The sequence below is a fragment of the Desulfovibrio porci genome, assembly GCF_009696265.1.
GTDB classification, from domain to species: domain Bacteria; phylum Desulfobacterota; class Desulfovibrionia; order Desulfovibrionales; family Desulfovibrionaceae; genus Desulfovibrio; species Desulfovibrio porci.
Genome location: NZ_VUMH01000001.1, coordinates 1 through 114630, shown reverse-complemented (window position 1 = coordinate 114630; position 114630 = coordinate 1). Strand labels below are relative to the sequence as shown.

The 114630-nt window shown below is 60.2% G+C and carries 100 protein-coding genes and 3 tRNA genes (1 of these 103 only partly in view); 40 read left to right on the top strand and 63 right to left on the bottom strand.

All coding sequences use genetic code 11. From position 1 onward, the window contains the following. The 5 genes from FYJ44_RS00515 to FYJ44_RS00495 form a co-directional block, all read left to right on the top strand. A protein-coding gene (locus FYJ44_RS00515; RefSeq protein ID WP_288230948.1) for a cell division protein FtsQ/DivIB crosses the window boundary here: on the top strand, window positions 1-443 show its final stretch. It extends 448 nt beyond the left edge of the window; only the last 443 of its 891 coding nucleotides appear in the window; its start codon lies beyond the left edge, outside the window; the stop codon is at window positions 441-443. 36 nt (window positions 444-479) lie between these two features. Beyond that, entirely contained in the window at window positions 480-1715 is a 1236-nt protein-coding gene (gene ftsA, locus FYJ44_RS00510; protein ID WP_154508214.1) for a cell division protein FtsA, read from the top strand. Window positions 1716-1758: 43 nt separating this feature from the next. Beyond that, window positions 1759-3081 (top strand): cell division protein FtsZ, encoded by a 1323-nt coding sequence (ftsZ, locus tag FYJ44_RS00505; protein ID WP_154508213.1) that lies wholly within the window; start codon window positions 1759-1761, stop codon window positions 3079-3081. Between the two features lie 251 nt (window positions 3082-3332). Further along, complete coding sequence (locus tag FYJ44_RS00500) at window positions 3333-3536, top strand: dual CXXC motif small (seleno)protein (RefSeq protein WP_154508212.1); 204 nt, start codon at window positions 3333-3335, stop codon at window positions 3534-3536. Between the two features lie 158 nt (window positions 3537-3694). Beyond that, window positions 3695-4219 (top strand): hypothetical protein, encoded by a 525-nt coding sequence (locus FYJ44_RS00495; protein WP_154508211.1) that lies wholly within the window; start codon window positions 3695-3697, stop codon window positions 4217-4219. Window positions 4220-4292: 73 nt separating this feature from the next. Here the strand turns inward: FYJ44_RS00495 and FYJ44_RS00490 are convergent, their stop codons facing one another. Beyond that, complete coding sequence (locus FYJ44_RS00490) at window positions 4293-5579, bottom strand: BaiN/RdsA family NAD(P)/FAD-dependent oxidoreductase (protein ID WP_154508210.1); 1287 nt, start codon at window positions 5577-5579, stop codon at window positions 4293-4295. 28 nt (window positions 5580-5607) lie between these two features. Between FYJ44_RS00490 and FYJ44_RS00485 the strand changes: the two genes are divergently transcribed. Next, the gene (locus FYJ44_RS00485) at window positions 5608-6573 is read left to right on the top strand and encodes a YheT family hydrolase (RefSeq protein WP_154508209.1); all 966 of its coding nucleotides are present in this window, start codon (window positions 5608-5610) and stop codon (window positions 6571-6573) included. Between the two features lie 401 nt (window positions 6574-6974). Here FYJ44_RS00485 and FYJ44_RS00480 read toward each other — a convergent pair whose 3' ends face one another. The 14 genes from FYJ44_RS00480 to FYJ44_RS00420 all read right to left on the bottom strand — a co-directional run bounded on the left by FYJ44_RS00480 (window position 6975) and on the right by FYJ44_RS00420 (window position 20398). Continuing rightward, complete coding sequence (locus FYJ44_RS00480) at window positions 6975-10010, bottom strand: type I restriction endonuclease subunit R (RefSeq protein ID WP_154508208.1); 3036 nt, start codon at window positions 10008-10010, stop codon at window positions 6975-6977. Continuing rightward, window positions 10007-10537, bottom strand: a complete 531-nt coding sequence (locus FYJ44_RS00475; RefSeq protein ID WP_154508207.1) for a restriction endonuclease subunit S — start codon at window positions 10535-10537, stop codon at window positions 10007-10009. Before FYJ44_RS00475 ends, FYJ44_RS00480 begins: the two co-directional genes overlap by 4 nt. Window positions 10538-10551: 14 nt before the next feature. Then, window positions 10552-11247, bottom strand: coding sequence for a restriction endonuclease subunit S (locus tag FYJ44_RS00470; protein WP_154508206.1), 696 nt, complete (start codon window positions 11245-11247; stop codon window positions 10552-10554). Then, window positions 11244-11783, bottom strand: coding sequence for a protein adenylyltransferase Fic (fic, locus tag FYJ44_RS00465; protein ID WP_072337242.1), 540 nt, complete (start codon window positions 11781-11783; stop codon window positions 11244-11246). The genes FYJ44_RS00470 and fic overlap by 4 nt, the downstream gene beginning before the upstream one ends. Window positions 11784-11787: 4 nt before the next feature. Next, window positions 11788-13353 carry a type I restriction-modification system subunit M gene (locus FYJ44_RS00460; RefSeq protein ID WP_154508205.1) on the bottom strand — a complete coding sequence of 522 codons (1566 nt, stop codon included), beginning with the start codon at window positions 13351-13353 and terminating at the stop codon, window positions 11788-11790. 156 nt (window positions 13354-13509) lie between these two features. Beyond that, entirely contained in the window at window positions 13510-13893 is a 384-nt protein-coding gene (locus FYJ44_RS00455; protein ID WP_072337238.1) for a protein MobC, read from the bottom strand. Window positions 13894-14040: 147 nt separating this feature from the next. Continuing rightward, window positions 14041-15228, bottom strand: a complete 1188-nt coding sequence (mobV, locus tag FYJ44_RS00450) for a MobV family relaxase (RefSeq protein WP_154508204.1) — start codon at window positions 15226-15228, stop codon at window positions 14041-14043. A 201-nt stretch (window positions 15229-15429) separates the two neighbouring features. Further along, the gene (locus FYJ44_RS00445) at window positions 15430-17211 is read right to left on the bottom strand and encodes an AAA family ATPase (RefSeq protein ID WP_154508203.1); all 1782 of its coding nucleotides are present in this window, start codon (window positions 17209-17211) and stop codon (window positions 15430-15432) included. Beyond that, window positions 17204-17422, bottom strand: a complete 219-nt coding sequence (locus FYJ44_RS00440) for a helix-turn-helix transcriptional regulator (protein ID WP_072337233.1) — start codon at window positions 17420-17422, stop codon at window positions 17204-17206. Before FYJ44_RS00440 ends, FYJ44_RS00445 begins: the two co-directional genes overlap by 8 nt. A gap of 124 nt (window positions 17423-17546) precedes the next feature. Beyond that, on the bottom strand, window positions 17547-18452 hold the full coding sequence (locus FYJ44_RS00435) for a hypothetical protein (RefSeq protein ID WP_154508202.1): 906 nt from the start codon (window positions 18450-18452) through the stop codon (window positions 17547-17549). A gap of 171 nt (window positions 18453-18623) precedes the next feature. Continuing rightward, window positions 18624-18791, bottom strand: coding sequence for a hypothetical protein (locus FYJ44_RS14405; RefSeq protein ID WP_195840911.1), 168 nt, complete (start codon window positions 18789-18791; stop codon window positions 18624-18626). Next, a complete protein-coding gene (locus tag FYJ44_RS00430; protein ID WP_154508201.1) occupies window positions 18773-19999 on the bottom strand; it encodes a tyrosine-type recombinase/integrase in 1227 nt (408 codons plus the stop codon). The genes FYJ44_RS14405 and FYJ44_RS00430 overlap by 19 nt, the downstream gene beginning before the upstream one ends. Before the next feature lie 239 nt (window positions 20000-20238). Beyond that, window positions 20239-20315, bottom strand: a tRNA-Glu gene (locus FYJ44_RS00425). 8 nt (window positions 20316-20323) lie between these two features. Beyond that, window positions 20324-20398: transfer RNA gene (locus tag FYJ44_RS00420), tRNA-Gln, on the bottom strand. Between the two features lie 278 nt (window positions 20399-20676). Here FYJ44_RS00420 and FYJ44_RS00415 point away from each other — a divergent pair. The 3 genes from FYJ44_RS00415 to FYJ44_RS00405 all read left to right on the top strand — a co-directional run bounded on the left by FYJ44_RS00415 (window position 20677) and on the right by FYJ44_RS00405 (window position 23196). After that, complete coding sequence (locus FYJ44_RS00415) at window positions 20677-22404, top strand: YeiH family protein (protein ID WP_154508200.1); 1728 nt, start codon at window positions 20677-20679, stop codon at window positions 22402-22404. Window positions 22405-22465: 61 nt separating this feature from the next. Further along, entirely contained in the window at window positions 22466-22726 is a 261-nt protein-coding gene (locus FYJ44_RS00410) for a hypothetical protein (RefSeq protein WP_154508199.1), read from the top strand. Then, window positions 22726-23196 (top strand): 2-thiouracil desulfurase family protein, encoded by a 471-nt coding sequence (locus tag FYJ44_RS00405; RefSeq protein ID WP_154508198.1) that lies wholly within the window; start codon window positions 22726-22728, stop codon window positions 23194-23196. Before FYJ44_RS00410 ends, FYJ44_RS00405 begins: the two co-directional genes overlap by 1 nt. A gap of 87 nt (window positions 23197-23283) precedes the next feature. On the opposite strand, the gene FYJ44_RS00400 is transcribed toward FYJ44_RS00405, so the two are convergent. The 3 genes from FYJ44_RS00400 to FYJ44_RS00390 all read right to left on the bottom strand — a co-directional run bounded on the left by FYJ44_RS00400 (window position 23284) and on the right by FYJ44_RS00390 (window position 26846). Further along, window positions 23284-23781, bottom strand: a complete 498-nt coding sequence (locus tag FYJ44_RS00400; protein ID WP_288956870.1) for a HyaD/HybD family hydrogenase maturation endopeptidase — start codon at window positions 23779-23781, stop codon at window positions 23284-23286. A gap of 424 nt (window positions 23782-24205) precedes the next feature. After that, window positions 24206-25888: a nickel-dependent hydrogenase large subunit gene (locus tag FYJ44_RS00395; protein ID WP_154508197.1), complete on the bottom strand. Its 1683-nt coding sequence runs from the start codon at window positions 25886-25888 to the stop codon at window positions 24206-24208. A 10-nt stretch (window positions 25889-25898) separates the two neighbouring features. Next, window positions 25899-26846 carry a hydrogenase small subunit gene (locus tag FYJ44_RS00390; RefSeq protein WP_154508196.1) on the bottom strand — a complete coding sequence of 316 codons (948 nt, stop codon included), beginning with the start codon at window positions 26844-26846 and terminating at the stop codon, window positions 25899-25901. 507 nt (window positions 26847-27353) lie between these two features. Here FYJ44_RS00390 and FYJ44_RS00385 point away from each other — a divergent pair. Then, the gene (locus FYJ44_RS00385; protein WP_154508195.1) at window positions 27354-28619 is read left to right on the top strand and encodes an O-acetylhomoserine aminocarboxypropyltransferase/cysteine synthase family protein; all 1266 of its coding nucleotides are present in this window, start codon (window positions 27354-27356) and stop codon (window positions 28617-28619) included. Window positions 28620-28691: 72 nt separating this feature from the next. On the opposite strand, the gene FYJ44_RS00380 is transcribed toward FYJ44_RS00385, so the two are convergent. Further along, window positions 28692-30491 carry a sigma 54-interacting transcriptional regulator gene (locus FYJ44_RS00380; protein ID WP_195840910.1) on the bottom strand — a complete coding sequence of 600 codons (1800 nt, stop codon included), beginning with the start codon at window positions 30489-30491 and terminating at the stop codon, window positions 28692-28694. 317 nt (window positions 30492-30808) lie between these two features. On the opposite strand from FYJ44_RS00380, the gene grdA reads away from it, so the two are divergent. The 4 genes from grdA to FYJ44_RS00355 are packed head-to-tail and all read left to right on the top strand — an operon-like array spanning window position 30809 to window position 35431. Next, window positions 30809-31303: a glycine/sarcosine/betaine reductase complex selenoprotein A gene (grdA, locus tag FYJ44_RS00370; protein ID WP_308579182.1), complete on the top strand. Its 495-nt coding sequence runs from the start codon at window positions 30809-30811 to the stop codon at window positions 31301-31303. Further along, window positions 31300-32823 carry an SLC13 family permease gene (locus FYJ44_RS00365; RefSeq protein ID WP_154508191.1) on the top strand — a complete coding sequence of 508 codons (1524 nt, stop codon included), beginning with the start codon at window positions 31300-31302 and terminating at the stop codon, window positions 32821-32823. Before grdA ends, FYJ44_RS00365 begins: the two co-directional genes overlap by 4 nt. Window positions 32824-32863: 40 nt before the next feature. Further along, a complete protein-coding gene (locus tag FYJ44_RS00360) occupies window positions 32864-34111 on the top strand; it encodes a glycine/sarcosine/betaine reductase component B subunit (protein ID WP_154508190.1) in 1248 nt (415 codons plus the stop codon). 24 nt (window positions 34112-34135) lie between these two features. Further along, window positions 34136-35431 (top strand): glycine/betaine/sarcosine/D-proline family reductase selenoprotein B, encoded by a 1296-nt coding sequence (locus FYJ44_RS00355; protein WP_154508189.1) that lies wholly within the window; start codon window positions 34136-34138, stop codon window positions 35429-35431. 81 nt (window positions 35432-35512) lie between these two features. Here FYJ44_RS00355 and FYJ44_RS00350 read toward each other — a convergent pair whose 3' ends face one another. Both FYJ44_RS00350 and FYJ44_RS00345 read right to left on the bottom strand, forming a co-directional pair. Then, window positions 35513-37237: a potassium channel family protein gene (locus FYJ44_RS00350; protein ID WP_154508188.1), complete on the bottom strand. Its 1725-nt coding sequence runs from the start codon at window positions 37235-37237 to the stop codon at window positions 35513-35515. Between the two features lie 179 nt (window positions 37238-37416). Then, the gene (locus FYJ44_RS00345; protein ID WP_229772426.1) at window positions 37417-38139 is read right to left on the bottom strand and encodes a hypothetical protein; all 723 of its coding nucleotides are present in this window, start codon (window positions 38137-38139) and stop codon (window positions 37417-37419) included. A 176-nt stretch (window positions 38140-38315) separates the two neighbouring features. Here FYJ44_RS00345 and FYJ44_RS00340 point away from each other — a divergent pair, with 176 nt between their 5' ends. After that, complete coding sequence (locus FYJ44_RS00340; RefSeq protein ID WP_154508187.1) at window positions 38316-39521, top strand: HlyD family secretion protein; 1206 nt, start codon at window positions 38316-38318, stop codon at window positions 39519-39521. 150 nt (window positions 39522-39671) lie between these two features. On the opposite strand, the gene FYJ44_RS00335 is transcribed toward FYJ44_RS00340, so the two are convergent. Together FYJ44_RS00335 and FYJ44_RS00330 are read right to left on the bottom strand one after the other, a co-directional pair. Continuing rightward, window positions 39672-41408, bottom strand: a complete 1737-nt coding sequence (locus tag FYJ44_RS00335) for a YcaO-like family protein (protein ID WP_154508186.1) — start codon at window positions 41406-41408, stop codon at window positions 39672-39674. Next, window positions 41405-42124, bottom strand: a complete 720-nt coding sequence (locus FYJ44_RS00330) for a class I SAM-dependent methyltransferase (RefSeq protein WP_154508185.1) — start codon at window positions 42122-42124, stop codon at window positions 41405-41407. Before FYJ44_RS00330 ends, FYJ44_RS00335 begins: the two co-directional genes overlap by 4 nt. Before the next feature lie 160 nt (window positions 42125-42284). Here FYJ44_RS00330 and FYJ44_RS00325 point away from each other — a divergent pair, with 160 nt between their 5' ends. Together FYJ44_RS00325 and tpx are read left to right on the top strand one after the other, a co-directional pair. Next, on the top strand, window positions 42285-43133 hold the full coding sequence (locus tag FYJ44_RS00325; protein ID WP_154508184.1) for a 50S ribosomal protein L11 methyltransferase: 849 nt from the start codon (window positions 42285-42287) through the stop codon (window positions 43131-43133). 106 nt (window positions 43134-43239) lie between these two features. Next, window positions 43240-43743, top strand: a complete 504-nt coding sequence (tpx, locus tag FYJ44_RS00320) for a thiol peroxidase (protein WP_154508183.1) — start codon at window positions 43240-43242, stop codon at window positions 43741-43743. 136 nt (window positions 43744-43879) lie between these two features. Here tpx and FYJ44_RS00315 read toward each other — a convergent pair whose 3' ends face one another. The 16 genes from FYJ44_RS00315 to FYJ44_RS00240 all read right to left on the bottom strand — a co-directional run bounded on the left by FYJ44_RS00315 (window position 43880) and on the right by FYJ44_RS00240 (window position 59742). Continuing rightward, window positions 43880-44638 carry a hypothetical protein gene (locus tag FYJ44_RS00315; RefSeq protein WP_407643772.1) on the bottom strand — a complete coding sequence of 253 codons (759 nt, stop codon included), beginning with the start codon at window positions 44636-44638 and terminating at the stop codon, window positions 43880-43882. A 163-nt stretch (window positions 44639-44801) separates the two neighbouring features. After that, entirely contained in the window at window positions 44802-46097 is a 1296-nt protein-coding gene (gene rho, locus FYJ44_RS00310) for a transcription termination factor Rho (protein ID WP_154508182.1), read from the bottom strand. Between the two features lie 276 nt (window positions 46098-46373). Continuing rightward, a complete protein-coding gene (locus FYJ44_RS00305; RefSeq protein ID WP_154508181.1) occupies window positions 46374-46889 on the bottom strand; it encodes a CarD family transcriptional regulator in 516 nt (171 codons plus the stop codon). A gap of 274 nt (window positions 46890-47163) precedes the next feature. Beyond that, on the bottom strand, window positions 47164-47817 hold the full coding sequence (gene pth / locus FYJ44_RS00300; protein ID WP_154508180.1) for an aminoacyl-tRNA hydrolase: 654 nt from the start codon (window positions 47815-47817) through the stop codon (window positions 47164-47166). Window positions 47818-47894: 77 nt separating this feature from the next. Further along, window positions 47895-48788: an alpha/beta hydrolase gene (locus tag FYJ44_RS00295; protein ID WP_154508179.1), complete on the bottom strand. Its 894-nt coding sequence runs from the start codon at window positions 48786-48788 to the stop codon at window positions 47895-47897. Window positions 48789-48889: 101 nt separating this feature from the next. After that, entirely contained in the window at window positions 48890-49507 is a 618-nt protein-coding gene (locus FYJ44_RS00290; RefSeq protein WP_154508178.1) for a 50S ribosomal protein L25/general stress protein Ctc, read from the bottom strand. Window positions 49508-49615: 108 nt separating this feature from the next. After that, window positions 49616-50563 carry a ribose-phosphate diphosphokinase gene (locus FYJ44_RS00285; protein WP_154508177.1) on the bottom strand — a complete coding sequence of 316 codons (948 nt, stop codon included), beginning with the start codon at window positions 50561-50563 and terminating at the stop codon, window positions 49616-49618. 195 nt (window positions 50564-50758) lie between these two features. Next, window positions 50759-50833 (bottom strand) — tRNA-Gln (locus FYJ44_RS00280). Further along, window positions 50824-51726, bottom strand: a complete 903-nt coding sequence (ispE, locus tag FYJ44_RS00275; protein WP_154508176.1) for a 4-(cytidine 5'-diphospho)-2-C-methyl-D-erythritol kinase — start codon at window positions 51724-51726, stop codon at window positions 50824-50826. Before ispE ends, FYJ44_RS00280 begins: the two co-directional genes overlap by 10 nt. Beyond that, window positions 51723-52256, bottom strand: a complete 534-nt coding sequence (gene hslV / locus FYJ44_RS00270) for an ATP-dependent protease subunit HslV (RefSeq protein WP_154508175.1) — start codon at window positions 52254-52256, stop codon at window positions 51723-51725. Before hslV ends, ispE begins: the two co-directional genes overlap by 4 nt. Beyond that, window positions 52256-53668, bottom strand: coding sequence for a beta-barrel assembly-enhancing protease (locus FYJ44_RS00265; protein ID WP_154508174.1), 1413 nt, complete (start codon window positions 53666-53668; stop codon window positions 52256-52258). The genes hslV and FYJ44_RS00265 overlap by 1 nt, the downstream gene beginning before the upstream one ends. Window positions 53669-53865: 197 nt before the next feature. Further along, window positions 53866-55317, bottom strand: a complete 1452-nt coding sequence (cysS, locus tag FYJ44_RS00260) for a cysteine--tRNA ligase (protein WP_154508173.1) — start codon at window positions 55315-55317, stop codon at window positions 53866-53868. Window positions 55318-55545: 228 nt separating this feature from the next. Next, entirely contained in the window at window positions 55546-55980 is a 435-nt protein-coding gene (gene rpiB, locus FYJ44_RS00255; RefSeq protein ID WP_154508172.1) for a ribose 5-phosphate isomerase B, read from the bottom strand. A gap of 28 nt (window positions 55981-56008) precedes the next feature. Continuing rightward, window positions 56009-56797 carry a hypothetical protein gene (locus tag FYJ44_RS00250; protein WP_154508171.1) on the bottom strand — a complete coding sequence of 263 codons (789 nt, stop codon included), beginning with the start codon at window positions 56795-56797 and terminating at the stop codon, window positions 56009-56011. Continuing rightward, window positions 56794-58584: a tetratricopeptide repeat protein gene (locus FYJ44_RS00245; RefSeq protein WP_154508170.1), complete on the bottom strand. Its 1791-nt coding sequence runs from the start codon at window positions 58582-58584 to the stop codon at window positions 56794-56796. The genes FYJ44_RS00250 and FYJ44_RS00245 overlap by 4 nt, the downstream gene beginning before the upstream one ends. Next, window positions 58585-59742, bottom strand: a complete 1158-nt coding sequence (locus FYJ44_RS00240; protein ID WP_154508169.1) for a sigma-70 family RNA polymerase sigma factor — start codon at window positions 59740-59742, stop codon at window positions 58585-58587. It abuts the gene before it with no gap. Between the two features lie 275 nt (window positions 59743-60017). Here FYJ44_RS00240 and FYJ44_RS00235 point away from each other — a divergent pair, with 275 nt between their 5' ends. Genes FYJ44_RS00235 through FYJ44_RS00215 form a run of 5 tightly spaced genes read left to right on the top strand, consistent with a single transcriptional unit; the run spans window position 60018 to window position 64729 of the window. After that, window positions 60018-62414: a homocysteine S-methyltransferase family protein gene (locus FYJ44_RS00235; RefSeq protein WP_374042598.1), complete on the top strand. Its 2397-nt coding sequence runs from the start codon at window positions 60018-60020 to the stop codon at window positions 62412-62414. A 58-nt stretch (window positions 62415-62472) separates the two neighbouring features. Continuing rightward, window positions 62473-62934 carry a TlpA family protein disulfide reductase gene (locus FYJ44_RS00230; RefSeq protein WP_154508167.1) on the top strand — a complete coding sequence of 154 codons (462 nt, stop codon included), beginning with the start codon at window positions 62473-62475 and terminating at the stop codon, window positions 62932-62934. Then, entirely contained in the window at window positions 62934-63431 is a 498-nt protein-coding gene (locus tag FYJ44_RS00225; RefSeq protein ID WP_154508166.1) for an N-acetyltransferase, read from the top strand. Before FYJ44_RS00230 ends, FYJ44_RS00225 begins: the two co-directional genes overlap by 1 nt. A gap of 11 nt (window positions 63432-63442) precedes the next feature. Next, entirely contained in the window at window positions 63443-63985 is a 543-nt protein-coding gene (hpt, locus tag FYJ44_RS00220; protein WP_154508165.1) for a hypoxanthine phosphoribosyltransferase, read from the top strand. 45 nt (window positions 63986-64030) lie between these two features. Continuing rightward, window positions 64031-64729 (top strand): zinc-ribbon and DUF3426 domain-containing protein, encoded by a 699-nt coding sequence (locus FYJ44_RS00215; RefSeq protein WP_154508164.1) that lies wholly within the window; start codon window positions 64031-64033, stop codon window positions 64727-64729. A gap of 142 nt (window positions 64730-64871) precedes the next feature. Here the strand turns inward: FYJ44_RS00215 and FYJ44_RS00210 are convergent, their stop codons facing one another. Together FYJ44_RS00210 and FYJ44_RS00205 are read right to left on the bottom strand one after the other, a co-directional pair. After that, entirely contained in the window at window positions 64872-66224 is a 1353-nt protein-coding gene (locus FYJ44_RS00210; RefSeq protein ID WP_154508163.1) for an MFS transporter, read from the bottom strand. Between the two features lie 14 nt (window positions 66225-66238). Further along, entirely contained in the window at window positions 66239-67072 is an 834-nt protein-coding gene (locus FYJ44_RS00205; protein ID WP_154508162.1) for an amidohydrolase family protein, read from the bottom strand. Between the two features lie 730 nt (window positions 67073-67802). Here FYJ44_RS00205 and hpsG point away from each other — a divergent pair. The 8 genes from hpsG to aat all read left to right on the top strand — a co-directional run bounded on the left by hpsG (window position 67803) and on the right by aat (window position 78516). Further along, window positions 67803-70298 (top strand): (2S)-3-sulfopropanediol dehydratase, encoded by a 2496-nt coding sequence (gene hpsG, locus FYJ44_RS00200; RefSeq protein WP_154508161.1) that lies wholly within the window; start codon window positions 67803-67805, stop codon window positions 70296-70298. A 93-nt stretch (window positions 70299-70391) separates the two neighbouring features. Further along, window positions 70392-71348 carry a (2S)-3-sulfopropanediol dehydratase activating enzyme gene (gene hpsH / locus FYJ44_RS00195; RefSeq protein WP_154508160.1) on the top strand — a complete coding sequence of 319 codons (957 nt, stop codon included), beginning with the start codon at window positions 70392-70394 and terminating at the stop codon, window positions 71346-71348. 27 nt (window positions 71349-71375) lie between these two features. Further along, on the top strand, window positions 71376-72770 hold the full coding sequence (locus FYJ44_RS00190) for a sigma-54 interaction domain-containing protein (protein WP_154508159.1): 1395 nt from the start codon (window positions 71376-71378) through the stop codon (window positions 72768-72770). Window positions 72771-72899: 129 nt separating this feature from the next. Continuing rightward, on the top strand, window positions 72900-74270 hold the full coding sequence (gene radA / locus FYJ44_RS00185) for a DNA repair protein RadA (protein WP_154508158.1): 1371 nt from the start codon (window positions 72900-72902) through the stop codon (window positions 74268-74270). A 23-nt stretch (window positions 74271-74293) separates the two neighbouring features. Continuing rightward, window positions 74294-74941 (top strand): class IV adenylate cyclase, encoded by a 648-nt coding sequence (locus FYJ44_RS00180; RefSeq protein ID WP_154508157.1) that lies wholly within the window; start codon window positions 74294-74296, stop codon window positions 74939-74941. A gap of 22 nt (window positions 74942-74963) precedes the next feature. Then, window positions 74964-75284, top strand: coding sequence for an ATP-dependent Clp protease adapter ClpS (clpS, locus tag FYJ44_RS00175; RefSeq protein WP_154508156.1), 321 nt, complete (start codon window positions 74964-74966; stop codon window positions 75282-75284). A gap of 129 nt (window positions 75285-75413) precedes the next feature. Next, a complete protein-coding gene (clpA, locus tag FYJ44_RS00170; protein ID WP_154508155.1) occupies window positions 75414-77750 on the top strand; it encodes an ATP-dependent Clp protease ATP-binding subunit ClpA in 2337 nt (778 codons plus the stop codon). A gap of 7 nt (window positions 77751-77757) precedes the next feature. Continuing rightward, a complete protein-coding gene (aat, locus tag FYJ44_RS00165; protein ID WP_154508154.1) occupies window positions 77758-78516 on the top strand; it encodes a leucyl/phenylalanyl-tRNA--protein transferase in 759 nt (252 codons plus the stop codon). Here aat and FYJ44_RS00160 read toward each other — a convergent pair. Then, window positions 78477-78971 (bottom strand): hypothetical protein, encoded by a 495-nt coding sequence (locus FYJ44_RS00160; protein WP_154508153.1) that lies wholly within the window; start codon window positions 78969-78971, stop codon window positions 78477-78479. The genes aat and FYJ44_RS00160 overlap by 40 nt on opposite strands. 65 nt (window positions 78972-79036) lie before the next feature. Here FYJ44_RS00160 and uvrB point away from each other — a divergent pair, with 65 nt between their 5' ends. The 3 genes from uvrB to dapB are packed head-to-tail and all read left to right on the top strand — an operon-like array spanning window position 79037 to window position 84024. Further along, entirely contained in the window at window positions 79037-81070 is a 2034-nt protein-coding gene (gene uvrB, locus FYJ44_RS00155) for an excinuclease ABC subunit UvrB (RefSeq protein WP_154508152.1), read from the top strand. Between the two features lie 13 nt (window positions 81071-81083). After that, the gene (gene ligA / locus FYJ44_RS00150) at window positions 81084-83237 is read left to right on the top strand and encodes an NAD-dependent DNA ligase LigA (RefSeq protein WP_154508151.1); all 2154 of its coding nucleotides are present in this window, start codon (window positions 81084-81086) and stop codon (window positions 83235-83237) included. A 7-nt stretch (window positions 83238-83244) separates the two neighbouring features. Beyond that, window positions 83245-84024 (top strand): 4-hydroxy-tetrahydrodipicolinate reductase, encoded by a 780-nt coding sequence (gene dapB, locus FYJ44_RS00145; RefSeq protein ID WP_154508150.1) that lies wholly within the window; start codon window positions 83245-83247, stop codon window positions 84022-84024. A 157-nt stretch (window positions 84025-84181) separates the two neighbouring features. Here dapB and FYJ44_RS00140 read toward each other — a convergent pair whose 3' ends face one another. Beyond that, window positions 84182-85066: a DMT family transporter gene (locus tag FYJ44_RS00140; protein ID WP_154508149.1), complete on the bottom strand. Its 885-nt coding sequence runs from the start codon at window positions 85064-85066 to the stop codon at window positions 84182-84184. Between the two features lie 209 nt (window positions 85067-85275). Here FYJ44_RS00140 and FYJ44_RS00135 point away from each other — a divergent pair, with 209 nt between their 5' ends. Together FYJ44_RS00135 and FYJ44_RS00130 are read left to right on the top strand one after the other, a co-directional pair. Continuing rightward, window positions 85276-85698, top strand: a complete 423-nt coding sequence (locus tag FYJ44_RS00135) for a hypothetical protein (protein ID WP_154508148.1) — start codon at window positions 85276-85278, stop codon at window positions 85696-85698. 136 nt (window positions 85699-85834) lie between these two features. Beyond that, the gene (locus FYJ44_RS00130) at window positions 85835-86254 is read left to right on the top strand and encodes an aspartate 1-decarboxylase (RefSeq protein ID WP_154508147.1); all 420 of its coding nucleotides are present in this window, start codon (window positions 85835-85837) and stop codon (window positions 86252-86254) included. A 2-nt stretch (window positions 86255-86256) separates the two neighbouring features. Here FYJ44_RS00130 and FYJ44_RS00125 read toward each other — a convergent pair whose 3' ends face one another. From FYJ44_RS00125 to FYJ44_RS00115, 3 genes are read right to left on the bottom strand one after another with little or no spacing between them, the layout of a single operon-like run. Continuing rightward, window positions 86257-87300, bottom strand: a complete 1044-nt coding sequence (locus FYJ44_RS00125) for a J domain-containing protein (RefSeq protein WP_154508146.1) — start codon at window positions 87298-87300, stop codon at window positions 86257-86259. A gap of 6 nt (window positions 87301-87306) precedes the next feature. Then, on the bottom strand, window positions 87307-87759 hold the full coding sequence (locus tag FYJ44_RS00120) for a YkgJ family cysteine cluster protein (protein ID WP_154508145.1): 453 nt from the start codon (window positions 87757-87759) through the stop codon (window positions 87307-87309). Between the two features lie 3 nt (window positions 87760-87762). Further along, window positions 87763-88203, bottom strand: a complete 441-nt coding sequence (locus FYJ44_RS00115; protein ID WP_154508144.1) for a CoA-binding protein — start codon at window positions 88201-88203, stop codon at window positions 87763-87765. Between the two features lie 220 nt (window positions 88204-88423). Here FYJ44_RS00115 and FYJ44_RS00105 point away from each other — a divergent pair, with 220 nt between their 5' ends. Next, window positions 88424-90127, top strand: a complete 1704-nt coding sequence (locus FYJ44_RS00105; protein ID WP_154508142.1) for an ArnT family glycosyltransferase — start codon at window positions 88424-88426, stop codon at window positions 90125-90127. A 4-nt stretch (window positions 90128-90131) separates the two neighbouring features. Here FYJ44_RS00105 and FYJ44_RS00100 read toward each other — a convergent pair whose 3' ends face one another. Continuing rightward, complete coding sequence (locus FYJ44_RS00100) at window positions 90132-92150, bottom strand: monovalent cation:proton antiporter family protein (RefSeq protein ID WP_154508141.1); 2019 nt, start codon at window positions 92148-92150, stop codon at window positions 90132-90134. A 142-nt stretch (window positions 92151-92292) separates the two neighbouring features. Here FYJ44_RS00100 and FYJ44_RS00095 point away from each other — a divergent pair, with 142 nt between their 5' ends. After that, window positions 92293-92802 (top strand): nitroreductase family protein, encoded by a 510-nt coding sequence (locus FYJ44_RS00095; protein WP_154508140.1) that lies wholly within the window; start codon window positions 92293-92295, stop codon window positions 92800-92802. Window positions 92803-92909: 107 nt separating this feature from the next. Here FYJ44_RS00095 and gdhA read toward each other — a convergent pair whose 3' ends face one another. The 15 genes from gdhA to FYJ44_RS00020 form a co-directional block, all read right to left on the bottom strand. Further along, window positions 92910-94262, bottom strand: coding sequence for an NADP-specific glutamate dehydrogenase (gdhA, locus tag FYJ44_RS00090; RefSeq protein ID WP_154508139.1), 1353 nt, complete (start codon window positions 94260-94262; stop codon window positions 92910-92912). A gap of 416 nt (window positions 94263-94678) precedes the next feature. Then, window positions 94679-95890, bottom strand: a complete 1212-nt coding sequence (locus tag FYJ44_RS00085; RefSeq protein ID WP_154508138.1) for a M20 family metallopeptidase — start codon at window positions 95888-95890, stop codon at window positions 94679-94681. 71 nt (window positions 95891-95961) lie between these two features. Beyond that, window positions 95962-97032 (bottom strand): ABC transporter substrate-binding protein, encoded by a 1071-nt coding sequence (locus tag FYJ44_RS00080; RefSeq protein WP_154508137.1) that lies wholly within the window; start codon window positions 97030-97032, stop codon window positions 95962-95964. Window positions 97033-97176: 144 nt separating this feature from the next. Next, the gene (locus tag FYJ44_RS00075; protein WP_154508136.1) at window positions 97177-98148 is read right to left on the bottom strand and encodes a Bug family tripartite tricarboxylate transporter substrate binding protein; all 972 of its coding nucleotides are present in this window, start codon (window positions 98146-98148) and stop codon (window positions 97177-97179) included. Between the two features lie 29 nt (window positions 98149-98177). Continuing rightward, the gene (locus tag FYJ44_RS00070) at window positions 98178-99407 is read right to left on the bottom strand and encodes a M20 family metallopeptidase (RefSeq protein WP_154508135.1); all 1230 of its coding nucleotides are present in this window, start codon (window positions 99405-99407) and stop codon (window positions 98178-98180) included. Between the two features lie 23 nt (window positions 99408-99430). Continuing rightward, window positions 99431-100927: a tripartite tricarboxylate transporter permease gene (locus FYJ44_RS00065; RefSeq protein ID WP_154508134.1), complete on the bottom strand. Its 1497-nt coding sequence runs from the start codon at window positions 100925-100927 to the stop codon at window positions 99431-99433. 48 nt (window positions 100928-100975) lie between these two features. Beyond that, window positions 100976-101461, bottom strand: coding sequence for a tripartite tricarboxylate transporter TctB family protein (locus tag FYJ44_RS00060; RefSeq protein ID WP_154508133.1), 486 nt, complete (start codon window positions 101459-101461; stop codon window positions 100976-100978). A gap of 94 nt (window positions 101462-101555) precedes the next feature. After that, the gene (locus FYJ44_RS00055) at window positions 101556-102272 is read right to left on the bottom strand and encodes a FadR/GntR family transcriptional regulator (protein WP_154508132.1); all 717 of its coding nucleotides are present in this window, start codon (window positions 102270-102272) and stop codon (window positions 101556-101558) included. A 291-nt stretch (window positions 102273-102563) separates the two neighbouring features. Continuing rightward, window positions 102564-102947, bottom strand: coding sequence for a glycine cleavage system protein GcvH (gcvH, locus tag FYJ44_RS00050; protein ID WP_154508131.1), 384 nt, complete (start codon window positions 102945-102947; stop codon window positions 102564-102566). 55 nt (window positions 102948-103002) lie between these two features. Continuing rightward, window positions 103003-104373, bottom strand: coding sequence for a dihydrolipoyl dehydrogenase family protein (locus FYJ44_RS00045; RefSeq protein ID WP_154508130.1), 1371 nt, complete (start codon window positions 104371-104373; stop codon window positions 103003-103005). Between the two features lie 41 nt (window positions 104374-104414). After that, window positions 104415-105239: a thioredoxin domain-containing protein gene (locus FYJ44_RS00040; protein ID WP_154508129.1), complete on the bottom strand. Its 825-nt coding sequence runs from the start codon at window positions 105237-105239 to the stop codon at window positions 104415-104417. A 56-nt stretch (window positions 105240-105295) separates the two neighbouring features. Continuing rightward, complete coding sequence (locus FYJ44_RS00035) at window positions 105296-106741, bottom strand: aryl-sulfate sulfotransferase (protein WP_154508128.1); 1446 nt, start codon at window positions 106739-106741, stop codon at window positions 105296-105298. Between the two features lie 320 nt (window positions 106742-107061). After that, entirely contained in the window at window positions 107062-108648 is a 1587-nt protein-coding gene (locus tag FYJ44_RS00030; protein WP_154508127.1) for an outer membrane homotrimeric porin, read from the bottom strand. Between the two features lie 34 nt (window positions 108649-108682). Then, window positions 108683-110083 carry an SLC13 family permease gene (locus FYJ44_RS00025; RefSeq protein ID WP_154508126.1) on the bottom strand — a complete coding sequence of 467 codons (1401 nt, stop codon included), beginning with the start codon at window positions 110081-110083 and terminating at the stop codon, window positions 108683-108685. Window positions 110084-110191: 108 nt separating this feature from the next. After that, window positions 110192-111643: an aryl-sulfate sulfotransferase gene (locus FYJ44_RS00020; RefSeq protein WP_154508125.1), complete on the bottom strand. Its 1452-nt coding sequence runs from the start codon at window positions 111641-111643 to the stop codon at window positions 110192-110194. A 263-nt stretch (window positions 111644-111906) separates the two neighbouring features. Between FYJ44_RS00020 and FYJ44_RS00015 the strand changes: the two genes are divergently transcribed. From FYJ44_RS00015 to FYJ44_RS15095, 3 genes are all read left to right on the top strand, one after another. Next, window positions 111907-112566, top strand: a complete 660-nt coding sequence (locus tag FYJ44_RS00015; RefSeq protein ID WP_154508124.1) for a Crp/Fnr family transcriptional regulator — start codon at window positions 111907-111909, stop codon at window positions 112564-112566. 130 nt (window positions 112567-112696) lie between these two features. Further along, window positions 112697-112963 carry a DksA/TraR family C4-type zinc finger protein gene (locus FYJ44_RS00010; protein ID WP_154508123.1) on the top strand — a complete coding sequence of 89 codons (267 nt, stop codon included), beginning with the start codon at window positions 112697-112699 and terminating at the stop codon, window positions 112961-112963. 65 nt (window positions 112964-113028) lie between these two features. Further along, window positions 113029-113301 carry a sunset domain-containing protein gene (locus tag FYJ44_RS15095; RefSeq protein ID WP_456073097.1) on the top strand — a complete coding sequence of 91 codons (273 nt, stop codon included), beginning with the start codon at window positions 113029-113031 and terminating at the stop codon, window positions 113299-113301. A gap of 1223 nt (window positions 113302-114524) precedes the next feature. Here the strand turns inward: FYJ44_RS15095 and FYJ44_RS00005 are convergent. After that, window positions 114525-114630: integrase core domain-containing protein (locus FYJ44_RS00005; RefSeq protein WP_154508122.1), on the bottom strand; the 106-nt coding region annotated here is incomplete at its 5' end.

Genomic DNA, 114630 nt, shown 5'->3' with positions numbered 1-114630 from the left:
TGATCAAGCTGAAGGAGCGCATGCCCTCCTTCTGGGTGCACAAGGACGGCGTATTATATTACGCCAATGAGCGCGGCGGAATTATCGCGCCGGTGGAAAGCCGGAACTTTCTCTCCCTGCCCACCTTGCGCATTGAGCCCGGAGCCGAGGACGCCACGCGATACCTCGCGCGACTGATGAAGGATATGCAGAGCGGTGTGCTGCCTGTGGAGGCCGGGGCCATCGCCTCGGTGACCGTGAGTCCCGGCAGGGGCGTGGAAATTTATCTCGAAGACCGGGAAATGCGCCTTTCCATCGCCACCGACGACTGGAACGGCAATCTCGCCCGGATGAGTGTGACGCTGGGTGATCTGGCGCGGCGGCACGAACTGAAAAACGTGCGTGAAGTGCGCGCCGTCAAGGGTAATGTCTGGGTCATTCTTAATCAGTCCGCGCAAAACTGAGCCGGCGCGTGACGGGCGGGTTGTGAGGAGAACGTAATGAATAAGTCCGAGCTCATCGTAGGCCTTGACATCGGCACCACAAAGATCTGCGCCGTGGTCGGCGAACTTTCGGAGTCGGGTCTCGTGGATGTGGTGGGCATCGGCACAAGCGTTTCCACAGGCTTGCGCAAAGGCGTGGTGGTCAATATCGAGCAGACCGTGCAATCCATCCGCAAGGCCGTGGAAGACGCGGAGCTCATGGCCGGCTGCGAGATCCACTCCGTCTACGTGGGCATTGCCGGCAGCCATATCATGGGCATCAACAGCCACGGCGTCATCGCCGTCAAGGGCGGCGAAGTGGCCCAGCGCGACGTTGAGCGCGCCCTGGACGCGGCGCGGGCCGTGGCTATCCCGGCGGATCGCGAGGTGATCCACATCCTGCCCCAGGAATACATCGTGGACAACCAGCGCGGCATCGCCGACCCCTTGGGCATGGCCGGGGTACGCCTGGAGGTCAAGGTGCACATCGTCACCGGGGCCGTGTCCTCGGCGCAGAACATTGTGCGTTCCTGCCACCGCAGCCAGTTGGAAGTGTCGGACATCGCCCTGGAATCTCTGGCCTCGGCCAAGGCCGTGCTCACCGAGGAAGAGCGCGAGATCGGCGTTGCCCTGGTGGACTTGGGCGGCGGCACCACGGACATCGCGGTCTTCGCCAATGACGCCATCAAGCACACCGCCGTGCTGGCCCTGGGCGGGCAGAACCTCTCCAACGACATCGCCTTCGGCCTGCGCACGCCCATCGCCTCGGCGGAAAAGATCAAGATCAAGTACGGCTGCGCCCTTGCGGATCTGGTGCGCCACGACGAATTCATCGAAGTGCCCAGCGTGGGCGGGCGCGAACCGCGCCGCCTTTCGCGCCAGGTGCTGGCCGAAATCTGCGAGCCGCGCATGGAGGAGATTCTCTACCTGGTGGATCAGACTCTGGTGCGCTCCGGCTACAAGGACATGATCGGCGCGGGCGTGGTGCTGACCGGCGGTACGGCCCTGATGGAAGGCTGCCAAGAACTGGGCGAGCAAATTTTCAACCTGCCCACGCGCATCGGGTATCCACGCAATGTGGGCGGGCTTAAAGACGTGGTCAACAGCCCCAAGTTTTCAACGGCTGTGGGGTTGTTGCGCTACGGAGCGGAAAAGGAAATGTCCGGTCAGAAAAAGTTCACCACGCGCAGCGAGTCCGGCGTCTTTGACGGCGTGCTCTCGCGCATGAAGAAATGGTTCGCGGACATTTCATAAATCTCAAGCGGGCATCTGGGGACAGCAAAAACAGGAGAGGACCATGGCTCAGTCAATCGTTGACGATATTGACACTTCGTTGGCCGGCAGCGCCAAAATCAAGGTTATCGGCGTGGGCGGCGGCGGCGGCAATGCCGTGAAAAACATGATCGATTCCGGTTTGCAGGGTGTGCAGTTCGTCTGCGCCAACACGGATCTGCAGGCCTTGAACAAAAATACCGCGCCGCTCAAGGTGCAATTGGGCGAAAAGCTTACCAAGGGCCTCGGCGCCGGGGCCAATCCGTCCATCGGCCGTGAAGCCGCCGTGGAAAGCGTGAACGCCATCCGGGACGCCATCGGCGATGCGGACATGGTTTTCGTCACCGCGGGCATGGGCGGCGGCACGGGAACGGGCGCGGCCCCGGTGGTGGCCCAGGCCGCCAAGGAAATGGGCGCGCTGACCGTGGGAGTGGTCACCAAGCCCTTCAGCTTTGAAGGCGTCAAGCGCAAACGCGCGGCGGAAGCCGGTCTGGAGGAATTCAAGCAGCATGTGGACTGCCTGATCACCATTCCCAATGACCGTTTGCTGGCCTTCGCGCCCAAGAAAGCGCCGTTTTCCGAAATGCTGCAAAAGGCCAACGACGTGCTCTATTACGCCGTCAAAGGCATTTCCGACGTGATTGTGGGCGACGGCCTGATCAACCTTGACTTTGCCGATGTACGCACCACTATGTCTGAAGCGGGCCTTGCCCTTATGGGCACGGGCATGGCTTCGGGCGAGAATCGCGCCCGCGAGGCCGCCCAGCGCGCCATTATGAGTCCGCTGCTGGAAGACGTCTCTCTGGAGAGCGCCAAGGCGGTGCTCTACAACATCACTGCGCCCATGGACATCACGGCCGAGGAAATCGCAGAAATCGGCGACATAATCGGTGATGCCACGCCCGAGGACGCCAACATCATCTTCGGTGTGGTCTTTGACGAAAATATCGGGGACGAAATCCGCCTGACGGTCATCGCCACCGGCATTGAGTCTCCCCAGGCCGTGCAGCCCGTGCAGGCTCCCGTCGCCTCGGTGACGAACTTCCGCCAGCCCGGCCCGGATGCCGTCATGGCCGAGCCGCGCCGCCGCCAGTTGGGCCGCCCGCAGCAGCAGGGCAATCTGGTGCAGGAGCCGCAGGATGAACCGGAAATGCGCCTGCCCCGCGCCACCCGCCGCTCGGAAGTGGAGCGCTGGTATGACGAAAAGAGCAACCGCCCGCCGTACCTGCTCAAGCGCGAGGCCATGGGTCAGAGCCGTCGTCGGCCTCACAATCCCGGTCAGGACGATTTTACCTATGACGAGGACGATTTCGAAATTCCGACTTTTATCCGGACCCAGGCCGACTAGCGCATACATGCCGGGTTTTCAGGTTCACAATTTTCAGGGCTTGCCTCTTCGGCCCTGAAATGCCCGCCGGGAGCCCCATTGGGGGGCTCCCAGTGCGGGGCAATACTGTTCGTATTTGTCCGTGAAGCCTTTGGCAGCGCGGGCTTTTTTGTTTTTTATAGTTATGACTGTTCGTCATAGTCCGTTGACTTCCACGCCATTTTAGGCGCAACTAGTGGGACAACAATGGCGACATCAAAGAGGAGTTGTCCATGGCTTTTTTCGCCGCCCGTGATGCCGAAACCTCTCTTGTCTGCCCCCGCTGCGGGGCACGGCTGCATATTGGCCGCAGCTGTCACGAAGTCCACATGCATTGCCCGGCCTGCAAGGCGCAATTTCCGCTTAATGAATATATCAGCCAGGCGGACGAAGCCATGGAGCGTTTTCTCGAAAACGTTTACTGCGACAGAGTATAGCACGCGTCAGATTTTTTTAGTTCTTGAAGAGGCCGAAAGACCATCCATGCGCCGGTAGCGTAGGACTGCTGGTTTTGCTTTGAAATGGATCGCTTTTCAGAAGCGCTGTTGTTTTTACTTGTGGACGCTGGAGAATAGGGTCCAAAAGGAGAGCGGATATGTCGATTGGCTGGGCGGAACATTTTAATTTTGAAATTTTCTCACAGACAACGCCGCAAAAATTTTCCGGTTTTGTGACTGTTGCTAAATTAAGTAAGGAGAGCTGCCGGCAGGCGCCAGAGCAGCCTGGAGTGTATATGGTGTACTCGCCAAGCTGCAATTGTCCGCGGTTTTGCAACCCGGGATCAGGGGGACATTTTAGAGGAAAAGATCCAAATGTTACCCTGGAGAAACTAAAGGAAAAATGGGTGGAAAAAGCGCATATCATTTATATTGGCAAGGCCGGGAGCGCCAACAGCAAGGCCACATTGCGTTCCCGCCTTACCCAATATATGCGCTTTGGTGAGGAGAAACCCGTTCCGCATTGGGGCGGGCGTTATCTTTGGCAGGTTCCGTATGCGAAGGCGTGCCTCGTTGCCTGGCGGGCAATACCTGGCGAAGAATCCAGGAAGTACGAGAAAGAACTTCTGAAAGGTTTCAAAAAATGCTACGCTAAATTGCCTTTCGCCAACTTGTGCGGCTGAACGCCTTGAATGAGAATGACATATAACGACTTTGCCCGGTGTTGATAGCACCTTGGGCGAACGCCGGCTCTCTTTATTTCAGGATATTCCGCCCGGCGGCCATGCCGCTGGCCCAGGCCCAGTGCAGGTTATAGCCGCCCAGCAGGCCGGTCACGTCCAGCAGTTCTCCAATGATGTACAGGTTGGGCCGGAGCAGGCTGCGCATGGTTTGCGGGTCAATTTCGCGCGTGTCCACGCCCCCGGCGCAGACTTCGGCTTTTTTCAGGCCCGCCGTGCCGCTGGGCGTCAGGATACGGGCCTGCATGGCGTTTGTGATTTCCCGGCGTGCGGCGCGGGACAGCTCAGCAATTTTGCGCCGGGCAAGAGAGGGGGGCAGCAGGGCGTCCGCCAGGCGCTGGGGCAGATGGCGGGCCAGCAGAGTCCGCGCGGTCTGACGTCCCGCCTGGGGAGCGTCCAGCAGCGCTTCCACGTTCCGGCCGGGCAGAAAGTCCACACACAGCGGTGCGCCTTCGCGCCAGAACAACGAGGCTTTGAGCGCCGCCGGGCCGCTCAGCCCGTCATGGGTGAAAAGCAGATCGTCTTCCCAGACGCATTCCGTGTCGTTTTCGCACGCCGTTTCGGGCAGGCTGATCCGCACCGGCAGGCTGATGCCGGCAAGGTCCAGCAGGGCCGCGCCAGCGGGATCGTCTGCGGCCAGGCGCAGAGGAACAAGTGCCGGACGCGGCGGAATGACCGTATGCCCCAGACTCTGGGCCAGTCGGTAGCCCATGCCACTGCCGCCGGCCTGCGGCCAGGCCGGGCTGCCCAAAGCCAGCACCAGAGCCTTGCCGTGCCAGAGCGTGCCGCCGGCTTCCACCTGGAAACGCTCACCGCCAAAGCTGACGCCGCTTGCGGCGGTGTCGCAGAGCAGGCGGCAGCCGCGTTCCCGGCAGTCGCGCACCAGGGCCCGGACCAGACGTTGGGCCGGAACCGTCAGGAACAACTGGCCGTGCGCGCGTTCCTCCACAGGCAGATTCCAGGCGCGCGTCAGGGCCAGCATGTCTTCCGGTCTGAAAGAAGCCAGAGCCGGACTGCAGAAGTCCTGGCTGTGGTGGCAGTAATAATCCTGCGGCCTGATAGCGCGGTTGGTGAAATTGGCTTTGCCTCCGCCGCTGACGGCCAGCTTGCGGCCGGGCACGGCGGCGCGCTCCAGCAGCAGCACGCGCAGACCTCGTCCGGCGGCCTCGCGCGCGCAAAGCAGGCCGGCGGCCCCGGCGCCCAGAATGATCACATCCGCTTTCGCGGCAGTATCCGTCCGGCGTCCGGCCCCGGCATTTGACAGCTTTTCCCGGTGCGGGCTACTAGTATGAACTGCGCACATGCCGCAAGCCTACACGAGGCCTTTGTCCATGCCAATACTTCCATCCCGCTATACGGCCCCGCCGGGGCTCTCCAACGGCCATCTGAACACCATCTGGCCGGTGTTTTTCCGTCCCAAACCCGCTTTGCCCGACGGCCTGCGACGCATCCGCATTGACACGCCGGACGGCGATTTTCTGGATCTGGATCTGCATCCATGTGCCTTGGGAGCGCTGCGTGGTCTGGCCATTCTCTCACACGGGCTGGAGGGCAACAGTCGCCGCAAGTATATTCTGGGTCTGGCGCGAGCCCTGACGGCACGGGGCTTTCAGGTGTTGGCCTGGAATATGCGCTCCTGCTCCGGTGAACCCAACCACACCGACCGCCTCTATCACATGGGCGAGATCAGCGATCTGGGCGCAGTGGTCCGCTACGCGGAATCCTTTGATCTGCCCATACTGCTGGCGGGCTTCAGCATGGGCGGCAATCAGATCTGCCGCTATCTGGCCCGAGGGCCGGTTTCGCGGCTGGTGCGCGCGGCTGTGGCCGTATCCGTGCCCTGCGATCTGGCAAGCGCGGCCCCGGTTATGGACGGGTCCTCCTGCCGGCTGTATATGGCCTATTTTCTGCGTACTTTGCGGGGCAAGGTGCGGGAAAAAGCGGCCCGCTTTCCGCACTATCCTTCGTTGGAAGGTCTGGAGCGCATCCGCACCTTCGCGGAATTCGACGAGCGTTTCACTGCTCCGGTCTATGGTTTTTCCTCGGCGCGCGACTATTGGCAAAAAAACAGCGTCCTGCCAGATCTGCCCGCCATCCAGCTTCCCCTGTACCTGTTGATGGCCGCTGATGATCCCTTCTGTTCCCAGTCCTGCTATCCTTGGGATACGGCGCGAAAAAATGCCCGCCTGTATCTTGAGGTGGCTCCGCACGGCGGACATGTGGGTTTTGTACAGCGGGGCCCGCTGTACTACAGCGAGCGACGGGCGATGGAGTTCATCGGCAAAATCTGGGAATGATCCGGGGCGGCCTTTCAGAGTGGCGGGATTTCTCTGGAATCTGGGGAAGTCTTGTCATGAAAAATATCTCAAGAGACATACGTATCGGCAGTGACTGGTGAGCAAGGTCACACTAAGCTTGATAACACAAGAACGGCAAGGTTTTGACACCTTGCCGTTCTTGTATAAATACTAAAATTTGGCGTCCCCAAGGGGATAAAAATATTAATTTATCTATTTGATTTTACATATTATTATAAAAATATTTTTTAGGAGTACCTCCAAAAATACCCTCAAAACTAAAAATTTGTAAGATTCTTTCTTGGGCCTCTTTGGACACTACCCCTCTCACCGATAGAGACACACAGATAATCAAAAATTTCCATATGATAAAGTTAAATAATGGTTGTGCGAATGAAACATTAAACAATGCCAATGTATTTTTCAAAAAACTCCTTTAGTCTATCTATAATCCCTTTTTTCTTTTCGCTGCTTTTTATGTCAAACGGATTACTCGGCGGCATGATTTTCTGAATATCCTCGCCTATCGTTTTCAGTTCGCCACTACGGAAGGCGTTATCCAGAAATTTTCTGGTTTCTTCCGGTTGCAGTTTTTCCCGTGCGATGAGGGCCTTTATATCAGCCTCACGGCGTTCATCAACATAGCGCCTCCAGTCCTCGCTCACAGAAGCGGAGACATTGATATCGGCAATAAAACCCTCAATGAGTTCTTTTTTGCTGCGCAGTTCAATACTTGAATTGATAGCTGTGCCGATGGACGCGAGGATGGTCTTGTCTTTGCCGTGGGAAGCGCGGTATTTTTCGACCAGCATCAGGATATAGTCGATATTGATTTCCACCTGCCGTACCAGTTCCATTTCAAAGACCACATCAGATGTAATGTCTTCCTTTTCCACCTTGCCGGGCCGATGTTTCTGATAGAGATCAAGATACATACTCTGATAGTCCTGCAATTGTCGCTCGGACAGAATTTCATTGCCCTTGAAATCGTCAAACGCTGTCAGAATATTCCGCATCCTCAGAATTGAACCAAAGAGCGCGATAAAATCTTTCTCGTCCTGCTCGCCGATGATAGACTGCTCAAGAGGAAAGCGCGTCAGCAGGTTTTCTATCAGTTCTTTATAGCCACTTGTATGTTTTGTATCACCATCTGATTTTTCCTCATCAAAACCATTATAGTAGTCTTCATACGTCTTCAGCAGTACGACACCGCCCGCATCCTTGTTGCCGAACAGCGCAATGGCGTCATCCGTTTCCTTCTGCAAATCACGAAAACAGACGATATTGCCGAAGGTCTTGACCGAATTGAGAATGCGATTGGTGCGGGAATATGCCTGTATCAGGCTGTGGTATTTGAGATTTTTGTCCACCCACAGGGTATTAAGGGTTGTCGCGTCAAAACCAGTGAGAAACATGTTGACCACCACAAGGAGGTCAATCTCACGGTTTTTCATGCGCTGCGACAGGTCTTTATAGTAGTTCTGGAACTTGTCGGCCGATGTATCGTAGTTGGTGCTGAATATCGTGTTGTAGTCGGTAATGGCGGATTCCAGAAAATCGCGCGATGTGGCATCGAGACCGGCGGTATCAAAGCTTTCATCGGCAATAGCATCTTCGGGATCGGCTTCGTTGGGATTGAAACTGAAGATAGTAGCTATGGTCATTTCCCGACGCAGTTCCGCCAGTTGCTTTTTCAATTCCTTGTAATAGGCGATAGCCATGGGAATGGAGCTGACGGCCAGGATGGAATTAAATCCCGACACGCGCTGACCTTTCAGAGAGTAAAAGCTGTTGCGCTTGGTCTTCTGGTCAAAATGCTCGATAATGTATCTGACCACACCCGAGATACGCTCCGGTGCGGCAAGGGCCTTTTCAATATCAATGGCCTGGACTTTGTAATCCCTGACGTTTTCCGCCATCTTCACAGTATTGATGTAATCAATGCGGAACGGCAACACGTTGCCGTCATTAATGGCGTTGACGATGGTGTAGGTGTGCAGTTTATCACCGAAAGCCTGTTCTGTGGTCTTTAACAAGGGATTGCCGCCCGTTCCGGCATTGACCGCAAAAATGGGCGTACCGGTAAAACCGAACAGGTGGTATTGCCTGAACGCCTTGACAATGGCCGTGTGCAAATCGCCAAACTGGGAACGGTGGCATTCGTCAAAAATGAGTACGATACGCTGCTGGAAAACGGGATGTTTGGGGTTGCGCCTAATGAAAATGCCCAGCTTTTGAATAGTCGTGATGATGATATGGCAGCCGGAATCTTCCAGTTGCCGTGTCAGTACGGAAACGGAATTGTTGCCGTTGGCCGCGCCTTTTTCAAAGCGGTCGTACTCCTTGATGGTCTGGTAATCCAAATCTTTGCGGTCAACCACAAAAAGCACCTTGTCCACATAGGGAAGGCGTGTGGCAAGCTGGGCCGTCTTGAAGGAAGTCAGCGTTTTACCGGAACCCGTGGTGTGCCAGATATAGCCTCCGCCTTCCACGCTTCCCGCTTTTTTATAGTTGTGGGCTATTTCCAGTCGTTGCAAAATACGCTCGGTGGCCGTTATTTGATAAGGACGCATTACCAGCAGCATTTTTTCGGTAGTGAACACACAGAACCGGGTAAGGATATTCAGCAGGGTATGGCGGGCAAAGAATGTCTTGGTAAAGTCCACAAGATCAGCAATGACGGTATTGTTGCCGTCCGCCCAATAGGAAGTGAACTCGAAAGAGTTGCTGGTCTTTTTGCTCTTGCGCCTACCGCTGTTATTCTGTTCCCTGACGTGAGCCTCCCGGGTGGTATTGGAATAATATTTGGTATGCGTACCATTGGAAATGACGAATATCTGTACATATTCATACAGCCCGGACCCGGCCCAGAAGCTGTCACGCTGATAGCGCTTTATCTGGTTAAAAGCTTCCCGGATGGGCACCCCTCGGCGCTTCAACTCCACATGCGCCAAAGGCAGGCCATTGACCAGAATAGTCACGTCATACCGTGTCTGATAGGTTCCCGCACTCTCTTCATACTGATTGATGACCTGAAGACGGTTGTTGTGAATGTTTTTCTTGTCCAGCAGCGTGATATTTTTTGTTGTACCGTCATCTCTGGTCAGGTTGATGACACAATCTTCCTGAATGCGACGCGTCTTTTCCTCAATGCCTTCATTGGCATTGGCAAGGTGCTGCGTAAAGAAGCGTCGCCACTCCTGGTCAGAAAAAGTATAGTTGTTGAGCAATTCCAACTGGCGGCGCAGATTGTCCACAAGTGCGGCTTCATTGTGTACAGACAAATATTCATAGCCCTGCGAACTCAGTTGGCGGATGAATTCTTTCTCCAGATCCGCTTCGCTCTGATAGGCGTCGGAACGGATTCTGGAGGGAGTATATTCGGCTACAACCGTGCTTTCCGGGCATTGCGCCACCATGTTGAAACGGGTCGTCATACGGCTTCCTTGAAAGTCAGCAGCTTGTCGCGGCAATATTCATACTGCTTTTTACGCGCCTCAATTTCCGCGGGCAGGCCGCTGGTCAGGTCATTGCAAAGAGCATCAAAACGGTCGAGGATGGAAACGATGCGGGCTTGTTCGGCAAGAGGGGGGACGGGGATGAGATAATTATCCAGCATATGACGTCGAATGGAAGTAACAGAAGCATGTACCGCGTTTTTTGTTATATAGCTAAGAAAGTTTGCTTTCATATAATAAAAAAAGAATTTTGATAGGATTCTACTATCCGTTATCCGTATTCGATATGCCCTCTGATGTAGAGCATATTTCCCCTCAACAAAATGAAAAACTTTTCCAACCCCAACGCCATCTCCCGCAGTAACAATAGCTGTCTCATCAAACTCCCATGTATTTTTTCTTAGGACATCCTGAGAGCGTACATAAAATGGATATTTCCCATCCTCGATAAACTCATTTGTATTACTACTCCCTGTACTTATACTCGCGACACATCCTAAATTCATCCATTGAACGCTACTTACCGCTGTCTGTCTGTCTGTCTGTCTGTCTGTCTGTCTGTCTGGGAGGTCGCCCCTCTCTTATCAAATGTCAAGAGGGAATCTCTGTAATATTGATATTGCTGCTTTCTTTTGTTAAGTTCTGCGGTAAGTTCTGCGGTAAGTTCTGCGGTAAGTTCTGCGAAATTGTCTAATATCCTTACTATCTCTTCCTGAACAGGAAGTGGGGGGACGGGGATTAAGATTTTTTGTATGGACGGAACACTTGAATGAACTACTTTACTTTTTACCTTTCCCTTGCTTTTTTGAGATTGAGCAGACTTTGTTGATAACGCATAACTGAGATACTTAGGATTTTGACTATGTTTCATTACAACGATATCACCACCGGCAAGGCATCTTTCATTTCCTATATATACACATGATTTTGCAATATCTTCAACATTTTCACCTGTAATTGCAAAAAGAACATCTCCATATTCAAAATATTTTTTATTCAAAATAAGTGATTCATCGGTAAATGAAACACATTTGTCAAACCAAATATCATATGTCGTATAAATTTCACCGTATCTTACACAAGGAATCCCTTGATCTCGAATTTGGTCTCGTGTAATACCAGATCCTCTATAAATAGATAAAGCAATCTCCCCGAGAGATTTATATTCCATCCCATTGGGGCACAACTCCGTAATAAGTTCTTCAAGTCTGCTCATTTTCTGTACCCTTCATAATAATAGGACTGCTCGATTCCCTTGAAGATAACTTCACGGTCGTTGACTTTATCCGTCAGATGGGGCTGGATAAGCGCACGCAACTCCAAATCATTCACTGGGCTGCGCTCCATGGCCTGAAGATAGGCATCCCTGTCTATCCGCTGCCAGTCCACCACCCTGCCCAAGTTCTTCTTCAGCATCATATCCAGCCAAATGCGTGTAGCGCGGCCGTTTCCTTCCCGGAAGGGATGGGCAATGTTCATCTCCACATATTTGGCGATGATTTCTTCAAAGGCCGTTTCCGGCATTTTTTCGATAACAGCCAGAATTTCTTTCAGGTACAGACAGTTGGCAAAGCGAAAGTTGCCCTTGGCGATATTGACGGTGCGTATCTGCCCGGCAAAGTCGTACAGACCGTCAAAAAGCCAGGCATGTATTTGTTGCAGGCCTTTTGTCGTGCCCACTTCCATACGGTCAATGTCGCCGCTTTCGAACAGACGCTGCGCGTTGGCAAGGCTGCGTTCATCAATATTCATGGCGTCAGCTCTCTATTTCGGCGATGATTTTGTCAATTTCAGCGCGAAGCACGGCTTCACGCGCCACGATCTCTTCAATCTGCCTGTTGAGCTGGCGAATATCTATGACTTCCCGCTTGTCCTCCTGCTCCACATAGGTGCTGACGGAAAGATTATAGCCCTGAGCCCCGATTTCGGCGCTGGGGACGACTCTGGCAAAGTGTTTTTCGTCCTTTCTGCTGATAAAGGCATCAAGAATCTTCCCGGTATTGGCGTCCGTCAGCTTGTTGGAATTGGTCGCCTTCACGCACTCGGCGGAAGCGTCAATGAACAGTACCGTACTATCCTTCTTGCCCTTTTTCAACACCATGATACAGGTGGCAATGGTCGTCCCGAAAAAGAGGTTGTCCGGCAACTGAATGACGCAATCCACATAGTTATTGTCTACGAGGTACTTGCGGATCTTTCCTTCCTTGCCGCCCCGATACATGACGCCGGGAAAACAGACAATGGCCGCCGTACCGTCAGCGGACAACCACGACAGGGCATGGAGAATAAAGGCGAGGTCGGCCTTGGATTTCGGCGCAAGCACTCCGGCGGGAGCAAAACGAGGGTCATTGATGAGAACCGGATTATCTTCCCCAGCCCATTTGATGGAATACGGAGGATTGGAAACAATAGCCTGAAACGGTTCATCATCCCAGTGTTGCGGATCGGTCAGCGTGTCACCAAGGGCGATGTCGAACTTGTCATATCCCACATCATGCAGGAACATATTGATTCGGCAAAGGTTATACGTCGTAATATTGATCTCCTGACCAAAAAATCCGTCACGCACGTTTTCCGTGCCAAGTATCTTGGCGAATTTCAGCAACAGGGAACCGGAGCCGCAGGCCGGGTCATAAACCTTGTTGACCGTTGTTTTGCCGACGGTGGTTATTCTGGCAAGAAGCTCCGAAACCTCCTGCGGCGTATAATATTCCCCGCCGCTTTTACCCGCATTGGAAGCATACATGCCCATGAGGAATTCATAGGCATCGCCGAAAGCATCAATGGTATTGTCCTGATAATTGCTGCCGAGATTCATGCCCTGAACGCCTTGCAGCAGTTTGACCAGCTTTTCATTGCGTTTGGCTACGGTATCGCCCAGTTTTTTGTTGTTGACGTCCATATCGTCAAACAGACCTTTAAAATTGTCTTCGCTTTCCGAACCGGAGGCGGATTCCTCTATATGCTTGAATGTCTTTTCCAGCGTTTCATTCAGATTGTCGTCCTGTGCGGCATTCCGGCAGACATTGGCAAAAAGTTCACTCGGCAGAATGAAAAAGCCCTTGGTGGAGACCATTTCCCGACGGGCTGTTTCCGCTTTCTCATCGGGCATATTTGCGTAGTCAAAACCGTCGAACCCAGCATCCGCCATCCTCTTGTTGAGATAGACCGTCAGATTTTCGGAAATATACCGGTAGAACAGCATCCCCAGGACATACTGCTTGAAGTCCCAGCCATCGACGCTTCCACGAAGGTCATTGGCGATGTTCCATATGGCGCGGTGAAGTTCCGCGCGTTCCTGCTCTTTTCTGTTGTCGGCCATCTACAAATATCTCCTGATAGCGGGGAATGCGATTTCTCCGAAAATATCAAGAGATAGGTCAATTTTCAATCGCTTTACAGTCTGGTGAAAAACAGGGAGGCAATCCGCAAATCGCCTCCCATGTCGCTGTCTTGGGAATACTTCCTGTTGATAACATTATAACTCTTCGTCAGGGATGTCCGGCTGAACAAATCCACCTCCGCATCTGTCCGATTCGCGGATGCAGGCAGAGGGCGTGGAAGCCGCCGTTTTCTTCAAGGCGGGGCGGGGTGTGTCTCTCTTCTTTTCTTTCCGGCGTCTGAACTCGCTCAGGTATTTGGCGAGGGTCGGAGCCTTCACTTCAATGCCTTTTTCGTGCAGGCGCTCGACAATCTCCTGTGTGCCGAAACCGCGCTTCTTCATACGCTCCAGAGTCGGTGCCAGAGCAAAGACTGCTTCCTTTACGGACATGGTTCGATTCCCGTCCAGTGTGACGGAAGCGGGTTTAAGAGCAGCAAATTCCTGTCTGATTTCCTTCAATTGTGTTGTGGTGATGGTCATGATGGTTCTCCTCTGACTCGTTGGAGCTATGCCCCGGATGGGTATTTTGTCTTTTCCGGTCAAGCGGGACGCTTGCCCACTGGCTTCACGTCAGTGAAGCATAGTGGGCTATATCTTCGGCCTGTGCGAAGATTCCCTCCCGACGCCTTACCTCATTCTCATGCCACGGGCGAAGTGCGCCTGCCGACGCTCCCTGTCCCGCGCCTCCTGCGTCTGCCGCTGCCGTTCCTCTTCCTGCTGCCGTTGGAGCTGTTCGGCACGCTTGCGCTCCACGAACTCGATATGCAGCGGACGGATTTCCGGCAGAAGCAAAAATTCCCGATAGCCTGCCATGATTCTCTTCATTTTCTTCAACTGAGTTTCCAGCACCTCTTTTTCCTCATGGTTATGTTTCCTGTGAGCCGTGTATTCCGCTTCAAGCCGAATCTGTTTCTGACGTAACGTTTCCACTTCCTGTTGCAGACTTTCTTTCTGCTTCTGAACAAGATGTTTGACGGCAAGCGCCTTTTTCAGCTCTCCAATAATGGAAGAGGCTTTCTCAAGCACAGACGGATAATTGAAAAGAGAGGCTTTCGGTAGAGAGGAATTTTCCTGAAGAAACTTTTCCGCCTCCTCAGCCTGCCGCTCATACTCCTCAATGCTCTTTCTCAACTCTTCTTCACGCTGTTCCAATGAGCTGATAAACTGTCGTGAGTTTCGTGTGGCCTCTTCGGATTCCTGAATCAGTTTCTCCAATGCTTCCTGTTGCTGCTTGAATTCGCGGGTATCCAGATGCTTTTTCACGGAACCAGGCATCTGTTCCACACCGCGCTCAATGGCGAAGCCCCGGCTTTGCAGATAGGCGGGAAGCTCGGATTGCAGTTTCCGCAGACTCTGGCGGGTATAAATTTTGTTGGCGTTGAGCCTCCCTTCCGGCGTCACCGGTACATGAAGGAAGTGCATGTGCGGCGTCTTCTCATCCATGTGAACCATTGCGGAAATGACATTCTCAGCGCCCACAAACTCCGTGAGAAAGGCCTTGCTCTCCTCAAAGAAACGCCTTGTTTCCTCCGGCGTGAGCCTGTCAAAAAACGCCTTGTCCGAAGTGACGATAAGCCCGCACATGCGCACGGCGTCCTTTCTTACGGATTTGACCAGCAGGAGGTCGTCAATACGATTCTGAATGCCTTCGGCATAGTTCGATGCTGCGGCTTCGTGCAGCTCGTAGTTCGCCGCGCTTCTTTCGTAGTCAATATCGGGGTTGCTGCGGCTCTCCCGTTCCCGCCGGTTATGGCTCTGGATGCCGCGTATGGCTTCTTTCTTGAATTTGTCCATATGGAGTACGAGATAGGACATGGCAATACTTCCTTGTATCAATGGATGTCCCGTTCTTTCTGTGGCAGGAATGCGGGACACTTTTTCAGTTTACGCGGGACAAACGTTGAAAACATGTTCGGATTTGGCTGGACTTCATAGGATAACAGATACGATGAGTATTGCAGGTGTCCCGCTGTACCGGCGCTTAGGCAGCGGTACAGCGGGACACCTGAAAAATGGTCAAGCGAGACCTTCCAGTTTTCTTTTCAGTCGGTGGACAGATGATTTCGATTTTCCCATTTCCTCGGCGCAGTCGCGAATGCTGTATCCCTCGCCAAGCAGCCTTTTCAATTCCTCCAGTTCAACATCTTCAATATCCCGAACCCGCCAATGCAGGGCATTGCCTTCGGTAATCAGGTTGGCTTCAAAGGGTTTGGCATCATCGCCCAATATGCCCCGTGCCTTGGTCAGATGAACTTCAAAACGTGCGCCTTCGGCCATGCTGTATTCCCGGGGCCTGCGCAGACTGATCACCGTGTCCATGATATCTTCCCTGGCGCTGGTGCCGCGTTGATCGCCGGATTTTCCGGCATGATGGATAAGCAGGACGGTCATCCCTCTGCGGCGTAATTCCAGCAGCCACGCCTGCATGGTCTGCCATGACTGAGACTCGTTTTCCTTGCCGGTGCGGCACAAGGTTGCAATGTTGTCCAGCACAACCATGTTTACGTCTTTCAGAAACGGCTCAATCATGGTCTGTCCGCTGGCTGTGGACAAATCCGGCATGGGGCAGGGCTGTAGATCCGGTGTGATGAGCGCCATGTTTTTCAACGTATGCGGAGGAACAGACATGCCGTTGACAAGAGCGGAAAGACGGTTCTGCATAGACGTGGCGGGCATTTCCCCATCCACATACAGCGTTCGCTTGGGCATCGGCGCACGCCAGTTGAACACGGCTCCGCCGGAAGCCACCGCAACGGCGATGCTCAACGCGGCGAATGTCTTGCCTATACCGCGCGGAGCGTACAGGATGCCTATGCCCTGTACCGGAAGAACGGGCGATAAAAGATACCCCCGTTCAGGTATGGACATGGAAAGAAATTCGCCCATGTCCAGAGCGATAAGACCTTGCTGTTTGATCAGCGCCGTTTCCAGTTGCGAACGGACGGCCTCAATGCCTTCTATCTGGTGAAGGTCATTAAAATCTGTACCGTTGGCGTCGGTGAAGTGGGGAAACAGAAGTTGAGCGTTTGCAAGTCCGGCTGCCTCTTCCCCCTTCCTGAGTCCTGCTTCGTCATTGTCGCCGCAAATGATGATTGTCTTGTCCGGCAATCGTTCTTTCACCGTCTTGGCCACTCTCGCGAGATTGTTTGCGGAAAAGGCCACATAAACCGTCCAGCCTGTGGCAAGATGGATACTTGTGCCTGTGGCAAAACCCTCACAAACGGCAACGGGCTTTTCCGGCTGCCCCTGAATGATGAATTGTCCTCCAGATACCTTGCCGCCCACGAGAAAACGCTTTGTTCCATCAGGATAGACGCGTTGCAGACTTTGCAGATTGTTTGCGGCATCCATAACAGGAATAAGCAGAGAGCCGTCCCGTGACTGCCGTATGCCTTCCAAAGCCGGAATGCCCTTGCGGCGCAGATAGGGATGATTGGCGTCGCACATTCGTGCCGAGTTCCATTCCTGTCTGGCCAGTTGAGCTGCTTCAGCATGGCGTTCGGCATATTCCGCTTCGCGTTGCCGCTGTATGGAGTGTTGACGCTCCCGCCATGCGGATATTTCCGCACTTGAAAGTGTCTGTTTTGCTTCGGCGCAAAACGTGCCCTGTTCTCCGTTTTCCCAGTTGCACCACCAAAGCGTCGCAGGGGTATCGACATGCGCGATATATGCACCGTTTTGTTTGTGCGGTTTGGTCTGGGTAGGACAACGATGCAAGTTCCCGTCCGCCATGATTTCGGCCGGAATCAATCCCTTGTCGGTCAGGATGTCCCGAAAGGTTTGCAGGGGATTATTCATGATTCTCTCCCTGACGGCCAAGGCTTTCGATAAATACAGCAATGTCCTCCGCCCGCCAGACTGTTGTTCTGGGACCGAGCTTCACGGGTTTGGGATAACGTCCGGTGCGACACCCTTCCCACCATGCGCTCTTGCTTATGGGAATCATGTTGAGAACCTGAGGAAGACGCAAAAGGCCGTGAGCGGGTATGGACGGTTGATGCTGTTTCATAAAAAAATCTCCTGAATCTGGTTGGATTTCAGGAGACTCTGGCACACGTCCGAAGATTCCCGTGAGGGAATCGGACGGGAAAATGACGGGAAAATCTAAAAAATACGGGAAAATGGCAAGCTGGTCATTCCTTGACTATGGAGTATGCATCTGCTTCCTTGAGGAGCATATACATCAAATTGCGATAGGATTTGTCGTCCCTGTACTCTTTGCCCGCAAGCAAGCGCCCCACATGCGTCTTTCTGCCCTGCGGAGTTTTGTGACTGGTCTCGGATTTTTGAGGACCACACCAATACAGGAGAACATAAGCGATGACTGAAAGAGGATACTTTTCTTTCATGGCGTCACGGACGGCGGCGTCCGGTCTCCCTTCCCAAAAGGCTCTGGGAATACGAAAAACGAATTTGCCATCATGCGGTGCCCTTTCACACAGGGGAACTGCCACCGCTTTGTCGGCAACGGAAGATTCTGGCGAAGCTGTCCGTAAAACGGCCTCCACAAGGGCACGGGTGATGCCTTTCACTTCTCGGCGTAAGGGGTAATAACGGAGATATCTTATAGCAACGTTCCTATCCACCATTATGGTATCGGCAAAGATATGCGCAATGAAGTGATAACTTGAGGCGGGAATGGAGAATATCGGTTTCTCAAAGAGAGGCGAGTCCGGTGAATACTGCGCGAAGATGTCTTCTGTGCTCAGTATTTTCAAACTGCTGAACAGAAATTCTCGTTCCTCGGGAAAGACAGACGCCGTATCTTCAAAGGATTCTTCAAGAATGACATTCAACCCATATTGTAGGGAGGTAACAGGAACAAGCGTTGATATCTTTCTGAAAAATTCCATCACATCAAAGCCAAGCAGATATGTCTGAATGCCCGCCCCCAGTTCCGGCACTGAAGGAAATTCCGGCATCTGCGTTCCATATGCGACATGATTGCCCGCAACAAATGCCTGCCAGCAATTTTCATAGGTCGTGTGCCATAGCCCCAGAGGCTGAACGGCGTCAGGCCAGAGTGCCTGGGCAAGCATTTCACCTTCTCTGACTGTCAGGCCATACGCCTGCCGCACTCTGCCTATGGTTATGTTCTGTCGGTCTGTCATGGAGGAAAGGATACCCTGTCGCCCAAAAATGGACAATAAAAAACAGCGGCAGGGATAGTCATGTACCTTCCGTGCCGCTGTTTTCCTGTAAAACCTGTTTCAGCTATACCACGCCCGGATCATGTCCATGTCGTCATAGCCGTATTGTCTCATACGCTCCTTGTCTTCTTCACTCCAGCCGGTGTCATTGCTCGTCACCTGCGTCTCGTCTTCTATTTTCCCGATGGAGATACAAACATCACGGTCTGTCATGGTGTCCTTTTGCATACTCCCTCCTTATTTCTTTTCTGCTGTGTGTTGCGTAATCCGTCCAGATAGTCCGCCCAATCCTGCATCATCTTTCGGCGCTCAGGCAGATATTCCGCATAATTGTATGCCGCACGCACTTCGTCCTGCTCCCCGTGGGCAAGCTGCCTCTCAATCCAGTCCCGGTTATAGCCGAGTTCGTTGAGCAGTGTGGATGCGATGGAGCGAAAACCATGCACGCTCATTTCGTGCTTCTGGTAGCCCATGCGCCGAAGCGCATTAAGCATGGTCGCATCGGAAATGGGCCGTACCTCCGTGCGGATGGAGGGAAAAAGGAATTTTCCCTCCCCGGAGTATTTTTGAAGTTCCCGAAGAATGAACATTGCCTGCCGGGACAGGGGCACAAGATGCTGACGGCGCATTTTCATGCGTTCCGCAGGGATGCGCCATTCCCCGGACTCAAGGTCGAATTCCTTCCATTGGGCAGCCCGCAGTTCCGTGGGACGGGTGAAAACCAACGGAGCCAGCTTCAAGGCACAGACCAGAGGAAAATAGCCTTCGTAGGCGTCGATATCCCGCAAAAGCTGGCCGACTTTTTCCGGTTCCAGCACCGCCGCGCGATGGACCGTTTTTCTCGGCCTCAAGGCTCCCCGGAGATCGGCTGCGATATTGTGCTTTGCCCGGCCCGTGATGACCGCATAGCGGAATACCTGATTGATGATCTGCAGCACTCTCCGGGAAGTCTCATAGTTTCCCCGCTGCTCCAGAGGCTTGACCACCTCCATGATATCCCGTGTTTCCAGTTTGGCGATGTGCGTTTTGCCAATACGTGGAAAGATGTAGGTTTTCAGCCGGTACATGACGGTTCCCTGATGCTTTTCAGAAAACTCCGCCATGCGGGTTTCATGCCATTCTCTGGCGATATTCTGGAAGCTCTCGCGTTCGGCTGAGATTCTGGCCTTCTTTTCTTCCCGTTTCTGCTCGGAAGGATCAACGCCTTTGGCCAGCAGACGCCGGGCATCCTCGCGTCGTTCTCTGGCGTCCCTGAGCGAGACGCTGGGGTATTCCCCGAAACTGAGCAGTTTGCTCTTGCCGTCAAAGCGGTAAGCCATCCGCCAGAGCTTGCTGCCGCTGGTGGGCACATAGAGGAACAGGCCGCCGCCGTCGAAATATTTGCGGGGCTTTGAATCGGGTTTCAGACTGCGGATGTGGGTATCGGTAAGAGGCATGGGCACTCCTTGGTTGTCGTTGGACGGAGAGATACCCACATGGACAAAAATATGTTTGATTCCGTCAGGTTATCCGTGTAGGTATCGGAAATATCGTACCACATTCCTACCTACGGATATACCCACAAATTTCATGGATGCAAGCGGACGAGGCTGGACTTCGGGAAACCGTATTGGAATGAAAAAATAAAGAATGCCAAGGTCTTTTGGACTTTGGCATTCTTCTTTGTACCTAAATTTGGCGTCCCCAAGGGGATTTGAACCCCTGTCGACGGCGTGAAAGGCCGTTGTCCTGGGCCGGCTAGACGATGGGGACGCGCGTGTTGGCTGGGCTGCAAGGACTCGAACCTTGATTAGCGGAGCCAGAATCCGCCGTCCTGCCAATTGAACGACAGCCCAACACGAGGTGGAAAAATAGATGAGGAGGGGGGGATTGTCAATAATTTTTCATTCAAAATTCAAAAAGTTTTTCCAGCCGGGAACGGTTGCGGCATTATCACCATATAAGAAGTCACGGGTGAAAAATTTGCGACTTGAAAATACGCATATTATTGTGTATAATATCACAATATGGTTGTTATGCCGGATAAAAAAGGAACATTGTTAATGGCGCTACGGCACACTCCGGCTGGTCGGACGTGTCTAAAAAAACAGTAGATGCTGACAGGAGGAAAGGGATGTCTCAGGAAAGCTCGGCGATTGTTGTCGACAGAGCAAAGTCGCAATGGTCCGATCTGTGGAAAAAGGAAGATTACTGGGCTATCTGGATCGGCTTCTTTATTCTGGCCGTGGCCATCGGTACGGTCTTCAGCGGCCGTCAGGATCTGGAGAGCAAGTACGATCAGTATGCGGCGGTCATGAAAGCCGAGTCCGCCAAACCGTTCAAAACCGTTGAATGGTATGAGGCCTCCGCCGCTCAAAAAGGGCTTCAAGGCCAAAAACTGGCTTCAGTCAAGGCCATCATTGATCAGTTGAAAACACCGGCCCGCTGGCAGTCCAATCCGCTGGACGCTCTGATGATGTCGCAGGCTCAGGCTGACAAGGCCAATGAAGCCGTCCGGCCGAAAGTGGATGCGGCCAAGCAGGCTGAAGCCGCCGCACTGGCTTTGGCCAAAGATGCTGAGACAGCCGCCGCCGGCGCTTCTTTTGGCGACGCCACGCTGAACGCCGCGGCTGAAAAGGCCATCGGCGAATGGCAGGCCGCCAAGAAAAAGACTGCCGACGCCGCCAAAAAGCTGGTTACGCCCTTCAACCGCATTCCCACGCTGATTGTGCTGGGCCTCGTGTTGGCTGTGCTGACCTCCATCGGCGCCAAGTTCATGGGCTTTAACGTGGGCAAGTTTTTTGTCGCTTTTCTGGGCGTGTACGTGCTCTGCGTGCTGGCCAATATTCTCGGCAACCAAAAGACCATGCGGCTTTACGGCATCAACGCCGAAATCTGGTCCATCGCCATCGGCATGATTATCGCCAACACCATCGGTATGCCCAAATGGCTCAAAGAGGGCGCGCAGGTGGAATACTTCATTAAAACCGGTCTGGTGCTGCTGGGCGCGGAAGTGCTCTTCCACAAGATTATGGCCATCGGCATCCCCGGCATTTTCGTGGCCTGGGTAGTGACGCCCGTCGTGCTGATCAGCACCTACATCTTCGGCCAGAAGGTGCTGAAGATGCCTTCCCAGACCCTGAACATTGTTATTTCCGCCGACATGTCCGTGTGCGGCACCTCGGCGGCTATCGCTACGGCCGCCGCCGCACGCGCCAAAAAAGAAGAATTGACTCTTTCCATTGGCCTTTCGCTGACCTTTACGGCCATCATGATGGTGGTTATGCCGGCCTTCATCAAGGCTGTAGGCATGCCTGAAATCCTGGGTGGAGCCTGGATAGGCGGTACCGTGGACGCCACGGGCGCGGTGGCCGCCGCCGGCGCATTCATCGGCCCCAAAGCCCTGCAGGTGGCCGCTACCGTCAAGATGATCCAGAACGTGCTCATCGGCGTAACCGCTTTCTGCGTGGCCATATACTTTTCCACCAAGGTTGAGGCGCGGGCCGGCGAGAGCGTGGGCGCCATGGAAATCTGGCACCGCTTCCCCAAGTTCGTCATCGGCTTCCTGGCTGTTTCCGTCATTTTCTCGCTGGTCAGCAGCGGCCTCGGCGCCGACTTCGGCAAGATGTTGGTGGATAACGGCACCAACAAGATTTCCGTGCCGTTGCGCGGCTGGTTCTTCGGCCTGGCCTTCGTCGCCATCGGTCTGACCACCAACTTCCGCGAACTGGGCAAGTACTTCAAGGGCGGCAAGCCCATCATCCTGTATGTATGCGGCCAGTCTCTGAACTTGGTTCTGACCCTGCTCATGGCCTGGATCATGTTCTACAAGGTCTTCCCCGAAATCACGGCCAAGATCTAACGCTAAGTGCAAGAAGGGCCGCCGTGTTCTGTCGCGGCGGCCCATTTTTAATGGGGGGGACATGTCGCCTGTTGTGCGCAATTTTTTGAAAATGGGCGGATTGGCCGTGGCCCTGTGGTTTTTTTTTGCCGTGCTGACGCCGCGTCTGGTGGCTTTGTCGCCCGCCTGGCAACGTTATGACGCGGCACAGGAGGAATACGGTCTGGACAGCGGCGCATTGTATTACTCCAATGTGCCTGCCACCCAAGAGGCCGAAGAGGCCGTGCGGCGGGCTGTGCGCGAAGGTATGCGGCAGCGGCGTATGATGGCGAAGGAGCACTGATGGCAGATGCCCCGCGGATACGTTATGTGGTCAGCGGTTGTCTGGCTGGTCTGGCCTGCCGCTATGACGGCGGCAGCAACCCTTGCGCGGCGGTGATCCGTCTGGTGGAAGAGGGGAGAGCTATCCCGGCCTGTCCGGAAAGTCTTGCAGGATTGCCGGTTCCCCGGCTTCCCTGTGAGCTGGCGGAAGGGAGCGTGCTTTCCCGGGACGGGCGGGATCTGACAGAGGATTTTCTGCGTGGCGCGCAACTGGCCCTACGCACGGCACAAAGCCGGGGCTGCACGGCGGCCATCCTCAAAAGTCGTTCTCCTTCCTGCGGTTTCGGTCGGATTTATGACGGCACGTTCAGCCGTGCGTTATGTCCCGGCGAGGGCGTCTGGGCCCGGTTGTTGCGTGAAGCGGGCTTTGCCTTGTTCAGTGAGGAACACTTGCCGCCGGAGTTGGGCGGAAAGGGCGAAGGCGAAGATTAGGCCGCGGTCAGCGGCTTTTTCTTTTGCCGGGCCTGAGTTCCCTGTAAAGGCATTTTTCGGCTGACCGCACTTCTGCCCCCCCGCATTTCAGCATTGATCTGTCCTGGCTTCGGCCACGATGCCGCGCCGGGCCATTTCCTCCACGGCCTTGCGGCAGAATTCCGGCAGCAGGGCTTGGGCCTGCGGACTCAATCCCACCTGCATGGTTTTATAGTCAAAGGGTTGCAGGCCGATGATCACAGCTTCGGGTCTGTGTCCGGCCAGGTGGCAGGTGATCAGCGTGTCCAGCAGGTCCGTCTGGTGCATGGAGTCGCGGAAGCTCAGGCTTTTGCGCAGATCTTCGCCTTCCAGCAAATAGACCGTGCCCGGCGCTTCCGGTCCCAGCACCACATCCAGCACCACCAGAAAGTCACATTCCAGAAGCTCCGGCATCAGCATCAGGCCCTGGGTGCCGCCGTCCATCAGGCGCACCCGCTCGGGCCAGCGGTAGTGGGTTTCCAGATACTCCACAGCCCGCACGCCGAAGCCTTCATCCGTCAGCAGGATGTTGCCCACGCCCAGAATCAGTATTTTTTTGTCGTCCACACGTCCTCCTGACGGCTGGGGAAAGATGCAAAGGTTAGGGCCGGTCACGCATCAAATGTCTCAAGTGCGCCGCAAAGATTTTAAGGAAGAATTCTTGCGACAAAAGTAGACGAGCTTTGCCCGCCGTAAACGTGTATTTTAAGCGTTAACTGCGCTAAAAGAAGCGCTGAGTCAAAGGGCTTTTGCACTTTAATGAGGGACAGACCCGTGCCGCGCTGACGGCCTCATTCGTTCGCATGAGACTGAATCCCCTTCTCCGCAGTGGCTGACGCAAGGCGGACGCCGGAAATGTTTCCGGACAAGTATACGTTTCACACCGAATGGGTCCGGCGCGGTAAAAAACAAAAAACATGAAGCGGCATTTTCAAAAAAGGGCGGGGAAATATCCCCGCCCCTTGCTTCATTCTGTTTCAGCTGTTGCGAATTACAGCACCTTGAACTTGTGCACTTCGTTGGTTTCTCCGTCGATCACATGCACAGCGCAGGCGATGCAGGGATCGAAGGAGTGGATGACGCGCAGGATTTCCACCGGGCGCTTGGGATCGGCCACCGGCGTGCCCGCCAGGGCTTCTTCGGCCGCGCCGGGCACGTTTTTGGCGTCCCGCGGTCCCAGGTTCCAGGTGGTGGGCACCACAAGCTGGAAGTTGGCGATCTTGGCGTCCGCATCGGTACGCAGCCAGTGGGATAGACCGCCGCGCGGCGCGTTGACGAAGCCCACGCCCTTGGCGTCCTTGGGCGCGTCGTAGTTCTCCACGATCTGCTTGTCTTTGGTGATATTGTCTTCGTATTCGTTCAGCCAGGTTTCGATCTGCTGGGCAATGGCCAGGGTTTCGATACCGCGCGCGGCGGTGCGGCCCAAGGTGGAGAAGAGGGCTTCGGGGCCCACGTTCAGGGTCTTGAGCACATGATCCACCAGCGGCTTCACGGTCTTGTGGTTCTGGGTGTAGGCCACCAGCACCTGGGCCAACGGGCCGGTTTCCATGGAGATGCCGTCATAACGCGGCGCCTTGAGCCAGGAATAGCGGTCCGTATCGCCCATCTTGGTGAAGGCGGGCTTGGTTTCGCCCTGATAGGGCGGCAGAGCCTTGTCACCTTCGTACCAGCTGTGGCGGACGTGTTCCTCGATCTTGGAGGGATCGAAGCCCTGAGGATTGCCGATTTTGCGGTCCAGAATGACGCCCGGCTTGAACCAGCGTTTCTGCAGGTCGCGTTCGCCGCCCGCAGCCGGGAACTCGCCGAAAGCCATGAAGTTGTGCGTACCGCCGTAGGTGGCGCATTCTTTGTAATTGGCGGCCACGGCGAGCAGATCCGGGATGTAGTAATTCTCGATAAAAGCGCGGGTTTTCTTGTAAAGTTCCTTGAATTCCTTGATCCGCTCAGGGGTCAGGGCATCGTAGCAGGTTACGCCGCCGCCCACGGTAAACTGGGTGTGCGGGTTTTTGGCCCCGAAGACGGCCATGGCCCGCGCCGCTTCCACCTGGACGCGCAGGGCCTGCAGGTAGTCGGCCGTGGCGATCAGGTTGACTTCCGGGCTCAGGGTGTAGGCCGGATGCCCGCCCAGGAAATAGGCGTTGGTAAAGGGACCAAGCTGGCCGCTGTCCACAAAGGTTTTGAGTTTGGACTGGACGGCCCTGTAATCGTCGGCCGTGACCTTGCGCGCGGAAATGGAGGTGGCCACGCTGGCCGCTTTGGCCGGGTCCGCCTTCAGGGCATTGGTCACATCCACAAAGTCCAAGGCGTGCAGGGCATAGAAATGCACCAGGTGGTCATGCAGGAACTGCATGCCCAGCACCAGGTTGCGCAGATAGGTGGCGTTAGCCGGAATAGGCTTGTTGATGGCGTCTTCCAGGGCGCGGGTCGAGGCCAGGGCGTGCGTATAGGTACAGACGCCGCAGGTGCGCTGGGTAAAATGCTGGGCGTCGCGCGGGTCGCGGCCTTTGAGAATGAGTTCCAGGCCACGGAACAGGGTGCCGCAGCTGCGGGCTTCCTTGATCTTGCCCTTTTCCACTTCCACTTCAATACGCAGATGCCCCTCAATACGGGTCAGCGGATCCACCACCACCGGGCCGGTGTAATCGCTCTGGGGCGCTTTGATGACTTCACTCATAACTTCCCCCCTAGTTCTGGTAGAACGGCGTCATTTCGTCCCAGAAGCCGGGCTCGCTGCAACCGATGCAGGGATGCCCGGCGCCCACCGGCCAGTTGGTCTGATTGAACAGAGCCTTGGGACAGTTGTTGTATGTCTGCGGACCCTTGCAGCCCACTTCATACAGACACCAGCCCTTGCGGGCTTCCTCGGAATTGAAGGAGGGCGCGAATTCGCCGGCGTCGAAATGTTTGCGGCGTTCGCACAGGTCATGCACGCTCTGGCCGTAGAACATGGTCGGGCGACCCAGTTCGTCCAGCTCGATTTTCTGGCCCTTCAGGAAGGCCACGAGGGTGCCCACCAGATTGAGCGGGTTGGGCGGACAGCCGGCGATGTTGATGGCCTTGACGCCCAGATCACCGTAGGCGTCGTTGACGCCCTTGGCCGCCGTGGGATTGGGTTTGGCGGCCTGCACGCCGCCGTAGCAGGCGCAGGTGCCCATGCTGACCACAGCCTTGGCCTTGGGCAGAATGCCTTTACAGATGTCATACATGGTGTGGCCGCTGATGTAGCCGTATTTGCCTTCCATGGCCGTGGGAATGGCCCCTTCCACCACGCAGATGAAGCCGTCGGGGCCGTTGACGGCCTGCTGCAGGGCGTCTTCAGCGGCTTCGCCGGCGGCGGCCATGATGGTTTCATGGTAATCCAGGGAAATGGTATCCAGGATCAGGCTGTCGATGAAAGGTTTGTAGGTGCGCAGCAGCGCTTCGGAACAGCCCGTGCATTCGGCGGCGTGCAAATAGACCACCGAAGGACGGCGGCCTGTCAGAGCCGCGGCCACATCCGAGGCGAAGGCCGGGCCCATGCCCATGGTCACCGCCACCGCCGTGCAGAATTTCATGAAATCGCGGCGGCTGATGCCCTGGCGTTCTAAACGCTCCTCTCCGCTTTGTTTGCCCAGACCCACGGCAATACGCATAATAGCCTCCTGGCAAAGGTGAGTAAAAGGCTGAAGGAAACTCCGCCACAGAGTCTCCGGTTGCTGCGCACTGAGCAGATATTCCGCCACAATGAGAGGGGCGCGCGTCCGGGGCATGAAGCCCGATGCGCCCGCGGCGGCTGTCCGTGCGGGATGTCAGCAATAACTTTCGGATGGCATGCCATCTTCCAGCGCGGCGGCTCACGGAAACATTGCCCTGTCCGGTCTCTCGCACAACGGAGACGGCCACCATTTGTCATTAAGAGTATACCCTGAAAGATGAAGGGTCAATAGGGAGGATTTTTTTTTGTTGTCGTTTGCGCGCGCCGTCACAAGGCGTTGAGGGGCGGGTGCTTGCCTTGCCTGGGCGCATGGGATAACTTTTCGCCGCGCGTTGCCTGCGCGGCACGAGTCCGACGGCGGGTCGCCATTGTGTCGCAAAGCGGTTCCGCATTCCTGTTGTGCGGATGCGCGGCACATTCAGCTTACTCCGAGGAACATATCGCCATGAAACTGGAATCCCTTTGCCTGCACGCCGGTTACAGTCCTGAAAACGGACAGCCGCGCGTTCTGCCCATCGCCCAGAGCACAACCTTTAAATATGCCTCCACCGCCGAAGTGGCCAAACTGTTTGACCTGGCCGAAGCGGGCTTTTTCTACACGCGCCTGGGCAACCCCACCGTGGATGCCGTGGAGCAGAAGATCGCCGCACTGGAAGGCGGGGTGGGGGCCCTGTGCACTTCCTCGGGGCAGGCCGCCAGCATGCTGGCCGTGCTCAATCTGGCCCAGAGCGGCGAGCATCTGGTCAGCGCCTCCAGCATTTACGGCGGCACCTTCAATCTCTTCGCCGTCACCCTGAAAAAGCTGGGCATTGAGGTGACCTTTGTGGACCAGACAGCTTCCGACGAAGAACTGGAAAAGGCCTTCCGGCCCAACACCAGGGCGGTGTTCGGCGAAACCCTGACCAATCCCTCCATGGATGTGCTGGATATCGCGCGTTTTGCCCGGCTGGCCCACCGGCACCGCCTGCCGCTGATCGTGGACAATACCTTCGCCACGCCCGTGCTCTGCCGTCCCTTTGAGTTCGGCGCGGACATCGTTGTGCACTCCACCACCAAATATATGGACGGGCACGCCCTGCAGATGGGCGGCGTCATTGTGGACAGCGGCAATTTTGACTGGACGTCGGGCAAGTTTCCGGAATTCACCGAACCCGATCCTTCGTACCACGGCCTCATTTACAGCGAAACGTTCGGCAGGGCCGCCTATATCGTCAAGGCCCGCGCGCAGCTCATGCGCGACATGGGCTGCTGCCAGAGCCCGCAGGGCGCGTTTTACATCAATCAGGGATTGGAAACGCTGCCCCTGCGCATGGAGCGGCACTGCCGCAACGCCGCGGCCGCGGCCGACTATCTTGCCGGACACGCCAAGGTGGAATCGGTCAATTATCCCCGCCTGCCCGGCAATCCCAACAAGGCCCTGGCCGATACATACCTTCCCAAGGGATGCAGCGGCGTGGTCTCCTTTTCGCTCAAGGGCGGGCGCGAGGCCGGCGCGCGTTTCATCGACAGTCTGAAAATGATTTCCCTTCAGGTGCATGTGGCGGACATCCGCACCTGCGTCCTGCATCCGGCAAGCTCCACACACCGCCAGCTGAGCGACGAGCAACTGCGGGAGGCGGGCATCACGCCCGGCATGGTGCGTCTTTCCGTGGGCCTGGAGAATCTGGACGACATTCTGGCGGATCTCGCCCAGGCCCTCGAACAGGCCTGAACCGTTCCACTGACGTCTGTCGCAAAAAGCGGGAAGGCTTCGGGGCCTTCCCGCTTTTTGCGTTTGTTTCGCTTACGGCCTGTCCTGAGCCAGCAGGCGGTAGAGCGTGGCCCGCGAAATGCCGAGTGCCTTGGCCGCCGCTGATTTATGCCCTTTGCAGCGTTCCAGGGCATGCTCCACCAAGCGGACGCTGTAGGCCCGCAGCAGCGCATCCATGTTTCCGGAACTTTTCAGCTCAGCGTCAGCCTGATGCAGGAGCTGGGACGGCAAATGCTCCATCTCGATCAGATCCCCCTCCAGGATGTTGAAGGCGTATTCGATGACGTTGGCGAATTCGCGCACGTTGCCCGGCCAGTCGTAGAGCATGAAGGCATTGTAGACATCCTTGGACACGCCTTTGACCCGCCTCTGAAAAAGCCGGGAATAGTGCCGGAGAAAGTGGATCACCAGAGATTTGATGTCTTCCTTGTGTTCCCGCAGCGGCGGAATGCTGATGGAAACCACGCTGAGCCGGTAATAAAGATCGCTGCGGAACAGCTGGAGCCGCATCTGGGCCGACAGGTCGCAGTTGGTGGCGCAGATGATCCGCACGTCCACCCGCCGGGTGCTCTGGCCGCCCAGACGCTGCACCTCCCGCTCCTGAATGATTCGCAAAAGCTTGGCCTGAAGCGGCAGCGACATCTCGCCGATTTCGTCCAGAAAAATGGTGCCGCCGTGGGCCTGCTCAAAACGCCCCGCGTGTCCGCCTTTCTTGGCCCCGGTAAACGCGCCGGCCTCGTAACCGAAAATTTCCGATTCCAACAGGCTTTCCGGCAGGCTGGCGCAGTTCAGCTTGATGAAGGGCGCATGTGACCGCTTGCTCAGGGCGTGCAGGGAATGGGCCAACAGCTCCTTGCCCGTGCCGCTTTCACTCTGGATCAGCACTGTGGACGAGGTGCGGGCCACTTTTCTGATCATTTCCTTGAGTCGCAGGATTTCCCGGCTCTGACCCACAAAGTCCGACAGGGCGTATTGCGCGCCGCCGGTATTGCGTTCCTCTTCCGCTTTGGCGCGCGCCGCCGTCGGCGGGGAGGAGGCGATGGTTCCGGGCGCGGCGGAAGGCGCGGGGATGACGCCGGATGCGTCCTCATCGGAGGGCGCGGCTTCAAAGATATAGAGCGCGTCGTGGCAGCCGTTGCAATACATGAGCGGCCGCCGGGTCACGGCCAGGGGCGTCGTGCCGTCAGTGGGCGCTTGACCGGGAGGGGGCAGGAGAGGCTGGAGAGCGCGCAGTTTTTCCTGAGCCGTACCTTGGGAAAAGTCGTCCATAAAGGCGAAAATATCCGCGGCCCTGGCCCCCTGGGCCCGGACCAGTGCGGCGGGCGGCAGCAGGGCCTCCAGAGCCGGATTGAAAAAGACGATCCGGCCCCAGGCGTCCGTGACCAGCAGGCCGGAATCCATCTGTCTCAGAGCGGCCGTCATGCGCGCAAGCTGTGTGGCGCTTGCGCTGTAGTCGGCGGCCAGCTGACGCAGGTCCGTGATGTCCCGCAGAATGACCGCCAGACGGGTTTGCCCGCAATGCGCTCCCGTCTCTATCTCAAACCGCGTCCCAAGCTGGCCCCCCAGTTGTGCTCTGACCAGAAAAATCCGTTCCTCCAGGACGATCTTCCGCTGCTGGACAGCCGCGCTGTCCCGGATCTGGAAAATGCTTGCAGGTTCCAATTCTTTGATCAGTTGCCGCAGCGCGGATTTTCGCCGTCCTTTGGCGAGATCAAACAGTTTTTCAGCGGCCTGATTGGCGTACAGCGGTCTGCCGCTGGAATCCAGCAGAAGGAAGGCGTCTTCAAACGCGTCCAGCACGGTGTGCGAAGGTGAAAACTCCGTATCCGGCATAAAGTGTCTCATTTTTAAGATTTTGTAATATATTTAAAACAAAATTAATTATAATAATTATAATATATTAATAAAATAATGCTGAGTTTTGTATTTTTTTTAAGAATTTTTTTCCAGCATACACCGCCCGGAATCGTTTGCAAGGCTTTTTACCGTCCCGGTTTTCGCTTCCTCTCGCGGCGAAGCGCGGCACGGGCGGCGCGCAAAATGGGGCGAAAGCCGGGATGTCCATGCCATGGCGGAAAGATGGCCGCGACGCTGGCATATAACTTGCTTTTTATTTCACTGCTGCGCGGCCCACAGGACACGCGTTGCAAATGGAGGAAGCCATGCGCGGCATTCAGGGCAGAAAAGTCATTATCATCGGCGCGGTGGACGGCATCCCCGCTGAAGCGGCGCGGCGGGCGGCCGAAGCCTGCGGCGGGGAAGTCATCTTCGTGGCCAATCAGTTCTTCGTCTGAATGACAGCCGGAGCCATGGATCTGGAAGATCAATGGAAAATCGCAAAGCTCATTGAGCGCCACGGCAGAGAGGATATTCTTGTGTTGCTGGGCTGTCCGGACGCGGAAAGCAGCCAGATTCAGGCCGAAACCGTCACATTGGGCGATCCGTCCATGGTCGGTTTGCTGACCGGCAGCAACTATTTTCTGGAAGTATACCATCTGGTGGAGCCGGAAGTGCTGCAAGCCGTGCCGCGCGCCGTCTACGCGCAATATATCGGAGGCTATGCCGCCAAACTGGATGCGGACTCCATCCGGAAACGGATGCGGGAGGTTCGCGCCCTGGCCGTAACAACGGGGGAAGGATTATGAATGCGTCACAGAATCCGGGCAACGCGATTCAGCCGCAGGCTGCTCCGGGCAAGATCAAGATTCCGGGCCTGCGCAATCTGTGCAAAATTGTTCTGGCGTTGCTCTGCGCCCTGGTCTTCCACTCTCTGGATTTTGGTACGGCCCTGACGCCGCAGGGGCACGGTATTTTGAGTACATTGCTGTTCATGGTGCTCATCTGGGTTACCGAGGCCGTGTCCTATTCCGTCAGCTCCTTTTTTCTGATTGTCTCCATGACGCTGTTCACGGCCTTTGCCGTGGACCCGTCCACAGGGCAGATGTCGGGCACGGGCAAGGCGTTGGGCATGTCCCTGAACGGCTTCAAGTCCGGGGCCTGGATTCTGGTGGTGGCCGCGCTTTTTCTGGCCGCCGCCATCCAGAAGAGCGGCCTGGGCCAGCGTATCGGCCTGCTCATTCTTTCCCGCATGGGGGCCAGGCCGCGTCAGGTGCGCCTGGGCATTCTGCTGATGTGCTTCGTGCTGACCCTGTTCATCCCTGCTCAGGCCGCCAACGCCGCGCTGATGACCGCCGTGTGCGTGGGCCTGATCGACGTGTTCAAGATCCGGCGCGAGGACAATCTGGCCAAGGGCATGCTGCTGATCGTGGCCTTCGGCACGGGGCTGGCGGGCATGGGCGTGCTGACCTCGGGCGCGCCGCCCATCCAGACCGCCGCCTTTATCGCCCAAGCCACGGGCCATCAGATTTCCTGGCTGGAATGGCTGAGCTACGGCCTGCCCTTCGCCCTGGTCATGGGCTTGGTGCTGCTGGGCCTGGTGGAGCTGTTTTTCCCTGTGGGCAAGGCGGAAATACGCAGCGGCCGGGAGACCATCCGGCAGGAGCTCGCCAAGCTCGGCCCGCTGAGCGTCAGGGAACGTAATCTTCTGATCATCATGTGCTGCACCATTCTGCTCTGGGCCACAGGCAAGAAGCTGCACCCCCTGGACAGCAGCACGGTCGCGCTCTGCGCGGTGTGCGCCATGTTTCTGCCGGGCGTGGCCGTAAGCACCTGGAAGGAAATGGTCAACGTGGTCAACTGGGGAACGCTGATGCTCTTCGGCGCGGCCATTTCCCTGGGGCAGGCGCTGCTCTCCTCGGGCGCGGCGGCCTGGGTGGCCCAGAACACCCTGGCCCGTCTGGGCATGGGCGCTTGGCCGCCGTTATTGATCATCGGCGTGGCGGCGCTGTTCTTCGGCGTTTTCGCCCTGGCGTTTTCCGCCCGCTCGGCGGCGGTGGCGGCCCTGGTGCCCACGGTGATCGGCTTTGCCCAGGCTCTGCCGGAATCCGCCGGCCTGAGCGTCTGGGGCCTGTCCATGATTCTGTATTACACCATCCAGTTCTCGCTGTTGCTGCCGGTCAATACGCCCATGTCCATGGTGGCCTATTCCACCAATACCTTTTCGGCCCGTGAAATGGCCAGGGTGGGGGTACCGCTCTGCCTGATCGCCATCCTGGTCATGATACTTTTCTCCGCCACGTACTGGCGCTGGGTGGGCGTGCTGTAGAGACGGCCCCGGCGAGCGGCGGTATAGCAAGGAGCCGAACATGCGTCTGGAACTCGCGCGAATCAAAGTGGAAGATGTTGTTTCCGGTGCCGAAACGACCCTGACAGGCCGGACCCTGAGCATCGACAGGGAAGAACTGCTGGCCGCTGTGGACCCCGAGGGATTTTTTGCGGAAAAGCGGGTCAGCCTGGTCCGGCCCGGGCAGTCGGCGCGGATCATCGGGATCATGGACGCCATGCAGCCCCGTTGCAAGATCGGCGGCGGCACAAGCCCCTATCCGGGAGCCATCGGGGAGATGCACATGGCCGGGCAGGGCCGCACTCATGTGCTGGACGGCGTGTGCGTCATGCAGACCGGCAAGCGTCAGGGCATCCAGGAAGGCATTGTGGACATGAGCGGCCCCGGCGCGGCCTATTCCCTGTTCAGCAGACAGTGCAACGTGGTGCTGGAATGCCTGCCGCCGCCGGACGTGAGCAATGCCGTCTTTGACGAGGTCACCCGCCGTGCTCTGGCGCGGGCCGCGCTGTATCTGGGCGAGGCCGCCAGAGACGCCGTTCCGGATGAGGTCGACGTTTTTGATGCGGACCGGCCCGTGGACCCGGCCCTGCCCAAGGTTGCCTACATCTATTATCTGCAATCGCAGGGGCCGCTGCGCAATACCTATGTCTACGGCCTGGAGGCCAGAAATCTGCTTCCCACCCTGCTGCATCCCAATGAGGTGCTGGACGGGGCCATTGTCAGCGGCAATTACATCATCGCCTGTCAGAAAAATCCCAGTTTCCTGCACGCCAATAATCCCGTGGTGCGTGAGCTGTATGCCCGGCACGGCGTGAGCTGCAATTTTGTGGGGGTGATTGTGGCCAATGAAAACAGCACCCTGACGGATAAAAAACGCAGTGCGGATTTTGCCGCCAAGCTGGCGCGGCAACTCGGCGCGCAAGGCGTGGTGATGACCCAGGAGGGCGGCGGCCATGCCGACACGGATCTGATGCTCGCCGCCAAAGCATGCAAGGAGAGGGGCATCGTCAGCGTCATGCTGATCAACGAACTGGCCGGAGCCGACGGCGACCAGCCGTCCCTGGTGGATACCACGCCCGAGGCCGTGGCCGTGGTCAGCACCGGCAACAACGACCAGGTGATTTCCCTGCCCGCCGTGGATGTGCTGTGCGGCGGCGCAAGCCTGACCAATGTGCCCGACGCGGCCGCGGCTTTTTCCTCCGCGCTGGGGCGCATGTACACGGCCACCAACCAGTTGGGCGCGTACGCGCTGCAGGCCAAAGCCCGCTAGCGGCGGACGCACGGAGGAGAGGACATGTTGCGCATCGTGCACTATCTCAATCAGTTTTTCGGACAGGAGGGCGGCGAGGAAAAGGGCGGTATGGGTCCGCTGCTTAAACAGGGACCATGCGGTCCGGGCGTGGCCTTTGCCAAAGAGCTGGCCGACCTCGGCGTCATTGTGGGCAGCGTGATCTGCGGCGACAATTATATGGCCGAGCATACGGAACAGGCCGTCGGCGAGCTACTGCCCATGATCCGTTCGCTGCAACCCGATCTGCTCATCGCCGGTCCGGCTTTCAATGCCGGGCGTTACGGCCCGGCCTGCGGCGCGGTATGCAAGGCCGTGCAGGAGGAACTGCGCATTCCGGCCGTCACGGCCATGTATCCGGAAAATCCGGGCGTGGATCTCTACCGCCGGGACGTGCTGATCGTTAAAGCCGGACCGTCGGCGGCGGGTATGCGCGACGCGGTGCGGGCCATGTCGGCCCTGCTGCGCAAGCGCGTGGCGGGCGAACCCACCAGCCCCGAGGCGGACGGCTATCTGCCCTCGGGCATTCGGGAAAATGTCCGGGCGGCGCGTAGCGGCGCGGTGCGGGCCGTGGACATGCTGCTGACCCTGCTGGCGGGCGGGGAAATCACAACCGAGTTGCCCATGCCCGTTTTTGATTATGTGCCGCCCGCGCCGCCCGTGCGGGACATGGCGCGGGCGCGCATCGCGCTGGTCACCGAGGGCGGCTTTGTGCCCACAGGCAATCCGGACCAGTTGGAATCCTCGCGCGCCGGGAAATACCTGCGCTATGAACTCCATGGCGTGGAATCCCTGAGCGGCATGGATTTTCAGACGGTCCACGGCGGCTACAACAACGCCTTCGTCAATGCGGATCCCAACCGGCTCGTGCCGGTGGACGCCCTGCGCGCCCTGACGCGCGAGGGCCGGGTGGGGGAGATGGCCGACTATGTTTACAGCACCACGGGCAACGGCACATCGTTCGAGAACAGCCGGGCTTTCGGCGCGGCCATTGCCGCAGCCTTGAAACAGGACAAGGTGCAGGGGGTGATCCTTACCTCCACTTGAGGCACGGGCACTCGTTGCGGCGCAACGATCACCAAGGAATTGGAACGGGTCGGCATTCCCACGGCGCAGATCTGCACCATCACTTCCATCGCCCAGGCCATCGGCGTCATGCGGGTGGTGCCGGGCGTGGGCATTCCCCATCCGCTGGGCAATCCGGCGCTGGACCCGGTTTCGGAACAGAAGCTCAGGCGGGAAAAGGTGGAACGCGCGCTGGAGGCGCTGACGACGCCACTGGAGGAGGCGCGTATTTTTTAGCGCGGAAAATTTTTTTCTTACGCAACGGGGCGGCCCCGCATTCTATGGAGCCGCCCTGTGTCGTCGCGCGCCTTCTGGCGTTCAGTCCGTCAATGCGCTATCTTGGCCGAACTTTTCGTAAAAGGCCTTTTCCGCCTGGGAATCCCCGATGATGTACATTTCTTCGCCTTCCGCGAAAACATGGTTGGGGTCGGGGTTGATGTGCATTGCGCCCTCGGCGTCGCGCAGGGCCACGACGCTGCAATGGGTCCGGCTGCGGATGCCGCTGCCCATGAGCTGCTTGCCGGCAAGGCTTTTGCCCACGGCGCTGCGGAAAATGTTCAGTCCCTCGTTGATCATCAGCACTTTGCCGGGCGCCAGCAGGTTGATGATGCTGTTGGTGACCATGGAGGCCAAGGAGAGCACCAGGTCCGCCCCGGCCGCGTGCAGAATGCCCACGTTGCGGTCGAGTGTGGCGCGGCTGATGATCTGGATGTCTTCGCGCAGGCGGCGGCAGTAGAGGGTCAGATAGATATTGGTGTCGTCGTCATGGGTGGTGATGAGCACCGAGGGGGCCGTGCGGATGCCCGCCTTTTCCAGCACGTCCAGATCGGCGGCGTCGCCCACGACCAAGTGATCTTTCAGGCCGCGGGGCTTGGGATTTTTGTCCACAATGCTGTAATCACGGCCGCTGGCGTGCAGTTGACGGGCCGCCGCCAGACCCACCCGTCCGCAGCCCAGAATAACCACCGGCGCTTCGTTGCAGGTCTCCCCGGCGGGGTCACACGGGCCCAGCAGATGGTTGACGGCGTCGATCTGGCGGTAGTCGCCGGCGATGACCATGACCATGGTGTCCGTAAACACGGTATCCGGGGCAGGAAGCAGGAACTTGCCGCGCTCCCACAGCCCCACCACATTGGCGCCGGTGGCGTTGCGCAGGCCGCTTTCGCGCAGGGATTTGCCCACCAGCGGCGTGCGCATGACCGGCGCCTCGGCCACCACCAGTTCGTGGTAGCGGCTGACGACGCTGGAGCGGGCCTGGGCGTTGAGCACGCGCCGGGCCAGGGCTTCGCCCAGCAATTTATGGAACTGGAAGACATTCGAGCAGCCCGCCAGTTGCAGGATGTCGATGGCGTCCTCGCTCTGGGCCGCAGCCACAATAGGCACGCCGGCGTCCACGTCGCGGGCGGTGAACACGATGTTGGTGTTGCGCACATCGCTGTCCAGAGCCACCAGCATGGCGGCCTCGGGCAGGCGCAGGTTGCGGTAGACCTCGCTGGAGTCGTGTTCGCCCACCACCGCCTCATAGCCCTGGTCCAGCATATCCAGGGTGGTCTGGCTGTCGTGGCAGAGCAGCACGCAACGAGCGCCGTAATTTTTCAGATCGTCCACCAGGTTGAGGGCAATGGGACTGGTGCTGACCACAATGACGTGCCCCTTGGTGTCCGCCGGGATGGAGCGGGGCGTGTGCCCTTTTCTCTGGGCCTCCAGCCAGGGAGCGTAAAAAAACTGGATGAAGGTGAAGGGCAGCATGATCAGAAGCAGCAGCACCCCGGACATGAGCACCACGATGGAGAAAATCCGCCCCAGATCCGAGGTGAAGGTGATGTCGCCGAAGCCCAGGGTGGACATGACCGTCAGCGTCCAGTACACGCCGGTCACCCAGGAAAAACTGCGGTCCTCATGCTGCATGATGTAGTGGAAAAGGATGCTGTAGACGATGATAAGACCCAGCAGCATGGCGAAGAAGCGCAGCAAAAAGCCTATATTGCGGCGTACGCTGTGCTGTTGCATGAACAGGGTGATCTGTGACGAAAGAAATTTCATGGCGGCTCAGGTGAGGCTGAAGGTGAAAGGCGCTGAATGGGCTGCTCCGGCGTGCGCCTGAGCAGGTTGTTATAAATCCGGGTCTTCCCGTCAAGTGGAGAATGCGGGCGAAAAACCCGGATACGTCGGTCTGCGGCGTATCCGGGCCGAAAAGCGCGTCGTCGACGCGTCACGTGGAGTTACAGACTGCGTTCTTCCAGGCCGTCGTTTTTACCGGCAGGGGCTTTTTCCGGCGGTTCGGTGACGGTTTGCAGGCCGGGCACCACATCCTGTATCTCGGTGGCGGGCAGAAGGGGATCGGCGGCGGCCCGCTCAATGACCTTGCTGTTGCGCACGTAGAGATTGCAGGCCAGGCCGAAGCACTCCCACACGGCGGCCACCGTGCCTTTGAGCGCTTCGCGCCCGTCGCGCGGCGGCGGCACGAGCACGTAATAGGTGCGGGTGCGCCCGCCCATCTTGGGTTCCACCAGGCAGGAGACGATCCACTCGTCCTCGCCGTCGTTGTTCCAGTCGGCAATGGCCACCATGGTGACGGTCAGCTTCTGGGTGGCATGGTTGATGCTGAAGCCGTTGGGACGGCGCGTGACCCGGCTGTCGGGCTGGAGGGTGGCGGCAAAGTTTTCCCCCAGATAGACGTGCCCCGAATCGCCGAACATGAAGGAGGGCGAGAGCCTCCGAAAGAGCGTGTCGCCGTAGTCGCTGAAACCTGCCAGGGAAAAGGGGGCCACATAGGAGCCCTCGCTGTCCAGCAGGTGGCGGGCCTGGAGTTCCTTGGGCATATGCCGGGCCATCTGGACGAATTCCTCTTTTTCCACCACAGTCACGGGGCGGGTGGCGCAGCCGGACAACACGCCGCCCAGACAGAGCAGGGCGCAGAAACGCACTATGAACATGAGGGACATGATTTCTCCTGTTCCGGGGCATGGTTGCCGGAAGCGTCATTCCGCGCGGCCCTGGAAGCTTCGCCTTTGTATGCGTCCGGACCGGGCTTGTAAAGAGCGGTTTCCCGACGCTGGTACAATATCTGCATATTTTTTCCAGATCTGTTTTTCTGACATTTTGATCTGCCGAGGCATGTATGGCGGAATCCCTGTATCTGGAAATGCCCACGCGGAAAAAGCCCCCGATGGGGGGGCTGCTTCGCCGGTTGCGGCTTGTCATCTCTCTGGCTGTGCTGTTCGTTCTGTTGGCCGTTGGCTGGTGGTGGCTGGACGGCGGACGGGCGGTCAGCGCCTGGGCCATGCTGGACGGCATGGTCTACGCGGTGTCGCCGGAATTTTCGGCCCGGCTGGAAGCTCTGGACGTGCGTGAAGGTGATATGGTCGCGGCGGGGCAGCCCGTGGCCCGTATGGATGCGGGCGGGTACGCCCGCCGCCTGAACGAGGCCGGACGGGAAGCGGCTTCCCTGCGGCCGCCGGATATGGCGGAAATGGCCGGGCGGCTCCGGCAGGCGCAGGAAGCGGAAAAGGACCTGGTGACGCGCCTGGCCCAGGCCCGGCACGAGGAAGAAGCCAAACGGCGACAGCGCGAAGAGCGCGTCACCGAGCATGTGCGGGCTCAGCTCAATCTGCGTTCTCTGGACAGCCAGGGCGGGGAGCACGCGGCGGGCAAAAGCCGCTACGCGGCGGCGCAACGGGCCGAAACCGAGGCGCGCGCCCGCATGGAGAGTGCCAAGGCGGATTTTGAGCAGGTCAGCCGCATGCGCGCGGCCATGGGTCAGGAATTGGGCCGGATTCGCGACGAAATGCTGCGGGCCAAGCAACTGGCTTCACGCAACCGCTACGCCGCGCCGGGGAACGCCCGCGCGTCCGCGCCGCTGCCCGTTCAGGCGGACGGCGTTCTCTACGCGCCGGTGAACGGCCGCGTATTGCAGGGCAGCGCCACGCCCGGCCAGGAGGTGCAGAGCGGCGAGCCCGTGCTGCTGATTCTGCCGGAAGGCGCGGACGCGGCCCAGGCCTACTGGGTACAGGCTTACTTTCCCCTGGCGGACGGAGAGGCCATCAGGGCGGGACAGGCCTGTGACATCCGGCTCAAGCCCGACGGCGCGCGACTGAACGGCACAGTGGCCGAAGTGCTCGCGCCCCAGCCCCTGCCGGAAGGACAGGAGCGGGCAACAACGCGGAACATGACGCAACAGGCCAAAGGGACTGAAGTTCGCGGCGCGGCGCTTTTCCTGCCCGTAAAGATCACGCTTGACGGCCCGCCGTCCGCCGCTCTGACGCCGGGCGAACCGGTGGACTGCGTGATCAAAACGCGCAATATTCTGGGCTTCAGCGGTTTTTAGAGTCGTTCGCGCATGAAATGCATCAACTGCTCTGCAAGGAGTTGTCCGCAACTCCTTGCCGCGAAATGCGAGCAAGAGGGCTTTGCCCGCCGTAAACAAGCATTTCAAGCGTAACATACTCTAATCTTAAGGTGATCTATTTGAAGGCGCTCAGTCTTCCAGTTCCGCCAGATGCTTGCGGGCGAAATCCAGAGAGGGGTCCAGCTCCAAAGCGGCGCGTAAATGCCTGGCCGCTTCTTCCTTTTGGCCCAGAAATTTCTGGCAGAGGCCCAGATTGGCCAGATCCAGAGCCGAACCCTTGTCCACCCTGAGCACCGCCGAAAAGGCTTCGGCGGCTTGGGCGTAACGGCCGGTCTTGAAGCGGGCCACGCCCAGCAGGTTGCCGTATTCCTTCATTTCCGGGCAGAGTTCCACGGCGCGGGCCAGGGCCGGCAGGGCCTCCTGCCAGCGGCCCTGCAAGGTGTCCGCATAACCGGCGTAAAAGGCGGCCAGAGCGGCGGCGTCGTTGTCGGGCTGCAAGGGCTGGGCCGTGCTGAAGAGATCGTGCGCCGCGTCCCACTGTTCCGCGCGCAGGGCCAGCATGCCCCGGAAAAAGGGCAGAAAATGCGCCTGCGGGTAGCATTCTTCCAGCACTGCCAGTCCGGCCAGGGCTTGCGCGGCGTCAGCCTCCTCGGCCAGTTTGCGTCCCACAAACAGGCCCAGGCTCTGGTTGCGGTCCCGTTCACGGAAGGACAGGCCCGGCGCGATGCAGTAGTGGGCTGGTATGCCCAGAGCCGGGTGGGTGGTCTCCACCGCGTAGACTTCCAGCGGGGCCAGACCGCGCAGGGCGGCCAGCAGCTCGTCGCGGATGTCGTTGGCCTCCACGCGCGGCAGGCTCTCCAGCGGCGTCAGCGGGCCTTCCAGCAGCCAGGCGGCCTGCTCCAGGCTGGTGAATTTGGGCAGGCCCGAAGCTTCGTAGCAGGCCTGGGTGCAGAAATCTCCGGCCAACTGGGCTACCTCGGTCACGGCGCGGATGGCAGCCTTGGCCGGGGAAGCCGCAGTGCCCGCCGTAAAGACGATTTCCGAGCTTTGGGGAAACGTGGCCGGATCCCAGGCCAGCGCCGCCACTGTAGGCAGGGGCATGCCCAGGGAAAAATCCTTGAGGATCAGCCGCACGCCCTCGCGCTCGAAGGCGGCCAGCAGTTCCCGCAAAACCGGGTCGTTACAGCCGGCCGGGTCAATGGTCGGCGTTTGCGGGCGTTCACGGTCTGCGCGGCAGCAGACGTGCCGCTCCACCAGTTCGCTCAGGCCCTGCAACAGGGATTCCTCGTTGCTGTTGCCCGCCGAGGTGCCGTTGAATTCACTGAGCAGCTTGAACCAGTCCAGAGGCAGCCAGACCGTGCGGCCGCTCAGCAGATGGGTGGCCGGGTAGAACTGCCAGGGCGTCAGGTCCAGCACGCGCCGGGCCTGTTCCGGGGGGAGCCGGTCGTCCACGGAGCGCAGCATGGCTTCCAGGGGCAGCAAGGCGTCTCCGAAGCGGGCCTCGGCCTCGCTCCAGGTGGCGCGCGCCATATGCGGGCGCTCCCGCCAGAAACTGAAAAAGGCGAAGCGTTCCATGAGCTCCATCAGGGCCGAGGCCTGGGCCTGCTCCGCCGAGGAACCTTTGCCCATCTGCTTGCGCGTGGGCATGATCTCGCGGGCGTCAGCGCCGCAGACGCTGAGATAGACCGGGATGCCCAGACGGCCCACATCCACCCGGCGGGTTTCCGCCAGGATGTCCAGGTTCGCGGCGGCCAGACGGTCCCGCACGCGGGCGATGGTCCGCTCCGGACTGACGGCTTTGTCCAGATCCCTGGTGTACCCCTTGGGGCAGGGACGCAGACGGATGATCGGCAGGGATTCGTTCATGCCCGCTCCAGAATCAGAATGCTGTAGATGCGTCGCTGTTCCTCGCCGTCCTCGTCCCGGCTTTTGACGCCGATGCGTCCTTCCGTGAGCTTGAAGGATTTGGCCGCCAGCTTGGCGAAATGGGGCTTGGCCCGGGCCAGATCCGTGCAGAACAGGGCCTTGCCGCCGGGGGCCAGGTGCCGGTCCACGAATTTAAGCAAAGGCCGGTGCAGATCGTCCAGATAGAGGATCTCCGAGGCCGCCATAAGGTCGAAGCCTTCGCTGAAGCGCGGGTCGCGGCCCGGCGTGGTCACGTCCACCCGGCGGACTTCCACCCGGTCCTGAAGATTGTTGCGCAGCACATTGGCCTTGGCGAAGCGCAGGGCGTCCTCCACAATGTCGCTGAGGACAATGCGCGCGAAGCCGTAACGCGCGGCCACCATGCTGAGGATGCCGCAGCCCGCGCCCAGTTCCAGCAGGCTTTTGCCCTCGGGCTCGTATTTGCGCAGCAGGCGGCCCAGCACAAAGGAACCCGGCCAGATCTTGGCCCAGAGAGGCAGATCCTTGAGGGGGTCGCGGATGGCCTTGCGTTGCAGCAGGCCGTCCAGATGAGCTTGCATATTGCGGATGGTCAGCACCTCCAGGGCGCTGTCGTCCACCTGCAACAGTTCGAATTCCACGTCAAAGGTGGCGCGGATACCGGCGAGAAGGCTGTCGAGATCTTCAGTCTGAGGCATGGCTTTTCCTTGCGACGGATTGGTATGCGGCGGGCTAACGTGGGTATGTACAGCGAGTTCGGCCACAAATCAATCCGCCCTTGTCTTTAGCACCGGCGGCGGCTACCATTCGCACATCAACCGGAAGCGGCGCTGCCGCGCAAGACAAAGGAACCATCGGATGCAGCAGATTTTCCGTCTGGATATTGTGGCCCGGGAAGAGGAAGTTGACCGGATCAGCGGCCTGCTGGCCTTGCGGGCGCCGTTCGGCTGGGAGGAGGAAAGCCTGCCCACGGGCGAGACGCGCTTTCGCGTGCACTGCGAAAAGGAAGACTTTCTCCACACCTTGCGGGACGGCATAGCGCGGGGCACGCCCGAGGCGTGCTGCACCCTGAAGACGCTGGAAGCGCAGGACTGGCTCTCGGCTTGGCGACAGTTTTTCACGCCGGTTTGCTGCGGTTCGCGCTTTGTGGTGCTGCCGCCCTGGCTGGCCGGCAGCCCGGAGTTCCCGGACCGCACGCCCATACTTATCGAACCCAAGAGCGCCTTTGGCACCGGACATCATGCCACCACGGCGCTGTGCCTGAGCGTTGTGAGCGACCTGCTGGATCAGGGGCGCATAACGCCCGGCCAGAGTTTTCTGGATCTGGGCACGGGTTCCGGCGTGCTGGGCATCGCCTGCTGCAAGAGCGGCCTCAGTGGTCTGGGCCTGGATATTGACCCTCTGGCCGTGGACAACGCTCTGGAGAACCGGGCGCTCAATCAGGTGGACGGTTTTGCGGCGGCTCTCGGCGGCATCGAAGCCGCTGCCGGTCGCACCTTTGATCTGGTCCTGGCCAATATTCTGGCCCGCCCCCTGACGGAACTGGCTCCGGCTGTGGCCGCCGCCCGCAAGCCCGAAGGCTGTCTGGTGCTTTCCGGCCTGCTGGAAATCCAGGCCGACGGCGTGGAGGCCGCGTACACGGCGCAAGGCCTGTCCGCGGCCCGACGGATCATTGAGGGCGAATGGTGCGCTCTGGTCTGGGATTGAGCGCGGCGCTCTTTATCACTATAGCTTGTCAGGAATAATTATTGACAATTTGAAGGTCATGCGGCAGAATTTTAAAATACAAAGTGACCATCAAGGAGTTTTTCATATGAATACGGTTACCTTTCAGGGCAATACCCTGCATCTTGAGGGCGAACTGCCCGTTCAGGGCCGGAAAGCCCCGGATTTCATTCTGGCCGCCAACGATCTGAGCCCGCGCGGTCTCAAGGATTACGCCGGTAAAGTGCTGGTGCTGGTCAGTGTGCCCTCGCTGGACACGCCCGTCTGCGATCTGGAAGTGCGCCGCTTCAACACCGAAGCCGCCGGACTGTCCGACAAGGTGCGCATTGTGGCGGTGAGCTGCGATCTGCCTTTTGCCCAGGCCCGCTGGTGCGGCGCAGCCGGGGTCAAGTCTGTGGAAACCCTGTCCGACTACAAGGATACAAGCTTCGGCAAAAATTACGGTGTGCTGATCCAGGAACTTCGCCTGCTGGCCCGCGCCATCTTCGTGGTGGCCCCTGACGGCACGCTGGCCTACAGCCAGCTTGTGCCTGAAGTGACCAACGAACCCGACTACGACGCGGCTCTGGCGGCGGTGAAGAAACTGGTTTAGATGTAGCGCTATTTTACAGGGTCTGGCCAAGTGCCGGTTGTCTTGTCGTTACAGGACAACCGGCATTTTTTTACCTGTCGGTTCTGTCGGTGCGGGTATCGGTGGACGTGTGATTGGGGCTTTGCCGTAACACACCCTAGCCGCGTTTGTCGCGTCCGCGTGTGGCATCCCGCAGATCGCCCGCCCTGTGGATTTCCGGACGGCGGGCCAAAGCTTCATCCGGTTCGGATTTGAGAGCGGGACCGGAGCCGGAGCGGGACGCGGGACGGTTCGCGGTTCCTTCTGCTTCGGTATTTTTCGAGCTCCACTTACCGGGGGAGCCGGGTCGCGCCCAGGCTTCCACTTCCGGGGGAAGTCTCATGCCGTCAAGAGCCGCCGCGTACTCTTCCGCATCGCCGCTATCGTCGACATCCAAGGCCAAGCCGTAGTCCAGCCAATCCCGCAGCAGGGCGGGCAGATGTTCACCATTGGCACGGCAGGCCAGCGTCATGCCGCTCCGCCATTGTTTATCCTGAGTGCTCCGGCCACGGCCTTCGTTTGCGCCGTTCTCATGGCGGGGAACAATATGCAGGCGGCAGAACGAGGCATGCTGTTCAACAGACAGCTCAATCCGGTCCACGGGAACTGCGTGAAATTGCAGTCGTCCCAGCCGACGCCGGGAAAGCAGGATTTCCTTTTTCTCCCGGTTCAGCAAAACGACGGGGCGTACGTTGAAACGGCCGATAGCAAGCAGGGACAGCCCGGCAAGCAGAAGACCGCCCGCCCCGGCCAGGGCCGCCTCATGCCGTTTCGCCAGACCAATCAGCAGGAGCAGCAGCGCCAGGAACAAAAAGGCAGCTGCCAGAAAGCGTGCCAGACTGGCGGATCTGGCGGGATTGCCGGAACCGGCGGCCACGATGCGCAAGGTGGCCTTGTCCGCCGTATGCGGCTAGGGCAATGGCGCAAAAGCTGTTGTGTTCTGTTCCCGCATGTCCATATGTCTCCGGCTTGGGCGCGCCATAAAAAAAGCCTTTCTCCAGGCGTGGGGAAAGGCTTTTTTGTTCCGGCGGGAAAAGGGCTTACTTGCCCATGGCGTTCATAAAGTCCTTGTTGGACTTGGTGGCGCGCATCTTGTCCAGCAGGAATTCCATACTGTCGATGGACGACATGGGGGCCAGAATCTTGCGCAAAATCCAGACGCGGTTGAGCACGTCGTCAGCCAGCAGCAGATCTTCCTTGCGGGTGCCCGTGCGGTTGATGTCGATGGCCGGGAAGACGCGTTTTTCCGAAAGATGGCGGTCCAGATAGATTTCCATGTTGCCGGTGCCTTTGAATTCCTCAAAGATCACCTCGTCCATGCGCGAACCCGTGTCGATAAGGGCCGTGGCGATGATGGTCAGGCTGCCGCCTTCCTCAATATTGCGGGCCGCGCCGAAAAAGCGCTTGGGCCGTTGCAGGGCGTTGGCGTCCAGACCGCCGGAAAGCACCCGGCCCGATGAAGGCGTCACCGCATTGTAGGCCCGGCCCAGACGGGTGATGGAGTCCAGCAGGATGACCACGTCGCGCTTGCGCTCCACCAGGCGTTTGGCCTTTTCCAGCACCATTTCGCAGACCTGCACATGGCGCTGCGGCGGCTCGTCAAAGGTGGAACTGATGACTTCCGCCTTTTTGACCGTGCGTTCCATGTCCGTGACTTCTTCCGGCCGCTCGTCAATGAGCAGCACGATGAGATAGACTTCGGGATTGTTGGCGTTGATGGCGTTGGCCAGCGACTGAAGCAGGATGGTTTTGCCGGTGCGCGGGGGGGCCACGATAAGGCCGCGCTGGCCGCGCCCGATGGGGGCCATGAGGTCGATGACCCGGTTGGAGAGATTTTTCTCGCCATTTTCCATGACGAGCTGATGATCGGGATAGATGGGGGTGAGGTTGTCGAAAAGAACGAGATTTTTGGCGTGTTCCGGCGGTTCAAAGCCTATTTCGGTCACCTTGAGCAGGGCGAAGTAGCGCTCCCCCTCCTTGGGCGGCCTGATCTGGCCGGAAACGATATCCCCCTTGCGCAACGAAAAACGGCGGATCTGGGATGGAGAGACATAGATGTCGTCCGGCCCCGGCATGTAGCTGCACAACGGCGAGCGCAGAAAACCGAAGCCGTCGGGCAATATTTCCAGCACGCCGTCGCCGCAAATGGCGCCGTTTTGCGAAGCGCAGGTCGAGAGCAGTGCGAAAATGAGCTCCTGTTTACGCATGGAACTCGCATTCTCAATCTCAAACTGCTCGGCCAGCTCCATGAGTTCCTGCATGCTGCGGGTTTTCAAATCCGTAAGACTCATGGCGCTGTCGGTCAACAGTGTGGGGGTCGTTTTCTTTTTACGCATAACGGTCCGATTTTTTGAAGAAACTACATGAAAAAACATTTACAATGTCAAACGGCATTGTAGTGCGGCAGGCGAATGATAAGGGAACAAAAAAGATGTGCGTCAATGCGATTAGCGTATCTTGGCGCTGATGGCAAGAAAAAAATATAGATATGCCGAATGAAGCGCAACAGCCTTCGTGCCGCCGACGCGGCGCGCAATATGCCGAAACCGCGCTTTCCAGCTGAAGGACGAAGAAAACGCGGGGTTTTCAAGGCTGATTTGCCCGGCCGTTCCTCAGTTATTCACGGCTTCGACCTGCGGCGGCGGAGCGTAACGTTCGAGCAGCTCTCCGCGCAGGGAATCTTCCGACAGTTCCAGCACTTCCGCCAGTTCGCCGGTGACCAGGCCCATGGCCTGCTCCTGCAGGCGGCGTTCACCGAAAGAGAGTTCCTTGCCGCGCCCGATGAGCAGCAATTCGCGCAAAACTTCCGTAACCACGGCGAGTTCCGGGCTTTTGAGACGTTCGGAATATTCGCGGAAGCGCCGGTTCCAGTTCTGTCCGGTATAGACCGGCGTATCCGTGTCGCCGCGCAAGGTTTGCAGAATGCGCTGGGCTTCATCTTTGGGCGTGAGAGTGCGCAGGCCCACATTGACGGCATTATTCACCGGAACCATCAGCGTGATGTTATTGGCGCGGATGCGGACAATATAGAACTCGCACGCGATGCCGCCGATATTCTGTCGGTCGATGCGCTCTATTTTGCCCACGCCCTGGGCCGGATAAACCACGAGATCGTCCGGTGTGAACATTCTTTCACCACGCGCCGCAAGGGGACGCCGCTCCGCAGAGTTCTCAGTGTGTTACGAAGGCCTCGCAAGCAGACGAAACATTCGCGGAAACGCGATTTTCCGGCAAATATCCGCCCGTCTCGGGCACTATGCCGACTACGCCCGGCGTGCCCCTGTTTCCCGCGGAAAAGGGCAGGAAGGAGAACAAATTACGCTTGAAGAGGCATGGATATACGTATCCACTCTCCAAAACTGATACTCCATCTGCGAACGGCTGTCCAGAGAGAAAGAAATTTTATCCGTTCGGCATGTCCGTATCCGCGGCTTTTGTTCCGGTTTTAGGCGGTTTGGGCGCGTCGGCCTTACGCGCCATGCGCACGGCGGCCTCCAGGCCCTTGTCCGCAAAGGCAAAGAGCGTGTCCAGAGCCATGGGCAGGGAGGCGCGCAACTTCCCGGCGTCCTCCGCGTCAGGCCGTCCCAGAACCCAGTTGGTGACGTCGCCTTTGTGGGGCGGTCGCCCTATGCCCAGGCGCAGACGGTAAAAATCGGGCGTACCCAGCAACTCGGTGATGGATTTGAGGCCGTTGTGTCCGGCATTGCCGCCGCCGCGCTTGAAGCGCAGCTCTCCGGCCGGAATGTCCAGTTCATCATGGGCCACCACCAACTGCTCGGGTTTGAGTTTGTGCCAGGCCAGCAGGGGCTGCACGCACTGGCCGCTGAGATTCATAAATGTCTGGGGCTTGGCCGCCAGCCAGGTTCCGCCCAGTTGCGGAAGACGGACCCGCCAGAGTTCACAGGAGAATTTGCCGCCGTTGAGGGCGTTGAGATCTCCTTCTTTTTCCGCCAGCTCCAGCAAGGCGGAAACCAGGGCGAAGCCGCAATTATGCCGGGTGCCGTCATAGCGCGGGCCGGGATTGCCGAGGCCCACCAGTACGCCTGTATATTCCATGAGCGATCCTTACGGGTTGAAGACGCGTGGGAAATGAGACTGCCGTCAGGCATTCCAACTTTGAAAAGTATAATATTTCAAAGCGAATCCGGGCTGGGCGCATCCGGGGATTCCAGCCTTAGGGGCAGCCCCAGACCCGCGCAGGCCGCCGCCGCCGTGCGGGCCAGATAACGGCAGGCGGGCGGGTTCATGGCCGCCAGATGGCCGCCGCCGGGCAGCCAGATCAGCCGTTTTCGCGGGGCGCGCAGCAGGTCGAAGGTGGATTGGACCAGCGCGGGCGTGAACAGGGCGTCGTCCCACGCATTAAAAAAGTAGAGCGGGCAATGCAGGCGCGGCGAAAGGCGGGCATTGAACAGGCTGGCCAGAAATGCCAGCGGATAGGTCGAACGGCTTTTGCGGCGGTTGGCGCGGATGTGGCGCGCACCGGCGCTGATCCGCCGCAGGGAAAGGTAGGCCGGTACGGGCAGGGGCAGGCGCGGCATACGCCGGGCCAGAGCGTTGATGACGGCCATCAGCTTCTGTCGCCGCGCGGCCAGCGGGCGGAAAAGAGTCAGGGCAATGGCCTCGCTCTGTTGGGGCAAAATGCCGCAGATGGGAAAGGCCGCCGCCAGGTGCCGTGATGACGCGGCATGGGCCAGCGTCAGGATGCCGCCCTGGCTGTGCCCGCAGACCGCCAGCGGCCCCAGACCCGCGTCGTGCAGCCAGCGCTCGGCCTCCAGTCCGTCACGCAGCAGATCGTCAAAGGTGAAGCCCACGCTATGCGGGTTGAGCCCGTGCCCGGTCAGGTGCAGGGCGGCCACGGCGAATCCGGCTTCACGCAGGGCGGCCAGCAGAGGACGGTATTGCCAGGGCGAGAGCATGGTGCCGGGGTAAAACAACATGGTTCCGGCGCCGGCATTGGGCCAGAGCTCGAGAATCAGGCCGTGGCGGCCGCCACGCAGGGTGTGATATTGAACCGGATATCTGGGCATGGGCTTCGCTCGGGCGGGCGCGGCGTTCGCGCGGCTTTCCTCCTGATAAAAATGAGGCCGGCCCCAGAGGACCGGCCTGAAAAAAAAGCGGAAAAAGGGGCTTATTCCGCAGCCGCCGGAGCCGCGCCTTCCTCGCCGCTTTCCTCGTCTTCCTTGGTCTTGGTCAGCACGCTGACCACAGCGAAGTTATGATCGTACACGGCGCTCACATTGGCGGGCAACTGAAGGTCAGCCACGCTGATGGTGTCGTTGATGTCCATATCGGACACGTCGACGGTGATCTTCTGGGGCATTTCCAGCGGCTTGCTGCTCAGACGCACGCTTTCGCGGTAGGTTTCCAGCACGCCGCCCAGCTTCACGCCGCGCGAAACGCCCACGAATTCCAGAGGCACGTCAACCTTGACTTCCTTGTTCAGATCCACACCGTAGAAGTCGATGTGGGTGAAGCACTTCTTGTAAGGGTGGCGCTGCACCTGCCAGATCAGCACGGGATGCGTGCTCTTCTGGCCGTTTTCGTCGATCTCGAGGTTGAACACGGTGGTGTGGCCCACTTCCCCATAGATCTTTTCCAGAGGCAGGGTCGGGGCCTGCACGATGATGTTTTCGCCCTGGGCCGTGTAGAACACGCCGGGGATCAGATCCTGGGAACGCAGGCGGCCGCTGGGACCCTTGCCGCAATTTTCGCGTTTCTGCACGCTCAACGTTTTTTCAATACTCATGATCCTCTCCTTGCTGGCCGCCGCCTGAAACGTGCGGAAAAAGTTCGTATGGGGTTCTTGCCATTCCCTTGCGGGACGTATTCACGTTTTTTGTCCGGCACGCGCCGGTTATACAAACAACACGCTTACCGAAGAGCCGGTATGGATGTTGTGAATGGTCTTGCCCAGCAGCGCGGCCACGGAAGTGACCTTCAGCTTGGGGCAGCGCTCCAGTTTGTCGCCCAGCGGAATGGTATCCGTGACGATGACCTGGGAAAGGGCCTCGGTTTCGTTGATGCGGTCGATGGCCGGACCGGAGAGCACCGGATGGGTGGCGCAGGCCACGATCTTCGTGGCCCCGTACTTGAGCAGCACTTCGGCTCCGGCGCACAGGGTTCCCGCGGTGTCGATCATGTCGTCCACCACAATGGCCACCCGGCCTTCCACTTCGCCGATGACATGCATGGCCTGGGCCTGGTTGGGCCGGTCGCGGCGCTTGTCCACAATGGCCAGAGGGGCGTTGAGCCGCTTGGCATAGGCTCTGGCCCGTTCCACCCCCCCGGCGTCGGGCGAAACGATGACGATTTTGTCTTCATTGAGCTGGCGCAGGCTGTCCAGCATGACCGGCACGGCAAAAAGATTGTCCACCGGGCAGTCGAAAAAGCCCTGAATCTGTCCGGCGTGCAGGTCGATGGTCACTACGCGCTCGGCCCCGGCCACGCTGATGAAGTCCGCCACCAGCTTGGCGCTGATGGGCGCGCGGGGGCTGACCTTGCGGTCCTGACGGGCGTAGGCGTAATAGGGGATCACCGCCGTGATGCGCCCGGCGCTGGCCCGCTTAAGGGCGTCCAGCATCAGACAGAGCTGCACCAGGTTGCGGTTGACCGCGGGCGGACAGGTGGGCTGAACGACGAATACGTCGTCCCCGCGCACATTGTCGCCGATTTCGATACGCAGTTCACCGTCGCTGAACGTGGTGGCCAGCGTGGGCGTGAGCTGACAACCCAAGTGGTCGCAAATGGCCTTGGCCAGATCTGGATTGGAAGAACCTGTGACGATTTTCAGGTCGCTGAACATGAGGCTGCCTTGCTTTACGCGTTCACGGGCAATGAACGTGTTTTGCCTTGGAAGTGCCCGTTGATACATGTCGACGCTCTGAAAGGAGAGGCCGCGCCCGCCGCTGACAACGCCAGTGACGCCTGGAAGCGTGGGCGGAAAGGGCCGCCCGGCCCGGTCAACGCGAACGGCGTCGCCGCCGTCGTGTGTGCTGTGTGGCTGGGATGGAAGGGTTCGAACCTTCGAATGACGGAGCCAAAACCCGTTGCCTTACCACTTGGCTACATCCCAGTATTCCCCAGAGGAAGCAGGTAGACATGCCGCTTTTCCGCGTGCAGGGCCGCTGCGGCGTCTTCCGCTTTGGCCGCCGCCGCGCGGTCGAACAGGCCCAGTACGCTGGAACCGCTGCCGCTCATGCAGGCCGTGTCGGCCCCAAGGCGCAAAAGATCCGCCTTGATGGCGGCCAGTTGCGGATACTGGGGAAAAACCGCGGCTTCCAAATCGTTGCGGATATCCCACACGGACCATGTCGCGTTCCCTGCTCCAGAGAGAAAAGTTCCATTAGCCTCGCACGGGCTCTTTGTCAAGCTGTTTTGCGCCGCCGTCCGGTCCGCGTGGGGGAAAAGGGCGTCATAACGGGCAAAGGCCCAAGCTGTGTCCACATGGATTTCGGGACAGACCAGCACCAGGCGGAGGCCGGAAAAATCATAGTCCATGGGCGTCAGTATTTCGCCGATGCCTTGTACCCGGCAGGGCTGATTGTACAGAAAAAAAGGCGCGTCCGCGCCCACCGCCAAGGCCGTGCGGGCCAGACCGGCGGCGTCCAGGGGCAGGTCCGCGCGCTCGTTGAGCCAGAGCAGCAGGGAGGCGGCATCGCTGCTGCCGCCGCCCAGACCCGAGCCCAGCGGAATGCCCTTGCGCAAATGCACCGCGATGCCGGGCGCGCCGCCCGTCTCCTTGACAAAAGCGGCATAAGCCCTGGTCAGCGTGTTGTGCTCCGGGTTTACGCCCGGCTCATCGCAACGGAGCACGATGCCCTGCCTGCCGGTTTCCCTGATCTCCAGGTGGTCGCAGGGGGTCGGCAGAGGATAAAACAGCGAATCCAGCTCGTGGTAGCCGTCGGCCCGCACGCCGACCACATGCAGGCCCAGGTTGACCTTGCAACCGGCCGTGAGATGGATCATAGCGTTTCCACAGTCAGATGACCGTTGGTGTACACGCAGATTTCCGAGGCGATACGCATGGACTCGCGGGCCACGGTTTCCGCGTCGAGATCGCTGTGCCGGATGAACGCTCTGGCCGCCGCCAGGGCGTAAGGGCCGCCGCTGCCGATGGCCGCCACATCGTCATCAGGTTCAATGACGTCGCCCGTGCCGGAAACCACCAGCAGATGTTCACTGTCCGCCAGCAGCAGCATGGCTTCCAGCTTGCGCAGATACTTGTCCTTGCGCCATTCCTTGGTCATCTCCACAGCGGCGCGCAGCAGGTTGCCGCGCACTTCCTTGAGCTTGGCCTCGAACAGTTCAAAAAGGGTGAAGGCGTCCGCCGTGGCTCCGGCGAAACCGGCCAGAATGCGCCCTTCATACAGGCGGCGCACCTTCTGGGCCGTGTGTTTCATAATCATGGTCTGGCCCAGCGTCACCTGACCGTCCCCGGCCATGGCCACATGGTTGCCTTTTTTCACCGCCAGAATAGTTGTCGCGTGGGTGTCCATCAGTTTTTATCCCAGATTTCCTTGCGTTCCTTGTAGGCCGCTTCCAGGCGCTGGAACCGCCGCCTGTCCGGCGAACGGTCGGCCAGGGCCTTGGCCTGCTTGAAAAAGCGCTCGGTCTGCTTTTTGTTGTTGGAGTACAGGGCGCTGTAGGTCATATGGATGTAGGCGTCCAGCGTTTTGCCCGCCTTGCCCAGCGAGCGGGCGTAGGATTCATGCACTTCGGCGTCTTCCGGCACGTAACGCAGCACTTCCGCGTAATATTTGTCCGCCTGAGCCTGACGTCCGGTCTCATCCAGCATCCGGGCGTAGAAAAAGGAGGCCATGTAGTCGCGCGGATCAAGGTTCATGGCTTGGCGCAACAGGCCGTCGGCCCGGCTCATGTCCCCCTTGCGGTAGTGGAAGGCCCCGGCTTCGCGCAGGATCAGCGGGTCTGCGGGCGCGGCGGCCAGCGCCTGATCAAAGGCCGCGCTGGCTTCGTTGATCTTGTTCTGTCGGGCCAGCACGATGCCCCGGCCCATGGCCGACAGGCCGTCCCTGCCGGAAAAGCGTTGCAGGGCCGCCTGCTCGTCGCCGTAGCGGGCCCAGAGCAGGGTTTTGACGCGGGTGAAGCGCCGGTTGTCCTGCTTGCGGTCGCGAATATTGGCGGGCAGCGTCTGGATGCGGGCCTGCAGTCCGTTGACGCGGTCGCCGATGGCCGGGTGGGTGGAAAGGTAGGCGGGCATGCTGGTGCCGCTCATCCAGCTTTTCTGGCGCAACACCTTGAAGCCGCCCACCATGCCGGCGGGCGGATAGCCGGCGGCAATCAGGTATTGCAGGCCGAGGTGGTCGGCTTCGTTTTCGTCCACCCGGCTGTAATTGAGCATGGCCGACTGCCCCGCGCCCAGGGCTCCCATGGCTAGAGCGCCGCCTCCTGGGCCGCCGGCGGCCACGCCGGCGATGGCCAGCAGGAGCGAGCCCACAGTCAGGTATTGCGCCCGCTCCAGACGGGCGGCCACATGACGCTGGGTCACATGGGCCAGTTCGTGGGCCAGTACCCCGGCCAGTTCCTCTTCGCGTTCCAGGTTCATGATCATGCCCGTGAAGACAAAGACATAGCCGCCGGGCACGGCAAAGGCGTTGAGAGAATTGTGCAGGACTACCGTGGCCCTGAAGTTGAACGGATGAGGCGGCAGGGCCTTGACCAGGCGGTCCAGCAGATATTTGACGTACTGGCTTACTTCCGGGTCTTCGACCACGGGCAGGCTGGAGCGGACCATCACGTCGAATTTGTGGCCCATCTCCTGTTCATCTTTGATGGAAACGCCGCCGAAAAAGAAGGCCCGCGCCGGCACGGGAAAGAACTGCGGCAGCAGAAAGGCCAGCAGAACCAGCAGGGCCGTCCAGCGGCGGGCGGCGAAACGACGAAACGGCATATTCTCCTCACGGCAAGGCCGGACCAATAGAGCAATTTCAGTTTGAAATTGCTCTGGCGGTTGCGAGAGCAACCGCCAGCCACGAAGGCGTAAGCGCAATGTATTTGCGCTGTTAAGCGCCGAAGTAGACGTCTTTAAACGTTACGGATTTAAATTCGTAACGTTAATCTGTTCCAGGCCGGGGCCGGAAAGCGGGGCTATTCCAGATCCCAGTCCTGTCCGTCCGGCGTATCCCGCACGCTCACACCCAGGCCGAGCAGTTCCTCACGCAGGGCGTCGGAGCGGGCGAAATCCTTTTGCATGCGGGCTTCCCGACGCTGGCGCAGCAGGTTTTCCACATGATCCATATCCAGGTTTTTGCGGGCAACGCGCATGGCGCGCAGTTCAGAGAGAAATTCGGCGGGATCCCTGCCGAACAGGCCCAGTTGCGCGTCCCAGTCACGGGCGCGGGCCAGGAATTCCTCCAGCAGTTCCCGCGTGCCTTCAGCCGCGCGCAGGCTTTTTTCCTCCAGCAGGCGGTTGACGATGCGCACTTGGGAGAAAATCTGGCCCAGGGCCTGGGCCGTGTTCAGATCGTCGTCCAGCGCGGCTTCAAAGGCCGTGGGCAGGGCTGTCCATTCTTCCCGCAGTTCGGCGGGCAGGGGCGTTTTTTTCCGGGAGGCGCGCTCCAGAGCCTTGCGGGCTTCCAGCAGGGAGGAATAGACCCGGTGCTGGGCTTTTTCCGACTCGTCCATGCCTTCGGCGGTGAAATCAATGGGACTGCGGTAGTGCTTGCCCAGCAGGAAAAAGCGCAGAGTTTCAGGAAGGTAGCTTTCAAGAATGTCGCGGATGGTTTTAAAGTTGCCCAGCGATTTGGACATCTTTTCCGCATTGACCTGCACAAAGCCGTTGTGCACCCAGTAGCGGGCCAGTTCGCAACGGCAGACGGCCTCTGACTGGGCGATTTCGTTCTCATGGTGGGGGAAGATCAGGTCCTGGCCGCCGCCGTGGATATCCAGTGGCAGATAGGGACCGCTCATGGCCGAGCATTCGATATGCCAGCCGGGGCGGCCTTTGCCCCAGGGGCTGTCCCAGGAGGGCTCGCCGGGCTTGGCGGCCTTCCAGAGGGCGAAGTCCAGCGGATCTTCCTTTTCCTCGCCCGGCGCCACGCGTGCGCCCGAGAGCAGTTCGTCCAGACTGCGGCCGGAAAGTTTGCCGTAGGGCGGGTAGGAGCGCACCCGGAAGTAGACGTCGCCCGAAGGCGTGGCGTAGGCCTTGCCCTCGTCGATCAGTTTGGCGCAGAGATCCTGGATCTGGGGAATATATTCCGTGGCGCGCGGTTCGGAGTCCGCGCGCAGCACGCCCAGGCGGTCCATGTCTTCATGGAAGGCGTCGATATAGGTCTGGGCCACTTCCCGCCAGTCGCGGCCTTCGCTGTTGGCGCGGTTGATGATCTTGTCGTCCACGTCCGTAAAGTTGCGCACGAAGCTGACCTCCAGGCCCAGATGGCGCAAATGGCGGACCAGAGCGTCAAACACCAGGGCGGAACGGGCGTGGCCGATGTGGCAGTAGTCATAGGCGGTGATGCCGCAGACGTACATATGAACTTTGCCCGGCCGGACCGGAATGAATTCTTCTTTTTGACGGCCCAGAGTGTTGTAGAGCTGCATGGCAATCCTTTAGGGGCTGTTGCTGACCTGTCCCCGCTTCAACCGTCGGCGCAAATTTGCGAGCCATACGGAAAAAGGCAGAATTCAGTATAGTTATGTGGTCGTTATCGAGCAGATTCTCTTTGAACAGGCATAGCCTTCCAAAGGCAATCTGCCCTCAAAAGGGCTTCCGGCGCGAGATGCGTGCATGCCTGCCGAAAAAAGCGCAAGTCTCGCCGTTGCCACGCCTCAGGCCGGGGCGTTGAGCTGATCCAGGCGGCGCTGATGGCGGCCCCCTTCAAACTGACTTTCCAGAAAAGCCCCCATGATGGCCAGAGCCAGTTCCACGCCCGTGACGCGCGAACCCAGGCAAAGCACGTTGGCGTTGTTGTGGCGGCGGCTCAGGCGGGCGTGCAGTTCGGTGGCGCAGAGCGCGGCCCGGATGCCGGGGTGGCGGTTGGCGGCCAGGGACATGCCGATGCCCGTGCCGCAGACCAGGATGCCGAGGCAGTGCTCACGCTCCACAGCTTCGCAGAGTTTGTGGGCAAAGACGGGATAGTCGCAACTTTCCCTGGAATGGGTTCCGTCGTCGACAACCTCGTAGCCGAGTCCGGTCAGCTGCTGGGCCAGGGTAGCCTTCAGGTCAAATCCGGCGTGGTCCGATGCCAGGTGGATGCGTTGCATATCTGCTCCTTGCAGAGAAAATAGGGGACTACTGCGCTCTGTACTGCGAAAGCGGCAGCAGAGGCGCGCCTTCAGGCAAGGTAAGGCTCATCTGCTCCGTGGTAAAGGCCCCGGCCGGTTTTTCCCGCTCTTTAACCAACAGGATGGCGCGTTTGCCGTTGCTGTGGGTCAGGGTCAGGCGGCGGGGCAGGGGCGGCACTGCGTCGTCATAGGCGATGTCCATGCTCCAGCCTTTGCCGCCCTGCGGGGCTTCGCGCCAGGCCACGGGCAGACCTTCGGCGTTGAGGGTCACGCTGCCCCCGGGTTTGCCGCTCAGCTCATAGCGCGCCAAGCCATCGGGCAGTTCCGCGGCGGCGTTGTGCTCATCTCCGAAGACCGCCGCGTAGCGGCCGTTGAGCAGGGCGGCCAGATGCTCCAGATCAAAGGGCACGGGCACGCCCACTTTGAGCAGCGGCTTGGCCGCGCCCTGGTAGAAATAGGCTTTGTTTTCACTTGGGCTGTAGACCAGAAAATGTTGGCCGTCTTCAAGAATTTTGGCGATCACCGCGCCCACGCCGGCCATGACGTCCAGACGCAACCGGCGTTCGCTGTTGCCCCAGAACAGGGCCGTGACCCGGCGGGTATCGCCTTCGGCGCCGAAGCGCAGGCTCATTTGCAGGCGATAGGGCGCGCGCGGCGCGGCCTCGCTGACGGCTGTAAACTTCTGCCAGCGGCTTTCCAGACGGGCTTGCGCCTCCGGACCCGAATCCAGGCTGGAAGGCTGTTTGGCACAGGCGCAGGCCAGCAGAAAGCAACAGAGAAGGACGAGTTTTTTCATAATGTTGAAAGCCGCTGCCGCAAGGTTTCGGCATTGGCGGGTTTGAGGTCCAGAGCCTTCTGATAGGCCTTGCGGGCCTCATCCTTGAGGCCCATGCGCTGGGCGATGTCGCCGTAATGCTCCCAGATGGAGGGGTCCACCTGATCGCCCAGCTTCACGGCCCGGCGGATTTCGCTCAGGGCCTCTTCCAGGCGGCCGGATTTGAACAAGGCCCAGGCCAGGGAGTCCACAATATAAGCCTGATCAGGCGAAAGCTCGTTGGCCCTGGCCAGCAGTTTGACGGCCCGCTCCAGCTCCCGGCTTTCCTCGGCCAGAGTGTAGCCCACATAGTTGAGCGCCTGATAGTTGTCCGGATGGCTCGTCAGGATGCCTTCCATGACCGTAAAAGCGCCCTTCTTGTCGCCGGTCTCGTCCAGCAGGGAACCCAGCAGAAAGGCCAGGTCCGTATTGTCCGGCCATGTTTTCACCGCCTCGCGGGCCACCTTGAGGGCGTCCGTCATCTGTTTCTGACGGGCCAGCAGGCGAATTTCAAACTCCTGAAAGTCGGGAATCTCGGCAAAATCTTTCCGCCCCTGGCGCACCACCTTGAGGGCGTTGTCGTTCTGCCCGGCCTCGGCCAGGAGTTGGGCGCGCAGCAGACGGGCGCGTCCGGAGCTTTTGCTGGTGGACGGCATTTTATCCAGCCAGGACAGGGCCATGGACAGATCACGGCGCTGCTCGTAGGCCAGATCCGCCAGCAGCAGATAGACATCGCCGGGCGCGCCGCCGTCGGCCACGATCTGCTTGAGCAGGCTTTCGGCCTGCAGATAATGGCGCGAATCCATGAACATGCTGGCTACCGTCAGTTTGAAGGGCACGGTGGCCGGACCCAGACGCATATACTGGAGGGCTTTTTCGGGCTGCTTCAGGCGCAGGGAAATGTTCACCAGCCTGAGAGCCACATCCTGGGTGGAAAAATTGAGCTTGATCAGTTTTTCATAGACATTGCGGGCTTCGCGCAGATCCCCGCGCTGCTCGTAAATGAAGGCCAACTCGGCCAGGGCCTCCACAAAGTCCGGCATTTCCCTGATGGCCTTCTGAAGATAAGGGATGGCCTCGTTGCGGCGCTCCATGCCGATCAGCGCTCTGGCGTGATAATAATCCACCAGAGGGGAACGCTGTTTGGCCGTCACGCTGTTGAGCAGTTTTTCGGCTTCCGTGAACTGCTTGCTTTTGACCAGCAGCAGGGCCAGCTCCAGACGGGCGTCCAGGGAATCCGGATGCTTTTGCAGGTAGGCGCGCATCAGTTCCACGCCGCGCTCGGGCATGCCGTGCTCCAGAAGCGCTTCGGCATAGAGCAGATTGAGCGACATGTCCTCGGGCCAGACGCTCAGGGCCTGCTCCAGCAGGATTACGGCATTGGGGGACTTGCGGCTCATCAGCCAGACCCCGCCCTCCATCCAGACCTTGGCCGGAACCGGAGACGTCTTGAGCAGGGATGCGGCCTGCAGCAAGGCTGCCTCGTCCTCGTCCAGCAGCGCCTGGGTATAGAGCAGATAGGCATAGGTGCTCTGCGCATCGGGCGAAAGCTCGTTCTCCAGCGGCCGCACGGGCAGGCTCTGGAGGGAGGCGGACTCCCCGCGCGAGAGCGCGGACTTCTCCCCGGCTGCGGATTCTTCGCCTGTCCGGTCGGAGGTCTGGCCGGTTTGCGGCTTGTTGCCGGCACAACCGCCGCAGCCGAGAAGGGAAAGCGGAGCCGTGGCGGCCAGCGTCAACGCGCAGAGCAGCGCTATGGTCTTACGTTTCATTTATGATTGTATCCATGCGTCTGAAAAGTCCTTGATATCCAGCGTGAGGTGTTGGCGGATCTTTTCCAGAAGCCGGGCCTCAAGCTGACGGACGCGTTCCCGCGTGACGTTATACCGTTCGCCTATCTCACGCAAGGTGACGGGCTCGTCGGTGAGCAGACGGTTCTGCAGAATGTAGACTTCCTTCTCGTTGAGCTTGGGCATGATGGTTTTCAGGCGCGAGCGCACCAGTCCCGCGATTTCGTCCGTGGCCAGGCTGTCCTCGATGCCGGGCCCCAGAGCGGGCAGAAAGTCCATGCGGGTGGCCCCGCCGGAATCTTCGCCCACCTGGACGTTGAGCGAAAGGTCCGTGGAGGCCAGACGCTGGTCCATTTCATTGATCTGATCCTCGGTCACGCCCAGATGCTCGGAGAGCATGGCGGCGTCCGGATCATAGCCCTGGGCGATCAGCTTCTGGCGCTCGCGGTTCAGATTGTAGAACAGCTTGCGCTGGACCTGGGTGGTGCCGATCTTGACCATTCGCCAGTTGTCCATGATGAACTTGAGGATGTAGGCCTTGATCCAGAACGAGGCGTAATAGGAGAACTTGATGCCCTTGTCCGGATCAAACTTGTTCACCGCGCGCATCAGACCCACGTTGCCTTCCTGCACCAGATCCAGCACGTTCTGCATCCAGCGTCGCTGGAAGTCCATGGCGATGCGCACCACCAGCCGCAGATGGGAGGATACCAGCCGGAAGGCCGCGTCCGGATCGTTGTGGTCACGCACGCGCAGAGCCAGCTCATGTTCCTCTTCGGGTTGGAGCATGGGAAAGCGGCTCACCTCGCGCAAATAGAGGTGCAGACTGTCGCGCGTGCCGGTCGGAGAGGGCAGGCGGGGCAGGCTCGGCGCGGGTAGGGGAGCGTCGTGGTCTTCCTCCAGGGCAAGTTCCGGCTCCGCGTCCGGGCCGTCCTTGTCGTCGTCCACATCCAGAATTTCACCTGCCGCCAGCTCTTCGCCGTCCAGGATATCCAGCGTTTCCAGATTCCGGTCTTCATCCTCCTTGTCGTCGCGCGGAGCCTCAAGGACTTCGATTTCAGGCGCGATTTTTTTGGAGGCTGTCTTGTCTTTTCCACTCTTATGCCGCGTGGAAGGGGCTATCTTATTATTTTTTTTCATTTTATTCATACTCAGTCATTGCCGCTCGGAACAGGCGGCAATGTTTTATGCTATAGTTTTGGTTTGTCCTTTTCAATGTTTTTCAGTACTAAAAACCCAGCCGCTCTCCGGAAGGCTTTCCCGGCTGGAGGGGCTGAAAAGCGCCGGGCGCTTGTTGCTCAACTTCTTATACAGTTATCATCGGCGGAGATCAAAAAACGCCGGACCCCGTTCCGCGCGGGCGGTCCGTGCGTCCGCGTCCGCCCTAACGACAAAGAGTGGACGAAATGGCTGACATGACATTCAGACAGGCCCTGAACCTTGGGCGGCCGCTGCTGCTGGACGGGGCCATGGGCACCATGCTGCAGGCTTCGGGTCTTCCCGTGGGCATGAGCCCGGAACAATACTGCATGGAAAGCCCCCAGGTGCTGCGGGGCATTCACAAGGCCTACCTGGACGCCGGGGCGGACCTGTTGACCACCTGCACCTTCGGCGGCAATCCCTTCAAGCTGCCGAAAAATCTGGATGTCTTCGCCTTCAACAGGCGCATGGCCGAAGTGGCCCGCGAAGCGGCGCGCGACGCCGGACGGCCCGTTTTCGTGGCCGGCAATGTGGGCCCCAGCGGTCAGTTCGCCAAGCCGCTGGGGCCGGTGGAACCGCGCGATCTCATCGCCGCTTTTGCCGCCCAGATCCGTGGCCTGGTGGCCGGTGGGGCGGACCTGATTTTTGTGGAAACCCAGTTCGATCTGGCCGAGGCCCGTGCCGCCGTGGTGGCGGCCCGCCAGGAATGCGACCTGCCGGTCATGGTCTCCATGACCTTTGAGCAGGGCGTCAGCCTGACCGGCTCCAGTCCGGCCATTTTCGCCGAAACCATGCAGAATCTGGGCGTGGACGTGGTGGGCACCAATTGCAGTCTGGGGCCGGACCAGATGCTGCCGGTGCTCCGGGAACTGCTGTCGGCCTGCGCCTGCCCGGTCATGGCTGAACCCAACGCCGGTCTGCCCGAGCTGCGCGGCAACGTGACGGTCTTTCCGCTGGGACCTGAGGAGTTCGCCCGGAAAACGGCCGCCTTTGCCGGGCTGGGCGCGCGCATCCTGGGCGGCTGCTGCGGCACTACGCCGCAACACCTGGCGGCCCTGTCCCGGACCCTGCGCGGCATGGAATGCGCACTGCCGGAAACACCGCGCCGGGACGGCATCTGCCTGACCAGCCGTTCGCAACTGGTGCGTATCGGCGTGGACGAACCCCTGGTCGTCATCGGCGAGCGCATCAATCCCACAGGCAAAAAGGCGCTGACCCAAGAATTGCAGGAAGGCCGTTTCGACACGGCCCTGCAACTGGCCGATCAGCAGGTGGAGGCCGGGGCCGGAGTGTTGGACGTCAACGTGGGCGCATCCTTGGTGGATGAAACCGTTTTGCTGCCCGATCTGGTCCAGCGTCTGGCCGGGCGGCTGACCCTGCCGCTCTCGCTGGATTCCTCCAACGCCGAGGCCATCGCCAAGGCCCTGCCGTACTGCCCCGGTTCTTTCTTGGTCAATTCCATCAGCGGCGAAGCCGACCGCATGGACGTTCTCGGCCCGCTCTGCCGGGATTACGGCGCGCCCTTCATCCTCCTGCCCTTGCAGGGGGCGAAGCTGCCGGTGCGGGCCGCCGAGCGCATCCGCATTGTGGAACACCTGCTGGAGCGGGCCGCCGCATTGGGCATTCCCCGCCGTCTGGTGATGGTGGACATCCTGGCCCTGGCCGTGTCCTCCAAGGCCGAGGGCGGCCGCCAGTGTCTGCAAATGGCGCGCTGGTGCCGGTCGCAGGGCCTGCCCACAACGCTGGGCCTCTCCAATATCTCCTTCGGCCTGCCCGCCCGCGAACTGCTCAACGCCACATTTCTGAGCATGGCCGTGGGCGCGGGCCTGACCTCCTGCATCGCCAATCCCTCGGCCACGCGTCTGCGTGAGGCTGTGGACGCCATGCGCGTGCTCGGCGCTCATGATCCGCACGCCGAATCCTTCATCGCCTCCTATGCCGAATGGAAACCGGCGGGCGGCGCGGTGCTGCGGCGGAACGGCGGGGGCGGGGCTGCCAAAACCCTGGGTGAGGCCGTGCTGAACGGCGACAAGGAAAACGTGCTTCCCCTGTTGGACGCGGAACTGGAGGCCGGGGCCGATCCTTTTGTTCTGGTGCAGGACACGCTGATTCCGGCCATCACCGAAGTGGGGGCGCGTTACGAGCGGCGGGAGTATTTTCTGCCCCAGCTCATCCGCGCCGCTGAAACCATGCAGACAGCCTTCGCCCACCTCAAACCCCGGCTGGAGGCCAATCGCGGCCAGAAGGAACGCCCGGTCATCGTCATGGCCACGGTGGAGGGCGACATCCACGACATCGGCAAGAACATCGTGGCCCTGCTGCTGGGCAACCACGGTTTTGACGTGGTGGACGCGGGCAAGGACGTGCCCGCCGAGGCCATTGTGGCTTGCGCCCTCGAGCATAACGCGCGTATCATCGGCCTCTCCGCGCTGATGACCACCACCATGGTCCGCATGGAGGACACCATCCGGCTGATCCGGGAGCGCGACCTGCCCATCAAGGTCATGGTGGGCGGCGCGGCCGTGACTCAGGCGTTCGCCGACGCCATCGGTGCCGACGCCTATTGCCCGGACGCGGTCTGCGCTGTGCGCGCGGCCAAAAATTTTGTGTGACTCCGCCCGGGCGGCGCGGCCGCCCCAACCTTTAGCGCTGTTGTACTCAAGGCAAAATATGAAAAAAATATTCCTGCCCCTGCTGCTGTGTCTGCTTCTGCCCTGCGTCGCCTGGGCCGAGGGATTGCCCTCGCTGAACCTGGCAGGTCTGACGGACCTGCTGGCCAAAAACAAGGGCAAGGTGGTGATGCTCAACTTCTTTGCCACCTGGTGCCCGCCCTGCCGGGTGGAAATTCCCGAACTGATCAAGACCAGCAAGGCCTATGCGGACAAGGGCGTGCTGATCATCAGTCTGGCCGTGGACGAGGACGCCGCGCCCGTAGCCCCCTTTGTCAAAAAAATGGGCATGGACTATCCGGTCTATCTGGCCGGGCGGGACATCACCCGGGCCTATCAAGTCAGCAGCATTCCGCATAATGCCTTTTACGCCAAGGACGGCACGCTGGTGCTTTCCGAACCGGGCATGGCCGACGAAAGCATGCTTAAAATGGTCATCGACAAACTTTTGAGCCAGAAATAATGGAACAGGATTACCTCGTCCGCAAGGCGCACCTGGACGATGTGAAGGCCATGCACGGCCTTTTGCTGACCTGCGCCCAGAAGGGCCTGCTGCTGCCGCGCGCGCTGATCTATCTGTACGGGCACATCCGCAATTTTTTTGTGGTGGAGGCTCCGGGCGGCGAAATTGTGGCCTGCTGCGCCCTGGCTCCGGTCTGGGAGGATCTGGGGGAAATCTGTTCCCTGGTGGTGCGCGACGATCTGCGCCGCCGGGGGCTGGGGCGGCGGATGGTCGCGGCCTGTCTCGACGAATGCCGCGAGCTGCATCTGAAAAAGATTTTCGCCCTGACCTATCAGGAAGCATTTTTCACCCGTTTAGGTTTCAGAGTGGTGGATAAAAGCGTCTTGCCGCAAAAAATCTGGGCTGACTGCGTGCACTGCGCCAAATACCCGGATTGCGACGAAACGGCGGTTTTTCTGGAAGTGCCCGACGCGCCGGAAACAACGGCCGGGGAGTGAGAGGGAGAAGCATGGCTGAGGAGATACGGGTCAAGGAACTCAAAACCGTGTTCAGCCCGGAACAGATTGCCGTGCGCGTGCGTGAGCTGGCTGTGGAAATCGACGCGTTGTACGGTCAGGAACCCTTGGTGGCGGTATGCGTGCTCAAGGGAGGCTTTATCTTTTTTAGCGATTTGGTACGTACTTTGCATAATCACAATATGGAACTGGATTTTGTCCGCCTGTCCAGCTACGGCAAGAATTCCTCCAGTTCCAGGCATGTGATCTTCAACAAGGATGTGGAAGTTGACATCCGCGGCAAGCATGTGCTGATTGTGGAAGACGTGGTGGACAGCGGCTACAGCATGCGCTTTCTGCTGGATCAGTTCGCGGCCCGTCAGGCGCGCAGTCTGCGTCTGGCTGCTCTGGTGGACAAGCATGAGCGCCGTCAGGCCGATGTCAAAGTGGATTTCGCCGGCTTCAGGTTGAACAAGGGCTTCATTGTCGGTTACGGCCTGGATTACGCCGAACATTACCGGATGCTGCCCGGCGTCTGCGAAATTATTCCTGAATAGGTTTGTTCCGGCTCCGGCGGCCGGATCGTTTTGTGGAGTATTGGCATGGAAGTAAAATGTCCGCATTGTTCGAGCCGCTTCAATCTATCTGACGCCCTGGCCAAGCCGGGCGTCAAGCTGCGCTGTTCGGTCTGCAAGACCGTGTTTCCTTTCGCGCTGGAGCATAAAGAAGCGCTGCCCGGCGAGGACGAACTGCCTGATATGCAGGTGCGGAGCTCCGGCGGCCACCGCAAGCTATGGCTGGCCGTGGCGCTCATTCTGGCCTGTCTGGGCGGCGGCGCATACTGGTATTTCGGCGTGCGGCAGGTCGAGACGCCGCCCACGGAGCAGGAACTGGCCAAAAAGGTCGAGTTGCTGACCATGCGCAATGTGCGGCAGTACTATGTGGACAATGAAAAAGTGGGCAAGGTCTTTGTGATTGAAGGGCGGGTGGTCAATGAGTTTCCGCAGCCCAAGGAACTGATCGCCGTTGAGGCCGCCATTTACGACAAGGACAAAAAACCGCTGGCCACCAAGACGCAACGCGCGGGCACCCAGCTTTCACTTTTCCAGTTGCAGGTGCTCAGCGAAAAGGAAATGGAATCATTTCTGAACAACAAGGTGGAAATTCTTTCCAACAATACTAATGTGCGACACGGCGGCGAAGTGCCATTCATGGTGCTGTTTTACGCTCCGCCAGAGGGTGTTGCCGAATTCGGTGTGAAGATTGTGGACGTACAGGACATACCTGCTCCTGAAAAATAACAATTTTGAAATATTCTTTTCCGTCTTTCTGACAAAAGCGGAACCATCTTTTTACGGAGATGGTTCCGCTTTTATCGTTATAAAGATTCAGCACAATTCGGACTACATGCAAGGCTTGTAATATTTGTTCTCCGTTCTACATCTAGACGGCCCGTTGCGCTATGCTGACCGCCGCCGACTTTGTCTCCGCTTCGGCCGTAAGGCGTGGTTCAACGCCGCTGATCCGCAAGCGGCCGATCCAGATGGTGGAGGCGGTGCTGATGATTCCGGCCACGGCGAGATAGCCGCAGAGATACCAGGGCTGGGCGTCGTTGGCCTGCACCAGCATGGTGGCGATCATGGGCGTGAGACCGGAGGCGAAAATGCCGGAGAACTGGTAGACGAAGGAAATGCTGGAATAGCGTACCGTGGCGTCGAAGGCTTCGGAAAAAAGGCTGGCCATGCTGGCATAGGCGGCGGCGTAGATAATGCCGAAGGGCACGATCAGCGCCAGGAAGGTCAGCATAAGATTGCCGGAATAGTTATGGAAGACCCAGAACACGGGATAGGCGGTCAGGCCCAGCAGCAAGGCGGCGAAGCCGAAAATGCGGCCTTTGCCCACACGGTCGGCCATCTGGCCCCAGAAGGGAATGAAACATCCCATGACGGCTGAGGCCGCGACAACGGCCATCAGGGCTACGGTGCGGTCCACGCCGCAGCTCTGGGTCAGATAGGTAAGGGAGAACACGCCGAACACATTGAAAGAGATGCCTTCCACGAGGCGCGCGCCCACGCAGGCCGTGAGCGTTTTGGGGTAACGTCTGAAGGCTTCCAGCATGGGGTAGCGGATCTGCTCCACGTCCTTTTTAACTTCGGAGAAATCCTTGGTTTCCTGCACTGAGGTACGGATGTACGCGCCCACAAAAACCAGAATCGCGCTCAGAATAAAGGCAAGCCGCCACCCCCAGCTGATAAAGGCCGCGTCGGACAGCAGCAGAGAGAGCAGACCCACCACGCCGGAAGCCAGCATCAGGCCCAGGGAAAGGCCGATCTGGGGCAGACTGCCGTAAAAGGCGCGCTTGTTGGCCGGGGCGGATTCAAAGGCCATGAGCACCGCGCCGCCCCATTCGCCGCCGAGTCCGATGCCTTGAGCCAGGCGGCAGACGACCAGCAGGATGGGCGCCCATATCCCGATGACGTCGTAGGAGGGAATCAGGCCGATGAGCACCGTGGCCACGCCCATGATTTCCAGGGTCAGAATGAGCATTTTCTTGCGGCCGATTTTGTCGCCGAAGTGCCCGAAAATCATGCCGCCCAAAGGCCTGGCCACAAAGCCCACGGCAAAGGTGGCAAAGGCCAGGATTGTGCCCACACCTTCGGAAAATTCCGGGAAAAAGAGCTTGTTGAACACCAGACCGGCCACCACGCCGTACAAAAAGAAATCATACCATTCGATGACCGCGCCCACCAGCGAGGAGAGGACGACGCGCCGCAGGTTTTTCTGATCGTGGTTCATGATTTTCTCCTGTGTCAGGCCAGGCGCAGCACACGCCGGGCGTTTTCGTACATGACCTTGCGGCGGACGTCCGCGTTCAGCTCAAAATCCGCATAGGCCTCCAGGGCATCGGCCAGTTCCACAAAAGGGTGGGCGCTGGCGAACAGCACCTTGTCGCCGATAAGATCGTTCATGGCCCGCACATAGACGTCCACCATGGGCGCGCGCTCGTATTCCGAAATGTCCATGTAGACGTTGGCGTTGCGCAGGCAGGTGTAAATGGTCTCGTTGACAAAGGGATAGCCGCCGTGGCTCATGATCAGGGTCAGCTCCGGGAAGTCGCGGGCCACCTTGTCCACATCGCGCGGGTCGGCGTATTCCAGGATCGCGCCCGGTACCTGCGGCGGAGGGGCCATGGTGATGAAGACAGGCACGTCCAGTTCGCAGCATTTGGCGTAGAGTGGATAAAAACGCGCTTCGGAGGCGGGGATATGGGCCAGGTAGGGATCAATGGCGATGCCCTTCATGCCGTACTCGCCGACCACGTGTTCAATTTCACGCACGGCGGCCATTTTCTTGTGCGGGTCAATGCCCCAGAAGCCCACAAATTTTTGTGGATAGGCCCGGCAGAACTCCAGCACGCTCTTGTTGTTGGCCGGAAAGCCGTAGGTGGTTTCGCAGTCCCGCCCCGTGATTACGCCAAGTTCCACGCCAAGACGGTCGAGGTCCGCCACAATGTCGGGCAGGGGCCTGGCCGTGCGGGCGTCAAAGCCGATGGCCTTGCAGGCCGCCTTGAACATGGCGCTGTTTTTAATGCCGTTGATGATCTCAGGCGTATTGGGACGGAAACGGAAATCAATGATGTCCATAACTGGTATTCTCCTGAACCGTCTGAGGTTGAAGGCCGCGCTGGGCGCCCCGGGAAACCGTGTTCACCTGTCCGCCAGACAGAGAGGCGACTGCGGGAAGTCGGCGCTGAGCCACAGCGCCGGCATCAGGCCAATCATGAGCAAGCCGTGTCCGCGACCTTTTCCCGTTTGGTCTTGGCCACGCCGCTGGCCGCGCTTTGTGATTTTTGGGGTTTGCATGATGTGTGCCAGCCGGGCAATGGGAACATAACTGCGAAGATATAATTTTTATATTTATTTCAATGTGTTATATTAGTAACAAACATTCCTCATCAAAAGGCGGGTTGTGTATGTCGCAATTATGCGACATTCATAAAGGTCACAGATTCAGGATTGACCGGAGATTGTGAAAAGAGATTCATATTGCGCTGCCAGGCCTTGGAGAGCAAAAAGCGGAAGTTGCCTGACGATCTGGTTGCAAATTTGCGTCGCAATTTTCGCGGGTTTTGTTGGAATTCATTCCTGAGTGATGCAACTTTGCGTCATTTATGAGGAGGGAAGGATGAGGGAAGGGCAGTCAGGGTAAATATTTTTTTATTTTTTAAAAATATCAATATGTTAAAAAAATGGCATGACCCATGCAAAAGACGGCGTGAACAACGACCGCTGTTTGTCCAGAGGCTTCCCTGCGCGTCGGTAGTCGGTGATGGGCCCCGCGCCCCACACATATTATCTTATCAGGAGTTGAGCGATGACCATGACCACCTGTGAATGTCGTTCCCCTCAGGAACAACGCCTCTATGACCAGATTCAGGGTAAAGAGGACCGGTTCCGCAAAACGCACGCCCGCGTCTTTCGGTTGCTGGAACGCTTTGAGGGACAGAAGCCGCGCATCGACATCCAGCGCGCTCTGTATTTCACCCAGTCCATGATGGAAACAGAGGGCCAGCCCCTGGTGCTGCGTTGGGCCAAGGCGCTCATGCACATCGCCAAAAACATTTCCGTCTGCGTGCAGGAGGATCAGCTTTTGCTGGGCCGCGCCGGCTGCGACGGCCGTTATGGCATCCTTTACCCTGAACTGGACGGCGACTTTCTGGATATCGCCGTGCGCGATCTGCCCACCCGCCAGACCTCGCCTGCCACCATCACGCCCGAAGACGCCAAGCGCGTCGTTGAGGAAATCGCGCCCTACTGGAAAGGTAAAACCTATCACGAGGCCCTTAATGCGGCTTTGCCGCCCGAGGTGCACAAGCTGACCTATGACGATCCCGAAGGTCTGATTTCCCGCTTCATTGTCAACGAAACCTCCTCCTTCCGTTCCTCCATCCAGTGGGTGCATGACTACGCCAAGGTTCTGAAGCGCGGCTTCAACGGCATCAAGAAGGAAGCCCAGGAAAAGCTGGCCGCCCTGGATCCCCTGAGCGCCAAGGAAGACCGTGAAAAGCGCCCTTTCCTGGAAGCCGTGGTCATCGTCTGCGACGCCATTGTGCTCTGGGCCAAACGTCATGCCGTGCTGGCGCGTAAAATGGCCGAAAAGGAACAGGATCCCGCGCGCAAGGCCGAGCTGCTGCGCATGGCCGACAATGCCGAGCGCGTGCCCGGCGAACCGGCCCGGGATTTCTGGGAGGCCTGCCAAAGCCAGTGGTTCACCCAGATGTTCTCGCGTATTGAGCAGAAGACCGGCACCACCATTTCCAACGGCCGCATGGATCAGTATTTTTATCCCTATTACAAGCAGGACCGCGCGGCGGGCAAAATCACCGACAAGCAGGCCATGGAACTTCTGGAATGCATGTGGGTGGGCATGGCCGAGTTCATCGACATGTACATTTCCCCCACCGGCGGAGCCTTCAACGAGGGCTACGCCCACTGGGAGGCCGTGACCGTGGGCGGCCAGACCCCGGACGGCCGCGACGCCAGCAATGAGTTGACCTACCTGATCCTCAAATCCAAGCGCGAATTCCCGCTGCACTACCCGGATCTGGCCGCACGCATCCATTCCCGTGCGCCGGAACGCTATCTCTGGGACGTGGCCGAAACCATCAAGGACGGCACAGGCTTTCCCAAGCTGATCAACGACGAGGAAGTGGTGCCCCTGTATGTCTCCAAGGGCGCGACCTTCGAGGAAGCCCTGGACTACGCCGTGTCCGGCTGCACCGAGGCCCGCATGCCCAACCGGGACACCTACACCTCCGGCGGCGCGTACATCAATTTTGCCGCCGCCGTGGAAATGGTGCTGCGCAACGGCCGGATGAAGAAATACGGCGACCGCGTGCTGGGCGTGGAAACCGGCGATCCGCGCGGCTTCAAGACCTGGGAGCAATTCTGGAACGCCTATGTGCAACAGCATCTGCTCTTCCTGAAGACGGCCTTCACGCAGCAGTACATCATCAACAAACTGCGCGCCCGGCATTTCGCCCAGCCCATGGGTTCGGCCATGCACGACCTGTGCATGAAGCACTGCATGGACCTACATCAGGAGCAGATCCCCGAGGGTATCAATCTGGGCTACTTTGAATACATGGGCTTGGGTACGGTGGTGGATTCCTTGGCTGCCGTGAAAAAACTGGTCTTTGAGGAAAAAAAACTGAGCATGGACAAGCTGCTTGCAGCCATCGACGCTAACTTTGAAGGCTATGATGACGTGCAGGCCCTGTTGCGCTCCGCTCCCTGCTACGGCAACAATGATGAATACGCCGACGCCATCGGCCGCGAGATCGACAGGCTTTCCGTGGAATACGGCGGCAAATACGGCATGAAGGATCTGGGCATGCACAACGACGTGCGCTATGTGCCCTTCACCTCCCACGTGCCCTTCGGCAAGGTGGTTTCGGCCACGCCCAACGGCCGTGTCGACGGTTTCCCGCTTTCCGACGGCTCTTCGGCCTCGCACGGGGCGGACGTCAACGGCCCCACCGCCGTGCTGCTCTCCAACTACAACACCAAGAACCTGGGCATGCGCGACCGCGCGGCCCGCATGCTGAACATCAAGTTCACGCCCAAGTGTCTGGAAGGCGAGCAGGGCACGGAAAAGCTGGTTTCCTTCATCCGCACCTTCTGCGATCTCAAGCTCTGGCACGTGCAGTTCAACGTGCTCAACCGCGAGACGCTCCTGGCGGCCCAGAAAGATCCCCAGAAATACCGCAACCTGATTGTGCGCATTGCCGGATACAGCGCCTATTTTGTGGACCTTTCGCCGGATCTCCAGAATGACCTGATTGCCCGCACTGAGCACGACGCCATGTAGGGCGTGTCGCCAAGCGGCAACACGCGGGGAGAACCGGCCCTCTTTCCGGTTCTCCCCGCGCCTTTTCCCCTCCCTCAGCCAAAGGACGGACGTATGTGCCTGGAAGACGACGAGCAGCGGGATCTCGAACAGCGGGGCATTGTCTTCAATATTCAGAAATATTCGGTGCATGACGGACCCGGCATCAGGACCATCGTGTTCCTCAAGGGCTGCGCGCTGTCCTGTCACTGGTGCAGCAATCCCGAATCCCAGAACCCGCGCCCCGAGCTGGCCTACAATGCCGGGCGCTGTCTGGAACTGGACAAGTGCGGCCATTGCGTCACGGCCTGTGAGCGCGGGGCCGTCAGCCACGGCAGGGACGGCAAGCCCGTCATTGACCGTTCCCTCTGCGCGGGCTGTGCAATGCCCTGCGCGGAGGCCTGTCCGGCCCAGGGCCTGCTGATCTACGGCAAACAGCGCAGTGTGGACGATGTGCTTTGCTCCGTGGAGCAGGACGCGGCTTTTTATTCCCGTTCCGGCGGCGGCATGACCCTGTCCGGCGGCGAACCCCTGTTGCAGGCGGATTTTGCCGTGGCCCTGCTGCGCCAGGCCCGCGCCCGGCGGCTCAAAACCGCCGTGGAAACCTGCGGCATGGTGCCCGCAACCAGCGTCCGGGCCGTAGCCCGGTATCTGAATTACGTCCTGTTCGACATCAAGCACATGGACAGCGCCGCGCACGAGGCCCGGACCGGCCGCCCCAATACGCGCATTCTGGAGAACTTCCGTATTCTGGCCGAGGAATTCCCGGATGTGCCCATCCTGGCGCGCACCCCGGTGATTCCGGGCTTCAACGACAGCGAAGAGGCCATTGCCGCCATCGCCGCCTTTCTGAAGCCGTTTGAGCGGGTCCGGTATGAAATGCTGCCGTACCACCGCCTGGGCACGCAGAAATACCATTTTCTGGACCGCAGGCCGCCCATGGGCGACGTGACGCTGGACAAGGCCGTCATGTCCCGCCTGCAAGGCGTGGCGCTGGACATTCTGGGGTCGAGAGTGCAGATTCCCCGGTAACGCCTTTTTCAACCCGGATGATGCCCCATGACCTGCCGCTCCGCGGAACTTCTCTCCAGATATGTCGAGCGCATTCTTGACGCCCTGCCTGACGGGGTGTTTATTTCCGACGTTTCGGGCACGGCCTTGTACATCAACCGCATGTATGAGCAGCTTACCGGCCTGAAGCAGGAGAGCGTACAGGGCAGAAACGTGCGTTCCCTGGTGGAGGAGGGGGTTTTCGACCATATCCTCAACCCGGAGATCGTGCGCACGGGCAAGCCCGCCACCCATGTGCAGCAGCTCAAGAACGGCAAAAAGCTGGTGCTTTCCGGCTTTCCGGTTTTTGACGAGGGCGGGAGCATCCGCCTGGTGGTCACCTTCGCGCGGGATATCACCCTGCTGGCAAACCTCCAGGAGCAGGTGGCGGGACAGTGTCGCCTCATCGACCAGATCAACGACCAGCTGGCCCACATGGCCCATGAAAGCCGACCACAGGAGCCGGTCTACGCCAGTCCGGTCATGGCTGAAACCGTGTCGCTGCTGCGGCGCTTCGCGGCCACGGACGCCACGGTGCTGATTCTGGGCGAAACCGGCGCGGGCAAGGATGTCTTTGCCCGCCTGACCCACAGCCTGAGCCGCCGCAACGACAAGATCATGCTCAAGGTCGACTGCGGCGGCATTTCCGAAACCCTGACCGAGTCCGAGCTTTTCGGCTATCTGCCCGGCGCGTTCACCGGGGCGTCCAGCAAAGGTAAGGCCGGGTATTTTGAAATCGCGGACGGCAGCACCATTTTTCTGGACGAGGTGGGCGAACTGCCCCTGTCCATGCAGACCCGCCTGCTGCGCGTGCTCCAAGACGGGGAGATCATGCGGGTGGGCTCGTCCAGTCCGCGCAAGGTGGATGTGCGGGTCATCGCGGCCACCAACCGCAACCTGGCCGAAAGCGTGGAGGCCGGTACCTTCCGTCGCGATCTCTATTACCGGCTCAATGTGGCTACCCTGCGCATTCCGCCCCTGCGCGAGCGTCCCGAGGACGTGCGCCCCCTGGCCGAGCATTTTCTGCACCAGTACACGGCCAAATACCGCAAGGTTCTGGCCTTCATGGGCGTGACTCTGGACATGATGAGCGCCTATGCCTGGCCCGGCAACGTGCGCGAACTCCAGAATCTGGTCCACAGCCTGGTGATCACGCTCAACGGGCCGCTGATCTCGCCCCGGGATCTGCCCGCGCAGATCTCCGGCGTGAACCGCGACATCTCTTCCTACTCCGAGGAAATCCTGGCCGCCCGACGACCCCTGAAGGAAATCATGGCTGAAATGGAGCGGGATTTTCTGCTCAAGGCCATTGAGGCGCATGGCTCGGTGCAGAAAGTGGCCGAGCTTTTTCAGGTCAACCGCAGCACCATCTTCCGCAAACTCCAGAGCGGACGGCAGGCCTGAAGCGCCGTCATTTCCCCTCCGGGCGTTTTGCGCTCCGGCGCGTCCGCTCCCCCCCACGTTTGAAGTCCTTTTTAGGGGAGGAATACCGCTCTTCTTGCGCCGAGCGTCCTTTTTCCGTAGGCTTCAGACATGGCTAAAACGCGCGAAATCTATCTCTGTTCAGTATGCGGAGCCCAGACTCTGCAATGGCGTGGCCAGTGCCCCAACTGCCACGAGTGGAATACTCTTGAGGCCTCGGCCCAGTCCCGTCCGGCGGCTGGCCGCCGGGCCGCCGCGTCTTCCGGTCCCGGCGGGGCCGACCGCCCTGTGCCCCTGCGCGATGTGGCTGACGCCGGACACACCCCCTACGGCAGCGGACTCAAGGCTCTGGACCGTGTGCTGGGCAAGGGTCTGGTGCCGGGCGCGGCCATCCTGGTGGGCGGCGAGCCGGGCATCGGCAAATCCACCCTGCTGTTGCAGGTGGCCGGGCTGGTGGCGGCCCAGGGCAAGCCGGTGCTCTATGCCAGCGGCGAGGAATCCCTGCCGCAGATCAAGGCTAGGGGCGAGCGGCTCAATATGCTGGACCCCAACCTTCTGGCGCTGGCCACTTCCAGGGTGGAAGACGTGCTGGACGCTCTCAACGGCGGAGCCTCGACGCCCGCCCTGGTGGTCGTGGATTCGGTGCAGACCCTGACCAGTCTGGAGGCCGACGGCCTGCCCGGCAACGTCAGCCAGGTGCGCGCCGTGGCCACGGCCCTGCTGGAGGCCTGCCGCCGTTCAGGCTGCACTCTGATTCTGGTGGGCCACGTGACCAAGGACGGCGTTCTGGCCGGGCCGCGTCTGCTGGAGCACATGGTGGACACGGTCATCTCGCTGGAAGGGGACCGCCGTCAGATGTTCCGTCTGCTGCGCGTGTTCAAGAACCGTTTCGGCCCCAATGAGGAATTGCTGGTCTTCCGCATGGGAGAGCGCGGCATGCAGGTGGTGGACGATCCCTCCACCTTTTTTCTGGGGGCGCGCGACGCTTCGTTGTCCGGCACCGCCGTGGTCATGGCCGTGGACGGGCAGCGCCCGCTGGCCGTGGAGGTTCAGGCCCTGGTGGCGCGGACCTTCCTGAGCATCCCGCGCCGCGCCGCGCTGGGTTTTGACGCCAACCGCCTGCATCTGCTTCTGGCCGTGCTGGAAAAGCGGCTCAAGCTCAATTTTGGTCAGGTGGACATTTACGCCAAGGTGGGCGGCGGCATGCGTCTGCAGGAGCCCGGCCTGGACCTGGCCTTGGTGGCCGCCGTGCTGTCCTCCTATTATGACGTGCCCCTGCCGGAAAAGTGCGTGCTCTGGGGCGAGGTGGATCTCAACGGCCAGGTGCGGCCCGTGGCCGCGCAGGATCTGCGCCTTTCGCAGGCCCGGCGGCTGGGCTTCGAGCCTATAGTCTATCCTGACGGCGGAGCGGGCAACGGCAAGGAGAAAGGCGGCATTGCCACTATCGCGGCCCTGCAACAGCGTTTGTTCCGCCGCCAGTGATTTTTTGCCGGAGGAAGCGAAACATGCCCCTGGAAGTGGAACGCAAATATCTGAACGTGGATTTCGCAACGCTGCGCCGGGCGCTGCACGATCTGGGGGCGCGCAATCTGGGCGCGCATTTTGAAAGCAACTGGGTTTTTGATACGCCCGACGCGCAGTTGTTCGCCAGCGGGCGTCTGCTGCGCCTGCGCCTGCAGGAATGGCCGGACGTCACGCGCCATGTGCTGACCCTCAAGCTGCCCGCGCCGCAGAACGGACAGTTCAAGGTGCGCGAGGAACGCGAACTGGAAGTGGCCGACGGCGCGGTCATGCGCGCCGTGCTGAAGGGCTTGGGCTACGCTGTGGGCGCGCGTTACGAGAAGGTGCGCGAGCCGTGGTTTTTTGAGGATGTGGAAGTGGAACTGGACGCGCTGCCCTTCGCCGATGTGGTGGAACTGGAGGGCGAAGCCGGGCATATTGACCGGGTTGCCGCGCGTCTGGGGCTTGACAAGGCCGAAATAAGCACCAAAAGTTATCATCAGCTGCATCAGGAATGGCGCCGCCTGCACAACCTGCCCCCGGATCTTTCTTTTGTGTTCGACGCGGAGCAACGGCGCCGCTGCCGGCGGGAACTGGGCCTCGCGGATACGGAACCGCGGGGCGGCAAGTCCGGAACAGCAGCCAAGGCCTGAAGCGCTTGCGGGAGATTGTGCCATGCCGTTGTCTCATCAGGGCGAAACCGACGGAGAAAGCCGGACCATTGTGGCCGGGAAGCTCAAGGAGCCGGACCGCTACCGTGTTCTGCTGCATAACGACGATTACACCAGCATGGATTTTGTGGTGAACATCCTCTGTGGCGTGTTCCACAAGCCGCTGGAAGAAGCCACGGCCATTATGCTGGCCGTACACCAGCGCGGCGTGGGGCAGTGCGGCATTTATACCCGCGAAGTGGCCGAAGCCAAGGTCAGCCGCGTCCATCGGGAGGCGCGCGTTGCGGGTTTTCCCCTCAAATGCACCATGGAAAAAATTCATTGAGCGCGGTCAGCCGTGTAAAGGCTGTCGCCACGGCGCATCAAAGCGCCGCAGTTGAGGCGCGGCATGCGGCCGCGCCCTCGGAACAGCTCCCCGCAGCCGCTTCGGCCGTAGCGGGAGTTTGGAGAAAATATGCTGAGTAAAAGCGTGCAAAGCGTCCTGCGGGACGCCCTTATGGAAGTGCAGCGGCGCAGGCATGATCTGCTGACGGTGGAACATGTGCTCTACGCCCTGACCAACAGCATGAAAGGCCGGGTCATTCTGGAAGGCAGCGGGGCCAGCGTGGCCGTGCTGCGTGAGCAGTTGGAAGGCTTTTTCCGTACGGAACTGGAAGTGGTGGACCAGCCCGGCAAATATGAAGTCACCCAGACCGACGGCGTGCAACGCGTGCTGGAGCGCGCGCTCAACCACATCCGCTCGGCGGGCCGCGACGTTGTGGAACTGGGCGATCTGCTCATCGCCATCATGGACGAGGAGGAAAGCTACGCGCTCTTCTTCCTGCGCAGGCAGGGCGTGGAGCGTCTGGACGTGCTGACCTTCATCTCCCACGGCCTGGGCGAGGGCGGCGGCTCGCGCGGCGTGGAGGAAAGCGGAACCGGAGAGGCGGACGACGGCGCGTCAGGCGGAACCCGCGCGGCCAAGGGCGACCCTCTGGCCCAGTATACCGTGGATCTCACGGCCCGCGCCAGAGAAGGCAAGATCGATCCCCTTGTGGGCCGTGAGCAGGAACTGGACCGCGCCATTGAGGTGCTCTGTCGCCGCCGCAAGAACAATCCGCTCTTTGTGGGCGATCCGGGCGTGGGCAAAACCGCCCTTGCCGAGGGTCTGGCCTTGCGCATCGCCGAGGGCCGGGTGCCGGAAATGTTCGCCGACACCAAACTGTTCGCGCTGGACATGGGCCTGGTGCTGGCCGGCACCCGTTACCGCGGCGACTTCGAGGGGCGGCTCAAGGCCATTGTGCAGGCCCTCAAGGCCATGCCGGAGGCCATCCTGTTCATTGACGAAATCCATACGATAGTGGGGGCCGGTTCCACGTCCGGCGGTTCCATGGACGCCTCCAATCTGCTCAAACCGGCTCTGGCCAGCGGCGAAATCCGTTGCATCGGCTCCACCACCTATGAGGAGTTCCGCAATCATCTGGAAAAGGACCGCGCCCTGGCCCGACGCTTCCAGCGCATTGACCTGCGTGAGCCCGACGTTACGGACTGTCTGGCTATTCTTCAGGGGCTGGAAGGGCGCTACGCCGAGCACCACCGGGTGCGCTACAGCCCCGCTGTCCTTAAGGCGATGGTTGAACTTTCCGCGCGTCATGTGCGGGACCGCCTACTGCCGGACAAGGCCATTGACGTCATGGATGAAACCGGGGCCGCCGTGCGCCTGCGGCAGAGCGGCCCGTCCGAAACCGCCCCATCCGCGTCAGGCAGGGAGGCGCGACCGGCTGTGAGCATGGCCGATGTGGAGCGGGTGGTGGCTCGTATGGCGGGCATCCCCATCCGCACGGTGTCCGGGCGGGAGCGCGCGCGTCTGGCCAGTCTTGAGCGGGACTTGAAGCATCTGGTCTTCGGCCAGGAGGAAGCCATTGAGCTCACCGTGCGGGCTATTTTGCGCGCCCGCGCCGGACTCGGGCAGGAACAGCGCCCGGCAGGGGCCTTTCTGTTCTACGGTCCCACGGGCGTGGGCAAAACCGAGGTGGCCCGCAGCCTGGCCAAACTCATGGGCGTGGAGTTCCTGCGCTACGACATGAGCGAATACATGGAAAAGCATTCCGTGTCCCGCCTGATCGGTTCGCCTCCGGGGTACGTGGGCTTTGACCAGGGCGGCCTGCTCACCGAAGCGGTGCGCAAGGCCCCGTATTCCGTGGTTCTGCTGGACGAAGTGGAAAAAGCACACCCGGACATCTTTAATGTATTGCTTCAGGTTATGGACTACGCGACCCTCACGGACAACACGGGCCGCAAAACCGATTTCTCGAACGTCATCCTGATCATGACCTCCAATGCCGGGGCCTTCGATATGTCGCGCTCGGCCATCGGCTTTGGTCAGGCCGCGCCCGAAGACGCGGCCCGCAAGGGGCTGAAGGCTGTGGAAAACCTGTTTACGCCCGAGTTCCGCAACCGTCTGGACGCCATGGTGCCCTTCCGCAGTCTGTCGCAGGAAATGATGCTGCGCATCGTGGACAAGTTCCTGGCCGAGATCCGCGCCACCCTGGCCCAGCGCAATGTCACGCTGAGCGTGACGGACAAGGCCCGGCAGTGGCTGGCGCGCAAGGGCTTTGATCCGGCCATGGGCGCGCGCCCCCTGCGCCGCCTGCTGCGCAATGAGCTTGAGGACCGTCTGGCCCACGAGCTTCTGTTCGGTTCGCTGAAAAAGGGCGGCAGCGCCCGCCTGACGCTCAAGGATGATGCCCTGGCGCTGATGCCGACCGCCTCGCCCCGCGCCAAAGCCGCGCGGCAGAGCGTGGAGGCCTGAGTCCGGCATGCGCGGCGTGTTCGCGGAGCTGGCCGCGCAATTTCCGCCGCCGAAAACCGCCCGCGCGGACGGACTGCTCTGCGCGGGCGGCGATCTGCGGCCCGAACGCCTGTTGGCGGCCTACAGCCGGGGGATCTTTCCCTGGTATGAAAAGGGGCTGCCCATTCTCTGGTGGGCGCCGGACCCTCGTTGCGTGTTGCCCCTGGAGTCCTTCCGTCTGCCGTCCCGCAGCGCCCGCGCATTGCGCCGCCGCCCCTTTGAGCTTACTCTGGACGCGGCCTTCGGTCAGGTCATCCGGGCCTGCGCCGGACCACGCGCGGCCGGAAACGGCACCTGGCTCACGGCGGAGATGATCGCGGCCTATGAGCGTCTGCACGCCTTGGGCTACGCCCATTCCGTGGAGGCCTGGCGGGACGGCTCTCTGGCCGGAGGACTGTACGGCGTGGCCTTGGGCCGGGCCTTTTTCGGCGAATCCATGTTTCACCGCGCGTCCGAGGCATCCCGCGCGGCTCTGGCCGGGCTGGTGGCGCTGTTGCGGCTGCGCGGAGCGGATCTGCTGGATTGCCAGCAACAGACCCCGCACATCATGCGGATGGGCGGGGTCATGTTGCCGAGAGCGTCTTTTCTGGAACGGCTGGCGCGGGCGCTGGCCGCCGATGGGGCAGGAGAACCGGACGGGCGGCAGGCGGAAACCGTCCCCTGGGCTCCCTGGAAAACGGGCTACGCCTATTCCGCCATCAGCGGCTCGTGGACGGCCAGATCGTAAAAGCCTCGCGCCACAAAGGGCAGGGGATAATCGGGCACGGCGTCGAAGCGGATGAAACCCGTGCTTTTGCCTTCGGGGATGCCGCTCAACGGAGCCACGCCCAGCGGCACCGGCAGGTCCATGGGACAGACCATGATTTTTTCGATGTGCTCGGCATAGCGCTGTTCAAGATAGGCCACCAGGGCCTGGCTTTCCTCGGCGGTAAAGGCCTCCAGCACGCAACGCAGGGCGGCCTTCTCGGTGGCGCCTTGCAGAACCTGGGGCGGCACCGCCGGGTCGGGCGGACCCACCAGCTTTTTGCCCTCAAGAGCCGCCAGTTCCTCGTCAGTGGCTCCGTGGCGGAAGATGTGCACTTCCACATGGCGGCGTCCCTTGAAGGCGTTGAGCGTGGCGGCTATGATATAAATCCTGTCCAGAGGGGCATTGTCCGGCGCGGCGATACTCTGTTTTTCCATAATGGTTCCTGTTTGTTTGTATGGCGTGCTCCAACGTCATTCCTTTTACCCCAAAATCGATCCCTATGGAAGATAACGCAACCATTCCCTTCAGTTTGCAGACCGACTACACGCCCATGGGCGATCAGCCCGAGGCCATTGCCGCGCTGGCCGAGAATATCCTGTCCGGCGTTCCGGCCCAGGTGCTGCTGGGCGTGACCGGTTCGGGCAAGACCTTCACCATGGCCAACGTGATCGCCCGCTGCAACCGCCCGGCCCTGGTCCTCGCGCCCAACAAAACTCTGGCGGCCCAGCTCTACAATGAGTTTCGCGAACTTTTTCCGCGCAACGCCGTGGAATATTTCGTGAGTTATTACGACTACTACCAGCCCGAGGCCTATGTACCGGCTTCGGACACCTATATTGAAAAAGATTCCTCCATCAACGACAATATCGACAAGTTGCGCCACGCGGCCACCCATGCCCTGCTGACCCGGCGCGACGTGGTCATTGTGGCCTCGGTGTCCTGCATCTACGGTCTGGGTTCGCCGGAATACTACGCCAAGATGGTCATTCCCGTGGAAGTGGGGCAGCGCCTGCCCATGGACGACCTGATCGGCCGCCTGGTGGAAGTGCATTACGAGCGCAACGATTACGACTTCCACCGCGGCACCTTCCGCGTGCGCGGCGACGCCCTGGAAATCATTCCGGCCTATCACCATGAACGGGCGTTGCGTCTGGAATTTTTTGGCGACGATATCGACGCCATACGCGAAATCGACCCGCTCACCGGCGAGGTGCTGGCCGAGGTGGGGAAAACCGTGCTCTATCCGGCCAGCCACTTTGTTTCGGCCCAGGATAATCTGAAGCGCGCCGCCGGCGACATTCGCGACGAGCTGGCCGCGCGCCTCACGGCCTTCAAGGAACACGGCAAGCTGGTGGAAGCCCAGCGCCTGGAACAGCGCACCCAGCTGGATCTGGAGATGATTGAAGAGCTGGGCTATTGCAACGGCATCGAAAACTATACCCGCCACCTGGACGGCCGCAAGCCCGGCGAACCGCCGTCCTGTCTGCTCAATTACTTTCCGCGCGACTTTCTGCTGTTCATCGACGAATCGCACATCACCGTGCCCCAGGTGGGCGGCATGTACAAGGGCGACCGTTCGCGCAAGCAAACCCTGGTGGACTACGGCTTCCGCCTGCCCTCGGCCCTGGACAACCGGCCTTTGCAGTTTGACGAATTCACCTCTCTGCTCAATCAGGTGGTGTACGTTTCGGCCACGCCGGGTCGCTACGAGCTGGATCAGGCCCAGGGCATTGTGGCCGAACAGATCATCCGTCCCACCGGCCTGGTGGACCCGGAAGTGGAAATCCGCCCGGTCAAGGGCCAGATGGAGGATCTGCTCAGCGAGTGCCGGGCCAGGGTCACGCGCGGCGAGCGCGTGCTGGTGACCACCCTGACCAAGCGCATGGCCGAGGATCTCACCGAATACTGCTGCAATATGGGCGTCAAGGCGCGCTATCTGCATTCGGATATCGAAACCCTGGAGCGCCTGCAGATCATCCGGGCCTTGCGCACGGGCGAATTCGACGTCCTGGTGGGCATCAACCTGTTGCGTGAGGGCCTGGACATCCCGGAAGTCTCCCTGGTTTGCATTCTGGATGCGGACAAGGAGGGTTTTCTGCGCTCCACCGGTTCGTTGATCCAGACTTTCGGCCGCGCCGCGCGTAACGCCCGGGGCCGGGTGATCCTGTACGCCGACAAGGTGACGGCCTCCATGAAGGCGGCCATGGACGAGACGGCCCGCCGCCGCGCCAGGCAGACGGCCTACAACGAAGAGCACTGCATCACGCCCCGCAGCACCACAAAAAGTCTTGAATCTCCGCTGGATACTCTGTATGTGGATAACGATGCGGCCAAGGGCCGGGGACGCGGCAAAGACAAGGCCAAGGCCGCTGCCGACGCCGCGCCGCTCACCGCCGAGGATACGGCGGCCCTTGTGCTCAAGCTGGAAAAGGAAATGCGCCAGGCCGCGCGCGATCTGGAATTTGAAAAGGCCGCGGAACTGCGTGACCGCATCCGCGCTTTGCGCGCTCGGCTCATAGCTCTGCCCGAGTAAAGGTTCTCCCCCTATGTCCTCCCTGAATAAGACCTCCATTCCATCCGAACAACATTCCCTTCTCGCGCCGCAACCTTCGGCGGAGGAGCGGAAACGGGCCCGCTGGCTCAGCGCCGAACTGGAGCGCCATAATTATTTGTACCACACGCTGGACGCGCCGGAGATCAGCGACGAGCAGTACGACGCCCTGTTCCGGGAGCTGACAGACCTGGAAGAGCGCTGGCCCGGCCTGCGCAGCCCGCATTCGCCCACCTTGCGGGTGGGCGGCGGCCTGCTGGACGGTCTGGCCAAAAAAGCGCACAGACGCCGGATGTACGGCCTGGACAACGTTTTTTCCGACGAAGACTGGCGCGACTTTGTGGAGCGCATGCGGCGCGCCTGGGATGCGGAACTCAACGGCCCCCTGCCTCTGGAATTCTGGTGCGACCCCAAGCTGGACGGTCTGGCTCTGGAAATCATCTATGAGCACGGCGTGCTGCGCGAAGCCCTGACCCGTGGCGACGGCGAAACGGGCGAAGTGGTCACAGAGGCCGTGCGCACCATCCGCACCGTGCCCCTGCGCCTGCGCGGGGAGGGGCCTTTTCCCTCCCGCCTGGAAGTGCGCGGCGAAGTGGTCATGTTCAAAAAGGATTTCGCGGCCCTCAACGAGCAGCAGCAGGCGCTGGGCCGGAAAGTCTTCGCCAATCCGCGCAACGCCGCTGCGGGCACGCTGCGCCAGCTGGACATTTCCATTACCGAATCCCGTCCGTTGCGCTTTCTGGCCTACAGCCTGGGCGAGGCGGCTTGGGCTCCGGCGGAGCCCTGTCCGTCCCAGCACGAACTCATGGAGCGCCTGACGGCCTATGGTTTCCTGACCCCGCCCGACGGCAGACTCTGCGCCGGTCCGGACGAAGTGGAGGCCTATGCGGCCTGGGTGCGTGAACACCGCCAGGATTTCCCCATGGAAATCGACGGGGCCGTGGCCAAACAGGACAATCTGGAGGCGCAGGAGGCTCTGGGCTTCACGGCCCGCGCGCCGCGCTTCGCTGTGGCCTTCAAGTTTCCGGCCATGCAGGCCGAAACCCTGCTGACGGGCATCGACATTCAGGTGGGACGTACCGGCGTGCTCACGCCCGTGGCTGTGCTGGAGCCGGTGCCTGTGGGCGGGGTCATGGTGTCGCGGGCCACGCTGCACAATGAGGATGAAATCCGCGCCCGCGACGTGCGCGTGGGCGATACGGTCATGGTGCAGCGCGCCGGAGACGTGATCCCCGAGGTGGTGGGGCCGGTGCTGGCCAAGCGTCCGCCCGAGGCTGTGGAATTCGTCTTTCCGCACACCTGCCCGGCCTGTGGCGAAACCGTGCACCGCGAACCCGGCGAGGCGGCCTGGCGCTGCGACAACCTTTCCTGTCCGGCGGTGCGCCTGCGCGCCATCAGCCATTTTGTCTCCAAGGCCGGTCTGGACATCCAGGGCGTGGGCCAGAAATGGATCGCGCAACTGGTGAATTCGGGCCGGGTGCAATCTCCCGCGGATCTGTTTACACTGAAGGCGGAAGAACTGCTGGGCTTTGAGCGCATGGGCGAGGTGCTGGCCCAAAAGTTCGTGGATGCCCTGGACGAGGCCCGGCATACGGCCACGTTGCCGCGCCTGATCAGCGCCTTGGGCATCCGGCATGTGGGCGAACAGACCGCGCGCCTGCTGGCCGGGCAGTTCCGTGACCTGGACGAACTGGGCCGGGCCGATGGCGAAAGCTTGCAGGCCCTGCCGGACGTGGGGCCGGAGGTGGCGGCTTCCATCCGCAACTTTTTTGAAAGCCCGGCCAACCGGGCGCAACTGGCCCGTTTTCGCGAGTTGGGGCTTTGGCCCCAAAGTCCCCTTGTTCCGTTTGCTCCGTCCGGCGGGGCGGAGAACGGCGTGGAGGCGGCGCAGGACGGGCCGTTACGCGGCAAAAATGTCTTGTTTACCGGTTCGCTGTCCCTGCCGCGCGGCAGGGCGCAGCGTCTGGCCGAAGCCGCCGGAGCCGTTCTGGCGGGCAGCGTGAACAAGAAGCTGGATTATCTGGTGGTGGGGGACAAACCGGGCGGCAAGCTGGACAAGGCGCAAGCCCTGGGCGTCGCCGTGCTGGACGAGGCGGGCTTTCGCGCATTGCTCGCCGCTTCGGGAATAACCTTGGATGCAAGCGAGTGAGGCCGTAATGAGCACAGGCATTGTCGTCGTGGGCGCCAACGGGCGCATGGGCAGAACCATCAGCGGTCTTGTGGCCGCTGACCCGGAATACAGGCTGGTCGGTCTGGTGGACAGCAAAGAGCATCTGGACGCCCTGGCCGGAGCGGGCTGCCCGGTGACCGATGATCTGGAAGCCCTGCTGCCGCAGGTTCCGGGTGCGGTGATCGTCGATTTCACGGCCCCCGCGGTCAGCCTGCATTCGGCGCGCGTGGCGGCCCAAAGCGGACACGCCCTGGTTATCGGCACCACAGGCTTCACCGAGGAACAGAAGAATGAACTGCGCGCTCTGGCCGCCAAAACGCCCATCTTCTGGTCCTCCAATATGAGCATCGGCGTCAACGTGCTGCTGAAAATCCTGCCGGAACTGACCAAGGCTCTGGGCGACAGCTACGACATTGAAATGGTGGAACTGCACCACAACCGCAAAAAGGACTCTCCCAGCGGCACTGCCCTGACCTTGGGCGAATGCCTGGCCGAAGCGCGCGGCTGGAAGCTCCCGGATGTGCGCTGCTCGTCCCGCGACGGCATCATCGGTGAGCGGCCCAAGGCCCAGATCGGCATTCAGGCCGTCCGGGGCGGCGACGTGGTGGGGGTACATACCGTGTACTTCATGGGACCCGGCGAACGCATCGAAGTGAGCCATCAGGCCCATTCGCGCGAAAATTTCGCCCAGGGCGCCCTGCGCGCCGCCGCCTGGCTGGCGCAACAGAAGCCGGGCAGGCTCTACAGCATGCAGGACACATTTTAGGCAAACCGGTTCTTTTGGCTTCCATCCGCGTCAAAGCACGCTTTGCCCTCCGGTCGTGGACGAAAAGAGTCCACTCCAGTCGGCCAACGCGCGCTTTTCCTTGCTGGAAAGCCAAAGCTCCACGGTTTGCCGGGGAAAGCCTGGAAACGTCCCGGCCTTACGCCCGGTTCATGCGCAATACTGTGCCCACGATCAGCAGACCGCCCGCGATCATGCGCAAACCCGGCGCGTCGCCGAACAGCAGCCAGGCCGCCAGGATGGCGTAGACCGGCTCAAGGCTGATGATCATGGCCGCCCGCCGGGCCTTGAGCGCGGCCAGGCTACCCACGTAGAGACTGTAGGCCAGAGCCGTGCAGAGCAGACCAAGGCAGGCGATCCAGAGCCAGTCCGGGCCGGAAACAGTCGGAAATTGCGTGGCGGTGAAGGGCAGCAGACAGGCGATGATGACCATGTTCTGCCACCAGCAGGCCTGCGTGCCGGTCATGCTGACGGCGTTGCGCCGGTTGGCGATAGCCACCAGGGCGTATACAGCGGCGGAGATCACGCCCCAGAAAAGTCCGCGGGTGGCCGTGTCCGCCAGGGAAAAAGAGGGCGTAACCAGGAGCAGGCCGCAACTGATCAGAGCCAGCCCTGCGTATTCGCGGCAGCTGGGTTTTTCGCGGTAGGCCAGAGCCTCAAACAGGGTGGTGAAGGCCGGAAAGCAGGCGAAACCCAGTGTGCCCACGGCCACGCCGCCCAGTTGAACGCCCATGAAGAAGGTGACGAAATGGGCGGTGAGCAGCATGCCGCTCAGGCCCAGACCCGCCAGATCCTGTGCGCGCACTCCGTGCCAGGGCGCATGGCGCCGCACCAGACAGAGCAGGCCCAGCGCGCCCGCGGCGAAAAGAGCGCGGCCGCAGACCAGCATGGCCGGCGAGCAGGCACAGAGCTTGCCGAAAATGCCGGACAGGCCGAAAAGCATTGTGGCGGCGTGCATGCGCAGCAGGGCGGTTTTGAACGCATAAGAATCGTCCTCTCCTCTCCCTTCCGCTCGTGGCGTCATTCTTCCTCCTCAGAATCTTGCGCGTCGGTCCACCTTTGTCCGTGCCCGCCGCGCGGGCGGGATGCGCCTGGAATGTTTCTGGAATGATGTCTAGATCATGTCTTGAATTTTTCTGCAAGGTAGTGTAGCCCCTAAAGAAGCAGATGGCGCACAACACCGTAATGATACCCGGTTTCAGGCCGGGCCGCACGTAAGTATCGGGGGCATCCATGCCGCAGGTCGCAGCACGCATCAATGACGATCAGGAACGCTGGCTCAAAGATTATTTCCGCACCAAGAGCGCCGGCGCGGAATTTATTCTGCCGTGGGCCGTGGATACCTTTTTCCGGGCCATTACCAGCATCAAGCACATGTTCAGCGCGGCCGAACTGAAAACCATCGTGGAAGCCCACAAGGACATGAAGCTGATGCCCGATCACACCCGTCTGTCCTATCTGCTGCTGCGGGTGACGGACGCCTGCGACGTCAACAACGTCCATCTGCGCCACGGTGCCAGCAAATCCAGTCTGGAATCCAAACTCAAGGCTCTGGACGACACCCAGGCCACGGCCCTGATGGTATGGGCTTCGGCCTTCTGGGTCAGCCGCAACTGTTCCGCCGACAATATGGATGAATACATCCGGGCCTATTGAGCACAGCGCCCGCCGTTGTCCCTCCGGAAACTGACAGAAATATTTCCCCAATTTCCCAGGCCGCGTTACGCGGCCTTTTTCAGAGCGCGCTCTCGCGGCGTTTTCGCGCGGGACGTTCAAGCCAAAGGCGGAGAACATGCTTCAGATACTGCGGGCCAAACTGCACGGCATTCATGTGACCGGCTGCGTGTTGGATTATCACGGTTCCATCACCCTTGATCCGGAGCAGTGCGCTTTGGCGGGCATCTATCCTCTGGAATTCGTCAATATCTGGAACAAGAACAGCGGACAGCGCATTTCCACCTATGTGATCTACGGCGAGGCCGGTTCCCGCTGCTGCATTCTCAACGGCGCCGCGGCGCGCACCTGCCAGCCGGACGACGAGCTGATCATCACCGCTGTGGAGTATGTCAACGGGCCGCGGGAACTGTATTCCAGAAAGCCCGTGGTGCTGACTTTCGACGCGGGCAACGCGGTCAGGGAACGTCTGCGCTATGTGGTGGGGGGCGAGGAACGCGGGGAGTTCAATTTCAGCGTTGCGGAAGAGCCGCTGTAGGTCTACTCATTGTACAGGGTGAGATAAAGGTCACCCTGCCAGGGGCCTACGCGTTTGCCCAGACCGCGCAGGCGCACGGGCTTGCCCACCGCGAAATCCGGCGGCAGGGTGATTTCCACTGTACGCAATTCGCCGGAAAGGCCACGGCGGATTTGCAGACGCACGCGTCTGCCCGGGGCGAGCCGGGCGGCGGGCAGGGTCAGGCTTTGCTCTTCGTCGATCTGGCGGCGCAGCCAGTCCTTGACCACGCCCTTGACGCCCTTGTTGAAGTCCAGATTCCACTTGGGAGTGCCCCAGGCCAGATTCCCCTGATGGAGCTTGGTGGTTTTCTTTTCCTGATTCGCCGACTGGCGGGGCTGGGTCGCGTTTCCGGACGCCTCCCCCTGTTGCTGATCGGCCTGCTGGCGGCTCAGCTCACTGTAAATATCCTCAAAGACGCGCCGGGCAAAAGGATCATTGAGCAGATCCCGCAGCACATCCTGTTCGGCATAGGCATTTGTGGCGTTTCCGGCCTGTTGCTCCGTCGGTCCTGTCTGATCCTGGCCGGATGGAGCGTCGCCTTGCGGCCCGGCCTGCGCGCCGTTTGAAGGGCCGGAAGCCGCCTGCCCGGCTGTTTGCGAGGCTGTGTTCTGTTCCGCGTTTTGGGTCGAAGCGGTGCCCGCAGCCCGCGTCTTTTTGGCGCTCCCGGTTTTCTGCGCCGTTTGTTCCCGGTTTTCTTCCCGCCGCTGTCCGGTCGCATCGCCGGGGGCCGTCCGGTCTTCCGGATGGGGTGCATCAGTCGCCTGGGCGGTGGATGCCGCGCGGCGGCTCTCGTCTTTCCGCCGGGCGTCTTCGGCGGGCTTGAGCACTGCCGAAAGGGCCACGTAGGCCTCGCTGAGCAATTGGAACTGGCGGCTGGCGTCGGGATTGCCGGGGTTCAGATCCGGGTGCAGCTCAAAGGCGCGACGGCGGTAGGCCCGCTTGACGGTCTGAAGATCGGCGCCCTTGTCGACCTTGAGGATCTCGTAGCATTCCTTGACTGAGAGCTGGCGGGGGCGGCGTCGCATCGTAGGTTACTTGAGGATCAGCGCGTTGGCTTCACAGGAGGGGTCATGGGCCAGCAAGCCTTCTTCCCGCAGATAGGCGAGGCCCTGTCGGGCGAAGACGGCGTGAGTCACCCGTGGGTCGATGCCGGGGCAGAAATCTTTGGCCAGAGCCAGACTTGCGGGATCTTCGAGATTGCCCCTGAAAAAAGGCCAGGCCCGGCAGATGGCGGGCTTGCCTTCATGCACGCCGCAACCCTGTCCTTCCTTGAAGAAGATGCAGCGACCATCCGCGCCCGTGCGGATTTTGAGTTTGCCGCCCGAGTGTTCGCCATAGCGCGTGACGACCTCTTCCGGCGCAAGCTGCAGAAAGGCGGAAAGACGCGTGAGGTCGGCGGGACTGACCACAATGCCGCCGCGACCTTCACAGCAGTGGCCGCACATGCGGCATTGAAACACAGTTTCCGTGCTCTCGGAAGCCATGGGTCAACCAACCTTATGCTTGTTGTCCGCCGCATTTCCCAACAGGCGGGCATGCTCTACCATCAGGCAGGCGTCTTCCACCACGGCCACGCCCGTCGCCTCAAGCAGTTTCCGCGCCTCGGGCGAGGCAATGCCCGACTGCATCCAGAAGACTTTGGGCCGCCAGGGCAGGGCCAGCACTTCGCGCGCGTGCTCCGGGCAATACTGCGGCGCGCGGAAGACGTCAACAATGTCCACCGGGCCGGGCAGAGAGGCCAGATCAGGAAAAACCGTCAGCCCCCAGGCCGTGCGGCGCGCGGGATGCACAGGCCACACGGTGTAGCCCCGGCCCAGCAGATAGCGGCCTACGCGGTCCACCGGTCGACCGGGCGTATCGTTGGCGCCCAAGATGGCGATATTTTTGGCGTTGGCCAAGAGGGTACGCAAATATATGTCGTCAGGCATGGCAAAACCCGCCAAACTCATGGCGTTGTGTGAGCTCTCCGGCAGCGTCGGCGGCCCGGTTTCCAGAATTGTGGTTTACGACCTTAGCTGGCTCTTGCAAAATGCGCAAGCGGACATGCCGATGTTTTCGGTTGTGCCATGCTCCATCCGCCTTGCCAGCGGGCCGGGCCTGTGATACGCCGCGCGACAGCGAACTCCGCTGTAAAAGGAACAAGACGCAATGGCGCAGATGACTGACAAACAACAACGCGGCTGGGCTTGGGCCGCTGCCGTACTGACGCCCCTGGCCTATCTGCTGTTCTACACGCCCTACGGCATGGACACCACGGATTTCGGCTATTTTTACGGTTATGCCTGGCGCATTCTGGAAGGGCAGGTGCCGTATCGGGATTTTTACTACATCAAGCCTGCGCTGCCCTTGTACTGGCATGCGTTCTGGATGTGGCTCACGCCGGAGAGCGTCAATGTGCTGGCCGGAAAGGCCGGTTTTGTGGCCGGCATGCTGGCGGCCTCCTGGTTCGCGGCGCTTTTTCTGAACAGGCTCTTCCGCCTGGAGGCGCTGGGTCTGCCGCTGCCTCTGCTGGCTACCTGCGGGTTTGTCTGGGGCGTGCACAGTTTCCCGCACATGCCCTGGCATACGGTGGACGGCATTCTTTTCGCAGGCGGGGCCTTGTGGGCCGCCGTGAGCGGCTGGCCCGCTGTCGCCGGGTTGCTGGCGGCTTGCGCCATGCTCTGCAAACAGTCCTTTTTGCTGGTTCCTCCGGCCGTGGCCCTGCTGATCTGGCTGACCCGGCCCTGGCGGCGCGAAGTCGTATACTGTCTGGCCGCCTGGCTGGGGCTTATGGTCCTGGTCTATGGTCTGCTGTATAATGCGGGGGCGCTGTCCGCCTTTTCGCGGATGACCACCGGACAGCTGGATATCCGCGAAGCCCTGGACGCGGGCATTTTCATCTATCTGCGCCAGAGCTGGTGGCTGCCCGGTCTGGCAGTTCTGCCCTGGCTGGCGGCAAAACTGCTACAGAAACCTTTGCCCGCCGCCTTGCGGCCCGCCTATATCTATCTGGCGCTGCTGGCGGTCTGGTATATCCGGGAAGTGCTGCGCAGCCAGACCTGGATCGGCTACGGCCTGTCCTGGCCCACGCTGTTCATGCTGCTGGGTGGCCTGTGCGTGCTTTTTCCGCAGGTTTTCCTGACGCCCTGGCTGCGCGACGCCGTGACGCCGCATCCCCGCTGGCGGGCCTCCGTGGGGCTGGGCGCGGGTCTGCTGGCGGCCTGGTCCGTGGCGATCAGCGGCGGCTATAAAATTCCGGCTTTTTTCGCCGTGCCCCTGATCTTTTCTTTTCTGCTGGTGCATGTCCGTCTGGGCGGCAACGCGCGCGTTCTGGCCTGGACAACTCTGCTGGCCGGCCTGCTGATGTTCGGCGTAGGCTATCAGTATCCCTATGTTTTTCCGGTGCGGCCCATGCCCCGCGCCGCGCTGAACATGGATGCCGGTGATATTTATCCCAAGGCCGGGGGCGTACTGGTGGATGCGGAAATGTACGCCAGACTGGCCGAACTCAAAACCCTGCGGACCAAGTACGGGCCGGACTACAAAACCATGCCCGGTTTTTCCTTCAGCTATTACCTCAATAACGACAGGCCGGTTTACGGATCGGACTGGCTCATTGACTGGGAGATCAACGCCGAAGTGGACGCCCTGTACCAGGAACTGCTGGATAAAAAACTCACGGTGTTCATGGAACGGGACCAACTGGACACACGCAAGGCTGACGCCTATGACCGCGCGGGTTATTCCGTGCCGCAACGGGTGCGCCGCGAGTGGCGGATGGTAGAAGAAACGCCGCACTTTGTGGTCTTTCAGCCGCCGCTTGCGCCGGGGCGGGATTCCGGAACGGAGGCGCTTGCGCCGCCGAAACCGTAGTGCTTTATATGGAGGCCTCAGCACTTTTGGACGGCGCGGCGTTTTCCTTCAGCGAACCGGAGAAGAGCGGCTTGACGGCGTATAGTTTGTCGGTTCTGCCGAAAAGATAAATAATATCGTCGGCCTCAAGGCAGCTCTGCGGTTCCGGCGAGGCATGGATTTCGCCCTGACGGTGAATGGCCACCACAGTCACGCCATACTTGGGCCGCAGGCCGCTCCGGGACAGGGGCAGCCCGCACAGCGGCGAATCCGCCCCCAGACGCATGGCCTGTACGCCCATGTCCGGCAGGCGGCTGACCACTTCATCCAGGGGATCCACCGCGTTACTCATGCGGCGGATCATCCGGTAGTTCATCTGGCGGATACGCGCGGCAAAGGCGTCGATATCCTGCCGGGGCACCAGATACTGGGTGAGTACGCGGCTGAAGACCTCGATGGAGGTTTCAAATTCCTCGGCGATCACGTCGTTGGCCCCCAGACGGCGCAACGGGGCCACCTCGGTCACAAAACGGGTCCGGGCCACGATATACAGATTGGGATTGAGCCTGCGCGCCTCAATAGTAATAGCCCGCACCGCGGCCGGATCGGAAATGATAATCGCGAGCACCCGCGCCTTTTCCACGCCCAGATGCTCCAGCACCACAGGCTGGGTGGCGTCGCCGTGGGAAATGGGCTCCTTGCCGTGATAGCGGTGCACTGTCTCGGGATTCATTTCCAGAATAGTGTAGGGAATGCCCGACTCGTGCGCCACATGGGCCAGATGCTTGCCGCTGATGCCGAAGCCCACGATGATCAGATGATCTTCCAGCGGGCAGCTTTCGCTGTTAGACTCTTTTGCATCCTCCAACTGTTTCTCATTACGCCATCCCGCGACCCGGTTGGCCAGACGCGGGGCTATGGCGATCAGGCCGGGCGTGAGCATCATGGTCAATACGCTTACGGCCAGGAAATTCTGATAGGCGGTCATGTCGAACAGGCCGGCTTCAAGGCCGGATGCGGCCAGCACAAAGGCGAATTCGCCCACCTGCGCCAGGGAAAGGGAGGTAATGATGGCCGCGCGCAACGGATAGCCCTGAATCAGCACGGCGGGCAGGGTCAGCAGGCTTTTGATGGCAATGAACAACAGGGTGCTCAGAATGATGCTGAAGAAATGCTGGCCGAAAAAATCCACATTGAGCATCATGCCCACGGAAATGAAAAAAAGACTCATGAACACGTCGCGGTAGGGCAAAATGCCGGAGATGACGCTCATGCTGTATTGCGAACGGGCCAGCAGCAGGCCGGCCAGAAAGGCTCCCAAGGAAAGGGAGAGGCCCAGGGCGCTGGTCAGCAGGGCCATGCCCATGCACAGGCCCAGGGTGGTGAGGAGCAGAATTTCACGGGTGCGGGTGCGCATGACCGCTTCCATCAGCCGGTCCAGCCCGAAACGGGCGAAAAGCAGCACGCCGCCCAAGGCCAGCGCCACCCAGAGGACGGAAAAGAGCGCGTTTTCCAGTGAGAGATTCAGTGTGCCGGCCAGCAGGGGCACGCAGAGCAGCATGGGGGCCACCATGATGTCCTGAAAGACCAGAATAGCCAGAGAAAGGCGGCCGGTGGGCGTATTGCTGCTTCCACGCTCCTGCAGGATGCGCAGCACGATGGCCGAGGAGGAAAGGGCCACCAGGCAGCCCCAGAAAATTCCTTTCTGATAGGAAATGCCCTCCAGGACGGCCAGACCCGTGACGGCCAGAACTGTCAAGCCGATCTGCAGACTGCCGCCCAGAAAGACGGGCCGTTTGAGGCGACTCAGGGCGTCGCCCGAAAGTTCCATGCCGATGGTGAACAGCAGCATGGCCACGCCGATGTCCGCCACCTGGTCAATGGCCTCGCGGTTACTGACAATACCCAGAAGGGACGGGCCGCAGAGCACGCCGGTAAGTAGAAAGCCCACCGTAGCGGGTAGTTTGAGGCGGTTGCAGACAATGGTGACGACAATGGAGAGCAGAAAAATAATAACGATTTCGTAGAGAAAGGGAACTTCCATGCGGCCTCCAAGCTATTCAAAATAGCATTGGCCGCCCGCCCGCGCAAGATGGCGCGGCTGCCCGTCCGGCCCGACCTTTTACTTTCCGGGGCATTGGGCATATTTTGAAAAAAAGAGCTTTTTTAGATGAGGAGAAACAGTCATGGATATTTTTGAAGCCCTGTTCACCCGGCGCAGCATCCGCAAATATACGCAGGAAGACGTCAGCGACGAGGATCTGAACATCATGCTCAAGGCCGCCATGCTGGCCCCCAGCGCCAGCAACCGGCAGCCCTGGCACTTTGTGGCGGTGCGCGATTCCAAGGTGCGTGCGGCTCTGGCCGAGCGGCACCCCTATGCCAAAATGGCCGCAGACGCGCCGCTGGTGATTGTGGTCTGCGCGGATCTCAATGAGGAAAAAACGCCCGGCTTCTGGGTGCAGGATTGCGCCGCCGCCACGCAGAACCTCATGCTGGCCGCGCGCGCCCGCAATATCGGTTCGGTCTGGTGCGGCCTGCATCCGGTGGAGGAACGCGTGCAGCCGGTGCGCGAGATTCTGCATCTGCCCGGTAATGTCATGCCCCTGAGTCTGGTGGTGCTGGGTCATCCCGCTCAGCCCTTTGCTGAAGCGGACCGCTTCCGCGCGGACAGAATTCACAATGATTGCTGGTGAGGCGGTCGAATTAGTGCGAAAGGAAAAAGCCGTCCGGCAGATGCCGGACGGCTTTTGGCGTTTTTGGATGCACGGGCGGATTAACGCACGTCCGTTTTGAAACCGTTCTAGCAGATGCCCTGAGCCAGCATGGCGTCGGCCACCTTGCGGAAACCGGCGATATTGGCGCCCATCACAAGATTGCCGGGCTGACCGAATTCAACGGCTGTGGCGGCGGCGTTCTTGTAGATGTTGGTCATAATCTGCTTCAGCTTGTTATCCACAGTTTCAAAGCTCCAGCTCTGCATGCTGGCGTTCTGGGCCATTTCCAACTGGCTGGTGGCCACGCCGCCGGCATTGGCGGCCTTGGCCGGACCGTAGGCGATGCCCGCCTTGAGGAAGGCGTGCACGGCGTCCAGTGTGGAGGGCATGTTGGCCCCTTCGGCCACGCATTGGCAGCCGTTGCCCAGCAGGGTTTCGGCGTCGGCCAGATTGAGCTCGTTCTGGGTGGCGCAGGGGAAAGCGGCGAAGCAGGGCACGGACCACACGGCGTTACGACCCTGAGGATAGTCGCTCACCGGGGTATACTTAGCTGAGGAAACAAGCTCGGCGTAGCGGGTCAGGGAGGCGCGCTCCACTTCCTTGACCTGCTTCAGCATATCCAGCCTGATGCCGTCAGGATCGTGGATCATGCCGCGCGAATCGGACACGGTGACCGGCTTGGCCCCTATCTGTAACAGTTTTTCGCAGCAATAGGTGGCCACGTTGCCCGCGCCGGAAACCACGCAGATTTTGCCCGCCAGGTCTTCCTTGTGGTCTTCCAGCATGCTCTGGGCGAAGTAGACCGCGCCGTAGCCGGTGGCTTCGGTGCGGGCCAGGGAGCCGCCGAAAAGCAGATTCTTGCCGGTGAGCACGCCCTCATAGCTCTTGGTCAGGCGTTTGTACTGCCCGAAGAGGAAGCCCACTTCGCGGCCGCCCACACCGATATCCCCGGCGGGCACATCGATGGTGGCGCCGATGTAGCGGTACAGTTCCGTCATAAAGGCCTGGCAGAAGCGCATGACTTCCATTTCGGACTTGCCCTTGGGATCAAAGTCCGAGCCGCCTTTGCCGCCGCCGATGGCCAGTCCGGTGAGGGAATTCTTGAAGACCTGCTCAAAGCCCAGAAACTTGAGAATGCCCAGATTTACGCTGGGGTGCAGGCGCAGGCCCCCCTTGTAGGGGCCGATAGCGGAGTTGTACTGCACGCGATACCCCCGGTTGACCTGCACTTCGCCTTTGTCGTCAACCCATTCCACGCGGAAAGCAATGCTGCGTTCGGGCTCCACCATGCGCTCGAGAATCTTGTACTGCTCATATTTTTTGTTCTTGTCCAGTACCGGCTGCAGGCTCTGCAACACTTCTTGAACAGCCTGTAAGAATACAGGTTCATAGGCGTATTTTTCTTTCAGACTGTCCATCACTCGCTGCACATACGACATTTTGCTCTCCTTGTGGCTGAACCGGTTCGCACCGGAGGGGGAATAAATAAGGCTTTGGAGGATCACTTTTATCCAAGTTCCGGGTGGCTGGCAAGGTTTTTCAGGTGTGCGTCCAGGGCGGACGTCGTTTAATTTTTTTGATCCCGGTAAATGGAACCGGCGCAGTCTGTATGTGAGCGAGGAGTCAGGAGGGCGGAATTTTTGTAAAATTGATGATTGCTTCGTGCGGCTGTGCCATAGCGCGATTTTGCCGCTCAGATACTTGAGTACGTGAGCGGCAAAATCGCGCTATGGCACAGCCGCACGAAAAAGGCGGATTAGTGCAATATAAGATAACTGTTACAGGTAGTCTGTAGCAGTGGAGCTTTTATCCTCTCTGTTTGCATTGAAGAGAGTGGGGCCGCTCTGAATAGACGCTACCGGCCGAAGGCCTTTGCCGCCTGAAGCGCGCTCAGGGCCATGAGTTTGCAGCGCGGCACGAGCGTGGAGGGCAGCATATATTCCTGTGCGCTGTGGATGTTCTCCCCCTCGGGGCCCATGCAGCAGATAGTGGGGACGCCCAGCGCGCTGGAGCAGAAGCCGGATTCGGCGGCGCTCTCGTAGTGCTGGCCGGAAAGGCGCAGGCCCAGTGTTTCTCCGGCCTCTTGAACCAGTTTGAAAAGGGCGTCGCCCTGCGGACTGCGTTCCAGAGGATAGAGGCGCAGTCCGCCGCTGACGCGCGCAATGGTGCCGGGCACTACCGGCTTTGCCGCGAGAGCGCGGATGCCCGCCACAACGCGCTGGCCATCCTCCAGGGTGCGGTAGGTCAGATGGATGCGGGCCTCGGCTGAGGGCGCCACGGAATTGGCCGAAATGCCGCCGCTGATCAGGCCGGTGTTCACGGTCAGCCCGCGCGGCAGATCCAAGAAGGCGTTGATGCCCAGAATTTTGTGCGCCAGTTCAATCACGGCCGAAGCGCCATCCTCATAATTGCGCCCCGCGTGCGCGGCCTTACCCTGAATTTTCAAGTGCATATGTCCCGATCCTTTACGGGAAAGGGTCACCTTGCCGCCTTCGCCGCCCGGTTCGGCGCAGATTACGGCCAGAGCGCCGGGAAGCTTCGCGGCCAGAGCCTGGGATGCCGTGGGCGACCCCAGTTCTTCGTCGGGCGAGAACATCAGGGTCAACGGGCAGGGGAGCAGACCGCTGCGCTTCAGGGCTCGCGCGGCGAAAAGCATGGCCACAAGCCCGGCCTTCATGTCCGCCACGCCCGGCCCAGTGGCGCGGTCCGCAGCCCTGTCTAGGCGGAAGGGCCGCGCCGCCGCGGTGCCCACGGGAAAAACCGTGTCCATATGCCCGATGAAGGCAATGCCGGGACCGGCCTCGGGCGCGTGCGTCCCGGCCATGAAAACGTCGCCCAAATCTTTTTGCCAGGCTTCGTCGTCGGGAATGGGCGGCTTGGGCAGGCGGCTGACCAGAAAACCGGCTTCGCCTAACCAGGCGGCCAGACGCTCACCCACCTGGTTGACCCCTTGCGCATGGGCCGTGGGGGAGTCCATGCTCACCAAATCCTCCAGCAGGGTGAGCATGGGAGCCTCCTGGTTCTGAAGCTCCGTGTCCAGAATGCTCTTCCACTGTTCCAGATCCATGACTGCTCCTTTTTTTAGCGCCCGGCGGCGGGGAAAAGCCCGTACAAGGCCGCCGGGCTTCCGCATCGCATTCAGGGCTTGGGACTGATGGCCTTGAGATAGACGTCCGTCACGGCGTTCATGCGTTCCAGACGCGGAAGGTCGGCCGGGCGCAGGGCGCCGATGCTTTCGTAAAAGGCGGCGATGTCGCCCAGCCATGTCTGAAGCTTGCTTTTACCCTGCCGGGCGTCAAAAAGGGCAAGCTGTTCGCTGAGCGTGAACACGGGGTGGGCCTTGATATCCCGCACGGCCTGATCCGGGGTCAGCTCCAGGCCAGTCCATTCTTTGAAAAAACGGATATAGTCCGTTGCCAGTTGCTCCGGCGGCGTGGCGTGCAGCATGCCCACGGCACGGAAATACATTTTGAGAAAGGCTTCGATCCGTTGCGGATATTTGGCGGCATACGCCCGGTCGGCCACGATCAGCACGGGCTGGGAGACACCGCAGTTGTTGGAAAGCGCCGCGGCCTTGAAGCCTTTCTGTTCTGCCTCATAGGTCAGGGGCGCCCAGAGCGCCACAGCCTCGCCCAGGCCGCCGGAAAACGCGCCCAGAGCCGGTGTGGGGTCCATGTATCTGACGCGCACGTCCTTTTCACTCAGTCCCAGGGCCTTGAGCCAGGCCCGCATCAGATAATGCGCGGACGTCGCCTTGGGGCAGAGTATCAGCTTCTTCGCCACCGTGGCGCGGTCGCCGTAGATTTCCGGGAAGGCGGGATTGGCCCCCTTGACCGTGAGAATGGGGCTGTCGGCCCGCACATAGAGGGCATTGGACAGGGATTCGTCATTGGCCACGGCGATGATGTCCAGGCGCTCGTTGAGAGCGGCGGTCAGGGCAGGCACGGCTCCGCAGCCCGCCACGGCCCAATCGTAGGCCAGAACGCCTTCGACGATGGCCTTGCCGGAGTCGAAGCGGAGCATAGAAATATCCAGTCCGACCTCTTTATCCCAGCCGTGTTGCTTGGCGTACCAGACGGCAAAGGCTTCGTTTTCGCCCAGCCATGCCGTTTTCATGGGCACTGGCGCGTCCGCCGCCCAAGCGGGGGTATGACCCAGAATCAGGGACAACAATCCAAGGCAGAGACCGGCAAGCAAAGTTTTTTTCATCAGCTTTCTCCCTGTGGCGCGTCGGCGACGGTTCCGGCGCTTCCATAAAACAACATGTTGGCTTTGAGATAAGCGTGCGCTTCACGAAAATCCTTCGGAAGCGGCCGCCATTAGAATGCCGGCCGCTTCCGAAGGCAAGCCGTTTTAGTTGAGATTGTTTTCCTTCAGAAGCACGCCCACGGTATTCCAGACCTTTTCCATTTCTTGCTGGAACTGGTCGGCGGGCATGAAATCCGTGGAAAGTCCGGCCTTGGCGAACTTGGCCTGTACATCGGGATCGGCCAAGGCCGCCTTGAGAAGATCCTGCATGACGATCACGCGGTCATGCGGAACACGCTTGGGCGCGACAAGGCCGTGGGGGGAGGGGAAGGTGTATTCCGGCCCCAGTTGCTCGGCAAAGGTGGGCGCATCGGGAAATTCCGGCAGCCGTTGGGGGCTGGCCACGCCGATGATTCTGAAGTCGCCGGAGAGCACATACGGCTTCTGGTTGGTGGTCACGCCGAAACCGCTGGTGATGTGGCGGCCCAGCAGGGCGGTGGAAACGTCGTGGCCGCTGGTATAGGCGACGTGGGGCAGATCAACGCCGGGGAAGGCTTTCAGGATGCCGCTCATGAACAGGCGCTGGGAGGAAAGTGCGCCGTGGGTCGCGTAGTTGACCTTGCCGGGATTGGCCTTGGCCGCCTCAATCAGGCCTTTGAAGTCCTTGATGGGCGAGTCGGCGTTAACGGCAAGGCTCAGCCACATATTGGTGATCTGGGCGACGCCCTGGAAGTCCTTGAGGCTGTAGCCGGTTTTTTTGACCTGGGGCGTTGTGGAAAAGGTGGTCAGAGCCGGGAAGCCGAAGGTATAGCCGTCGGGACGCGCCTTGGCCACGTCCAGCATGGCCGGAGCCCCGGCCCCGCCGCCCTTGCAGACGATGTTCAGGGTGATGTTGTGCTTGGTCTGAAAATATTCGGCCAGAATACGGGCGGCAATATCCACCGCGCCGCCCGGCCCGAAGGGAATGATGATGGTCACGGGCCTGTCGGGATAAGCGGCCTGAGCCAAGCGGGGCGAAAGCGGCAGCAGGACGCAGAGTGCGAGCGCGGCGCACAAAAGGCGTGTCAGTTTTTTCATATCTTGCTCCTTTATAGATGGTGTGGCTGTTAAAGTTGCACTTCAGGGGATGCGTCGAAAGCGTGAGCAGCTTGCAGGGCGGTCAGGGCCACCAGTTTCGCGCGCGGCAAGAGGGTTGAGGGCGTGATGTATTCGGCGTCGGAGTGCAGGCCCGTTCCCTCCGGTCCCAGACTGCAGAGGGTCGGCAGGTTCAGAATGCTTGCACAGTAGCCGGATTCCGCCGCACCCTTGGAGCGGATGCATTCCACCGGGCGGCCCAGAGCCTCACCGGCCTGCCGGGCCAGTTCCCACAAAGCCTGGACCTTGGGCGTGAACGTCAGCGGATACAGACGCAGGCCGCCGCTGACGTGGGAACTGGTGCCGGGTATAAAGGTTTTCGCCACATCGGCCCGGATCTCTTCCACCAGCCTGCGCCCCGCCTCCACCGTCTTGAAGGTGCAGTGGATGCGCGCCTGCGCGTTGGGGGCCACGGAATTGGCCGAGATGCCGCCGCTGATCAGGCCGGTGTTGACCGTAGTGCCGCTGGCCAGATCCAGATGCTCGTTAAAGGCCAGAATCTTGTGGGCCAACTCAAGGATGGCCGATGCCCCGTCTTCATAATTGCGTCCGGCGTGAGCGGCCTTGCCCCGGATTTCCAGGAAAAGGTGGCCGGAGCCTTTGCGTTCCACGGAAACGCCGCCGCCGGGATAGCCCGGTTCCGTGCAGAGCACCGCGTGCGCGCCATTGAGAACCCGGCCCAGCAAGGGCGTGGTGGAAGGCGAACCGAGCTCTTCGTCGGGCGAGAAGGTCAAGGTCATGGGCACGGGCATCAGATCCAGTTCTTTCAGCGCCCTGGCGACGAACATGTTGATCACCAGGCCGCCCTTCATGTCCAGAACGCCGGGGCCGGTGGCTCTGTCGGCGGCGCGGTCCAGGCGGAAGGGGCGGGCCGCCGCCGTGCCCGCCGGAAAGACCGTGTCCATGTGCCCGATGAAGGCTACGCCCGGTCCGGCCTCCTCGGCATGGCTGCGCGCGCAGAAGGTATTGCCCAGACCGTCCATCCAGCGTTCGTCCGGCGGCGAGGGCTGTTTGGGCAGTCTGGCCGTCCGGAAGCCCGCTTCAGCCATCCAGGCGGTGAGCGTTTCGCCCAGTTTGTTCACGTCGCCGCCGTCGTGGGAAAAAGAATCCATATTCACGATGCGTTCCAGAAGGGAAAACATTTCCGGTTCCTTGTCATTGAACCAGACATCCAGCTTTTCTTTCCATTGCGCGAGTTCCATGTAGGGCTCCTTGTCTGTGTTGGTCAGGATTTGCTCGGGTTCTTCCGGGCAGCGCGAAGGTCGTCCCAAACGGACTTGATCAGCACAAAGAGGCTGATTCCCAGGATGATGCAGGCCACGGGGCTGGTGTAGAAAATGGCATAGTCGTTCTGGGAGATGCTCAGGGCGCGCCGGAAGTTGGATTCGGCGATGGGTTCCAGAATCATGGCCAGCAGCAGCGGCGGCAGGGGAAAGTCGCACTTGATCATCAGATAGCCCACGGTGCCGAATATGGCCACTACCAGCAGATCGAAGGTGGAATTGTTCACCGCGTAGCCGCCCACCACGCAGAGCGTGACTACAATGGGCATGAGCACGCCGCCGGGGATGGAGGTGATCTTGTTGGCCCCGCGCACGGCGATCAGCCCGCAGACCAGCATCATCACATTGGCGATGATGAAGGCCGCGAAAATGCCGTAGACTGTGACCGGATGTTCCACAAAGAGCAACGGGCCGGGGGTCAGCCCCTGGATCATCAGCGCACCCAGCATGATGGCGGTGATGATGTCGCCGGGCACGCCCAGCGTCAGCAGGGGGATCAGCGCGCCGCCGCAGACCGCGTTATTGGAGGATTCCGTGGCGGCAATGCCCTCCAGGCAGCCCTTGCCGTACATTTCCGGCGTCTTGGAGTGGCGTTTGGCTTCGGAGTAGGCGAAAAAGGTGGCCGCGCTCACGCCCGTGGCCGGGATGATCCCGATGGCCGTGCCGATGGCCGAGGAGCGCAGGAAATTCACGATGTTGCCGGTGAGGTCTTTTAATGAGAGGCCGAGTCGGGAAATCTTGCCCTCCTTGAGCGACACGCCCCGGATCACGTCCTCCACGGTCACCAGCACCTGTGACATGGCGAACAGGCCTACCAGCACAGGCACCAGGGACAGACCGTTGAAAAGGTCGGGGATGTCGAAGGTGTTGCGCATGTCGCCGGTGACCGGGTCCAGTCCGATGGTGGCCAGGAAAAGACCCAGGCAGGCCGCTATCAGGCCTTTGACCAAATGGCCGGAGGAAAGCGAGGCCACGATGGTCAGGCCGAAGACGGCCACCGCGAAATATTCCGGCGCGCTGAAGGACATGGCCGCGCGGGCCAGCAGCGGCGCCACGGAAACCAGGACAAGCGCGCTGAAAATGCCGCCGATGAAGGAGGCCACGGTGGCCATGTCCAGGGCTCGGCGGGACTCGCCGCGCGCCGTGAGGGCCGGGCCTTCCAACATGGTGGCCGCAGCCGAGACCGTGCCCGGCGTGCCCACCAGAATGGCCGTGATGCAGCCGCCGTAAATGGCGCCGCAGTACATGCCCAGCAGGGCGGAAAAGGCGTCCACCGGGGCCATGCCGAAGGTCAGGGGAATGAGCAGGGCCACGCCCATGGCCGCCGTCAGTCCTGGCAGCGCGCCAAAGACGATTCCCAGGGCCACGCCCATGAGGTTGGCCAGCAGCGCGCTCATACTGAGGGCGCTCATGATACCGTCAAAGATATTCGCAAGCATGTCTTTCTCCTCTGAAACTGATGCCGGTTATGCCGGAAAGTCGGGACTTCAGGGCAGCATGATCTGGAAAAACCAGCCAAAGGCCGCGAGCAGGACGGCCGTGGTCAACACAGCCACCAGCAGGACCTCCACGGGCTTGCGCCTGCCGAGCAGGGGCAGGGCAATCAGAAGAAAGAGACAAGTGCTGATGCAGAAGGCTCCGCCCGAAGCGAAGGGCGGGTTTTCCATGGCGGCGAAAAGGTCGCCGAGACCGGTCAGAGTGATCAGATAAAGATAGATCAGGCCGAGGAAGCAAAGAACTTTTTTGAAGACGCGGGGTTCCGGCCAATAGCGCTTATCGGGCATCTGGCGCAGACCCTTGACGATCAGAATGCAACTCAGGACGGCGAGAATGACGAGAACCGCTCTGGGCACGCCGCCGGGCCCCACGTTTTCGGTGCTTCCGGCTGCGGGCAGCAGGCTGACGCTGTAAGCGCCCACGGCGCACAGCCCGAGCAAAATAAAGCCGCTGACGACGTCTGTTGGACTTTTCATGTTTTTCCTCTCTGTTTTCGCGTCTAAGGGGGGCCGTGCCGCCCGTGTGTGATCCCTTGTCCGCGCGTATGCCTTCGTTTAAGAAATGACATGGTTAATCTCGCGTAATCACAAAAGGATGTTTCTGCAGTATGGTGTTCAGATGCTCTTCAATGGCTTTGCGGCAATCGGCGGGTGAGCGGCGCTCCAGAGCGTCGATGATCCGCAGATGCGAGGAAACCGAAAACTGCCGCCATTGCGCGTCACGCAGCTCCGCCGTGCGGCCGGTGGCATAACGTTTGTTCAAATGGTCCATGGTTCCGGCCAGCAGGCTGTTGCCCGCGCAGAGGGCCAGACAGTGGTGAAAACGGGCGTCAAGATCGCCGTCTTCCTGGCCGGCCAGCAGGCGGCGTTGCTGGTCGCAGGCGATGATCTTCAGCTGGTCGAGCTGCTCGGGACTGTGGCGCAGGGCGGCCAGTTCGGCGATGGCGGGTTCAAGGATTTTGCGGAATTCCATGATCTCGTCGAAAACGAGATTTTCTGAATCCACAGCTTCCAGGATGGCGTTTTTGAGCGGCTCCATATCCGGAGCCCGCACATACGTGCCGTCGCCCTGGCGGCTTTCCAGAAGGCCTTTGTCCGCCAGCATCTGGATGGCCTTGCGGATGCTGCTGCGCGAAACCTCGAAATTTTCCGCCAGGGTGCGCTCCGGCGGCAGCCTGTCCCCGCTCTGGAAGCGCTCTTCGGCCATGAACCGACGGAGACGTTCGGAAAGCCGCTGGTAGCTGCGTCGTGGCCGCGCGCCTTCTTTGTGTATGCCGGTTGCGGTCATGGTTCTTTCCGTGGTTTATAGTGGTTGACTTACTGTGCTTGCTTGTGATTTTTTTGTCAACCATTTTTATACCAATTAATTTCATTATAACTTATTAATATTGTTAATAAGTTATAAGATAAAATATTGGACATCAGGTGCATAGGGCCGTTTCGACGGCAACCGCCGACGCTTAATGGTTGATAAAAGGTTGTATTTAGAGCTGGTCAGCTCGCAAAACAGAGCGTCCCTTGGGGGCGGATAATCGTATCCACCCCCAAGGGACGCCATGAAAGAGGGATTGAAAAAGCTTCAGGCCACTTGGGCGGCATAGGCCGCCGCGCTGATCCGGCCCGGCTCGGCCGGGTCGTCGGGCTTGACGCGCGCCAACCAGCCTTCCGCGTAGGGGCTCTGGTTCAGCAGTTCCGGCGTGTCGTCCAGGGCCGCATTGACTTCCAGCACCGTGCCGGAAAGGGGCATGATGGCGTCGGAAGTCACCTTGGCCGACTCAATGGAGGCGCAGGACTGCCCCTGGGCGAAATGCGCGCCCGTTTCCGGCAGTTCCACAAAGATCACCGCGCCCAGCTGCTCCTGGGCATAGTCGGAAATGCCCACCAGCACGCTGCCGTCGGTCTGCGGCTGCGCCCAGAGGTGTTCCGGGTGGTACTGGCGGTCGTCAGGATAGGAAAGACTCATATGTTTTCTCCTGCGTTTGAGCGCGGACATCCCGTCACGAAGATGGGACGCCGTGTCAGGCTGCGGGCTCGCGAGGGGCCTGAACAGCCGCGGAAAGTATTTCGTCCAGAGTGGGGTGGGCGAACATGAAGCTGTGCAGCCTGTCGCCGCTGTACTGCCCCAGCAGCAAAAGCTGGGCCGCCGTGACCAGATGGGACACGCCGTGACCCAGAGCCGCGATGCCGACCATGCGGTCGCCCTGCCAGACGACCTTCACAAAGCCGGAAGCGTCGCCGCCCGCCTGGGCAATGGCGTTGCCCGTGAGCATGGCGCGCGAAACGCTCACCTGGCCGCCTTCAGCCAGGGCCTGACGGGCGGTTTTGCCCACGCGCATGACCTCCAGGCTGCCGTAGATGCAGGAGGGGACCGGACCGGAGTCGTAGACCCCGCTTTCCAGGCCCAGGATCTGGCGGGCCACGTAGTCGCCCTGATGTTCGGCGGCATGGGCCAGCAGGGTTTTGCCGTTGATGTCGCCGATGGCGAAGACTGAAGGCGCGGCCTTCAGGTAGTCGTCCACAGTGACATAGCCGCGTTTGTTCAAGCCGCAACCGGCCTTTTCGGCTTCCAGGCCGTCAGTGTTGGGTTTGCGGCCCACGGCCACCAGAGCCTTGGCCGCCGTCAGCTCCCGGCCGTCATCCAGGGTCAGCACGGCCTGGCCGTCCCTGGTCAGCAGGGAGGACGCCTTGGCTCCCGCCAGACAGGCGCGCCCGGCCTTGCCCAGCAGCTTCTGCAATTCCCGGGCAAGGTCCGCGTCTTCGGTGGGGGCCAGCTGCGGGGCCGCTTCCACCACGGTGACGGTACTGCCCATGGCGCTGAAAAAGTCGGCCATTTCCAGGCCGATGGCCCCCGCGCCCACAATGATCAGGCTTTCGGGCACCGCCGGAATGTTGAGCAGATCCGTGCTGTCCAGCACCGCGTCATGGTCCGGGGTCAGGCCGGGGAAGGACGCGGAACGGGAACCGCCCGCCAGGATGATGTACTGGGCGGAAAGCGTCTGCTCGCCGCCGTCGGCCGCCGTGACCCGCACCTCATGCGGCCCGGCGCAAACGCCGCGTCCGTTGAACAGGCTCACGCCCGCGTCGGCCAAGCCCTTGGCCAGGGTCTGGCTGGAGGCCTTGGTATAACGCTGTACCCTTTTTTGCAGGGCCGCGTAGTCCACCTCAACCGTGCCCTTGGCCACACGCTGGCGTTCCAGCCCGCGCAGCAGGCCCTTGGGGGCCACCGCGCCCAGCAGCATCTTGGTGGGGATGCAGCCGCAGTTGAGGCAGACGCCGCCCCAGTGGGCGTCTTCCACCAGGGCCACGGATTTGCCCCCGGCGATGAGAACTTTGGCGGCCTTTGCGCCGCCGGGGCCGCCGCCGATGATGATGACGTCAAATTTGTCCATAGCAGTGCTCCCTGCGTAAGAAAAGGGTTACGCGCCGTGCTTTACTTGGCGATGTCCGCCTTGAACAGGAATTCCCGCGCGGCGGAACGGTATTTGAGCAGCATGGCGTCAGGCAAGGCTTCCAGGCCGCGCAAATCCTGCGGCATGTCCGCCGTCACGGCGACGACGGCGTAGGGCAGGGTGTGGTCGCCCGCCGCCTCGGAAACCAGCAGGGCCGCGCCCGCCGCCTCGTCGCGCGTGGGCCAGGATACGGAGCCGTCGGCGCGGGGCACGGGATACGCCAGGAAGCGGACGATACCGTCCTCTGTTTTGCGAATCAGGTCAATGCTTTTGGCCAGATCTTCCTTGCTTGGGGCCGAGCCGAACAGACTTTCATACACGGGCGCGGGGCCCACGCTGTTAAGAATTGCGCTCACCGGCTTGATTTGCAGCAGGCGTTCCAGCAGTTCGGGTTTGCGGCCGTCGCTCTGCACCCAGACGTGCAGTCCGCCCTTGGCCAGGCGGTCCACCAGAGTCACGAAATCGTCTTCCCGCCCGTCCGGGCACTGGGAGAGATAAAGCCCGGAAATGCTGCCGTGAAGCATGTCGCTGCGGGTCACGCAGGTTTCCATCTCCCGCCCGGAAAGCAGGTAGGCGATAATTTCTCCGCTGCCCTGTTTGATGATCTGACCGTCGTCGAAGAGGGGAAATTCCACGCCTTCGGGATTGCGGTAAATGGCCTTGCGGTTGGTGCGGTAAAAGGTATTGAAAACCGGCGCGTCGGCCTTGAAATCCACAGTGTCGTAGGGCAGATCACGCTCGGCCAGAAAAGCTTTGACGATTTTGCAGCGGATGCAGTCCGGCGCGGTATACAGGGTAATGCTCATGTTTTCCTCCTGTTGGCGGCCGCCCTTGGGGGCGGTCTGTCCGTAGCGGTGATTTTTTATTCTGGATCTTCCACCGAGGCCACGCACAGGGCGTTGTCCGGCTCAAAGGGCGCGCAGCCTTCCACTTCCACCACCGAATCCCGTTCGCCGAAGGCCGCCGCGCCGGGCATGCGGAAGGTGTTCACATCAATGCGCTCAATGGGCTTTTCCTCCGGCCTGCCCGCCTGCGGAGCCCATTCGTAGGGCGCGCGATAGGCGCGGTAAACCATATTCATGGGGATCAGCCTGCCCCAGTAAGGCGAAATGTATTCCCAGACCAGCTCATGCTCGCGGGTGACCTCAAAGACGCGGCCGTCCGAGCCCTCGGTGATCAGGGTGTTGCCGTTGGGCAGGCGCTGGGCGCTGCTGATGAATGGGCTGTAGAAGCGGTTGCTGTCCATGGGCGCCAGAAAACCGGCTTCGCTGGGGGTGTATTGCCAGATGATCTTCAGGGTCACGGGGTCGATTTCCAACACGCGGGAGTGATCGCGCAGGGCGGCCTTGACGCCGGTGGGCGAACCGGGATTGGGCACGTCGTAACCGCCCCAGCCGCCGTTGTCGAAAACCAGGATATTGCCTTCGCCGGGCAGGCCGCGCGGGATCATGTGCGCGTGGTGCTGGCCGATGATCCAGCCCATGGCGCGCAGCTCGGGCGTGCTGTCGTAGTCCGGCCCCAGCTTCCAGACGATCTTGCCGGTTTTTTTGCTGATAATAAAGATGATGTTGGCTTCGCGGCCGTCGGCAATGATGTTGTCGGGGTGGAAGCGTTCGTCGCCCGCGTCGTGCCACTTGTTGGGACCCAGCGCGGACATGGAGTTGGTGTGCATCCAGTCGCCCATGCCTTCGGGTTGGGTAGGACGGTAGTTGGGGTTGCGGCAGAGGGTGTTTTTGGGGCCTTCGCGGAAAGCCATTTCATGGAAGTGCTCATTGCAGGACCATTCCCAGAGAATGTCGCCGTCCCAGTCCACTTCCAGAATCAGGTCGTCCAGCAGGAGCTTGTCCGTGATGTCCTTGTTGCGGGCATTGCGGTGGGCCAGAATCAGGGTGTTGCCCGAATCCGTCTTGGGTTCCATGCCCGGCGCGTAATATCCCACCGGGTTGCCCTCGCGCTGGTGGTCGTGATGGTAGCGGGCCATCCAGCGGCCCGTTGCGCCGGGGTCTTCAATAAATTCATTGCGGTCGAATTTCCAGACGATGTTGCCGTCCCAATCCACCTGCACCAGATCCAGATAATCCTGTACGCCGTATTTGCCGTTGCGCAGGCCGCGCGTGGTCAGAATCTGCCCGCCGGGCAGGAGTTTGTTGGGCATGCCGTTGACGCCCTTCCAGACTTTGACCTCGCGGCCGTTCATGTCCATGAGCACCGCGCCCACTTCGTGTGCCTGAAAGATGGTGAAGCCGTTCCAGCATTTGTCGGGATTGTACACGGTCACGCCGGTGGGATAGACGCTCGGATGGCCCATGTTGCTTCTCCTTTTGTGTTGAATGACATGCCACGTCCGGAATCAGGGATCTCTTCCAGAGATCTGCCGTCGGTGGTCATGGCCGCGAAATGCGGCTTGCGGGGATCATGGGATTTTCCTCCCAAACGGTGGAGTGGACCGTGCGCACCCCGGCGAACTTCATGAAGCATGTTATTGTAGTGGAATCAGCTTAGCCCGACGTCATCGCACGTACTGTTGCCATTGCAACCTTTTCCACAAAAAAGTGAAAAAAATTTCAAAGTAAAAACAGCCCTGTTGGCCGACAGAGCTGTTTGGGGTCGAATCCGCGCCGGACAGGTTTAAAAAGCGTAGATCACATTGAGACTGACTTTCCAGGCGTCCTTGTAATTCAGGCTGTTGCCCGCAATGTTTTCATAATGGCCCCAGGCGCCTTCATCCAGCCAGAGATGAATGTAGCCTGTCTCCAGAATGAAACTTAGATTTTCCGCAGCCTTGTAAGTGCTGTCGAAGTTGACTTCCAGACCGCTGTCCGCGCGCGTCAGGTAGGTGCCGAAGGAGTTGAAGTCCGTATTGTTGCGGTATACCGCGCGGCCCGCGCCGTCCACGGGGCGGCGTCCGGTGATGTAGGCGGCCATCTTGGGGTCGTTGGTGCCGCCGAAGTAGTTCACGCGCACGATATGGCTGAGATTGTCCATGAAGCTGAGCTTCTTGATCCGCGCGCCCACGCCCCAGGTGCCGTTGGGGTTGGTGCCCAGCACGCCCTTGCCGCCGCCCATGATGGGATTGCCCCGATAGCCGAAGCTGGACAGGGAATTGGTCAGGTTATTGGTGGTGACGACGTAGGGCAGGCGCTCCGAACCGTTGTGCGGATTGTCGTCGTCGCCGCTGAAATACCAGCCGTAGAGGCCGGGCACGCCCCAATCCGCCTCATATTCGCCCAACAGCATGCCGAACCAGCCCTGACGGTTGAGGTACTCCCGCCCGTTGTCCACGCTGCCGTAAATAAAGTCCCAGCTGATTCTGAAGGGTGAAAAGGCCGAGAGTTCGCCGGTCAGACCGCCCCAGAACATGGTGCTGTAGGACGTGTTCCAGAGGGAGTTGCCCTGGCGGCCGGAAGTGAAGGCGGCGGGAAAGAGTCCGTCCCGGACCTGGAAGCCGTCAATGGCCTGATTGCTGGGATTGTTGAAGGTGAAGGCATGGCTGCCGCCGTTCTTGCCGGTGATTTTGAATGGTTGCAGCGTGTTGGGACCCATGCCTCCGGCCAGGGCCCAGGGCGTGATCTTGAGACCGTCCAGAGTTATCGGGGCCAGCAGGGCGAAAAGGTCGAAATTGTCCAGATAGTTGGCTGTGGCGCCGTCAGCGTCGCCCACCCAGTTGTCGTTGTAGGGGCGCATCCACAGGGCGCTCAGGCCGAAGGAATCGTTGAAGGTGTAAGAGGCGGTGATGCCCGCCACGTCATCGTTGAAGACAGGATTGTCCAGGGCGAAGCCGGGCAGCCGGATGCCCTGCAGGCCCATGCGCACTTTGAGGTCCGCATGCGGCGGCATCCAGTCCAGATACGCCTGCTTGATCTTGATGACATTGCCGCCGTCCGCGCCCAGTGCGCCGCCCTGGGCGGCCATGCCCCAACGCTGTTCGCCGATTTCAAAAAAGACCACGCCCTGCAGGCTTTCCGATGCCACAGCCTGCAATTGCAGATGCAGACGCTGGATGGCCTCGAATTCATCGCGTTTCTGGCGCACGGCCGCCCATTGCTGGCCGATTTCATGGCGGCCCTGGCGGTTCTTGCCCATGAAATTGCCGCCGTTGATATAGTCAAAGGCGAATTGCCAGCTGCCCTTGACCTTGAAATCCACAGCCCGGCCCGTGGCGGCGTCTCCGAGCAGCAGAGCGACGGCCAGGAAAAGAATGCCCCAAGTCTTCATTGCTTTCCTCCTCTGAAATAGTCTGGAATGACAGTTATACAACCAACCGCCAGTAGGGCACGGCTACAAAGGCCACAAACGCTCCGGCCAGCACGATGCGGATGGCCATGACCAGCACCATTTCTTTGAAGTTGATATAGCCGCTGCTGAAGAAATACAGGTACAGGGCGTACTCATAGGGGAATATCAGATTGTCCAGACCGTACTGGAAGGAGTAGTAAAGCAGGCGCGGGTCCAGGCCCATTTCCATGCCCAGTTCGGTGATGGGCGAGGAGAGCGTGGAGGTGGCGGCCAGGGGCGTGAGCAGGAAATTGGAGAGAAAGCCCACCAGATAGGCGCAAAAGCCCGCCACAGTGGCCCCCATATCGCTGAACAGGGGCAGCACCAGATTGGCCAGCCAGTCCGTGACCTTGAGAAAGCCGCCCGCGCTGCCGATGCACATGCAGCCCATGATGAAGAACAGCGGCGCGAAGTTGACCTTGTTGACGCGCGGCCCGTCCATCAGGCTGATGCCGGGCAGAAAGGCGGACATGGACACCAGCACCAGCACCACGCCCGCGCTGATGCCGTGCAGGCTGTCCGTGGCCAGCAGGACCAGGGTCAGGATCAGCAGGGCCAGGCCGCGTTTCTGTTCAGGCGTCATGACGCCCAGCTCATGATATTTTTCCTGCACCACACAGCGCAGAACCTCTTTTTTGACCGGCGAGCGCAGCACCAGCAGCACGATACCCAGAGACATGGCGGTGTAAAGCATGCCGGGCACGAAGTTGTGCAGGGCGTATTGCATCCAGGTGGTCTGGGTGCCCATGATCTTGTCGGCCAGGCCCATGCCCATGGTCAGGTCCGCCGCGCCCGTGAGGTAACAGAGCTTGGTGGAACCCACGGCGATACAGGTGCCCAGCACCACGGCCGTGGCCTCGCGGCTTTTGGGCTTGAAGTCCAGCGCGTCGCAGAGGCTCAGGGCCACGGCGCAGAAAATGGCGGCCTTGCCCATAATGGAAGGCACCAGCGGAGCCACGATGGCCGCTCCCAGCGTAATGCCGCAGAGAGCGCCGGCAAAGCTGCCGCCCGCCGCGCGCACGCAACCCAGGGCGATGCGTTTGCCCAGGCCCGTATCCTGAATGATCTTGCCGAGGATGAAACCGCCGATGACGATGATCGGCACTTCGGAAAGCCAGGGGCTGTAGACCACCTTCATGCCGACACCGCAGAACAGGATGTACAGGGCGGGCAGCAGGATGCCCACGGCGATTTCGTTCAGAGTGTCCATGGCCCAGGCGCATACGGCCCAGAGCGTGATGGCCAGAAAGGCCATCATGGGCTGGCTGAGCGAACCGTCCCTGGGCAAGAGCAGGTAGACGCCCAGGGGAAGGATCAGGCTCAAGGCCCATTTGGCCAGCATGCTGCGGTTGAAGTCGGAAGTCTTGAAGAACATACGCGGCTCCTTGCGTGTTCTGAACCCGTAGCGGTGAAAGGGCGGCGCGGCCCCTTTACGGCATCGGCCGGGGTGCCCCGCATGGGGAACGCCCCGGCCGGTCAGGCGTTATTTTTCCGTGGGATCGTCCACCGAGGCCACGCACAGGGCATTGCTGCCCTCATAAGGCTGGCAGCCTTCCACGCCCACTTCCCTGGCCCGGTCGCCGGCCGCCGCGGCGCCCGGCACGCGGAAGGTGGTCACGTCCAGCGGCGCGATGGGCGTTTCAACGGGTTTGGCCGCCTGCGGCGCCCATTCATACGGCACGCGGTAGGCGCGGTAGGTCATGTTCATGGGCACATGCTTGCCCCAGTAGGGCGAGATGAACTCCCAGACGATTTCATGTTCCGGGGTGACTTCGAACACGCGCCCGTCCGAGCCTTCGGTGATCAGGGTGTTGCCGTTGGGCAGGCGCTGCATGCCGCTGATGAAGGGGCTGTAGAAGCGGTTGCTGTCCATGGGTTCCAGGAAACCGGCTTCGCGCGGTGTGTACTGCCAGACGATCTTGAGGGTCACGGGATCAATTTCCAGCACGCGGGAGTGGTCGCGCAGGGCGGCCTTGACGCCGGTGGGCGAACCGGGATTAGGCACGTCGTAGCCGCCCCAGCCGCCGTTGTCAAAGACCAGAATGTTGCCTTCGCCGGGCAGGCCGCGCGGGATCATGTGCGCGTGGTGCTGGCCGATGATCCAGCCGATGGCGCGCAGCTCGGGCGTGCTGTCGTAATCCGGGCCGATCTTCCAGGTGATTTTGCCGGTCTTTTTGCTGATGATGAAAATGATGTTGGCTTCGCGGCCGTCCACGATCAGGTTGTCGGGGTGGAAGCGCTCGTCGCCCGCGTCGTGCCACTTGTTGGGGCCCAGCGCGGACATGGAGTTGATGTGCATCCAGTCGCCCATGCCCTCGGGCTGGGTGGGGCGGTAGTTGGGATTGCGGCAGAGTGTGTTTTTTGGACCTTCGCGGAAACCTATTTCATGAAAATGCTCGTTGCAGCACCATTCCCAGAGGATGTCGCCGTCCCAGTCCACTTCCAGAATCAGGTCGTCCAGCAGGAGCTTGTCCGAAATATCCTTATTCCGGACGTTGCGGTGGGCCAGGATCAGGGTATTGCCCGAGTCGGTCTTGGGCTCCATGCCCGGCGCGTAATAGCCCACGGGATTGCCTTCGCGCTGGAAATCGTGGTGGTAGCGGGCCATCCAGCGGGCCGGAATGCCGGGATCCTCAATGTACTCGTTGCGGTCGAACTTCCAGACGATATTGCCGTCCCAGTCCACCTGAATCAGATCCAGTCCGTCCTGGACGCTGTATTTGCCGCTGCGGCGGCCCCGGCCGGTCAGCAGGTAGCCGCCGGGAAAGATTTTGTTGGGCATGCCGTGCACGCCTTTCCAGACGTTGACTTCGCGGCCGTTCATGTCCATGAGCACCGCGCCCATTTCATTGGCCTGAAAGATGGTGAACCCGCTCCAGCACTTTTCCGGATTGTAGATGGTGACACCGGTGGGATAAATAGTCGGATGGCCCATGTGTGAACTCCTTGTGGTTGGGGTGGATGATTTTCAGGCTCCGGCCCTTGGGCTGGAGAAATTTGGGGCAAATTATTATCCTGTTGAGATTTCATGTTTTTTTCTGTAGTTGACTTACGCTAACCTGGGTGGAAGAAAATTTGTGTTGCTATTGCAACCTTTTTCACAAAATAATAGGTCATATGGGGAAGAGGTTGCGTTGCGGGAGGGGAATGCACGGAATCGCAACCCTGTGCGGCGAGGATGTTGGCACGGAGAGCGGCATGAGCAATCGATGCCTGGGTTTTACGGAATTGCGCGATGTGAACGCCGAATGGCGTTCCGTTCTGGATCTCGGCGTGCGTTATCTTTGGCGCAAGGGCCATTACATAGAATACCGGGACGGACTGCTTTTTCTGGACAAGGGGCAGGTGCGCCTGACCCACTTCACCGTGGACGGCGTGGAAAAAATTCTCTGGTACATCAACGCGGGCTGCCTGTTCGGTGAAACCCCGTTGTTCGATCCCCTGGCCGACGACAAGGGCAGTGTGCATATCTGCGCCACGGACTGCGTGGTCTATGCTTTTTCCAGGAGCTGTCTGGAGCAGCTTGGCCGCACGCGGCCCGACCTGACCCTCAATCTGCTGAGCAGCATGGCCCGCAAGCTGCGTACCCTTTCCAACCAGGCTTCCTCGCTCTATGTGGATGATGTGCTGGTGCGCACGTGCAAATTTCTGGCCCAGCGCCTGTTGCCGGACAGCGATCCCCTGACGGCGAACCCCGGCATTTCACGGCAGGAAATGGCAAGCCTGCTGGGCGTGCACCGCATCACGCTCTACAAGGTCCTGCGCCAGCAGGAGGAGCAGGGCCTGTTCGGCCCCTTTGCGCGGCACGCCGTCGCCATTCTGCGCCCCGAGGAATTTTTCCGCCTGGTCAATTCGTAGCCGTCCGGAGCGGTGATGCGTTCCACTGCGGGGCGGGATTTGTTTTTTTCCGGAGACCAAACGGCTTTTTCAGCACTTGCCGCGCGGCGGAAGCGTCTTACCTTTGTGGGAAAACATGACGGAGGCGCATATGGCTGTGGGATGGGCCGGCGACAATGCCGTGCAGGACCAGATTCAGGACTCGATCAATGATGAAGTCCGGCGGGCGCGCGCCGCTCTGCCGCAGGGCGTCAGCCTGGAATATTGCGAAGAGTGCGGCGAGCCGATTCCTGTGGCGCGTCAGCGGGCTCTGCCGGGCGTGCGCTTGTGCGTGCACTGCCGGGAAGAAGCCGACAGGGAAGAAAAAGCCGTCAGCTTGTATAATCGGAAAGGCAGCAAAGACAGCCAGCTGCGCTGAAAATGACCGGGCGCTTCACCGAAGGATTGTGAAACGCCGTAGAGCGCCCGCAACGCCGGTGAATAATGGATAGAGAGCGGGAAAATTCATTCTTCAGGGGGCAGGCCATGCGGCGGTTGCGCAAATGCGTTTGTGTCTGGATAAGTATGGTTATCCTTTTGTCCGGCTTCGCCGCTCTGGCGTTTCCCGCCGCTCCTTATCACGGCAATGTCCAAAGTCGTATTTATCACAACAGCGGCTGCCGCTATTACGCCTGCAAAAGGTGTACGGCAGTGTTTGCGACGGCGGAAGCCGCACGGGCCGCCGGGTATCGCGCCTGCAAAGTCTGCGGCGGCTAGAGCATGTTAACTTTGAAATGCTCTGACGCCGCGCACGGCGCGCTAGCCGTAATGCAGCAGTGCCGCATTACGGCCACCGGCAGCATCGCCGCGCCGCGAAGCGGCGTGGATTGAGCCGAAAACCGTGCTTTTCGGCTGAATGAATCTTTGAAAAAAGCGCAGCTTTTCAAAGGTAATCTACTCTAGGTTCAGAACTCATTAAATTGCCTCACCATGATATCCGGGTACTCATAACTCACGCGAGGTGAGCTATGAGCGCCCTTTTTCAGCTTCCCCCGCTCAGTCGGCTTGAGCGGATCAAGCCATATGCCCCTTTACCTCATGGCGTTCCGTATGCAGGCAGCCGAAAAGCCGTCTGCGGGATCACGCAGATGGCGCGGTTTACTTCCGGTGGGAGTCCGTCCGGCCCGCAAATCAGTGTGATTCGCCCCAGAGCGTGTGGCCGCATCAGGCGTTCCTCGCGCCGTTTTGTGACGCCGCTTCCTAACGCTTGGCCCACGTTGATGAACAAGGTGTCCGCCAAGGGCAGCACCTGTCTTGACTCATTTGATATCCATTGCAAATGCTTGCCGCAACGCGGCCTTGTAAGTCTTCGAATACCATGCGGTTTTGTTTTTGCTGCCCAAACCCGGCGCTTCATTTTTCTTCCAAAAATAGGCTAAACTACCTTTGATCTTTGAATTTTTAGTGGTTACCTGTTCTTCTTCGGATATGTACTTGACACAGATCTCTGTAACAGGTAAAGGAAAGTAACGAATTTTGCAGACAGGAAATTCGTAGAGTTCCTTCCAGACCTAGGGGCTTGCGTGGCAGATTGGCTTTGCAAAAGCAGAGATTACATGCAACAGGTTGATTTGGGAGGATTTTTTATGCACAACTCTCTCTCTCTCTCTCTCTCATTTGATTGTTAGCAGTCGGCACTTGCCTGCAGGTGTGTAAAAGCGCCGTTCTGACTTCAGGTCAGAGCGGCGCTTTTACACGTTGCGGCGTTCTCCACGGGTAGCCCCAAACGGGGTAAGCCCCCGGCTTTGCCGGGAGGCTCACAACTCAGTTCTCTTTTAGGAGTTCATCATGGCCGACATACTTCTCAGTAAGCCCGCAGCCAATATTTCACAGAGCATTCCCAGTGCGCCTGATTCCCGCTTCGTGTTCGATTTTCCCGCCGGCAGCGCCGCACTTTCCCGCGTCGGCGACAACCTAGTTGTAGAGTGTCAACACGTTGTTCACCCTCCGCTCAGCCTTGAGGCTGGAGGTTTTCTGCCAAGAGCCGTATGCGGACGCACAAAGTTGTAGCGATGCGTCCAGACCGGCAAGTTCGCTGTTCTTTTC

Coding starts and splice junctions, on each gene's coding strand:
- FYJ44_RS00470 (WP_154508206.1), bottom strand. CDS start 11,247: ATGAGCAGACTTGAAGAACTTATTACGGAGTTGTGCCCCAATGGGATG.
- fic (WP_072337242.1), bottom strand. CDS start 11,783: ATGAATATTGATGAACGCAGCCTTGCCAACGCGCAGCGTCTGTTCGAA.
- FYJ44_RS00330 (WP_154508185.1), bottom strand. CDS start 42,124: ATGCCTCAGACTGAAGATCTCGACAGCCTTCTCGCCGGTATCCGCGCC.
- FYJ44_RS00125 (WP_154508146.1), bottom strand. CDS start 87,300: ATGCGACGCCGCCCCCGCCAGCTCTCAGTCAAGGAATGCTACGAGATC.
- FYJ44_RS00365 (WP_154508191.1), top strand. CDS start 31,300: ATGAATGCGTCACAGAATCCGGGCAACGCGATTCAGCCGCAGGCTGCT.
- FYJ44_RS00115 (WP_154508144.1), bottom strand. CDS start 88,203: ATGCCTGACGACATATATTTGCGTACCCTCTTGGCCAACGCCAAAAAT.
- FYJ44_RS00415 (WP_154508200.1), top strand. CDS start 20,677: ATGTCTCAGGAAAGCTCGGCGATTGTTGTCGACAGAGCAAAGTCGCAA.
- FYJ44_RS00445 (WP_154508203.1), bottom strand. CDS start 17,211: ATGAATAATCCCCTGCAAACCTTTCGGGACATCCTGACCGACAAGGGA.
- FYJ44_RS00140 (WP_154508149.1), bottom strand. CDS start 85,066: ATGACGCCACGAGCGGAAGGGAGAGGAGAGGACGATTCTTATGCGTTC.
- FYJ44_RS00390 (WP_154508196.1), bottom strand. CDS start 26,846: ATGCGTATTGCCGTGGGTCTGGGCAAACAAAGCGGAGAGGAGCGTTTA.
- FYJ44_RS00250 (WP_154508171.1), bottom strand. CDS start 56,797: ATGAAAAAACTCGTCCTTCTCTGTTGCTTTCTGCTGGCCTGCGCCTGT.
- FYJ44_RS00285 (WP_154508177.1), bottom strand. CDS start 50,563: ATGTTCAGCGACCTGAAAATCGTCACAGGTTCTTCCAATCCAGATCTG.
- FYJ44_RS00025 (WP_154508126.1), bottom strand. CDS start 110,083: ATGTTCTTCAAGACTTCCGACTTCAACCGCAGCATGCTGGCCAAATGG.
- FYJ44_RS00020 (WP_154508125.1), bottom strand. CDS start 111,643: ATGGGCCATCCGACTATTTATCCCACCGGTGTCACCATCTACAATCCG.
- hpt (WP_154508165.1), top strand. CDS start 63,443: ATGGCTGAGGAGATACGGGTCAAGGAACTCAAAACCGTGTTCAGCCCG.
- FYJ44_RS00070 (WP_154508135.1), bottom strand. CDS start 99,407: ATGGAACTCGCGCAATGGAAAGAAAAGCTGGATGTCTGGTTCAATGAC.
- ispE (WP_154508176.1), bottom strand. CDS start 51,726: ATGATCCATCTCACGGCCGGTTGCAAGGTCAACCTGGGCCTGCATGTG.
- FYJ44_RS00240 (WP_154508169.1), bottom strand. CDS start 59,742: ATGAAAAAAAATAATAAGATAGCCCCTTCCACGCGGCATAAGAGTGGA.
- FYJ44_RS00015 (WP_154508124.1), top strand. CDS start 111,907: ATGAGCAATCGATGCCTGGGTTTTACGGAATTGCGCGATGTGAACGCC.
- FYJ44_RS00075 (WP_154508136.1), bottom strand. CDS start 98,148: ATGAAAAAACTGACACGCCTTTTGTGCGCCGCGCTCGCACTCTGCGTC.
- FYJ44_RS00045 (WP_154508130.1), bottom strand. CDS start 104,373: ATGGACAAATTTGACGTCATCATCATCGGCGGCGGCCCCGGCGGCGCA.
- FYJ44_RS00455 (WP_072337238.1), bottom strand. CDS start 13,893: ATGACCATCACCACAACACAATTGAAGGAAATCAGACAGGAATTTGCT.
- FYJ44_RS00430 (WP_154508201.1), bottom strand. CDS start 19,999: ATGCCTCTTACCGATACCCACATCCGCAGTCTGAAACCCGATTCAAAG.
- FYJ44_RS00080 (WP_154508137.1), bottom strand. CDS start 97,032: ATGAAAAAAACTTTGCTTGCCGGTCTCTGCCTTGGATTGTTGTCCCTG.
- FYJ44_RS00490 (WP_154508210.1), bottom strand. CDS start 5,579: ATGTGCGCAGTTCATACTAGTAGCCCGCACCGGGAAAAGCTGTCAAAT.
- FYJ44_RS00095 (WP_154508140.1), top strand. CDS start 92,293: ATGGATATTTTTGAAGCCCTGTTCACCCGGCGCAGCATCCGCAAATAT.
- FYJ44_RS15095 (WP_456073097.1), top strand. CDS start 113,029: ATGGATAGAGAGCGGGAAAATTCATTCTTCAGGGGGCAGGCCATGCGG.
- gdhA (WP_154508139.1), bottom strand. CDS start 94,262: ATGTCGTATGTGCAGCGAGTGATGGACAGTCTGAAAGAAAAATACGCC.
- hpsH (WP_154508160.1), top strand. CDS start 70,392: ATGTGCCTGGAAGACGACGAGCAGCGGGATCTCGAACAGCGGGGCATT.
- FYJ44_RS00060 (WP_154508133.1), bottom strand. CDS start 101,461: ATGAAAAGTCCAACAGACGTCGTCAGCGGCTTTATTTTGCTCGGGCTG.
- rpiB (WP_154508172.1), bottom strand. CDS start 55,980: ATGCAACGCATCCACCTGGCATCGGACCACGCCGGATTTGACCTGAAG.
- FYJ44_RS00135 (WP_154508148.1), top strand. CDS start 85,276: ATGCCGCAGGTCGCAGCACGCATCAATGACGATCAGGAACGCTGGCTC.
- FYJ44_RS00210 (WP_154508163.1), bottom strand. CDS start 66,224: ATGAACCACGATCAGAAAAACCTGCGGCGCGTCGTCCTCTCCTCGCTG.
- FYJ44_RS00460 (WP_154508205.1), bottom strand. CDS start 13,353: ATGGCCGACAACAGAAAAGAGCAGGAACGCGCGGAACTTCACCGCGCC.
- dapB (WP_154508150.1), top strand. CDS start 83,245: ATGAGCACAGGCATTGTCGTCGTGGGCGCCAACGGGCGCATGGGCAGA.
- FYJ44_RS00335 (WP_154508186.1), bottom strand. CDS start 41,408: ATGAACGAATCCCTGCCGATCATCCGTCTGCGTCCCTGCCCCAAGGGG.
- aat (WP_154508154.1), top strand. CDS start 77,758: ATGCGCGGCGTGTTCGCGGAGCTGGCCGCGCAATTTCCGCCGCCGAAA.
- rho (WP_154508182.1), bottom strand. CDS start 46,097: ATGCGTAAAAAGAAAACGACCCCCACACTGTTGACCGACAGCGCCATG.
- FYJ44_RS00215 (WP_154508164.1), top strand. CDS start 64,031: ATGGAAGTAAAATGTCCGCATTGTTCGAGCCGCTTCAATCTATCTGAC.
- FYJ44_RS00345 (WP_229772426.1), bottom strand. CDS start 38,139: ATGTCCCTCATGTTCATAGTGCGTTTCTGCGCCCTGCTCTGTCTGGGC.
- hslV (WP_154508175.1), bottom strand. CDS start 52,256: ATGGACACCCACGCGACAACTATTCTGGCGGTGAAAAAAGGCAACCAT.
- FYJ44_RS00435 (WP_154508202.1), bottom strand. CDS start 18,452: ATGCTTGCCCAGGCACTCTGGCCTGACGCCGTTCAGCCTCTGGGGCTA.
- FYJ44_RS00225 (WP_154508166.1), top strand. CDS start 62,934: ATGGAACAGGATTACCTCGTCCGCAAGGCGCACCTGGACGATGTGAAG.
- FYJ44_RS00205 (WP_154508162.1), bottom strand. CDS start 67,072: ATGGACATCATTGATTTCCGTTTCCGTCCCAATACGCCTGAGATCATC.
- FYJ44_RS00485 (WP_154508209.1), top strand. CDS start 5,608: ATGCCAATACTTCCATCCCGCTATACGGCCCCGCCGGGGCTCTCCAAC.
- FYJ44_RS00380 (WP_195840910.1), bottom strand. CDS start 30,491: ATGCCGGATACGGAGTTTTCACCTTCGCACACCGTGCTGGACGCGTTT.
- FYJ44_RS00130 (WP_154508147.1), top strand. CDS start 85,835: ATGCTTCAGATACTGCGGGCCAAACTGCACGGCATTCATGTGACCGGC.
- FYJ44_RS00495 (WP_154508211.1), top strand. CDS start 3,695: ATGTCGATTGGCTGGGCGGAACATTTTAATTTTGAAATTTTCTCACAG.
- FYJ44_RS00480 (WP_154508208.1), bottom strand. CDS start 10,010: ATGACGACCCGTTTCAACATGGTGGCGCAATGCCCGGAAAGCACGGTT.
- clpS (WP_154508156.1), top strand. CDS start 74,964: ATGCCGTTGTCTCATCAGGGCGAAACCGACGGAGAAAGCCGGACCATT.
- mobV (WP_154508204.1), bottom strand. CDS start 15,228: ATGTCCTATCTCGTACTCCATATGGACAAATTCAAGAAAGAAGCCATA.
- cysS (WP_154508173.1), bottom strand. CDS start 55,317: ATGCAGCTCTACAACACTCTGGGCCGTCAAAAAGAAGAATTCATTCCG.
- FYJ44_RS00235 (WP_374042598.1), top strand. CDS start 60,018: ATGACATTCAGACAGGCCCTGAACCTTGGGCGGCCGCTGCTGCTGGAC.
- FYJ44_RS00475 (WP_154508207.1), bottom strand. CDS start 10,537: ATGAATTTAGGATGTGTCGCGAGTATAAGTACAGGGAGTAGTAATACA.
- ftsZ (WP_154508213.1), top strand. CDS start 1,759: ATGGCTCAGTCAATCGTTGACGATATTGACACTTCGTTGGCCGGCAGC.
- FYJ44_RS00105 (WP_154508142.1), top strand. CDS start 88,424: ATGGCGCAGATGACTGACAAACAACAACGCGGCTGGGCTTGGGCCGCT.
- FYJ44_RS14405 (WP_195840911.1), bottom strand. CDS start 18,791: ATGCAAAAGGACACCATGACAGACCGTGATGTTTGTATCTCCATCGGG.
- FYJ44_RS00100 (WP_154508141.1), bottom strand. CDS start 92,150: ATGGAAGTTCCCTTTCTCTACGAAATCGTTATTATTTTTCTGCTCTCC.
- FYJ44_RS00440 (WP_072337233.1), bottom strand. CDS start 17,422: ATGAAACAGCATCAACCGTCCATACCCGCTCACGGCCTTTTGCGTCTT.
- uvrB (WP_154508152.1), top strand. CDS start 79,037: ATGGAAGATAACGCAACCATTCCCTTCAGTTTGCAGACCGACTACACG.
- FYJ44_RS00120 (WP_154508145.1), bottom strand. CDS start 87,759: ATGGCTTCCGAGAGCACGGAAACTGTGTTTCAATGCCGCATGTGCGGC.
- FYJ44_RS00030 (WP_154508127.1), bottom strand. CDS start 108,648: ATGAAGACTTGGGGCATTCTTTTCCTGGCCGTCGCTCTGCTGCTCGGA.
- FYJ44_RS00035 (WP_154508128.1), bottom strand. CDS start 106,741: ATGGGCCATCCGAGCGTCTATCCCACCGGCGTGACCGTGTACAATCCC.
- FYJ44_RS00190 (WP_154508159.1), top strand. CDS start 71,376: ATGACCTGCCGCTCCGCGGAACTTCTCTCCAGATATGTCGAGCGCATT.
- ftsA (WP_154508214.1), top strand. CDS start 480: ATGAATAAGTCCGAGCTCATCGTAGGCCTTGACATCGGCACCACAAAG.
- FYJ44_RS00010 (WP_154508123.1), top strand. CDS start 112,697: ATGGCTGTGGGATGGGCCGGCGACAATGCCGTGCAGGACCAGATTCAG.
- FYJ44_RS00245 (WP_154508170.1), bottom strand. CDS start 58,584: ATGAAACGTAAGACCATAGCGCTGCTCTGCGCGTTGACGCTGGCCGCC.
- FYJ44_RS00160 (WP_154508153.1), bottom strand. CDS start 78,971: ATGGAAAAACAGAGTATCGCCGCGCCGGACAATGCCCCTCTGGACAGG.
- FYJ44_RS00410 (WP_154508199.1), top strand. CDS start 22,466: ATGTCGCCTGTTGTGCGCAATTTTTTGAAAATGGGCGGATTGGCCGTG.
- ligA (WP_154508151.1), top strand. CDS start 81,084: ATGTCCTCCCTGAATAAGACCTCCATTCCATCCGAACAACATTCCCTT.
- FYJ44_RS00230 (WP_154508167.1), top strand. CDS start 62,473: ATGAAAAAAATATTCCTGCCCCTGCTGCTGTGTCTGCTTCTGCCCTGC.
- FYJ44_RS00395 (WP_154508197.1), bottom strand. CDS start 25,888: ATGAGTGAAGTCATCAAAGCGCCCCAGAGCGATTACACCGGCCCGGTG.
- FYJ44_RS00295 (WP_154508179.1), bottom strand. CDS start 48,788: ATGCCCAGATATCCGGTTCAATATCACACCCTGCGTGGCGGCCGCCAC.
- FYJ44_RS00385 (WP_154508195.1), top strand. CDS start 27,354: ATGAAACTGGAATCCCTTTGCCTGCACGCCGGTTACAGTCCTGAAAAC.
- tpx (WP_154508183.1), top strand. CDS start 43,240: ATGAATACGGTTACCTTTCAGGGCAATACCCTGCATCTTGAGGGCGAA.
- FYJ44_RS00305 (WP_154508181.1), bottom strand. CDS start 46,889: ATGTTCACACCGGACGATCTCGTGGTTTATCCGGCCCAGGGCGTGGGC.
- FYJ44_RS00055 (WP_154508132.1), bottom strand. CDS start 102,272: ATGACCGCAACCGGCATACACAAAGAAGGCGCGCGGCCACGACGCAGC.
- FYJ44_RS00265 (WP_154508174.1), bottom strand. CDS start 53,668: ATGCCGTTTCGTCGTTTCGCCGCCCGCCGCTGGACGGCCCTGCTGGTT.
- FYJ44_RS00340 (WP_154508187.1), top strand. CDS start 38,316: ATGGCGGAATCCCTGTATCTGGAAATGCCCACGCGGAAAAAGCCCCCG.
- gcvH (WP_154508131.1), bottom strand. CDS start 102,947: ATGAGTCTTTCCTATCCTGACGACCGCCAGTACCACCCGGAACACCTC.
- FYJ44_RS00085 (WP_154508138.1), bottom strand. CDS start 95,890: ATGGATCTGGAACAGTGGAAGAGCATTCTGGACACGGAGCTTCAGAAC.
- FYJ44_RS00040 (WP_154508129.1), bottom strand. CDS start 105,239: ATGAGCATTACCCTGTATACCGCGCCGGACTGCATCCGCTGCAAAATC.
- FYJ44_RS00405 (WP_154508198.1), top strand. CDS start 22,726: ATGGCAGATGCCCCGCGGATACGTTATGTGGTCAGCGGTTGTCTGGCT.
- FYJ44_RS00360 (WP_154508190.1), top strand. CDS start 32,864: ATGCGTCTGGAACTCGCGCGAATCAAAGTGGAAGATGTTGTTTCCGGT.
- FYJ44_RS00325 (WP_154508184.1), top strand. CDS start 42,285: ATGCAGCAGATTTTCCGTCTGGATATTGTGGCCCGGGAAGAGGAAGTT.
- hpsG (WP_154508161.1), top strand. CDS start 67,803: ATGACCATGACCACCTGTGAATGTCGTTCCCCTCAGGAACAACGCCTC.
- FYJ44_RS00180 (WP_154508157.1), top strand. CDS start 74,294: ATGCCCCTGGAAGTGGAACGCAAATATCTGAACGTGGATTTCGCAACG.
- FYJ44_RS00290 (WP_154508178.1), bottom strand. CDS start 49,507: ATGAGTATTGAAAAAACGTTGAGCGTGCAGAAACGCGAAAATTGCGGC.
- clpA (WP_154508155.1), top strand. CDS start 75,414: ATGCTGAGTAAAAGCGTGCAAAGCGTCCTGCGGGACGCCCTTATGGAA.
- FYJ44_RS00500 (WP_154508212.1), top strand. CDS start 3,333: ATGGCTTTTTTCGCCGCCCGTGATGCCGAAACCTCTCTTGTCTGCCCC.
- radA (WP_154508158.1), top strand. CDS start 72,900: ATGGCTAAAACGCGCGAAATCTATCTCTGTTCAGTATGCGGAGCCCAG.
- pth (WP_154508180.1), bottom strand. CDS start 47,817: ATGGAATATACAGGCGTACTGGTGGGCCTCGGCAATCCCGGCCCGCGC.
- FYJ44_RS00350 (WP_154508188.1), bottom strand. CDS start 37,237: ATGAAATTTCTTTCGTCACAGATCACCCTGTTCATGCAACAGCACAGC.
- FYJ44_RS00065 (WP_154508134.1), bottom strand. CDS start 100,927: ATGCTTGCGAATATCTTTGACGGTATCATGAGCGCCCTCAGTATGAGC.